We start from the raw sequence: 110,630 nt of genomic DNA on the forward strand, positions 1-110,630 counted from the left end.
GGAGACGCGCTCCTTCTCGACGTCCACGTCCAGCACCTTGGCCTGGACCATTTCGCCCTTGCGGTACTTCTGGATGGCTTCCTCGCCCGGCGCGTTCCAATCCAGATCGGACAGGTGGACCATGCCGTCGATGTCGTTCTCCAGGCCGATGAACAGGCCGAACTCGGTGGCGTTCTTGACCTCGCCCTCGACGGTCGAGCCGACGGGGTGAGCGGCAAGGAAAGCGTCCCACGGATTGTCCTGAGCCTGCTTCAGGCCCAGCGAGATGCGGCGCTTGGAGCTGTCCACGTCCAGCACGATGACGTCCACTTCCTGAGAGGTGGAGACGATCTTGCCCGGATGAACGTTCTTCTTGGTCCAGGACATTTCCGAGACGTGCACCAGGCCCTCGACGCCCGGCTCCAGCTCCACGAAGGCGCCGTAGTCGGTGATGTTGGTGATGCGTCCGGTGAACTTGGCGCCGGCCGGGTACTTGGCTTCGACGCCGTCCCACGGGTCGGTCTGCAGCTGCTTCATGCCCAGGCTGATGCGCTGGGTGTCCGGATTGATCCGCACGACCTGCACCTTGACCGTGTCGCCCACGTTCAGCACCTGCGACGGGTGGCTGACGCGCTTCCAGCTCATGTCGGTGACGTGCAGCAGGCCGTCGATGCCGCCCAGGTCGACGAAGGCGCCGTAGTCGGTGATGTTCTTGACCACGCCGTCGCGGATTTCGCCCTCGGTCAGCTGGCTGACCAGCTCGGTGCGCTGCTCGGCGCGGGCCTCTTCCAGGATGGCGCGGCGCGAGACGACGATGTTGCCGCGGGGGCGGTCCATCTTGAGGATGGCGAAGGGCTGTTCCTTGCCCATCAGCGGACCGACGTCGCGGACCGGACGGATGTCCACCTGCGAGCCGGGCAGGAAGGCGCTGGCGCCGCCCAGGTCGACGGTGAAGCCGCCCTTCACGCGGCCGACGATGGCGCCCATGACCGGCTGGCCTTCGGCGAACACGCCTTCCAGGCGGGTCCAGGCCTCTTCGCGGCGGGCCTTCTCGCGGCTGATGACCGCCTCGCCCATCGCGTTCTCGACGCGCTCCAGATAGACCTCGACGGTGTCGCCGGCGCTGGGGATTTGGGCGCCTTCGCCCTGGCCGAACTCACGCAGCGGCACGCGGCCTTCGGTCTTGAGGCCCACGTCGACGATGACGAAGTCCTTTTCGACGCCGACCACCTTGCCGTGGATCACCTGGCCCTCGGCCAGATCGCGGCCCGAAAGCTGCTCGTTGAGGAGCGCGGCGAAATCGTCGCGCGAGGGGTTGAAACTCTGGGTGTCAGTCATGGGGTTTGATTGATCCTCGAACGCGAAGCGGACTCCGCGCGGGGGGGTGGGTTTCGGATAAGTTGGACGAAGCGCCGGTGTAATCCGGGAAGCCCGCGGCGATCGAGACCTAAGCACGTTGGGATTTGGCCAGTCGCGGCTCTTCTAGGAAAGCCCCGCCTCGGCGCGCGCCGTCTCGACGATGCGGCGGGCCGCATCGAAGGCGGCCTCTATATCCATAAGGCTGGTGTCCAGCAAGACCGCGTCGTGCGCGCGGGTCATGGGCGCGGCGTCGCGGCCGGCGTCTCGGGCGTCGCGTTTCCTGATGTCGGCCAGCACCGTTTCGAAGTCCACGGCTTCGCCCCGGCCGGTCAACTGCAGCCAGCGGCGGCGGGCGCGGACCTCGGGATCGGCGGTGACGTACAGCTTTACCGGCGCGTCCGGCGCGATCACGGTGCCGATGTCGCGGCCGTCCAGCACGGCGCCGCCTGGCTGTCCGGCGAAGTCCTTCTGCAGTTTCAGCAGCTCGGCGCGCACCTCGGGGTGGAAGGCGACGCGGCTGGCGGCCTCGCCGGCGGCGCGGCCGATCAGCTCGGGGTCGCAGAGGGCCTCGAGTTTCAGATCCCGAGCCATTCGCGCCGCCAGGCCCGTGTCGTCCAGGTCGCCGCCCGCGCGCAGCACGGCCATGCCGACGGCGCGATAGAGCAGGCCGGTGTCCAGGTAGGGCAGGCCAAGCCAGGCGGCCAGGCGCGCGGCGATGGTGCCCTTGCCCGAGGCGGCCGGGCCGTCGACGGCGATGACGAGAGGGGCGCTCATGCGGCGGCGATATCGGCGCCGAGGCCGCGCATCAAGCCGGTGAAGCCCGGGAAGCTGGTGGCGATCATGCCGGCGCGATCCACCGTCACGGGCTGTCTCGCCGCCAGGCCCAGCACCAGCAGGCTCATGGCGATGCGATGATCGCCGTGGCTTTCGATGGCGGCGCCGCCCCGTACTGGGCCGCCTGTAACGGCCAGTTGATCCGGCCCCTCTTCGACGGCGACGCCACAGGCCGCCAGGGCCCGCGCCATGGCGGCGATGCGGTCACTCTCCTTGACGCGCAGCTCGCCAATGCTGGCCATGACCGTGCGCCCCGCGGCGAAGGCGGCCGTGACCGCCAGGATCGGATACTCGTCGATCATGGAGGCGGCGCGGTGGGCGGGGACGTCCACCCCCTTGAGGCGAGAGGCGCGCGCGGTGATGTCGCCGATCTCCTCGCCGCCCGCCTCGCGGCGATCAGAGATGGTCAGGTCCGCGCCCATCTCGGCCCAGGTCTGGAAAAGCCCGGTGCGCAGGGGGTTCAACATCACCCCCCGCAGGGTGACCTCCGAGCCCGGCGTGATCAGGGCCGCAGCGAGCGGAAAGGCCGCCGAGGACGGATCGCCAGGAACGCTCACCGCGGTTCCGCTCAGGGACTGACCACCGGTTAGCCGGACCGTCCGGCCGTCAGCCGCGTCTCTGACCTCCGTCGAGGCGCCGAAGGCGCGCAGCATGCGTTCGGTGTGATCGCGGCTGGGTCGAGGCTCGATGACTTCGGTCACGCCCCCTGCGTTCAGCCCGGCGAGGAGGAGAGCCGACTTCACCTGGGCCGAGGCGGCGGCGTTGAGGTGCGAAATCGCCTTGAGATCCCCCCCGCGAAGGGTCAGGGGCAGGCGCTCGCCCTCGATCCTGGCCCCCATGGCCCGTAGCGGATCGGCTACCCGGCCCATGGGCCGGCGGCTGAGCGACTCGTCCCCCGCGAAGGTGGCTTCGATGGAAAAACCCGCCACGGCGCCCATCAGCAGGCGCGCGCCGGTGCCCGAGTTGCCGAGGTCGAGCGGGCCGTCCGGCTGGGTCAGTCGACCTTGGCCCGTGACGCGCCAGCGGCCGGAGCCGAGGCGTTCGACGCCGGCGCCCAGCGCCTGGACCGCGCGTGCGGTCGCCAGGACGTCCTCGCTCTCCAGCAGGTTGTCGATCAGGGTCTCGCCCCTGGCCAGGGCTCCCAGGATCAGGGCGCGGTGCGAGACCGACTTGTCCGGCGGCGCGGTCGCAACGCCCTTAAGGACACGGCCCGGCGTGGCCCGCAGAAGATCGGCGTCAGGGGTGATGACGGGGGCGGCCAAAGGGGCTCCATCCGGCGTCCGGCGAAATGGGCTTTTGACAGCGGCCCTGGGCGGTGGCAAGGGAGCCGCCCGAAATCCTGGACTTCCCTCCAACAAGGAACGCCCGTGGCCAATCCCGAGCTCGGAACCAAGCAGGTCTGCCCGAACTGCCAGGCCAAGTTCTATGACCTGAACCGCCGCCCCGCCCACTGTCCCAAGTGCCAGGCGGACTTTGATCCTGACGAACTGGTCAAGGTGCGCCGCACGCGCGGCCGCGCCGGTCCCGCCGAGGTGGAGACCGACGAGGAAGAGGCCGAGGATCAGGTCAAGACCAAGCCCTCCGACGACGAGGACGAGGAGGAGGACGTCTCGGCCCCCGAGATCGACGAGGAGGCCGACGTGCCGCCGGTTGTCTCGGATGAGGACGAGGACGACATCCCGGCCGCGCCCGGCGTGGGGGTTTCCGAGGGCGATGACGACGACGACGACGGCGTTCCGTTCCTCGAGGACGACGACGACGACGAGTTCTCGGACGACGATATCGACCTGGGCGACGACGACGAGGAAGAGCCCGTCTAGGGCGTCCGCGGCGGGACAAAAAAATGCGCGGGCGCGGCTTGATCCGCCGCGCCCCTGAGACTAGGTTCCGCCGCCTCGTGGCCCACCAGACCGCGAGGCCGCCAAACCCGGAAAAATCTGGGGCTATAGCTCAGCTGGTAGAGCGCTTGAATGGCATTCAAGAGGTCAGCGGTTCGACTCCGCTTAGCTCCACCATGAAGGCCCGTCGGACCCCCGGCGGGCCTTCTTCAATTCCGGCGTCCTCCCCATTTGGGATGGCGAGGAGAGGGGCGGCTCAGGCGGCGGTGTCGCGGGCGTGGACGAGGGCGGCGGCGGCCACCGAGGCCAGCACGGCGGTGAGGGCCCAGGCCCATTCCTGAGGCGTCATGCCCAGCGCCGCCTTGCCGCCCAGCACCAGGCCGCAGAGCACCACGAGGGCGGCGGTGACGCGCGCAGGGGTCACGGCGCGGCCCAGCCGCGTCAGCGCGTCTTGCGATCCCATGGACAGCCCCCTTGGCCGGCAGCCTCGAACGGCGCCGACTATGGCCGAGGCGTCACGCCCCCGCCATGCGACACGGCGCCCGAGCGTCCGGGCATGAACCCCCTGCGGGGTCGGGCGTTTTGAGCGCAGGAGGTCGTTGGACCATGCAGCTGTCGCCCACCAAGGAAGCCCTGCGCCGTATGGGCGCGCCCGATCTGGTCTATGTGCGCGAGATCAAGGCGCGCGAGATCATGGCCGATTCCACGCCCCAGGAGGTCAAGGGCTTCCAGCTGCATCCGAACCAGACCCTGTATGCCGTCCACAGCGCCGACGGCGCGCGGCTGGCCGTCCTGGTCGATCGGGACGCGGCCTTCGCGGCGGCCGTGGCCCACGAGCTGGAGCCCGTGTCCGTCCACTAGGCTGACGCGGCGTCAGGCCGCGACGGCCTCGCGGTCCTGGGTCAGAAGGGCGTAGAGCACATCCTCGTCGGCGGCGTCCCGCAGCGCGTCGCGCACGGCCTCGGAACGCAGGAAGCGCGAGACCGAGGCCAGGGCCTGAAGATGCTCGACGCCTGCGCGCTCGGGCGCGAACAGGGCGAACACCAGGTCCACCGGCTGATCGTCGAGGGCCTGGAAGGCCACCGGCGTGTCCAGCCGCAGGAAGACCCCGAAGGGCCGCTCGACCCCCACGGAGCGCGCATGCGGCACGGCCACGCCCGATCCCAGCCCCGTGGAGCCCAGAAGCTCGCGCTCATTCAGCCCGGCGGCCAGCGCCGAGGCCTCAAGCCCGCAGGCGCGCGCGGCCAGCTCGGCGGCATGGGCCAGCACCTGACGCTTGGCGGAGGGGCCGGAGACGGCGGAGACGCGGTCGCGCGCGAGCAGATCGGCGATCTTCATGCTTACTCCAGAGAGGCAATTCAGGCCCGCCCGCGACCAGCGGCGCGCGAGATAGGCTGATCCACCCGGCGCCGCAAGCGCCGGATGGACGCAGGTCGATGAAGGTTCGGCGACGAAGCCTCAGGCGTTGCCCGAGGCGCCGTTGCCATTGGAGACCGTCCGCTGCGGATCGATCCAGCCGATGTTGCCGTCCGGGCGCCGATAGACGACCGAGAGCCCGCCGTGACCGGCGTTCTTGAACAGCAGAACCGGATAGTTGGACAGGTCCAGCTCGAGCACCGCCTGGCCGACCGTCAGGGTGCGCACCTGGGCCTGGGTTTCGGCGATGACCATGGCCTGAGGCGGGGCTTCACCAGGCACGCCGGCCTCGCCGAAGTCCTCGTCCTCGACCTCCTCGGGCGAGCGCAGGACGGTCATCATGGCCATGTCGGCCTTGGCGCCGTCCGAACCCAGATGGTGGTCCTTAAGCCGGCGCTTGTAGCGGCGGATGCGCTTCTCGATCTTGCCGAGCGCCCCGTCGAAGGCCCCGTGGGCGTCGGCTCCGACCGCGTGACTGACCAGCACCTGACCCGAGGCCAGGCGGACCCAGCAGTCGGCGCGGAACAGGCCGCCTTCGCGGCTGATGACCACGTCGGCGTCGCCACCCCGCTCGAAATACTTGCCGATGCCTGATGAGAGTTCATCGACGACCCGCGAGCGTAACGCTTCGCCGACGTCGACATGCTTGCCGCTGACTTGGACTTGCATGCCCCATCAACGCGCTCGACGGGCCTTGGTGTCAAGCCGAACGCGGCTTTGTGATCCGGGCTTCGCGGTTAATGCGGTCGGGTGCGTCGGGGGGCGCCGGACCGAAAAGGCCGCACCAAACAACACACTTGGCGCCCTGGCCGATGCTGCGAGCCCTTCCATGGCGGGGGTCGGCAGACCGGCCATTGTGGAGGCTTCACGGCCTGCGCGGACAAGCGGGACCGTCGGCCTGTGAAGTCGCTTGCTGATCAGGCATTTAGAGGGATTGCGGTCGTGCGCATCCGGCCCGATGCTGTGCGCCTGCGGAGATTCGGGAGAGTGGCATGAGCGCCCAGGACGTCGCCGACCTTGTCCATGAAATTCAGGAAGAGCGGGCCGACAGCGCCGCCAACGAACGCTTCCGCAATCGCGCCGCTCTGCTGGTCGCGGCCCTCGCGGCGGTGCTGGCGGTGGGGGGACTGGGCGGCGGCAACGCCACCGACGACGCCATCGCGGCCAACATCCACGCCAGCGACACCTGGGCCTTCTATCAGGCCAAGAACATGCGCCAGACGGCCTACGAGATCGCCGCCGCCGACATCGAGGCGCGGCTGGCGGGCGGGAGCCTCAGCCCCGCCCAGATCGCCGCCGACACGGCCCGGCTGGAGGACTATCGCGCCACCATCGCCCGCTATGACAGCGAGCCGGACCCCGCCCGTCCGGGCGACCCCACCGCCGGCGAGGGGAAACGCCAACTGGCCGCTCTGGCCCGCACCCATGAGGAGGCCCGCGCCACGGCCGAGGCCCGCGACAACAACTTCGACTGGGCCGAGATCCTGCTGCAGCTGGCCATCGTGCTGGCCTCGGTGGCGATCCTGGCCACGTCGCGCCGGCTGCTGACCGGGGCGGCCGTGCTGGGCGGCCTCGGCGCCCTTTTGACGCTCAACGGCTTTTTGCTGCTGGTGGGCTAGGGGCGCCTCGCGGGGGCGCCTTGGCGTGTTCAACGCGCCCCTAAGGGCCTCCGGACCCTCCGCGTACGATCGCTCCCGGCTTCGAAGATGAAGGGGTCGGCGCATGGCGCCTGAAGCCCGTCAGCCAACCCGGCTCAGGGGTCGGAAACATAGTCGCGCTGGGGCCGTGAAGCGGCGGAACAGGTGATCTCGGCGGGCTCAGTAGCGCTGACGTGAGCGGTCTACCCCGCCTTGAGCATCCGCTTGCGCTCAACCGAGGAGGGGATGCGCAGGGCCTCGCGGTACTTGGCCACGGTGCGGCGGGCGATGTCGATGCCCGCCTCCTTGAGCAGCTCGACGATGCGGTCGTCGGACAGCACGTCGCCGTCGCGGCCTTCCCCCTCGACCATCTGTTTGATGCGGTGACGCACGGCCTCGGCCGAGTGGGCCGCCCCGCCGTCGGCCGAGGCGATGGCCGCCGTGAAGAAGAACTTCAGCTCGAACACGCCCCGGGGCGTTGAAATGTACTTGTTCGAGGTGACGCGGCTGACCGTGCTTTCGTGCATGCCGATGGCGTCGGCCACGGTCTTGAGATTGAGGGGGCGCAGGAACTCGACGCCGAAGGCCAGGAAGGCGTCCTGCTGACGCACGATCTCGGACGCCACCTTGAGGATGGTCTTGGCGCGCTGATCCAGACTTTTGACCAGCCAGGCCGCCTGGGACAGGCAGTCGGCCACGAACACCTTGTCGGCGTCCGAGCGGCTGCCGGCCTGGACCTGGGCGTGATAGCGGCGGTCCACCAGCAGGCGGGGCAGGGTGTCGCTGTTCAGCTCCACCCGCCAGCCGCCGAGCGGATCGGCGCGCACGTGCACGTCGGGAATGACGGTCTGGGCGGGCTCGCCGCCGAAGGCCGCGCCGGGCCGGGGCGTGAGAGCCTTCAGCTCGGCGATCATGTCGCGCAGGTCCTCGTCATCGACCCCGCAGACACGCTTCAGGGCCGACAGATCGCGGCGGGCCAGAAGTTCGAGGTTGTCGATCAGGGCCTGCATCGCCGGGTCCAGCCGATTGCGGTCCTTAAGCTGGATGGCCAGGCATTCGCCCACCGAGCGGGCGAAGACGCCGCAGGGTTCAAACCCCTGGCACTTGAGCAGGACGGTCTCGATCAGCTCGGGTGAGCAGCCGAGACGCTCGGCGGTCTCATCGAAGTCGAGGCGCAGGTAGCCCCCCTCGTCCAGCCCATCGATCAGCACCTGGGCGATCCCCGCCTCGGCGGCGGTGAAGCCGGCCTGGCTGGCCTGCAGCGTCAGGTGCTCGGATAGGGTCAACTCGCGACGCAGGGCGCGGTCGTAGGCGTCGTCGTCCAGGTCAGTGGCCTTGCCCGAACCGGCGCGGCTCCAGTCCGTCAGGGGCGGCCCGCCGGCACAGGGATCGTCCGCAAAACGGTCGTCGCCCTCGGCGTCCATGGCCTCGTCCGCCTTGGCGGTGCTCGTGTCGGAAAACTCCAGTTCGTCGGAGGACGCGGCGGGGGCCTCGGGCGCCTCAGCCGTTTCGGCCGGTTCCGGATCGTCGCGCTGGAGAAGCGGATTGCGTTCGAGCTCGGCCTCGACGAAGGCCTCCAGCTCCACATTGCTCAGCTGGAGCAGCTTGATCGCCTGCTGCAGCTGGGGCGTGACGACCAGCCCCTGCCCCTGGCGAATCTCAAGCCGTGCGTTCAGCGCCACCGTCTGCCCCCGCTCAGCCGGGCCGGAAGGCTGGCCCGAAACTTGCTGTGGCTGAGGATGGCGCGCGGCTGGTTAACGGCGGCCTTACGCGGCCTTACCCGTGCCCGCCGAACCCCTCGCCCAGATAGACGCGGCGGACTTCGGGGTTGTCGATGATCTCGCTGGGCGTGCCCTCGAACAGCACCTCGCCCGAGTGGATGATGGCCGCCCGGTCGATGATGTCGAGCGTCTCGCGGACGTTGTGGTCGGTGATCAGCACGCCGATGCCGCGACCGGACAGGTATCGGATCAGCTCGCGGATATCGGCGATGGCCAGGGGATCGATGCCGGCGAAGGGCTCGTCCAGCAGCATGAAGCTGGGCTCGGACGCCAGGGCCCGGGCGATCTCGACGCGGCGGCGTTCGCCGCCCGACAGGCCCAGGGCGGGGGCCTTGGCCAGATGGGAGATGTGCAGCTCTTCGAGCAGGCGGGCCGCCTCTGTGCGGACCTTGGAGCGGTCGCGCTCGCGCATCTCGACCACGGCCATGACGTTCTGCTCGACCGTCATGCCGCGGAAGATGGAGGCCTCCTGCGGCAGATAGCCGATGCCCAGGCGGGCCCGCTGGTACATGGGCTGGGCGGTGATGTCCTCGCCGTCCAGATAGATCGAGCCGTAGTCGGCGCTGACCAGGCCCGTGATCATGTAGAAGGTGGTGGTCTTGCCCGCCCCGTTCGGACCGAGCAGGCCGGCCACCTCGCCCCGGCGCAGGCGCAGGGAAACGTTCTTGACCACGGGACGTCCGCCGAAGGAGCGGCCGACCTCGTCGACGATCAAGCCTTCGGTATCGCCTGCGGAAGCGGCGATCGAGGCCGCCCGGAGGGACGGATCGGACATGGCGGCGAGGTAGTCGGTCAAGGCGGCCTAGCGGGTCTGGGGGCGGTTCTCGGGGTAGAAGACGCCGCGCACCCGGCGACCGGCCTCGGTGGGCGCGCCGTCCATGACGGCCCGGCCGGTGGTGTTGTTGACGGTCAGGCGGCTGCCGGTCAGCACGTTCTCGCCCTGGGTCATGATCACCTGGCCGGTCACGACGATGGTGTCGGTGTCGCGGGTATAGACGGCCTGGTCGCCGCGGATGACCTGATCCGGCTGGCCCTCGCTGCGCGAGACGAAATAGACGTCGCCTTCGGCCACCATGCGCACGATGTCGCCCGACAGGCCGCCGCCCGGCGCGCCCGAGCGGTTTCCGCCCCCGGCGTGATAGGCGCGGATGACGTTGGCGCGCATGCGGTTATTGCCCTGGGTCGCCTCGGCGCGACCACTCCAGATCTGCACGCCCTCGGCGTCGATCACCTCAAGGTTGTCGGCGCCCATCATGATGGGCCCGCCGCTGCCGGAAATCTGCGCCACGGCCGTGGCGGCCGTCAGCCCCAGACCCAGAGCCAGGGCGCCGGCCAGCGCAAGCGACCGGGTGGCCATCATCCTTGAAGCGTGTCGCGTCACCAGCTGGTCTCCGAAGCGTCGGTCCTAGGGGTCGTTAATGGTCGCCCGGACCTTGTTGTCGCCGGACCCGCGGAAGACGATCCGCGCGCCCTGGTCGTAAATGGCATAGGACGAGGCCGAAATCGATCCCATCGGGCCCTGACCCTCGACCGGGGAGCGGCCCGATACGACGCCGGTGCGGGTGTCGACCACGGCGGTCTGGGTGCGGAACTCAAAGCCCTGGCCGCCTTCGTTGATGCGCACGTCGTCGTGCAGGGTGAGAATTCCCGTACGCTGGTCATAGACGCCACGGTCCGCGCGGACGCGGGTGGGGTCAGGCTGGTCGCGGCCGATCTCAAGGGTGGGCTGCTCCAGCGCCACCGGGCCCTGCACCGCGCCCAGCATCTGGCGGGCGGTGGCGGCCCCGATCAGGAAGGCGCGGCCCTGGCGATCCTGGCCGTAGAAGCGGGCGTTGACCAGGGTGGCCGAGGCCCTCTGGGCCTCGTTCTCGGCCTGGGCGGCCTGGAAGGTGCGCATCGCCGCGACGCCGACCAGGAGAAGCACGATCAGGCCGATGGAGAGGGGCAGGGCGCGGCGGGCCAGCCGCACGATCCGGGCGCGGCGCCGCCACTGACGCACCGCGGCGGCGGCCTTGCGCGATTCCGCCGCCCGTTCGGACGAGAGTCCGCCCGAAGGGTCGAAGGAGTCGTCGAAGGCGGGGCGGATGACGTCGTTCATGGGTTCAGGCGTGGGCGAAGATGTCCACGTCCTCCCATCCGGCCAGATCCAGGCGCGCGCGCACGGGCAGGAAATCGAAACAGGCCTGGGCCAGATGGGTGCGGCCCTCGCGCGCCAGCATCAGGTCCAGCTTCTGCTTGAGCGCATGCAGATTCAGCACGTCCGAGGCGGCATAGGCCAGCTGGTCGGGGCTGAGCTGATCGGCGCCCCAGTCCGAGCTCTGCTGCGCCTTGGACAGCTCGATGCCGAGCAGTTCACGCGTCACGTCCTTGAGTCCGTGACGGTCGGTGTAGGTGCGGGCAAGCCTCGACGCGATCTTGGTGCAGTAGACCGGCCGCGTCTCGACCCCCAGGTGCAGCTGGAACATGGCGATGTCGAAGCGGCCGAAGTGGAACAGCTTGAGCACGTTCGGATCGGCCAGCAGAGCCTTCAGCCGCGGGCAGTCGTAGGCCGGACGGTTCAGCCGCACCACATGGGCGTCGCCATTCCCCGACGACAGCTGCACCACGCACAGGGGGTCGCGGCCCAGCTTCAGGCCCATGGTCTCGCTGTCGATGGCCACCACGGGGCCGAGGTCCAGACCCTCGGGCAGGTCGCCTTCGTGCAGGTGGGTGGTCAAGGCCGTCGTCTTCCTCTTGCGTGGAGCCTTAATACACGAACGGCGCCGCGACCGAAGAGTCACGACGCCGTCCGAAGAATTGGTGCCCAGGAGAGGACTCGAACCTCCACGACCTTTCGGCCACTGGCACCTGAAGCCAGCGCGTCTACCAATTCCGCCACCTGGGCCGGTTCTGCGCCTGACGGCGCGACCGAAGGCGCGGACGTTTAGGGGACGGAATCGTTCCGGTCAACGGGTCCGTTGCTCCTTGCGCGGGCATCGTCTAATCCCGCCGCGACGACCAGCGCAGGGACTTCAGAACCATGACGCATCAGGCCACCCTGTTCGGCGGATCGGGCTTCATCGGCAGCCAGACCGGCGGCGCTCTCCTGCGGCGCGACTGGCGGCTGCGCATCGTGGCGCGCAAGCCCCAAGTGGCTCAGGCGCTGAGGCCGCTGGGCGAGGTCGGACAGGTGCAGATCAAGGCGGGGGACGTGCGCCGCGACGAGCATGTGGCCGAGGCGGTCCGCGGCTCGGAGCTGGTCGTCAACTTCGTCGGCATCCTGCACGAGGGCCCGGGCCAGAGCTTCGACGACGTGCATGTGGAAGCCGCCGAGCGGATCGCCCGCATCGCGCGCGAGGCCGGCGTCCAGCGGCTGATCCACGTCTCGGCCCTGGGCGCGGACGCAGGCTCGGCCTCGAAATATGCGCGGTCGAAGGCCGAGGGCGAGCGTGCGGTGGCCGCCGCCTTCCCGGGCGCCATCATCGTGCGGCCTTCGGTGGTGTTCGGCCCCGGCGACGATTTCCTCAACCGGTTCGCCCGCATGGCCGCCTTCGCCCCGGCCCTGCCGCTGGTGGGCGGCGGGAGCACCCGCTTCCAGCCCGTCTATGTGGGGGACGTGGCCGACGCCATCGCCCGGCTGGCGGTGGCGCGCGACGTCGCGGACCGGCCCTACGAACTGACCGGGCCGTCGACCTACACCTTCAAGGAGCTGATGGAGCTGATCCTCAGTGAGACCAATCGGCAGCGCCCGCTGGTCCCGCTGCCCTTCGGCGTGGCGGGCATGATCGGGGCCATGGGCGACCTGATGGCGGCGGTCGGACTGACGCCGCCGCTGACCCGCGATCAGGTGGAGCTGCTGAAGACCGACAATGTGGCCGCCGACGGCGCGCCGGGGCTCGAGGCCATCGGCGTGCGTCCGACGGGGCTGGAGGCCGTGGCCGAGTCCTATCTGTGGCGCTATCGCCAGGGCGGCCAGTTCGCCGAGGGCACGGCGGCCCGGGCCTGAACCCTATCCGATCCAGCCCAGCGACAGGGCGACAAGGCCCAGCGCCCCGACCACGATCCGCCACCAGGCGAAAGGCGCGAAGCCATGCCGGGCCACGAAGTCGAGCATGGTCTTCACGACGAAGGCCCCTGAGACGAACGACACCACGAAGCCGATGGCGACCAGCCCGAGGAAGTCGGCGGTGATCACGTCGCGGGTCTCCCACAGGCTGACGGCGAAGGCGCCGACCATGGTGGGAATGGCCAGGAAGAAGGAGAACTCGGCCGCCGCTCGCTTATCGACGCCGGACAGGAGGCCGCCGACTATGGTGGCGCCCGAACGCGACACCCCCGGAATGATCGACAGGCACTGGTAGAGGCCGATCAGGGCCGCCGAACGGAAGGTCAGGGCCATGGCCTCATGCTCGCGCGCAGGCGGGGCCCAGCGTTCGACCAGCAGCAGTATCACGCCGCCGATGATCAGGCTGAGGAAGACGAACAGCGAGTTGAACAGGACCGCGAAAATCACGTCCTTGGCCAGAAGGCCCAGGATGGCCGAGGGCAGGAAGGCGATCAGCACGGCTATGGTGAAGCGCCAGGCCGAAGCGTCGCGGCCGAACAGGCCCAGCAGCACTTTCCACAGCCGCGTGAAGTAGAGCACCACCACCGCCAGGATCGCGCCCAGTTGGATCATGTAGATGAAGGGGTCCCAGCGGGCGTCGGTCAGCCCCAGCATCTCCTTGGTGATCAGCAGGTGGCCGGTCGAGGAAACGGGAATGAACTCGGTCAGGCCCTCGACGACGCCGAGGATGATGGCGGCCAGCCAGTCGCCCATGAAGGATGCTCCGAACGCAGGAAATCAGAGGGGCGTCGCTGCCCCTACGGCCCCACATAGCGCAGGCGGGCCTGGATAGGCGAGCCCGCCCGGGCCTGCTCCATGGCATGGGCCAGCCAGCCGGCGATGCGGCCCAGCGCCATCAGGGCGAAGGCGCCGTCCTTGGGCATTTCGAGGCGGCGCGCCACCAGGGCCAGGGCCAGGTCGAGATTGGCGCGGCGACCCGTCATGGCCTCGCCCACCCGCAGGATCTCCAGCAGGTCCCCCGGCAAATTGGCCGCGTTGAGCAGGGCGGCGGCGCGCGGATCGCCGTCAGGGAAATGCGGATGGCCGAAGCCGGGCACATCGCGCCCCTGGGCCAGGCTATGGCGCACGGCTTCGCGCGGATCGCCCCGGCGCGCCTCGGCCACCCAGGCGGCGGTCTGGGCCAGGCCTCCGCCCAGCATCGGACCGGTCATGGCCCCCATGGCGGCAAGCGCCGAGGCGGACAGCGGCGCGCCTGCTCCCGAGGCCACGCGCGCGGCCAGGGCGGCGGCGTCCAGCCCGTCGTCGGCGGACAGCACCAGGGCGCGGCGCACCAGATCGGCGTCCCGTTCGTTCAGCTTCCAGCCCCGGGCCAGGCGCTGATGGATGTAGAGGCGGGGCCCTGCGCCGGCGACCACGTCGACCATCTCGTTGACGATGGCGGCGGCCTCGCGCCGCAGCGAGCGGTCGCCTCGGCCGGGGCTGGCGGAATCCTCGTCGGCGCGGCGGGCCAGGGCGGCCAGCAGGCGCGCCCGCACGCCGCCTGGGAAGACCACGTCGACACGCGGCTTCTGGTCGGCGAAGGGACGTTCGTCCTCCTCGGCGCCCCAAAGGAGGGCGGCGGTCTGTTCCAGGGTCCAGGTCTCGGCCAGCACGGCGGCGTCGCGTCCGCGATAGGTCAGCCGGCCGTCCTGAACCGAGGTGAGGGCGGACTCGACGCCCACCTGGTCCCGCGCGCGGGCGGGGCGGTGGCCTTCCAGCTGGATGGGCGCGCCGGCGGTGGAGGGGTCCTTCAGCCGGGCCACGTCCTGGGCGGAATAGAGGCTGCGGCGCGGATCGGACGGATCGGTTCGCGCGCTGATCCGGCCCCGACTGACATAGGCGTAGAGAGTCTGAGTCTTCACGCCCAGGCGCTGAAGCGCCTCGGCCCTGGGAATCCAGCTGGGTGAGCCCTCGGTCATCACACGCCCTTGCCCGGTCATGGCTAAAGCCTAGCCGATCAATGTTGAGAGTTTATTCCCGCGATACCGGCGGTTTTGCGGCGCCGCCCCGTTGCCTGCCCTGCGCGGACGGGCCAAAAGCAGGCGATGGCGTCCTCCCACCCCGGCCAGACCGACCTCAACGCCGCCCAGGAAGCGGTGCGCGGCATCACGCGCATGTCGGTGGCCGTGGCCCTCATCCTGATCGGGCTGAAGGCTTTTGCGTGGGGCGCCACGGGGTCCGTCGCCATTCTGGCCTCTCTGGTGGATTCGGGCCTCGACCTGGCCGCCTCCCTGATCACCTTCTTCGCGGTGCGCTGGGCCGCCGCCCCGCCGGACGCCGAGCACCGCTTCGGGCACGGCAAGGCCGAAGCCTTCGCCAGCCTGGTTCAGGCCGGGCTGGTCTTCACCTCGGCCGGGATCATCGGCTGGGAGGCGATCGACCACATGCTGAATCCGCGCGTGATCACGGCGGGGGCCTGGGGCGTCGGCGTCATGGCCATCTCGATCGCGCTGACCGGCGCCCTGGTCTTCGCCCAGACCCAGGCGCTCAAGAAGACCAAATCGGTGGCCGTGTCCGGCGACCGGGCCCACTATTTCAGCGACCTGGCCTCGAACGCCGTCGCTCTGATCGGTGTGGGCTCGGCCACCCTGCTGAACGCGCCCGGCCTAGACGCGGCGGCGGGCTTCATCGTCGCCGTCTGGCTGATCTGGGGCGCCCTGGCGGTGCTCAAGGACGCGGCGGATCATCTGCTGGATCGCGCCCTGTCCGAGGGCGCCGTGGACGAAATCCGCGCCCTGGCCGTGGATGATCCGCGCGTCCTGGGGGTGCACCAGCTGCGCACCCGCGTCTCGGGCCAGGTGGTGATGATCCAGATGCACATGGACCTGGAGCCGTCCCTGACGCTGGAGCAGGCCCACGAGATCGTCGTCGCCGCCGAGAAGCGCATCCTTGAACAGTATCCGGCGGCGGACCTGATCATCCATCCGGACCCGCGCGGCCGGGCCGAGCCGCACGGCGGCGCCTTCGGCGAGGCCGGCGTCGCATGACCACGCGCCTGCTGCACCACTTCGCCTTCGACCCCAACTCGCGCCAGGCGCGGCTGACGCTCGGCGAAAAGAAGATCGCCTTCACCGAACGGCCCGTGCGCTACTGGGAGCACGACCTGGAGTTCCACGCCCTGTCGCCGTCGGGCATGACGCCGGTGCTGAAGATCGACGGCGAGGGTCCGTCCCTGACCCTGTGTGAGGCGCCCGCCATTCTCGATTGGGCCGAGACCTTCACGCCGGAGCCGCCCCTTCTGTCGCGCGATCCCGCCGAGCGGGCCGAGGCGTTTCGCCTGCGCCAGTGGTTCGACCGCAAGTTCGAGGTCGAGGTGGACAGCCCCATCCTGTTCGAGCGGATGGAGAAGCGCCTGCAGAACCTGGGCCCGCCCGAGGCGCGGCCCCTGCGCGAGGGCCGCGAGGCGCTGCGCTGGCACCTGGATATGCTGGAGCGCCTGCTGGCCGAGCGGGACTGGCTGGCGGGCCGGGCGCTCAGCCTTGCCGACTTCGCGGCCGCCGGCCACCTGTCGGTGCTGGATTACTTCGGCGAGATCGACTGGGGCCGACTGCCAGGGCTGAAGACCTGGTGGATGAAGCTGAAGTCGCGCCCCTGCTTCCGGCCGCTGCTGGAGGATCGGCTTCCGGGGCTGGCCCCGGCGCCCCATTATGCGCAGCTCGATTTCTGAGCTTTCCGCAAAGGCCGTGACCCTGAAACCCGCCACGCTCGCCCGCGCCCAGGAGGCGGTGGCCGCCCGCGCCCGCGCGCTGGGCTTCGACGTGTGCCGCTTCGCCAGCGTGGCCGAGGGCTGGGAGGCCGGGGAGCGGCTGGACGCCTTCGTCGAGGCGGGGCGGCACGGCCAGATGGCCTGGATGCAGACGACCCGCGACCGCAGGCGTCATCCGTGCGCCATGTGGGAGGACGCGCGCTCGGCGGTGGTGCTGGGCATGAACTACGGGCCCACCAGCGACCCGCTGGCCCTGCTGGCTCGGCCCGAGCGGGCGGCCATCTCGGTCTATGCGCGGGGCGACGATTATCACGAGGTCATCAAGGGCCGCCTGAAGGAGGTGGCGCAAGTGCTGGCCGCGCGCACGGGCGCCGAGGTCAAGGTTTTCGTCGACACCGCGCCCCTGATGGAGAAGCCGCTGGCGGGAAAGGCCGGCGTGGGCTGGCAGGGCAAGCACACCAACCTCGTCTCCCGCGACTACGGCAGCTGGCTGTTCCTGGGCGTCATCCTATCGGCCGCCGAACTGGTCCCCGACGAACCTGAGGTCGACCACTGCGGCAGCTGCACCGCCTGCCTCGACGTCTGTCCCACCAGGGCCTTCCCCGCGCCCTTCCAGCTGGATGCGCGGCGTTGCATCTCGTACCTGACCATCGAGCACGACGGGCCGTGGGCGCCGGAGTTCCGCGAGGCCGTGGGCAACCGCATCTACGGCTGCGACGACTGTCTGGCCGTGTGCCCCTGGAACAAGTTCGCCAGGGACGCGCGCGAGGCGCGGCTGGCCGAGCGGGATGATCTGAAGGCGCCGCCGCTGGCCGAACTGGCGCGGCTGGACGACGCGGCCTTCCGGGCGCGGTTCGTGCGCTCGCCCATCAAGCGCATCGGCAGGGAGCGGTTCATCCGCAACGTCCTCTATTCCATCGGCTCGGGGCGGGTGACGGCGGCCCTGCCCGAAGTGGAAGCATTGCTCGACGACGCTTCGGGCCAGGTGCGAGGGGCGGCGGCCTGGGCCCTGTCGCGGCTGGACCCGGCGCGGTTCGCGGCACTGGCGGAAAGACGGCTTACAGCTGAGCCCGACCCTGCCGTGCGTGCGGAATGGGAGGCGGCGGCATGAGCGTCAGTGTCATCATCGTCGCCTATGAGAGCGGGGCCTGGCTGCCGCGATGCCTGGACACGCTGAGGGCGCAGACCGTCCCGCATGAGGTGGTGCTGGTGGACAACGCCTCCAGCGACGGCGCCCCCCAGACGGCGGCGATGGCGGATACCGCGATCCGGCTGGTCGAGGCGGGCGAGAATCTGGGCTTTGCGGGTGGCAACAATCTCGGCGCCGAGCGGGCGAAGGGCGAATGGCTGGCTCTGCTCAACCCTGACGCCTTCCCTGAGCCGGACTGGCTGGAGCGACTGTTGCAGGCGGCCGAGGCGCATCCGGACGTGGACTGCTTCACCTCTCTGCAGATCGCCGAGGATGACGGGCGCCTGCTGGACGGGGCGGGCGACGCCCTGACCCTGTTCGGCTTCCCCTATCGCATGGGTTTCAGACGGACGCGGCCGGACAGGATCGCCGCCGGAGAGGTCTTCGCTCCCTGCGGCGCGGCGATGATGATCCGAACCCGGACGTTCCGCGCCCTCGGCGGCTTTGACGCGCGCTTCTTCTGCTACTGCGAGGACATGGATCTGGGCTGGCGGTTGCGCCTGGCGGGCGGGCGCACGCGGCTGGTCCCGAATGCCGTGGTCCATCATGTAGGTTCGGCGATGACCGGGCGCGGCTCGGCCTTCTCGCGCAGGCTGGGCTATCGGAACCGCCTCTGGACCTTCTGGAAGAACGCCTCACCCGGCCTGTTCCGGCTGATGGCGGCGCCGCATCTGATCGCCACCCTGCTGATGCTGACGGCGGACGTGGCCCGGGGGCGGGGCGGCCCGGCCTGGCAGGGTCTGCGAGAGGGCTGGCGGCGCCGTCGCGAGTTCCGCGCCGAGGCGCCACGGGCGGACTCCGCCCCCATCCTGCGCGCCATGACCTGGAGCCCCCTGAAGGCGATCCGGCGCGGCTTGGATGTCAGAGTTTAGGCCAGAGCGCTCGTCCCGCCGCCGTTACGTGAGCCGCCTGGCGTCTCGGCGACGCCCAGAAGGGCGATCTTGAACACCAGCACCGCGTTGCCTGGAATGTCCGGCGGGGCGCCGTCCTCGCCATAGCCCAGCTCCGGCGGGATGTAGACGATCCACTCGTCGCCGACCCGCATCTGCTGCAGCACGTCGGTCCAGCCCTCGATCACCTGGCCGGCCTCGAACACGGCCGGCGCGCCGCGCTCGTACGAGCTGTCGAAGATCGTCCCGTCGACCAGCCCGCCCTCGTAATGGACGCGAACCAGATCGTTATCGTCGGGCTGCACCCCGTCGGTCGGGCCCGAGCGCTCGATCTTGTACTGCACGCCGGACGGCAGAACGCGCACGCCCTCGGCCCGAGCGTTGCGCTCCATGAAGGCGGCGGCCTCGGCGGCGGCTTCGCCCCCGCCGCCGCGGTTGCAGGCGGACAGCGCCAGGGCGGCGGCCGCCGCGATCAGGCTAGCGCGGACGAAGGACATAGCCATGCTCCTTGAGGGCGGCCTCGATCTGCTCGGCGTGGCCGGCGTCGCGGGTCTCGACCATGATGTCGAACTCGGCGCCCTTGGCCGGCACGTCCAGGGCCAGGCGGTTATGAATGACCTCGATGATGTTGCCGCCCAGATCGCCGATCACCTGGCTCATCTTGGCCAGCATGCCGGGGCGGTCGTCGCCGAGGATGCGGAAGACCACCAGCCGCTTCTGCCGCACCAGCTCGCGGTTCAGCACCACCGCCAGCATGCGCGCGTCGATGTTGCCGCCGCACAGCACCAGCCCGATCTTCTTGCCCCGGAAGCGCGCGGGATCGCGCAGCAGGGCGGCCAGCCCCCCGGCGCCCGCACCTTCGGCCACGGTCTTTTCGATGGTGGCGTAGGCGGCCACGGCGCGTTCGAAGTCGGCCTCGTCGCAGACGATGACGTCGTCCACCAGCGGGTCGGCCAGCTTGAAGGGGATTTCGCCCACGGCCTTGATGGCGATGCCCTCGGCGATGGTCTGGCCGCCGCACCTGGGAGTCTCGCCCTTCCGCCGGGCGGTGAACGAGGGGTACATGGCCGCCTCTACCCCATAGATCTCGATACCGGGTTTCAGGTGCTTGGCGGCGATGGCGCAGCCGGCGATCAGGCCGCCCCCGCCGATCGGAATGAGCAGGGCGTCCAGGTCCGGCGCCTGGTCCAGAAACTCCAGCCCGCAGGTGCCCTGACCGGCCACGATGCCCTCGTCGTCGAAAGCCGAGACGAACAGCAGGTTCTCGTCGCGTACCAGCTCCATCACCCGCTCGGTCGACTGGGAGAAGTCCAGGCCGTGGATGATGACGCGGGCGCCGTGGCTCTGCGTCTTCTGAATCTTCACGAAGGGCGTGCCCTCCGGCATGACGATGGTGACCGGCACCCCCAGCCGCTTGCCGTAATAGGCCAGGGCCTGGGCGTGATTGCCGGCCGAGGCGGCCACCACCCCGCGCCGACGCTCGTCCTCGGTCAGCTGGGACAGGCGATTGCAGGCCCCGCGCTCCTTGAAGGAGCCGGTGTAGTGCAGGTTCTCGAACTTGACCCAGACCTCCGCGCCGGTCAGCTCGGACAGGCCACGCGAGTACCTGACGGGGGTCTTTTCGACCTGGCCCGCGATGCGCCCGGCGGCGCGTTCGATGTCGGCGAAGGTGACGCTCATGGCGGCGGACCCTAGCCCCGCCAGCGCCAAAGGGAAGCGGCTTTCGCGGTGAAAATGACGGCGGCCTCGACGCAACCTTGACCGTTGCGCGCGCGTTCCGTCGGCGCCAACCTACGCTCGCCGGGAGATACGCGATGTCCGCTCGCCTGCTGCTGTCCGCCGCCGCCGTGAGCCTTGCCGCCGCGGCCTGCGCGCCCGTCACGCCTCCGCCCCCCATGGGGCCGCCGCCCGCCGTGGTCTTCAACGCCGCCGCCTTCGCCTGGTCGGCCCAGCCCGGCACGGCCTCCATCGAAGGGCGCACCGACTATCGCACCGACGGCCGGACCTGGCGTTGCGCCGGATCAGTGGGCCTGACGCCCGAAACGCCGTGGACGCGCCAGCGCTTCCAGACCCTCTACGGATCGACCGACCGGGCCGCCCTGCCGGCGGCGGTTGTACGAGCCCGGACGGTGGCCGAGGCCAGCGCCGACTATCGCGGCTTCGTGCGCAACACCACCTGCGGGGCCGATGGGACCTTCCGCTTCGAAGGTCTGCCCCAGGGCGCCTGGTTCGTGATCGTGCCGGTGACGCCCCAGGGCGGCGGCGAGGCGGTGGTCCTTATGCGCCGCGTCGAGACCCGCAACGGCCGCGCCGTTCAGGTGACGCTGTCGTGAGGGATGGGGTGATGAAGCCGCTCGTCCTCGGTTTGGCCCTGGCGGCCGTGATCGCCGCGCCCGCCCTGGCCCATGATCGCCAGCACCGCCGCCATTACTCGGTCCCCTCCTATGCGGACCAGTATGACCGGCCGGGCGATTATCGCTGCGACGCCTACTGGGATCGGGGCCGCGACGACTGCGACGCCGCCTGGCGCGGCCCGTTCAGAAGCTCTTACGGTCACGGTTACGTGTATCGCCGCCATTCCAGCTACGGCCACGGCTATACGCCGGGCTATGGCTATGGCCACCAGCCCAGCTACGACCACGGCGGGCGGGACTGGGACCGCGTGCGCTGGTGCGAGGCGCGCTTCCGCTCGTACGACCCGCGCACGGGCTATTATCGCACCTATGACGGCCGGATGCGGTGGTGCGGCTGAGACGCGACTAGCCCACCAGCCGCGGCGCGATCCGCAGGGTTTCGGCGAAGGCCAGGAAGAGGTGATAGAGGGTCGAGGCGGGAACGACCCGGGACATGGGCTGTCCCTCCGCGTCGAACTGATCGACCCAGAGTCCCGGAATCTCGGTCGCCAGGTAGCGGTCAAGAAGCAGGTTGGCCGAGCCGGCGAGCGGCGAGCGCACATCGTCGCCGAACGTATCCGACAGGGCGACCTGGGCCTTGAGGCGTTCGGTGTTCGGCCAGCAGCGTGAGCTTCGGTCCAGCGGCGTCCCATCGTCGCGCACCTGTTGAAAGGTGGCGTGGGTCGCGGGGTCGACCCCGTGGGCTTCGGCCCCGGCGACCAGGGCGCGGATCGCTTCGGATCGCACACCTCCGGACAGGCGGCCGTACTCGGACAGGATCCAGGCCCATTCGAACTGGTGTCCGGGCTCGGTGATGCGGCCCTCGTCCGTCTCCAGCCGCTCCCAGGCGGGGCCGAAGTGCTCACGCAGGGTGCGGCCGTCGAAGAGCGCGCCGCAGAACAACTCGACCAGCTCTCGCGCCAGGGCCTCGAAACGGGGGTGGCCCGTAGCCTCCCAGCCCACGAGGGCCGCTTCAAGCAGGTGCATGTGCGGGTTCTGGCGGCGAGGTCCCTCGGCCGGCAGCGCATGCAGGAAGCCGCCGCCCGGCCCCCGCATACGCGTGTCGATGAAGTCGAGGGTTTGCAGGCAGCGGTCCATCGCCGCCGCGTCCGGCCCCAGCTTCTGCCGCCAGCTGAGCGCGAACAGGCAGAAGGCCAGGTCGTAGAGGTCCGGCGTGGCGTCGGCGATCTTGCCTTCCCGGGTCAGGGCGCGGGCGAAGCCCCTGTCCGGTCCGAGCCAGGCGCGATCGAGGAAGGCGAGCCCGTGGCGGGCGGCCTCATCGCCCCGGTCCCATCCCAGCAGCGCCGCGTGAGAAAAGACGTAGATCTGCCGGCAGGTGACCCGCGTCCGCTTCAGGTCCGCGCCCGCGTCCCGCCCGCGAAAGTCCAGCTGCTCCACATAGCCGCCATGGCGACGATCGACCCCGGCCTCGGCCCACAGGGGCAGGGCCGCGCCGAACATCCAGCGGCGGATGTGCTCCAGCGGGAGATCGACCTGAATCATGCCCTTACGGCTAGCATAGCTTTGCGACGGCGGCGCGCGCTTCACCGATGGACGCGTTGCTGTGGACCCCGTCCGGTGCGGCTGCTAGGCGTCCGTTGCGCGGTGAGAGGCCGCGCGCGCACAGGGACGAGCCTTGACCATTGACCGCCCGATCGCCCCGGAGACGCGCCGGGGACTGACGCACCTCCAGCGCCTGGAGGCCGAAAGCATCCACATCATGCGCGAGGTCGCCGCCCAGTTCGAGCGGCCCGTCATGCTGTACTCCATCGGCAAGGATTCGGCCGTGATGCTGCATCTCGCGGCCAAGGCCTTTTATCCCTCGAGGCCGCCGTTTCCGCTGTTGCACGTGGACACCACCTGGAAGTTCCAGGACATGTACGAAATGCGCGAGCGCATGGCGCGCCGCTACGGCATGGACCTGCTGGTCCACATTAATCCCGAGGCCCAGGCGCACGGCATCAACCCCTTTGACCACGGCTCGGCGGTTCACACCGACATCTGGAAGACGCAAGGCCTGAAGCAGGCGCTGGACAAGTATGGCTTCGACGCGGCCTTCGGCGGCGCACGCCGCGACGAGGAGAAGAGCCGGGCCAAGGAGCGCATCTTCTCCTTCCGTTCGGCCGGGCACCGCTGGGATCCCAAGAACCAGCGGCCCGAACTCTGGAGACTCTACAATGGCCGCATCGGCCCGGGCGAGAGCGTCCGCGTCTTCCCCCTGTCCAACTGGACCGAGCTGGATATCTGGCAATACATCTACCTGCACGACGTTCCCATCGTGCCCCTCTATCTGGCGGCCGAACGCCCCGTGGTGGATCGCTCGGGCACCCTCATCATGGTCGACGACGAGCGCATGCGCCTGCATCCCGGAGAACAGCCGGTCATGCGCAGTGTGCGCTTCCGCACCCTTGGCTGCTATCCGCTGTCAGGCGCCATCGAGAGCCGGGCGGCGACCCTGCCCGAGGTGATCCAGGAGATGCTGCTGGCCCGCACCTCCGAGCGTCAGGGCCGCCTGATCGACCATGACCAGGCCGCCTCCATGGAGAAGAAGAAACAGGAGGGCTATTTCTGATGCCTTCCGACGACCGCCTGCTCGCGCAGGACATCGAGGCCTATCTCGACCGGCATCAGCACAAGACGCTGCTGCGCTTCATCACCTGCGGCTCGGTGGACGACGGCAAGTCGACCCTGATCGGGCGTCTGCTTTACGACAGCCAGTTGATCCTCGACGATCAGGTGTCTGGGCTGCGCAAGGACGCCAAGGCGGGTACGGAGGAGGAAAATCTCGACTTGGCGCTGCTGGTCGACGGCCTCGCCGCAGAACGCGAGCAGGGCATTACGATCGACGTCGCCTATCGCTTCTTCCATACCGAGCGGCGCAAGTTCATCGTAGCGGATACGCCCGGCCACGAGCAGTACACCCGTAACATGGTGACCGGCGCCTCCACCGCCGACCTGGCGGTGGTCCTGGTCGATGCGCGCAAGGGCGTTCTGACCCAGACGCGGCGGCACAGCTATCTGGTGCGGCTGGTGGGCGTGCGCCGCGTGGTGCTGGCGGTCAATAAGATGGACCTGATCGGCTGGTCCAGGGACGAGTTCGACCGCATCGTGGCCGAATACAGAGCCTTCGCCGCTCGCCTCGGCATCAAGGAGGTGCAGGCCATCCCCATGTCGGCCTTGAAGGGCGACAACATCACGCGCCAAAGCGACCATACCCCATGGTATGATGGCCCGACCCTGATGCAGCATCTGGAGACGGTGGAGGTGGCCAACGAGGCCGCGTCCGGGCCGCTGCGCATGCCGGTGCAGTGGGTCAACCGCCCGAACCTGGACTTCCGCGGCTATTCCGGCCTGATCGCGCAAGGCACAGTACGGCCTGGCGACGCCGTGCGCGTCACGCCCTCGGGCCGGACCTCAACGGTGACGCGCATCGTCACCTTCGACGGTGATCTGGACGAGGCCCGCGCCGGCCAGTCAGTGACCCTGACCCTGGCCGATGAGATCGACATCAGCCGCGGCGATGTGCTTTGCGCCGCAGACGCGCCGGCCGAGGCCGCCGCTCAGTTCGAGGCGGATATTGTCTGGATGGCGGACGAGGCTTTGCTGCCGGGCCGTTCGTATCTGGTGAAAATGGGCGCAGCCACGGTTCCGGCCCAGGTGACCGAAATTAAGCACCGCATCGACGTGAACACGCTCGATGAAATGGCCGCCAAGGTGCTGGAGTTGAATGAGATCGGCCGCTGCAACCTGGCCTTCTCGCGGCCCGTGCCCTTCGCACCCTATGCCGAGACGCCGGACCTCGGCGCCTTCATCATCATCGACCGCATCAGCAACGCCACGGTGGGCGCTGGCGTGATCCATTTCGCCCTGCGCCGGTCTCAGAACGTCCACTGGCAGGCCCTGGCCGTGGACGCCTCCGCGCGCGCCGGCTTGAAGCAGCAAAAACCCGCCTGCCTGTGGTTCACCGGCCTGTCGGGGGCGGGCAAGTCGACTATCGCCAACCTGGTGGAGAAGCGACTCCACAGCCTGGGCCGTCATACCTATCTGCTCGACGGCGACAACGTCCGCCACGGGCTGAACAAGGATCTGGGGTTCACCGAGGCCGACCGCGTCGAGAACGTCCGCCGCGTGGCCGAGGTGGCGCGTCTGATGTCCGACGCGGGCCTGATCGTGCTGGTGTCCTTCATCTCGCCCTTCCGTGCCGAGCGGCGCATGGCCCGAACCCTTTTCGACGAGGGCCGCTTCTTCGAGGTCTTCGTGGACACGCCGCTTGAGGTGGCCGAGGCTCGCGATGTGAAGGGGCTCTACAAGAAGGCGCGGGCGGGCCGTCTGGCCAACTTCACCGGCATCGACAGCCCCTACGAGGCGCCGGAACAGCCAGAAATGCACATCCACGCCGATCAGGTCTCCGCCGAGCGAGCCGCCGCCGCCATTGTCGAGCGGCTGGCGGAGGCCGGGCTCTTCAGGGCATGATGCGGGCAGGGAACCTCAGCGATGCCCGACTTCTGGCTTTTTCTGGCGGTGGGCTTTCTGGCCCAGCTCGTCGACGGCGCCCTGGGTATGGCCTACGGGGTCGTCTCGGCTAGCTGCCTCGTCTCGCTTGGCGTACCCCCGGCGAATGTTTCGGCCAGCGTGCATGCCTCGAAGGTCTTCACCGGCGCGGCCTCGGCCCTGTCGCATCGCATGCACGGTAATGTGTCGAAAAGGCTGCTGATCCCGCTGATCTTGGGCGGCGTCGTCGGCGGCGTGGTCGGAGCCTATGTACTTACCGGACTTCCGGCGGCGGTGGTGCGCCCCTTTGTGGTGGCCTGGCTGGGCCTGATGGGCCTGTTCATTCTGTATCGCGCCTGGCGTAGCTCGCCGCCGCGCACGGCGAACTGGCGGGCGCCCGCGCCCCTCGGCTTCGCAGGAGGCTTTCTTGACGCCATCGGCGGCGGCGGCTGGGGCCCGACCGTCACCTCGTCCCTGCTGGCCTTCGGCGTGCCGCCGCGCCAAGCCGTGGGCACCTCGAACACCGCCGAGTTCTTCGTGGCCGTGGCCGTCTCGACGGCCTTCATCACCGCCCTGCTGACGGGCCACTGGCGAGACGCGGCCGGGCTGGCCGATCATGTCTGGGCCGTGGGCGGTCTGATCGTGGGAGGCGTCGCCGCGGCGCCGCTGGCAGGATGGATCACCAGGATTCTGCCGGCCCGTCACCTGACCTGGGCTGTGGGCCTGCTAGTCCTCTGCCTTTGCGCCTATCAGGGCTGGAAGCTGTTCACCGGAGCCGGCGCATGAGTCACACCGAGCAAGACATCGCCTTGGCCCGCCGGCTGGCGGAGGGCGCGGGCCGCCTGCTGGTCGAGCTGAGGTCGCGTGGCGATCTGGAGGGCAAGGCCCTGGGTCAGGCCGCCGACGCCGCCGCCGACGCCTGGCTGATGGCCGCGATCGCCGCGGCCTGCCCGACCGACGGCCTTCTCTGCGAAGAGACGCGCGACAATCCCATCCGGCTTGGCCGATCCCGCGTCTGGATCATCGACCCTCTGGACGGCACGCGCGAGTACGGCGAGGGCCGCGACGACTGGGCCGTGCATGTGGCCCTGACCGTCGATGGCAGGCCAGTCGTGGGCGTCGTCGCCCTCCCAGATCAGGGCGTGGTCTGGACGAACGCCGACGGCGCTGCCGCCTCACAGACGGGCCGTCCCTTGCGCATGCTGGTCAGCCGCACCCGCCCCGCGCCCGAAGCCATGGCGGTGGCCGAGGCCTTGGGCGCCGAGCTGGTGCCCATGGGGTCAGCGGGCGCCAAGGCTATGGCGGTGCTTCAGGGCAAGGCCGACATCTATCTGCATTCGGGCGGCCAGTACGAATGGGACAGCTGTGCACCCGCCGCCGTGGCCATCGCACACGGCTTTCACGCCTCGCGCGCGGACGGAGCGGAACTTGTCTATAATCAGGCCGATCCCTGGATGCCTGACCTTCTGGTCTGCCGTCCTGAGTTGGCGGATCGCGTGCTTGCGCTTAGGGATGAACTTCGGGCGGCGACCGGAGCGGATACAGGCGCGAATACAGGCGCCCACGGCTGAGGAAACATAACCTATGTCGCCGCTGCGGCGCCTGCCGCTGAAGTATCGCATCCCTCTCATCGAGGGCGGCCTCTCAGTCCTGAGCGGTCTGCGAGGTCTTGCGCGCTGCAAGGCGCCCCCTCCCGGAGGCGACATAAGAGGCCCGCTGGTGGTCAGCGGTTTCTTCGGCGAGGTGTTGGGCATCGGGCGCGCTGGAGACCTCACCGCCGATGCGCTCGGGGCGGCGGGACTGAACCCGAGGCGCGTCCAGCTGCGGCCGGCCTTCAGGCGCCTGCTGGACCTGCACCGCCCCGCGGTTGAAGCGAGGCCCGGCGGGGTCTGGATCATCCATGCCAATGCCCCCGAGACCGAGATCGCCCTGATGGTCCACCCTCCCAGGATGTGGTCGACGCGCTACCGCATCGGCTACTGGGCCTGGGAGACCCCCGAGGCGCCCGCCCATTGGGTGCGGCCCGCGCGCTGGATGCATGAAATCTGGACCCCCAGCCGGTTCGTCGCCGACTCGCTGCAGGCCGCCTTCGATCGCGCAGGCGAAACGGAACTGGGCGCCCGACTGCGCGTCATGCCCCATCCGGTGGAGGCGCCCGACATCGGTCCGGACCGGGAGGGCTTCGGTCTGGAGGACGGCGTCTGCTACGCCCTGACGTCTTTCGACGGGCGCTCGTCCTTCGCGCGGAAGAACCCGTGGGCCGCCATCGAGGCGTGGCGCCGGGCCTTTCCCGAGCCCGCGCAGAATGCGCGGCTACTGGTGCGGGCCGTCCAGATTGATGTGGACCCGGCCTCGGCGCGCGACTTGCGCGAGCTCGCGGCTCAGCGGCCCGACATCGTGCTTTCGACGCGTCCCCTGAACCGGGCGCGCATGTGGCGCCTGCTGGCCTCGGTTGATTTCGTGGTCTCGCTGCATCGCTCCGAAGGCTTCGGCCTGGTGCCAGCTGAGGCCATGGCTATGGGCAGACCCGCCGTGGCCACGGGCTGGTCCGCCACGGGCGAGTACATCGACGACACCTGCGGCGCGCCGGTGAGCTATGACCTGATCCCGGTCGAGGACGCCTCGGGGCGTTACCGCGGCGATCTGTTCTGGGCCGATCCGCACGTCGATGCCGCAGCTCGGGCCATACGGCGTCTGACCGAAGATCACGCGCTGCGCGAACGTCTGGGCCAGGCGGCGCGGATCAAGGCGCGCGAGTTCACGGCGCCTTGGGCGGCGGACGCTCCCCTGATCCGCAACATCGCCGCGCGGATCGGCTGAGCGTTCAGCTGTTGGCCGGCGGCTGGGCCTGGGGCGGAGGGTTCGGCACGATCTGGGCGAAGACCAGCTTCCAGCCCTCGGGGCGCTTCTGCCAGACGTGGACGTAATGGCCCGAGCGCGCCTGACCCTCGCGGGTCCAGTCCGCCTGGGCGTAGGTCCACACCAGGTCGCCCGCATTTGAAGCGCCGCCGCCCAGCACCTCGCCGAAGCGGAAGGTCTCGGGCCAGCCGCGCAGCCCTTCGGCATAGGCCGCGGCGCCGATCACCGGCGGCAGCGGGGCCACATAGACGCGGCCGTCCTCGGCCAGGACCGACAGATGGGCCGCGCGCTGATCGACCGCCGCCGCCTCGGCCAGCCGTTGTTCGGCGGCGCGAACCTCGGCCATGGCGGCTTCGGGCGAGGCGGAGCCGACCGTGGCGGTCGGCAGCACCTGCGGTTGGGTGTCGGGGCCAGGCACGTCCGCCGCATTGGCGCCGGCGCCCCCGTCATAGACCCACTTCCAGCCGCCGTCGGCCTGACGGCGCCAGACGGTGAAGTAGTGGAAGGCGCGCCGGCCGCCCACCTCGACCCCGCCGGTGGAGATGCCCAGGTCGCCGCTCATGGCGATGCCGACCCAGTTGGGCCACCAGAACAGGCTGGGCTCGTTCGGGTCGCGCGGGCCCGCGTCGGCGAAGACCTCCGTCACGGGGGCGGGGCGCCCGCCCGCGAACATGATGGCGGTGGGCTCGGCCCACTTCAGGAACGATCCGGCCGTGCCCATGGACGGATGATCGGCGGCGAAGGCGCGCTCGGCCGCGGCGATCTCCAGCGCATCGGGCGCGTTCGCCGTCTGGGCGTGGGCGCAACCGGCCGTGAACACCAGGGCGGTCGCGGCGGCGAGCAGGCGGGCGCGCATCATCAGGTCTCCCCTCTTCAGAGGGCCGCAGATTCCCTCGGCGCTCACCCTCTGTCGAACGGATTCCGCATCCGCCGCGATGAACGCATGGAATCGGCGGGCCAAGCGCCCTCATCCAAGGGAATCGGCGCGCGGGCGGCCCGTCGCGCCGGATGCCGTCAGAAGCGCACGTTCACCACGTCGCCTTCGTTCGGGAATTCGCCCGTCAGATTCGCCTTGGTCGTCTCGAAGAGGAAGCGCACGGCGCCGCCGTTCTGCACCCACACCTTGCCGTCGGCGGGCTCAAAGCGGATCAGCGTCAGGGCCGGGTCGTCCTTGCCGTCGGGAAACCAGGCGCTGACGAAGTAATTCCAGTTCTCGTCGATGGCCTCCCGGTCGCGCGTCAGGCCCGCGCGCCCGGCGATGCAGGCATGCACCTTCTCGTCCTTGGACATCAGACAGATCATGGCCTCGCCGCCGGTCTCAAGGCTCTTTGCCAGGTCGGTGTCGTCACGGGTGTAGAAGTAGATGACGCCCTCATCGCGCTCGCCGAATCCGGTCATCGGCTGCATGTGCCGCGTGGAGTCCGAGCCCATCATCACCGTGCGGTGGTCCTTCAGGGTCTCCCAGAAGACGTCCTTGGCTTCCTCGGGGGTCAGGTCCTTGCTCATGGCGGGCTCCAGCGTTGCGGGGGGAAGCGGGTTGAACCCAGGAGCCGGGCGCGAGGTTCCGGGACCGCCCTCAGTAGGGCGTGGGCGGTCCCGTCCTGATCCCCGCCAGATTGAACAGGTGCACCAGGGCCAGGATCGCCACGGCCGCCGACAGCAGCATGATCAGGCGCCAGGGCGCCATGCGCGGCCCCCGCGTCAGATCGGCGGGACGCGAACCCCTCCACCCGGCGAAAACGGATAGGGCGGCCGAGCCGAACAGAAGCGCCAGGGTCATGGGCAGGGACATGGCTCTCCTTGCCGTGCGGCGCCCGCGCGGGCAAGCACCCGCCGTTTCCGCGCCAATCCCCCAACTCGTCCACAGGAAGGCGGCCCCGGCGCCATATCTTGGGGTTAACGACGCGTTTACACCCCAAAGATGGACGTTTACCGTCCCCTGCATCGGCTGGGAGCGAATCGATGAGCGCGGGCGCGCCCTGGAGCGTCAAGGGAATTGAACCCAAGGCCCGCGAGGTCGCCAAGGACCTTGCGCGCCGCTCGGGCATGACCCTGGGCGAGTGGCTCAACCAGATGATCATGGAAGGCGAGGACGAGGACGGGGTCACGCCCCTGCCGCGCCGCGCCCAGGCCCAGCCCGCCTTTGACCGGAGAGGGCGCGTGCGCCGCATCGATGACGCCTATCATGGCGGTCCGCGCCGCTTCGACGCCGACGACCTGGGCGGGGTGCTGGCCGCCATCGACGCTCTATCGCAGCGCATCGAGGGCGCCGAGCGCAACAGCCAGCTGGCCATCAGCGGCGTCGACCAGGCGGTCGCGGGCCTGCTGCGCCGCGTCGAGGCGGCCGAGCGCGCCGTCGGCGACCAGTCCGCCCGCGTCGATGATCTGTCCGGCGACCTGCGCGACGCCGCCCGCCGCCACCGCCGCTTCGAAGAGGAGACCGGCCCTCGCCATATGGAGGCCATCCGCGGGCTGGAGGGCGCCGTGGGCAAGCTGGCCGGCCAGTTCTACGAGGCCGAAGCCCGACGCCGCGACGAGAGCTCCGAGCTGCGCCAGCGCATGGACCTGATCGAGCGTCACGGCGGGGGCGCCGCGCACGAGGCGGTGGCTCGCGCCACCCAGCGCATGGAGGAGGCCCAGGGCCGCACCCAGGAGAGCCTGCGGGCGCTGCAGGCGTCCTTCGCCGAGATCGACCGGCGCCTGCGCGCCGCCGAAAGCCAGCCGGGCCTCAGCCGCGAGGCCATGCAGTTCGAAAAGCTGGCCGAGACCCTGACCCGTCGCGTCGAGGAATCCCGCGGCGAGATGCTGCGCCGTTTCGACGCCGCGTCCGCCGAGGGGCGGGTCGACAAGATCGAGCGGGCCCTGGGCGATCTGGCCGGGCATGTCTCGGCGGCCGAGCGTAGATCCGCCGCGGCGGTGGAAGCTATGGGCAAGGAGGTTCTGCGCATCGCCGAGAATCTGGACCGCCGCCTGGCCGCGGCCGAGGCCGCCCAAGACAAGGGCGCCGCCGCCGTCACCCAGGCCGTGGGCGCCGACATGGCGCGCATGGCCGACGCCATCGAGCAGCGCCTGCGCCGCGCGGACGACCTGCACGCCTCGGCCCTGGAAAAGCTGGGCGGCGAGATCGGCCGCATTTCGGAGCGCCTGTCCGAACGCATCGCCCAGGGCGAGCGCCGCTCGGCCGAGGCCATTGAACAGCTGGGCGACCGCTTCGCCCGCATGTCGGAGAAGATCGACGAGCGCTACGACCGCGCCGCCGGCGATCTGGCCGAGCGCATGCGCCAGTCCGAGGAGCGCACCGCGCGCCTGCTGGCCGAGGCCCGCGAGACCATCGAGCGCCAGCAGGGCGCCAGGGCCCAGGCCGCGGCCTCCGCCGACTGGATGGAGCCCGGCCTGGCGCCGTTCCCGACCCTGAACATCCAGGACGCGCCGCCCGAAACGGACGTCTTCGCAAGCGAGGGCCTGGCCGAGCCGCAGGAGTCGCCGGCGCCGGCCGAAGATCCGTTCGCCGCGGATCTGGCTGAAGAGCCCTTCGCCTTCGCGCCGGACGCGTCCGCCTCGGCGCCTGGGCTTGCGACCGAGCCCTTCGCTGAGCCCGCGCTTGAGCCGTTCCTGGGCGGCTTCGCGCAGCGGCCGAGCGACGAGCCCGAGCCCATCGTCTTTGCACCCCAGACCTCGTTCGACCCTATTTCGGCGCCGCTGGCCGAGGCCGCGCCGTCGGCCCGCCTGTCCCAGCCGCTCGACGAGCCGCTCGACGAGCCGCTGGACGAGGGCCTGGACACCTTCTCGGCCGAAACCGAGTTCGTGGCCCAGCCGCCGCGTAGCGCCCGCGACGCCGTGCAGGCCGCCCGAGCGGCCATGCAGTCGGAAGACGACAAGCCCAGCTCCGGCGGAGGCTTCGGTCTGCGCATGGGGGGCAAGTCGCGCCTGCAGCAGCGTCTGGAAGCCCAGGCCCGGCGCGAGTCGGCCACGGTGAAGACGGCTCTGCTGGCGTCTGTAACGGCGGTGGGTCTGGTCAGCGCCTATTTCGGGGGCCCGCGCGCCATCGAGGCGGTGCGTGGTCTGCTGGACGGCGGCGATGCGGCGGTGCAGACGCCCTCGGGAGAGATGCTGCTGGCCGCCTCGGCGGTGACGCCCCTGCCGGAACGGGCCGTGCCCACCGAGGCGGCGACCCTGTTCGAACAGGCTCAGGCTCGGCTGGAGGAGGGCGCCGAAGACGGCCTCGCCCTTCTGCGACAGGCCGCCAATCTCGGCCATCCCGGCGCGCAGCTGCAACTGGCGCGTCTCTACGAAGAGGGCGAGGCGGGCCTGCCGGTCGACCGCGCCGAGGCCCGGCTATGGACTCAGCGCGCCGCCGAGGGCGGAGAGCCGCGCGCCATGCACAACCTGGCCCTCTATCTCTACGACGGGGTGGGTGGTCCGGTGGATCAGGCGGCGGCCGCCCGCTGGTTCGCTCGCGCCGCCCAGGCTGGACTGGCTGACAGCCAGTACAATCTCGGCCGCCTGCTCGAGGAGGGCGCCGCCGGCGTCGCGCCCAATCTGATCGACGCCTACAAGTGGTACACGGTCGCCGCCGCCAGCGGCGACGTGGAGGCCGAGGCCGGCGCCGAGCGCGTGGGGGGACGCCTCAGCCCCGCCCAGCGCGCCGCCGCCGAAAGCTCGGCGGCCAGCCTGGCGCCCGCCGGCGTCGCCCAGGGCTGAACCGGCGCGGGCGTAAGGCCCTTTCAAGGCGCGGGGATGAACGGGAGCGAGCCGCCCCGTTCAGATCAGGCTCAATCCCAGGGGCGCATTGTGACTCCAACGCCGGAATTCTTCGGCTTGGAGTACCCGTTATGAAGAAGCTTCTCACCACCAGCGTGGCCGCCCTGGTCCTCGCCGGTTCGTTCGGCGCCGCCTCGGCGACCGAAGCGGCCCAGTACCGTGGGGCTTACGCCCAGGATAGCCGCCACGATTCGCGCTACGACCGCCGGGACGACCGTTGGGACGATCGCAGGGACGATCGCCGTGATGATCGCCGCGACCGCCGCGAAGAGCGCCGCGAGGATCGGATGGAGCGCCGCGCCGACCGGGCCGAACGTCAGGCCGACCGCGCCTACGCCCGATATCAGCGCGCCGAGCGCCGCTACTACGCCGGCCGTTACGCCCCGCCGCGCGGCTATCAGACCCGCCACTGGAGCTATGGCCAGCGCCTGCCCTCGGCCTACGCCGGCCGCGCCTATGTGGTGAACGACTATCACCGCTACGGCCTGCGCGCGCCGCCGCGCGGCTACCACTACGTCCGTTCGGGCGATGACGTGGTTCTGGCGGCCATCGCGGGTGGTCTGATCACCGCCGTGATCGCGGGCCTGTTCAACTAGTCTGGGCAGCCCCTCTAGAGACGCCCCCGGAAGTCCGACTTCCGGGGGCGTTTTCGTGTCCAAGGCTTGCCTTGAACTGGCGAAGCGCGCGACCTTGCCGCGTCGCCCGTCCCGCCGGAGGTCCTGAGCCGCAGTGGATATCTATCTGCCGATCGCGGAGGTGTCCGTGAACGCGCCGCTGCTCGTCCTTCTGGGCGCGGCGGTGGGCTTCATTTCGGGCCTGTTCGGCATCGGCGGCGGCTTTCTGATGGCGCCGATCCTGGTGTTTCTGGGCATTCCACCGGCGGTCGCCGTATCCAGCCAGGCCAGCCATGTGGTGGCCTCCTCCACTTCAAGCGTCATGGCTTACAGCCGTCAGAAGGCGGTCGATTACCGCATGGGAGGGGTCATGGCGGTGGGCGGCGCCCTGGGCGCCTTCGTCGGCGTGGAGCTGTTCCGCTGGATGCGCCTTCTGGGCCAGGCCGATCTGGTCGTAGCGGTCTCCTACCTGCTGTTCCTGGGCGTCATCGGCGCCCTGATGCTGCGCGAAAGCCTGACGGCCATCCTGCGCCGCCGCAGCGGCCTGCCTCAGGCCCGCCCCGCCCGCCGCCGCCCCATGTGGCTGTACGGCCTGCCCTGGCGCATGCGGTTTCCGCGTTCGGGCCTCTATGTCAGCGCCATTCCGCCGCTTGGCCTCGGCGTCTTCGCCGGCATTCTGTCGGCCATCATGGGCGTCGGCGGCGGCTTCATCCTGGTGCCGGCCATGCTCTACGTCCTGCGCATGCGGGCCGCCGTCGTGGTGGGCACCAGCCTGTTTCAGATCATCGTCACCACCGCGGCCACGACCATTCTTCAGGCGGGCCGCAACCAGACCGTGGACGTGGTTCTGTCTGGCCTGCTGCTGTTCGGCGGCGTCGTCGGCGCCCAGTATGGCGCGCGGGCCTCGACCCGCATCCGCGCCGATGAGTTGAGGGCCATCCTCGCCCTGATCGTGCTGATGGTCGGCGTCTATATGGGCCTGACCCTGTTCGTGCGGCCCGAGAACCCGTTCGCCCTCGCGCCGGGGGCCGGCTGATGATCCAGCTGCCGCCCCCGCCCCCCGCCATCGAGGCGCCCGCGCCGATCCCTGAGGCCCCGCTCTCCGAAGCCGTGGCCGCCGCCGAAGCGCGCCCCACGCCCACCATCGCGGCGGACCTGACCCAGACCGAGGTCGAGGTGGACTCCACCTATGCCGGGGCGCGCATGGTGCTCTACGGAGCCGTCTTCAATCCCACCGGACGGCCCACGGACGTGGTGGTCGTGGTCACCGGCCCGCCCCAGCCCATCCGTCTGGTGCGCAAGCATCGCGTGGCGGGGCTGTGGCTGAACAGTCGGCCCGTGGTGTTCGAGGGCGCGCCCGGCTTCTACATGGCCGCCTCGACCCGGCCTCTGGGCGACATAACCGGCTTCACAACGCGGCGCCGCCTGACCCTGGGTGTCGATCATCTGCGCATCGAGGCGCCGGCCGAGCGGCGGGTGGTGACCCAGTACGGCGTGCGCGACGTGGTCGTCAGCCGCCTCGGCGACGAGTATCTGGACTGGCGCCGCGCCGTCATCGGACTGAAGACCGAGGCGGGCCTCTACGCCGAGGACCCGGGCGGCGTCCGCTTCGTGGACCGGGGCCTGTTCCGGGCCGAGGTGACGCTGCCGTCCTCCGCGCCCACGGGCCGCTACGAGGCCCAGGTCTGGCTGTTCCAGGACGGCGAGCCCGTCTCGGTGCGCACGCGCAGCCTGGTGGTGCGCAAGGTGGGCGTCGAGCGCGCCCTCTACACCTTCGCTCACCAGCGGCCCTGGACCTACGGCGTCCTGGCGGTTCTCATCGCCATGCTGACAGGCTTGCTGGCCTCGCGCTTCTTCCGCCGGAACTGATCCGCCCCTTCGGGCAGCAGCTTGCCCCAGGCCACGGCGTGGACGCGGTCGCGGCCGATCATTCCCGCCCAAGGCGTCTGCCGGAACAGGCCGGCATACGCCTCGTCGCGCACATTCAGCCCGCCCGTATAGGCGCCGAAGGCCGGCAGGATCAGCCGCTCGCCGTCGGTCAGGAAACAGCGCGCCCGGACCGAGCGTCCGTGCGCCGCCACCCGGGCGCAGGGGTGCAGGTGGCCCGCCGCCTGACCCGGCGCTTCGCCGAGGGTGGGCTCGTGCACCAGGGTGATCGCGCCGGCGCCGATCTCGGCTACCGTGCGGCCGGGCAGACCTTGCGCGCCCTCGCGGTCGTGGTTGCCGGCGATCCACACCAGGTCGACCCTGCCCGCCATCGTTTCCAGCCGCGCGCGGTCGTCGCCGGCCAGCCGCCCGGCGCCGTCGCCGTCGTGGAAGGTGTCGCCCATGAAGACCACCTGGCGGGGGGTCAGGTCGGCGACCTCGGCCTCCAGCCGGGCCAGCGTGGCGCGCGTGTCGTAGGGCGGCAGCATCTGGCCCCTGACCGCGAAGGCCGAGCCCTTCTCCAGATGCAGGTCCGCCACCGCCAGCACGCCCAGTTCAGGCAGCCACAGCGCGCCGGAACACCGCAGCACCGCGGCCTCGCCCATCAGGCGCATGGCCAGACCCTGGCAGGGGCTGCGGCGGACAAGCTGGGCGTTCATGCTTCGGCCTCGGCGATCAGAATGGCCTCGGCCTGCCGCTCCAGGATCAGGTCCTGGGCCGAGCCGCCGACGCGCTCGCGGCCTATCTGGGTCAATAGCGGCACGGAAAAGGCGCTGGGCCGCTCAAGCCGGGTGTGGGCGATGCGGCCCCGGATGCGGGCCAGCATGTCGGACAGGCGCCCCACGTCCAGCATGCCGCCCGCCGCGTCGGCGCGAGCGCAGCGCAGCAGCAGGTGATCGGGCTGATGCCGCCGCAGCACGTCGTAGATCAGGTCGGTCGAGAAGGTCACCTGCCGCCCGGTCTTTTCGCCGCCGGGGACGCGCCGCTCGATCAGCCCCGAGACCAGGGCGCAGTTGCGGAAGGCCCGCTTCATCAGGAAGCTCTCGTCCATCCAGGCGTCCAGGTCGTCGCCCAGCATGTCCTGGTCGAACAGTTCATCCAGGTCGAGACTGTCGGTCGGCTCCACCGTCCAGATGGACAGGCCGTAGTCGGACACCACGAAGCCCAGCGGCCCCACGCCCATCCGGTCCAGCCGGCGCGTCAGCAGCATGGCCAGCGTCGTGTGCGCCAGCCGCCCCTCGAAGGGATAGGCCATCAGGAACCAGCGGCTGCCGCGCGGGAAGGTCTCGACCAGCATCTCCTCGGCGTCGGGAATGTGGCTCTTGCGCTCCTGCAGCTCCAGCCACTCGCGCACGTCTTCGGGCAGCACGGCCCAGTGCTCGCGGTCCTGGATCATGCCGCGCACCCGCTCGGCCAGCGAGGTGGCCAGCGGGAACTTCGATCCGCCCCAGGAGGGAATCTTGGGCTCGGAATGGGGGGCCGGGGTCACGAACACGTCCGTGCCGCTGATGCCGAGGAAGCGCCACACCTGGCCGGCGAAGATGAAGGTGTCGCCCTCGCTCAGCTGCTCGAAGTACCACTCCTCGGCCTCGCCCACCTTGCGCCCGCCCGACAGTCGGCCCTTGCGGCCGATGGCCTGGCGGATGTTCAGCGTGCCCGCCCCAACGATGGCGCCGACATTCATGCGGTGGCGCTGGGCGATCATGGCGTTGCGCGCCTTCCATCGGCCGTCGCGGCCCTTCACGATGCGGGCGAAGCGGTCGTAGGTGCGAAGGGCGTAGCCGCCCGTGGCGACCAGATCAGCCACCTCCTCGAACTGTTCGTAGCTGAGGTCGCGATAGGGTTCGGCGCTGGTCACCTCGCGGTGCAGGGCCTCCATCTCGAAGGGCTCGCCGCAGGCCACGCCCATGATGTGCTGGGCCAGGGTGTCCAGCGTGCCGGTGCGCATGGGCTCCTGGTCGTAGCTGCCCTCCAGCGCCGCCTCGCGCGCCGCCTGACACTCCAGCATCTCGAAGCGGTTGGCGGGGACCAGGAGGGCCCGCGACGGCTCGTCCAGCCGGTGGTTGGCCCGTCCGATGCGCTGGGTCAGGCGCGAGGCCCCCTTGGGCGCCGCCAGCTGGATGACCAGGTCCACGTCGCCCCAGTCGATGCCCAGATCCAGGGTCGAGGTGCAGACCACGGCCCTTAAGGCCCCCCGCGCCATGGCCGCCTCCACCTTGCGGCGCTGCTCGGCGGCCAGCGAGCCGTGGTGCAGGGCGATGGGTAGGTCGTCCTCGTTCAGCGCCCACAGCCTCTGGAAGGCGAACTCGGCCTGCCAGCGCGTGTTGACGAACACGAGGGTCAGGCGCGAGCGGCGGATGGCCTCATAGACCTCCTCCATGGCGTGCTCGGCCGTGTGCCCGGCCCAGGGCACGCGCCCGCCGCTCATCAGGATGTCGATCTGGGCGGGCGTGCCGGGATCGCCCTGGATGCGCCGCACCGGCGCGCCGCCGGGGGACAGCCAGGCCGCGATCTTGCCCGGGTCATCCACCGTCGCCGACAGGCCCACGCGACGCAGATTGGGCCGGAACGCCTGCAGCCGCGCCAGGCCCAGCGCCAGAAGGTCGCCGCGCTTGCCGTGCCACAGGGCGTGCACCTCGTCGATAACCACCGTGTCCAGCGCCTGGAACCAGGCCCTGGCCCCCTCCCAGGCGCAGAACAGGGCCAGCTGTTCGGGCGTGGTGAGCAGGATTTCGGGCGGCAGCACCTTCTGCCGCTGGCGCTTGGCCTGGCCGGTGTCGCCGGTGCGGGTCTCGATGCGGACGTCCAGCCCCATCTCGAAAGCCGGCGTGGTCAGGTTGCGCGCCACGTCGACCGACAGGGCCTTCAGCGGCGACAGATAGAGGGTGTGCACCCCCTGGGGCCGCTGGTCCGCCGGCGTGCGCGACAGGCCGATCAGGCTGGGCAGAAATCCGGCCAGGGTCTTGCCGCCGCCGGTCGGCGCGATCAGCAGGGCGTGCTCGCCGCCTTGCGCCGCCGCGATCATCTCCAGCTGATGCCGACGGGGCGCCCAGCCGCGCGCGGCGAACCAGTCGGAAAATGGCGGGGGGAGGCCGGACATCTCGTCGCCTCTTAGCATGTTCCCGTTCCGTTTCACCCTGATCTGGTCTAGTGCGGCGTCGTGGCCGGGGATGTAATCGACAACGCGCGACAGGAGCGGACGAAGCTGCCGCCTGCGCTCGCCTGCCCGCCGGGCGCTGGGGCCGTGGCTGACGAGGCGGGGGCGCGGCGCGTGGGGCGGGGCGCGGCGGCCGAGCTGTTCGACCATGGGCCGGTCCTGCTCTGCCACGCCAGCCTGACCGCCCGCCGCCTGGGGCTGGAGCCGCCGCCGAGATCGCCCGACCGGTTGGACGCGCTGGAGCTGTTCGCCTTTGTGCGGCCCGCCCGCTTCTGCGCGCCTTCACCGGTGGGTCTCAGCCTGGCGCTGGGCAAGGCCGCGCCGGTCAGCGTCGAGGACCAGGCCAGGGCCCTGCGCGAGGCGGCCTTCGACCTGCTCGCCGAGCTGGCCGATCCTGCCTATCCCGACCGTGAAACCGCCGTCACCCACGCGCTGACGCTGGAGCGCGCCCATTGGGGCTGGGCGCCGCACGTGCTGGCGGCGCTCAACAGCCAGCCGGTGCGTGAGCGCAAGTATCGCGGCGCCGGCCTCGACGTCTGGACCCGCCTGCCCGAGTGGGAAGACGAAGCCCCGACCGGCGATCCCGGCTCGCGCCCGGTGGATTCTGAGTCCGTCCGCATCCGGCTGGAGAAGCTGCTCCAGAACGCTGGGCTGGACGAGGCCCGGCCCAGCCAGTCCGACTTCGCCGCCCAGACCGCCTACGTCTTCGCGCCCCGCGACCAGAAGGATCAGCCGCGCGTGCTGCTGGCCGAGGCGGGCACCGGCACCGGCAAGACCATGGGTTACCTCGCGCCCGCCTCCGTCTGGGCCGAGCGCAACAAGGGAGCGGTCTGGGTCTCCACCTACACGCGGGCCCTGCAACGCCAGATCGACCGCGAGGCCCACGCGGTCTGGCCCGACCCGGTAGAGCGCAAGAGCAAGGCCGTGGTGCGCAAGGGGCGCGAGAACTACCTGTGCCTGCTCAATCTGCAGGACATGGTCCAGGCCTCGGCCCTGGGGAACGCCGATGCGGTCGGGGTGGCCCTGGCCGCGCGCTGGGCGCTCTACAGCCGCGACGGCGACATGACGGGCGGCGACTTCCCCGGCTGGCTGCCGGGTCTGTTTGCGGTGGGGGCGGGGGCGCAAGCCGGCCCCGCCAACCTGGTGGACCGGCGCGGCGAGTGCGTGCACGCGGCCTGTCCGCACTATCGCACCTGCTTCATCGAGCGCACCGTGCGGGCCTCGCGCCGCGCCGACCTGGTGGTGGCCAACCACGCCCTGGTCATGACCCAGGCGGCGCTGGACGGCGCCCGCCGCGCCCGGGGCCGCGAGGCCGACGCCGAGACCGCCCTGCTGAAGCGCATCGTCTTCGACGAGGGCCATCACCTGTTCGACGCCGCCGACAGCGCCTTCTCCGCCGCCCTGTCCGGGCAGGAGGCGGCCGAGCTGCGCCGCTGGGTGCGCGGACCCGAGGGGCGCGGCCGCCGGGGCCGGGGGCTGGAGCAGCGCCTCGGCGAAATGGTCGCCGAGCATGAGGCGGCGCGTCAGGCCCTGTCCGACGCCGTCCGCGCCGCTGCGGCCCTGCCGGGCGAAGGCTGGTCCGGCCGCATCGCGCCGCCCTCGGGCGAGGCCTCGCCCATGGGGCCGGTGGAGCGCTTTCTGGCCGCCGCTCTGGAGCAGTTGCGCGCCCGCGCCGGCGCCGTCTCCACCGAGTTCGGCATGGAGTGCGAGGCCCGTCCCGCCACCGGCGAGCTGATCGCCACGGCCCGCGAGGCCGCCCAGGCCATCGCTGCGGTCGAGGCCCCCCTGCTGGCCCTGGCGCGCGGTCTTGAGGACGTACTCGACGACGAGGCGGACGAGCTGGAGCCCGCCTCGCGCGCCCGCATTGAAGGGGCGCTGAGGGGCCTGGAGCGGCGCGCGCGCATGACCCTGCCGGCCTGGCGTCAGATGCTGGCGGCGCTGGATCAGCCGGACGAGGAACAGAGCCCGGACTTCGTGGACTGGCTGTCGGCGGACATGGCCTTCGGGCGGGTGGCCGACGCGGCCCTGCGCCGCCACTGGATCGATCCGACCGTGCCGCTGGAGGCCGCCGTGATCCAGCCCGCGCATGGCGTCCTGGTGGCTTCGGCCACCCTCAGCGATCCGGCGGCCGAGGACGCCTTCGGCCTGGCCCGCGCCCGGACCGGCTCGGCCCGGCTGATCGAGCCGCCGCGCGAGATCCGCCTGGCCAGTCCCTTCGACTATGCCGCCAACGCGCGCGTCATCGTCGTCAACGACCTGGTGCGCGACGACCCGCGCCAGATCGCGGCGGCCATGCGCGAGCTGTTCATGGCCGCGGGCGGCGGAGCGCTGGGCCTGTTCACCGCCGTGCGCCGCCTGCGGGCGGTGTACGAACTGCTGGGACCCAAGCTGGCCCAGGCGGGCCTGCCCCTCTACGCCCAGCACGTGGATCCGCTGGAGGTGGGCGCCCTGGTCGACATCTTCCGGGCCGAGGAGGACTCCTGCCTGCTGGGCACAGATGCGGTCAGGGACGGGGTCGATGTGCCGGGCCGGGCCCTGCGGTTGCTCTGCTTCGACCGGGTGCCCTGGCCCCGTCCCGATTTGTTGCACAAGGCCCGGCGCGAGCGCTTCGGGGGGCGCAGCTATGACGACGCCCTGGCGCGGGGGCGCATCGCCCAGGCCTTCGGACGGCTGATCCGCCGGGCCGACGACCGGGGCGTCTTCGTCCTTTTGGATGCGGCGGCGCCCACGCGCCTGTTCGCCGCCCTGCCCGAGGGGGTGGAGCCGCTGCGCATGGGCCTGGCCGAGGCGGTCGAGACGGTGGAGGCGTTCCTCAACCCATCCCCCCTGATCGGGGACGGGTCAGGGGTGGGGGTGGTTCCTCAGCAGGTCTAGAAACGGCTTACCCACCCCTTCCATAACGCCCTTAGACTCAGCGCCTCCGGGCCTCAGGCGTCACGTCTTTGAACCGGACGGATCGGACGCATCGGACGCATCGGACGGTGTTTTTGAGTCCGGATCGTCCGCTTTGGGTTCGGAACCACCCCGCCACGGTTTCCGCTATGCTAAAGCCGAACCGCCAAGCTGGAGACGAGACGCATGGATGCCGAAACCGCGCCGCGCCGCCGCCGCAGACCCTGGGGCCTGATCCTTCTGTTCCTGCTGGCCATCGCCGCCGTGGTGGCCTGGACTTTCTGGTGGAACTACCTGGCTGGAGAGGCGCGCAGCCGCGCCGACGCCGGGGCCGAGGCGCTGCGCCAGTCCGGCTGGGATGTCGCCTACGAGGCCGCGCCGGCCTCGGGCTATCCCTTCCACGTCAATCTCAGCCTCAACAACGTCACCCTGCGCTCGCCCACGGGCCATGGCGTGCGCGCGCCGGTCCTGGCGCTGGAGGCGAACGCGCACAATCCGGATCACTGGGTCGCGGTGGCGCCGCAGGGCCTCGTCCTGATGCGCGGCGCCATGGGCGAGACCAGGGTGCAGGCCCAGCGCATCCGCGCCAGCGCGGTCGGCGCCACGCCCCAGCAGCGCCGCATCGCCGTCGAGCTGATCCAGCCGCGCTTCTCGCCGGTCGGCGCGGCCGCGCCCTTCCCCGTGGCCCAGGCCGAGCGCATCGACCTGGAGGTGCGCCCCGCCAGCGCCCGGCCCCAAGGGTCGGAGACTCCCGCCGCGCCCGCCGGCGCCTGGGACGCGCTCCTGCGCATCCGCCAGGCGTCCCCGCGCGACGACAGTCCGCTGGACTGGCTGTCCGGCGGCCGGCCCATCGACAGCCGCTGGGCCGTCACCCTGACCGAAGGCGCGGCCCTGAGCGGCGGACGCCCCGAACAGGCCCTGGCCGCCTGGGCCGCCCGGGGCGGCGCGGTCACCAACGTGCAGGGCGAGGCCGTCGCCGGCGAATCCAAGGTCGAGGCCGAGGCGGACCGTCTGACCGTGGGCCCCGACGGCCGTTTGCAGGGCGACCTGCACCTGACCCTGACGGGCGGGACCGAACCCCTGGCGCAGTTGGGCCGTTCGCCCTCCATCAACCCCACCGCCGCCCGCGCGGCTGCGGCCACTGCAGCCGTGACATCTGGCCTGTCCGGCTCGGCCAGCCTGCCGCTGCGCTTCGAAAACGGCCGCACGCGGCTGGGGCCGCTGGATCTGGCGCCGGCGCCCAAGGTCTACTGACGGGTGAGCGACGACATCCCCGAGCCGACGCTGGAGGATCGGATGCTGGTCGACAGCATCCGCACCTGGCTGGCCTCGGCCCCCGCCGTGGGGGAAGACGCCGCCGCCCGTTCCAGCGCCCTGCACCGCCTGCTGGGTGAGGCGCGCGACCTGCCCGCCGCCTCCCTGATCCGCCTCTTCCGCGAGCTGGACGGCATGCGCCGGCCGCTGCGGGTCGCGGTCTGCGGCGACGCGGGCGTCGCGGCTTTGGCGCGCGGCCGCTTCGGGTCGCGCTCGCTCTATCTGCCCTATCCGAACCCAGAATCGGCGCTCGACTTCATCCGCCGAGGTCAAGGGCCGGCCGTGATCGCTCTTGGCGACCGGCCCTGGTGGGCGCGCCTCCTGGCCGAGCCGGAACTGTCCGTGTTCGGCCTCCTGCCCGAGACGGGCGGCGAGGGCGGCGCCACGGCGCTGATCGTGGGGCGCGAGCCGCACCGGCCGTGCGGCGCCCAGGAGACCCTGCTGGTCACCGAGCGCGCCGACGCCGAGATGGCGCTGCTGCAACTCGGCCTGGCCAGCCGCTTCATCGCCTCCGCGGCCGGGTTGAAGCTGCTGGCGCTGACAGGGTATGTGCAGGCTGACGACGCCCGGCTGACCGGCTTCTCCGGCGGCCTCAACGGCGTGATCGGGGCCGCGCCCGCGCCCTTCGACCTGTAACCTGCATTTTCAAGGAGGCCTCGGCCGCATGACCGACACGCCCCACCGCCTGCCAGAATCCGGTCCCGAGCCCAAGCCCGGCATCCTCGACATCGCGCCCTATGTGGGCGGCAAGTCCAGGATCGAGGGGGTGGCCGAGCCCATCAAGCTGTCCTCGAACGAGAACGCCCTTGGCGCGGGCGAGCTGGCCAAGGAGGCCTATCAGAAGGCCATCGCCGATCTGCACATGTATCCCGAGGGGCGGGCCAGCAAGCTGCGCGCGGCCGTCGCCGAACATCACCAGGTCGAGCCCGAGCGGCTGATCTTCGGCAACGGCTCCGACGAGGTCTTCGCCCTGATCAATCAGTGCTACCTGACGCCGGGCGACAACATCGTCACGGGCCAGTACGGATTCCTCGCCTATCGCATCAGCGCTAAGGCCAATCAGGCCGAGGTCAGGCTGGTCCCTGAGCCAGACTTCCGCGTCGACGTGGACGCCCTGGCCGCCGCCGTCGATGAGCGCACCCGCATCGTCTACGTCTCCAACCCTTCAAACCCGACGGGCAGCTGGAACTCGGGCGAGGAGATCCGCCGACTGCACGCGGCCCTGCCGCCTCACGTGCTGCTGGTCATCGATGAGGCCTATGCCGAGTACGTCACCGAGCCGGACTGGGAGACCGCCATTCCACTGGCGCGTGAGGCGAACAACCTCGTGGTCACCCGCACCTTCTCGAAGATTCACGGCCTCGCGGCCCTGCGCGTCGGCTTCGGTTATGCGCCGCTGGCCGTGGCCCAGGCGGTGGACCGCATCCGCCTGCCCTTCAACAACAACATTCCGGCCCAGATGGCGGCGGTCGCCGCCTTGCAGGACGAGGCCCACCAGAAAGCCTCGCGTGAGCTGGTGCAGCAGTGGCGGCCGCGCCTGGCCCAGGCCATCAAGGGCTTCGGCTTTGATGTTCTGCCCTCGGCGGGCAATTTCGTTCTGGTGCGCTTCCCGGACCAGCGGCTGAACGCCCAGGCGGCGGACGCCTTCCTGCATTCCAAGGGGCTGATCGTGCGGCCGGTGGGCGGCTATGGCCTGACGGACGCCCTGCGGATCACCGTCGGGACCGAGGATCAGAACCGGGCCTTGCTGGACGCCCTGTCCGAGTTCGCCGCCTCCTGAAGCAGGGCGTTGGAGGCGGGCTCTAGCGCATCCTTCACGGCGGCCATGAAGGCGGCCCGCTTCAGGCCCGGGGGGATGGGCGGCAGGTACTCGTAGACCACCACGCCGGGGTTGAAGGCGATGCCCTTGGCCGGCCAGCACAGGCCCGAATTGGTGGCCACGGGATAGCAGGGGGCGTCCACCTCCCTATAGAGGGCCGCCACCCCCGGCTTGTAGTCGGGATCGGCCCCGGGGAGGGTCCGGGTCCCTTCGGGGAAGATCAGGATCTGCCGGCCGTGGGCCAGGCGGTCGCGGGCGTGGCGGACCATGTCCTTCAACGCCTTCGCGTGGCCCGCGCGGTCCACGGGGATCATGCCGGTCTTCCAGGCGAACCAGCCGAAGAAGGGCAGGGGCATCAGCTCCTTCTTCATGACGAAGCAGGGGTCGTCCAGCACCGTGAAGGGCGCCACCACGTCCAGCATCGACTGGTGCTTTCCGGCCACCAGCCCGGCGCCGGCGGGGCGGTTGGCCTCGAGCCCCCGGAACTCGACCTTAACGCCCATGATCCAGCGCAGGCCGAACAGCACGCCCTTGGCCCACAGCTTGATCACGCCCATGGCCGGCCGGTGCGACATCAGAAGCGCCGGCGACAGCCCCACCGCGTAGACCGGCATGGACAGGTACAGCCAGGCGGTGAACAGCAGCCGCCGCAGGGTCAGCATCAGGTGAATCCTCTTACGCGGGCGCGGCTTCGGACGGCGCTGGCGCCTCATCGCCGGCGGCGCCGCGGAACAGGCTGGCCAGGCCCTCGCGTCCCAGGACCGCCAGGTATTTGCAGTATTCCAGCGCCATGATGCGCAGGCCCTTGCCGGAGCGCCACCAGTTCTCGTCCAGCGACTCGGTCCGCACCGCGTAGGGCGTCAGGGTCAGGCCCGGCGCCGCGCCTCTGATCTCAAGAAGGGCGCGCGGCATGTGATAGTCGCTGGTCACCACGATCACCGAATGGAAGGACTTGGCGCGGGTCCAGGCGGCCACCTCCTGAGCGTTGCCGACGGTGGTCTCGGCTTCGAAGCCCAGATCGACGCAGCAATCGTAGAGCCGGTTCGATCCGGGCAGGACCTCCCGCAGCTCCTCGCGCCGCACCTCGCGGTTGACGCCCGAGACCAGAAGCCGCCGCGCCTTGCCCTGGCCCAGCAGATCCATGGCCGTGTTGATACGTGCTTCGGACGCGCCGGTGAGGGCCACGATGCCGTCGGCCGCCAGCACCGGCTCGGCCGTGTCCGCCAGGGTCTGCACCCGGCCGGCGAAGGCCAGCAGGCCAGCGGCCCACAGCAGAATGACGATCCCAATGGCCGCCAGTAGTCTCATGCCATCCCCTTCAGCAGGCGCAGGGTCGTCCACCGCGCCGCCACCGCTCCCAGACTAGCGGCCACAAGCGGACATGGCGAGACCAGCAGAAGATCGCTCCAGGCCAAGGGGAGAGCGGGGGTGAAGCCGTCGCTTCCGCCGGCCAGACGCATCAGGGCGGCAACGCCGGCCGCCGCAACGGCGCCGTACAGGCCCGCCAGCCCTGCCGCCAGAGCGAAACGGCGCTGGAACACGCCCGCTACCGTGCGGTCCGTGGCGCCCGACAGGCTGAGGATTTCGATCACGTCGCGCCGGGCCTCCAGGCCTGCCCGGGTGGCGAAAACCACGGCGGCGCCAGCCGCCGCCGCGGTCAGCAGGAAGACCATCAGGGCGATCAGACCCGCCACCCGCGCCGCGCGCTCCACGTCCGCCAGCCAGCGGCCATGGTCGTCCACCACGGCGTCCAGACCCGCCTCGGCAAGAGCCCGGTTCAGCGCCCGGGCGTCGGCGGGCGCGGCCTCGGTCAGGCGCACCGTCACCAGCTGGGGAATGGGCAGATCCTCCAGAATGGCCTCGCCCAGCCAAGGCCGCAGCAGGGCCTCGGCCCTCTCGCGTTCCAGCACAGCCGCCTCTTCCACCCCCGGCACGCCGCCCAGAGTCTCGGCGGCGCGTGCGGCTGCGGCGGCGGGTGTCTCGTCGGCGCGGGGGCGCACCTGCACGGTGGCCTCGCCCCTGAGGTCGCGGGCCCAACCCTCTGCGGCGCGGCCGCCGGCCGAGGCGCCCATGGCGGCCATGCAGGCCAGAAAGGCCAGCGCCGCCATGACGAAGATCAGGGCGGCTGAACGCGCGTCCTCAAGGGGCAGCAGAGGCCCAGGCCGCCGGCCAGAGCCGCGCATCCAGGGCAGATCGAGAGACAGACGGGGGATGCGCATCACGCCTCGCGCATGAGGCGGCCGCGATCAAGCCGCAGCACGGGCCGCCCGGACTGCCGCGCCAGGGCGTTGTCATGGGTGGCGATGACAACTGTGGCGCCCAGTCGGTTCAGCTCGACGAACAGGCGCATCAGACGCACGGCCATGTCCTGATCGACGCTGCCAGTGGGCTCGTCTGCGATGATCAACTCAGGTCTGGCCATGACGGCTCGGGCGATGGCCAGCCGCTGCTTCTCGCCGCCGGAAAGCGTCGGCGGATAGGCGTCCATGCGGTCCCTCAGCCCCACCCAGGTCAGCAACTCGGCCACGTCGGCAGCGTAGTCGCGCGCCCGTCCACCCGCGATGCGCAGAGGCAGGGCCGCGTTGTCGAAGGCGGTCAAGTGATCCAGCAGTCGGAACTCCTGAAACACGACGCCGATACGCCGCCGCATCAGCGGCAGGTCCTGGCTGCCCAGCGCCGAGACCGTTCGGCCGAACAGGCGGGCCGTTCCTCTCGTGGGTCGCGCCGCCAGATAGAGCAGCTTCAACAGGCTGGATTTGCCGGCGCCCGAGGCCCCGGTAAGGAAGTGGAAAGAGCCCTTAGGCAAGGTGAGATCGATGTCCCGGAGCACTTCCGGGGCGTCCCCGTACCGCAGGCCCACGCCTTCCAGCTGGACAACCGCGGTCTCGGGTCGGGAAGTCGCCAGGGGATCGTTCGGAATGGACATGGGCCCGGAAATCAGGCGGGCCTCCCTTTGGCGGAGCGGTTTCGGGGAGGGGCTTTCGCCTCTGGTTCGTCAGACATGATACTGACCTGCCCGGACTGCGCCACACGCTATTTCGTCAAGGACGGAGCCATCGGCCCCGAAGGCCGCCAGGTGCGCTGCACCTCGTGCGGCACGACCTGGCGCGCGGGCGCCGATATGCCCCTCGATCTGGTCAATGCGGGCGACGAGGGCGCCCTGGCCGTGGAGGCCGCCGCCCCGCCGCCGCAGCAGCCCGAGGTTCTGGCCGAGCTGGCGGCGCCTGAACTGCCCAAGGCGTTCCGGGCCCGAGCCGAACAGCGCCGCAAGCTCAAGCAGGCCGCGGTTCAAGGCGGCGTCTGGGCGGTGATCGGCGTCGGCTTCACCAGCCTGTTCGCCTCGGCCTACCTTTTCCGCGCCGAGATCGTCGAGCTCTACCCCCGCGCCGCCGGCGCCTACGCCATGGTGGGCGCGCGCGTGAATCCGGTCGGATTGGAGTTCGAGGCGCTGAAGGCCGAACCTGCCGCCGGCGCGCCCGGCATGGTCCGCGTGTCGGGCGCCGTGCGCAACGTGCGCGACCGCGCGCTGGAGGCGCCGATGATCCGAGTCTCTCTGATCGACGCCCATGGCGACCGCGTCGCGCTGGGCCGGGTGCAGCCGCCGCCGCCCGCCATCGCGCCGGGGCAGTCGCGCACCTTTTCGATCCTGCTGGCGGATCCCGAGCGCAAGGCCGCCGACGTGGACCTGGCCTTCGATCTCGACGCCCCGAGACACGCGTCGCGCGCGCACCAGCCCCAAGCGGACGGGACGCAGGGTCACGCCGCCGAACCGGACGCCGCTGTGGGTCACGCCGACGCTGCCACGGAGCTGGGGCACGGCCTACGCCCAGCCCTTGACGCCGAACCGCCGGTGCAACCGGCTGAGGCCCTGCCCGAGAGCGATCATCACGGCTGAGGCGCTCTCGACGCGGCCCCGCGGGACGGCTATCGCCCGCGCATGGATATCCTGCTTTCCGCCGACGAGGTGACGGCCCGGGTCGAGACCCTGGCCGACCGCATCGCGCCCGAGATCGCTGACGGAACAATCGTCGTCTGCCTGTTGACCGGCGCCTTGTGGTTCACGGCCGACCTGACCCGCGCGCTGTCTAGAAAGGGCAAGCGGCTGGCCTTCGACGCCCTGTGGCTGTCCGGCTATGGCGACGCGCACGTCCACTCAGGCGAGACGCGCGTGCGGGCGGGCCTGCAACGCTCGGTCAAGGGCGCCGAGGTGCTGATCCTCGACGACGTCCTGGATTCGGGCCTGTCGCTGAAGGGCGCCGTTGAGATCGTGCGCGCCGCCGGCGCCGGGCGCATTCTGACCTGCGTGTTTGCCCGCAAACCCTGGCCCAAGCCGCGCATCGAGCCGGATTTCGTCGGTTGGGAGGCGCCGGCCCGCTACCTCGCCGGCTATGGCATGGATGATGCCGGGAGGCTGCGCGAATTGCCCGGGGTCGTCGCCCTAGATTAGTTCAGTCGTCGAAGGGATTGCGCGCGCCGTCGATCGGCGCCTGTCGCGCCGGCCGCGCATCGGTGGCCTGCTCCGGAAGGTTTGGCGATTTGGTCGTGCGCGCCGCCGGCTCCATGTCGCGGCGCGGCGGATTGCCGATCGGCTCCGGCCGCTCCAGGTCGCCCTGACGCCCGCAGGCGGTCATCGGCAGGGCCATCGCGCCGGCCAGAGCCAGAATCGTCAGGGATCGGGTCATCGGCGCTCGTCCTCAAGTCTGGCCTTCCAGGCCGCAATCTGGCGGCGCACCTGCTCAGGCGCGGTCCCGCCGTAGGTGGTCCGGCTGGCGGCCGAGGCCGCCGGCGTCAGAACAGCATAGACATCCATTGTGACGCCGGGCTCAAGAGCTTTCAGGTCTTCGAGCGGCAGATCGGCCAAGCCAACCCCCAACTCTTCGGCGCGGCGCACGGCTCGGCCCGTTACGTGATGGGCCTCGCGGAAGGGCAGGTTCAGCTCACGCACCAGCCAGTCGGCCAGGTCTGTGGCGGTAGAGAAGCCAGCGCCCGCCGCCGCGGCCATGCGGTCCGCGTTGATGCTGAGGTCGCGGATCATGCCCGTCGTGGCCGCAAGCGCCACCTCCATCGCGTCGAAGGCCTCGAACACCGGCGGCTTGTCCTCCTGCATGTCCTTCGAATAGGCCAGAGGCAGGCCCTTCATGACGGTGCTGAGCGCGACCAGCGCTCCGCTGATGCGGCCGGTCTTGGCTCGGACCAGCTCCGCCGCGTCGGGGTTGCGCTTCTGCGGCATGATCGACGAGCCGGTCGAAAAGGCGTCCGACAGCCGTACGAAGCCGAACTGCGGCGTCGTCCAGATGACCAGCTCTTCGGCCAGGCGCGACAGGTGGCCGGCGCAGATACTGGCGGCCGCCAACGCCTCGAGCGCGAAATCCCGCGCGGACACGCCGTCCAGCGAGTTGGCCATGGGGCCATCAAAGCCCAGCGCTTCGGCCGTCATGTCCCGGTCCAGCGGGAAGGGTGAACCTGCCAGGGCGGCCGACCCGAGGGGGCTCTCGTTCATCCGCGTGCGGGCGTCCGCGAAGCGGCCTGCGTCGCGGCCCAGCATCTCCACATAGGCCATCAGATGGTGGCCGAAGGTCACCGGCTGGGCGGGCTGCAGATGGGTGAACCCTGGCATCAGCGACGCGGCATGGGCGTCCGCCTTGTCCAGCAGGGCCCCCTGCAGGTCCCGGATCATCTGGATGCTGCGGTCGCAAGCCTCGCGCACCCAGAGGCGGAAATCGGTGGCCACCTGATCATTGCGCGAGCGCGCGGTGTGCAGCCGCCCGGCGACCGGGCCGATCAGCTCGGCCAGCCGGGCCTCCACATTCATGTGGATGTCCTCGAACTCGGCGCGGAAGGGGAAGGCGCCGCCCTCAATCTCAGCCTCGATCTGGTCCAGCCCGCTCAGGATCAGGTCAGCGTCCGCCTGGCTGATGATCCCCTGGCGCGCCAACATGCGGCAGTGGGCGCGGCTGCCTTGCAGGTCCTGGCCCCAAAGGCGCCGGTCGACCTCTATCGAGACGTTGATGGCCTGCATCAACGCATCGGGCTTGGCGGAAAAGCGTCCGCCCCATAGTTTCTGACCCTCACCCGCCTCGCGATCCTGCGGATGGGGGGTGGCCGGTCCGGTATCTGGGGGCGTGGACATGGGCGAATCCGGGAATAGGAGTCGGGGCGGACCCAGCGCCGTGCGCTGGTTCGGCCTTGTGCTGGCGGCCCTGACCCTCGCCGTGGCCGCCTTCCTGGCCTTCCTATACGCCAAGACCGATGACGGCCAGACGGCCCAGGCGCCGGCCGCGGCCTCCGGTGAGCTGGCCCGCTTCGCCAGCGGCCCCCTGGCGCGGCTTCAGACGTCCGCCAGTCCCCGCCCCGCGCCGGACTACAGCTTCCAGGACGCCGAGGGGAACACGCTCGACTTCGCCGCCTTCCGGGGCCAGGTCACGGTAGTCAACCTGTGGGCCATGTGGTGCCTGCCCTGCCGCACCGAGCTGCCGACCTTGGCGGCTCTGGCCGAGGCTTACGAGGATCGGGGCCTTCGCGTCGTGGCCGTCAATGTGGAGCAGGGCGAGGCCGAGATCGCCAACGCCCGCAGCTTCATCGGCGTGCATGAGCCCCTGGCCTTCTATTCGGACCCGCGCTTCGAGCTGCCGTTCCGACTGTTCGAAGATCCGGCCGACCGGGGCAAGATGCCCCAGACGGTGATCCTCGACCGTGAGGGACATATCGTCGCCGGACTGATCGGCGAGGCGGACTGGAACTCGCCGGAGGCGCGCGCCCTGATCGAGCATCTGCTGGCCCAGCCCACCTAGACGCCAGGCGCTCCTGGCCCTTCGACCAGGGCCGCTTATGTGCCATAGAGGCGGCCGCTTGAAGGAGAAAAGGGGCAGCCAATGGCCTTCACCGACCTTGAAACCTGGCTGGAATCCACGGACCGCGACCTGGCCCGACTGATCCAGGCTGTGGCCGAGGGCTGCCGCGAGGTGTCGCGCCTGGTGGCGCGTGGCGCTCTCGGCGGCGTACTCGGCGAGCAGGGCACGCAGAACGTCCAGGGCGAGGGCCAGAAGAAGCTCGATGTCATCGCCGACGATGTCTTCATGGACGTGGCGCGCCGATGCGGCGTGGTGCGCGCCGCCGCCTCGGAAGAACAGGACGATCCCGTGGTCACGGAGGCCGGAGATGCGCCCTATCTGCTGCTGTTCGACCCGCTGGACGGCTCATCCAACATCGATGTGAACGTCTCGATCGGCACCATCTTCTCAGTCCTGCGAGCGCGCGAGGGCGCGGGCTTCGATCCCGCCGACCTGTTGCAGTCGGGCCGCCGCCAGGTGTGTGCGGGCTATGCCGTCTACGGCCCTCAGACTCAGCTGGTGCTGACGACTGGGAATGGAGTCGACGCCTTCACCCTGGACCCCGACAGCGGACGCTGGCTGTTGACCCGGGCCGGCCTGTCTATCCCCGCGCAGGCCAAAGAGTTCGCCATCAACGCCTCGAACAGCCGCCATTGGGCCGAGCCGGTCAGCCGCTATGTGAGCGAGTGCCTGGAGGGCAGGGATGGCCCGCGCGGCAAGGACTTCAATATGCGCTGGATCGCCTCGATGGTGGCGGACGTGCACCGCGTCCTGAACCGTGGCGGCGTCTTCATGTACCCCTGGGACAAGCGGGAGCCGTCAAAGCCCGGCAAGCTGCGCCTGATGTACGAGGCCAACCCCATGTCGCTGCTGGTGGAGCAGGCCGGGGGCCAGGCCTTTGACGGCGTGCAGGCGATCCTGGACGTGCAGCCCACCGCCCTGCACCAGCGCGTCTCGGTCATGCTGGGGGCCGCCGAGGAGATCGAACATCTGAAGGCCCTGCACAGGGCCTGAGCCAAGCTACTTCGTTTTGGCCAGACCCAGCGCCTTGACCACGTCCGCGGCGTAGGAAGGCCCCACGGCGACGGTGCGCCCCGAGTTCAGGATCAGGGTTGCGCCCTTGCCCGTGCGGCGCCGCAGCGAGCGCACCTGGCTGAGCGCCACGATGGCCGATCGGTGCACGCGCAGGAATCGAGCTGGGTCCAGCCGCGTCTGCATGGCCGTGAGGGTCTCGCGCACGAGCTTGCTGCCGGACGGTGTGTAGATGCTGACGTAGTCGCCCTCGGCCAGCAGGCACTCGACGTCATCGACGCGGATACGAACGGCGCCGCCGGTGTCCGGCGCCCACAGGGTCTCCTCGAAGCGCGGCCGCTCGGGCTCGCCTTCGCGCCGGGACGACAGCTCCGCCAGCTTCTCCTGCAGTTGGGCGAAGCGTTCGTCAGAGCCGCGCGCGCGCCTGCGCTCAGCCGCACGTCGCACGGCGGTGCGCAGGCGCTCGAAGCTGACCGGCTTGAGCAGGTAGTCCACCGCTTCCAGTTCGAACGCCTGTAGCGCGTGCTCGCGGTGGGCCGTGACGAAGACGATGTCCGGCGGATGGGGCAGCGCGGCGGCGGCGGCGGCGACCTGAAGCCCGTCGCGGCCCGGCATCTCGATGTCCAGCAACAACAGGTCCGGCTCGAATGCGGTCATGACCGAGAGAGCCTCGGCGCCGTTGCGGGCGCGGGCGACCTCGGTGACCTCGGCCACGCATTCCAGGTCCAGCTCGAGCCGGTCCAGGGCTAGGGGTTCGTCGTCGACGATCAGCGCCTTCATTGGGTGGTCCAGGGCAGGTTGAGGTGGGAGGCCCAGCCGGTGGCGGTCGGGCCGGTGTCGAACGCGGCGTCCAGGTAGAGCACTTCGAGCCGGCGGCGGACGTTGCTCAGCCCTATGCCCATGCCGTGCCGCTGGGACTCGAAGGGCGAGTCGCGACGATCCTCGACCCAGAGGTGAAGGCGATCCCCTTCGCGGCGGGCGCCGATGGACAGGGTCACCGGCTCGAGCGCCTGGGACAGGGCGTGCTTGATCGAATTTTCGACCAGCGGCAGCAGGATCAGTTCCGGCGCCATGGCTGGCCGGCAATCATCGGGCAGGTCGATCTCGACCACCAGGCGATCAGCGAAGCGAACCCGCTCCACGTCAAGGTAGAGGCTGACGATCTCGAACTCGCGGCTGAGAGGCACCATCCGGTCCGCCGGGGCCTGTAGCGTGGCGCGCAGGAAGTCCGAGATCTTGTAGACCATGGTCTCGGCTTCGCCCTTCTTGCCCAGGCGCACGAGCGAGGCGACCGAGTTCAAAGCGTTGAAGAAGAAGTGTGGACGCAGCTGGCTCTGGAGCAGGGACAGCTGGGCTCGATGGGCCTCGCCCTCAGCCTGGGCGGCGCGCAGGTCGCGCAGGCGCGAGTCCCGCCCGGCGATGACCAGGGCGAACAGGGCGCACAGCAGGACGTAGATCCACAGCAGGTAGAGGAAGACGAGGAAATAATCCTGCAGGCTGATGAACAGCGGAGCGCCGGGTATGGTGCCGTAGAAGACGAGGCGGTTGGCCACCGCCTGGACGGCGCAGATGGGCAGGGTCCAGGCCAGCCCGGCGAGGAAGTACCCCGTCGCGGACTTGCGCCGCTTCTGGGCGATCACCCACAGCACCGGCGTCGCGCCGATGGCGCCGATCAGCGAGATCAGGAGGCGCAGCACGATCACCTCAAGGGTGATGGGCTCGCCCACCACGGCGCCGCGCAGCCAGTTGTCGAAGAAGTAGGCTGTCCAGGCGACGGCGTTCACCGCCAGCAGCGCGCGCAGCGTGTTCGAATCGGAACGGACGGCGGCGAGGATTCGGCCCAGCATGGAAAGCAGCTTCACCCCGCCTGAACGCGCCCGCAAGCGCGCCGCGAGCCCAAGCGTCGCGGTCAAGGGGATGAAAGGGCTCGAAATCCGGCGAAAAGGCGCCCGCGTGCGGTTGAGCCGCTCAGACGGTGATGATTTCGGCGAATTGATGCGGATCGACGTTGCCGCCGGTCAGCATGAGTACCGTCACGCCTGAGCCTTCGACCTGGCCGGCCAGCAGCGCCGCCAGCGAGACCGCGCCGCCCGGCTCGACCACCAGCTTCAGATGTCGGAAGGCGAAACGCATGGCGTCGCGCACCTCGTCGTCGGTCACGGTCAGGGCGCCGGCCAAGCGTGGCTGGTTGATGGGAAAGGTGATCTCGCCGGGGAAGGGCGACATCAGGGCGTCGCAGATGGAGGGCTCGCCCGGCGGCAGCGTGATGCGCTCGCCTGCCGCGAGGGACCGGGCGTGATCGTCGAATGCGGCGGGCTCGATCACAAAGACCCGAGTGTCCGGGCTGCGCTCGGCCAAGACCAGGTTGAGGCCCGCCAGAAGACCGCCGCCCGAGGCGCCGCACAGAAGCCGGTCGATGGGGAGGCCGAGCGCCTCAGCGTCCTCGATGATCTCAAGACCGGACGTGCCCTGGCCGGCAATGACGAACGGGTCATCGAAGGGCGGAACCAACACCGCGCCTCGCTCGCGGGCCAGCTCGGCGCCTATGGCCTCACGGCTCTCCGTCCAGCGGTCGTAGGCGCGGATCTCGCCGCCAAAGGCGCGCACACCCTCCATCTTCACGCGAGGGCTGTCCGCCGGCATGACGATAACGGCGGGGCACCCCACGCGCTTCGCCGCGGCGGCCACGCCCTGGGCGTGATTGCCCGAGGAGAAGGCCACCACGCCGCGCCGCTTCTCATCTTCCGACAGACGGCTGATGCGGTTGTAGGCGCCGCGAAACTTGAAACTGCCCGAGATCTGGAGCGTCTCGGCCTTGAGCAGTACGCGCCCGCCGATGCGCTCGTTGAGGGCCGGGCTCTCGATCAGCGGCGTGCGCACGGCCTGGCCCTTGAGGCGTTCGGCGGCGTCCAGAACATCGGCGTAGGTCGGGGGCATGGTCATGTCGGCGCTCATAGCTGAAAGTGACGGCGCGTCACATTAGGGAGCCTTCGCCCGTGCCGGACCTGATCCTCGCCATCGACCAGGGCACCACTTCGACCCGCGCCATCGTCTTTGACCAGGCCCTGCGGCCCGTAGCGCTGAAGCAGATCGCGCTGAAGCAATCCTACCCCCAGCCGGGCTGGGTCGAGCACGATGCCGAAGAGATCTGGCAGGCGGCCTTGCAGACCTGCCGCGAGGCCGTGCGCGAGGCGGGCGGAGTGGAGCGCATCGCCGCCATCGGCCTGACCAACCAGCGCGAGACGGTGGTGCTTTGGGAGCGGGCCACCGGGCGCCCGCTGGCGCCGGCCATCGTCTGGCAGGACCGCAGGACGGCCGAGGTCTGCGCGGGCCTTCGCGGGCAGGGGCTGGAGGACGAGGTGCGGGCGCGCACCGGCCTGCTGCTCGATCCCTACTTCTCGGCCACCAAGGCGGCCTGGCTGCTGGACCGCGTCGAGGGCGCCCGCGCGCGGGCCGAAGCGGGCGAGTTGTGCCTGGGCACCATCGACTGCTGGCTGATGTTCCGGCTGACCGGCGGTGCGCGGTTCCAGACCGATGCGTCGAACGCGGCCCGGACCCTGCTGATGGATCTGGAGCGCATTCAGTGGGACGACCGCCTGCTGGAGCTGTTCCGCGTGCCGCGCGCCACGCTGCCCGAGATCGTCGACTGCTCGGGAGACCTGGGCGAGACCGAGCCGTCGCTGCTGGGCCGCGCCGTCCCCATTCGCGGCTCGGCGGGGGATCAGCAGGCCGCCCTGATCGGGCATGGCGGGCTGGAGCCGGGGACGGTCAAGATCACCTACGGCACGGGCGCCTTCCTGGTGGCCGAGACGGGCGCTCCCAAGGCCTCGTCGGCGCGGCTGCTCACCACCCTGGCCTGGCGAGTGGGCGGTCGGGCCGCCTATGCGCTGGAGGGCTCCATCTTCTTCGCGGGGGCCACCATCGGCTGGCTGAGGGACGGGCTGGGCCTGATAGGGGCCAGCCGCGACAGCGAGGCGGCGGCCCAGGGGCTGAGGGATAACGGCGGCGTCTACCTGGTTCCCGGCTTCGCGGGGCTGGGGGCGCCGCATTGGTCGGCCGAGGCGCGGGCTGCCATCGTCGGCCTGACGCCGGACGCGGGCCGGTCGAATGTGGTGCGGGCGGGTCTGGAATCCCTGGCCTACCAGACCGAGGACCTGCTCACGGCCATGGCGGCGGACGGCGTGGTCCGGCCGAAGCGGCTGAAGGTGGACGGCGGGGTTACGGCGAACGCCTTCGCCATGCAGTTCCTGGCCGACATTTGTCAGGTGGAGGTGGAGCGGCCCGCCTTCCAGGAGATGACGGCGCTCGGCGCGGCGCGGCTGGCGGCCATGGGCGCGGGGCTCGAGGTCAGCGGGCCTGAGGGGGAACCGGCTGAATGGAAGCCCCGCATGGGACGGAATGAGCGCGACCGGCTGCTGAAGGGTTGGCGGGCCGCCGTCAGGGGCGTGCTGGAGATCGCAAGGGCGGGCGCTTGAGCCGGAGCGCGAACCCGGCCACAGCAGGCGATGAAGAGGGGATGACCATGCGCGCGGATGTGCGGATTGAAACCGAACGCCTGATCCTGAGGCCCACGCAGGCGGAAGACTTCAAGGGCTGGGCCGAGATGATGGCCGACCCCGAGACGGCGCGTTTCATCGGCGGGGTGCAGCCGGCGGCCCAGGCATGGCGCGGCATGATGACCATGGCCGGCGCCTGGCATCTGACGGGCGTGGCCATGTTCTCGGTCATCGAGAAGGCGACCGGCCGCTGGGTCGGACGGCTGGGCCCGTGGACGCCGCTGGGCTGGCCGGGGACCGAGGTGGGCTGGGGCCTGCACCGCGCCGCCTGGGGCAAGGGCTATGCGACCGAGGGCGCTGCGGCGGCCATGGACTATGCCTTTGACGTGCTGGGCTGGAACGAGGTCATCCACTGCATCGACCCGGAGAACACGCCGTCGGCGCGGGTGGCCGAACGGCTGGGTTCGCGGATGATCGGCCCGGTGACGATGCCGCCGCCCTTCGAGCACATGCCGGTCAACGCCTGGGGTCAGAGCCGGGAAGAGTGGGCGAAGAACCGGCTGTCGGTCACCCGCCCGCCGGCGGGTCGTCCCTGAGCCAGCCGGTGATGGAATAGCGACCGGTGGGCGCGAAGGGCGCGACGGCCGTCACCGAGTGCATGCGCAGTCCGTCGAACAGGGTCAGGGTGTTCCACTGCGGGGTATAGGCGCGCTCGATGTTCATGTCGGCGTCCTGAAAGGCCAGCAGGCCGCCCCAGTCGGGCTCCCAGCCCTTGCAGAAGGATAGGGTGTAGGCCGCGCGCCGTTCCTTGATGCGGCCATCGTCGATGTGCCGCGTCAGGAAGTGGCCGGGCGCGTAGAAGGTGGCCTGGGCGTCGGTCTTGGTGATGCGGCTGGCCCGGATGATGCGCCGGCCGAAGTCGCGGAACTCGTCGGTCTGCAGGAACTCGGTCACGGCGTGCAGCGGATGGCCGGGGTCCCAGCCCGACATATAGGCCGTGATCATCGGATAGACGTTGTAGACGTAGCCGATGTTGCGGGCGGCCTGGGCGTAGATGGTCTCCATCAGGCGACGGCGACCCTCGGGCCCCATGGCCTCGAGATCCTCGCGCGAAGTGACCATGGCCTTGCCGGCGGCCTCGTCGCCCCAGGCCAGCTTCCAGGGCGTGCGCCGCGCCAGCAGATCGTGCAGGGCCTCGGCCTGATCCTCGGGGAAAATCCCCGCCACCTGTACGGCCCGGTCGCGGGCATAGCCCTCTGCGAAGGCGTCGGGATCGAGGGCGGGGTTCAGGCTGAGACGCATGGCGGCCTCAATACCAGCCTTCGGCCCGCAGGGCGCGAGCGTAGGTGCGGCTGACCGGCGCCTCGAGCCCGCCGTCCAGGATCAGGGTGGCGCGGCCGTCGCCCCGGCGCACGTCCCTGACCGCGGACCGGGCCGCCCACCAGCTGCGGTGGACCTGGGCCCCCTCGATGCCCTCCAGTTCGCGCACGGCGTCGGCAAGGCGCATAAGGATCAGGTCCGAGCCGCGATCCGTATGGATGCGCAGGTAGTGGTCCTCGGCCTGGACGGCGATCACCTGGGCCCCCTTCAGCTTGAGGGGCAGGCGTTCGAGGAAGGGGGCGGGCCCGCCACCCGGCGCGGCGGCGTGAGTCTCGACGGGCTGGCGGTGCAGCAGAAGGTTGATGCCGGTCATGGCGGCGCAGATGATCAGCACCGGCGGGAAGAAGGCCAGCAGGGTGCCGCCTGCCCAGACGCCGTCGAAAAACAGCGGCGTGACCAGCCAGACGAAGACGGTGATGGGTGCGGCGATGGCCGGGCTCATCACCGCCCACATCAGCCAGGGCCGGCGCTCGAGCGATTTCATGCGGCTGATCGGCCAGGCCGCCACGCCGGCGATCATGGCGCCGCCCACCATGGTGGTGAGCCAGTAGCCGTAGCGGATGGGCGCCGGAGCGCCATCGCTGCCGAAGGCCCCGACCGCGGCCAGAAACAGTCCCGCCAGCGCCGCCACGGCCAGGCCCTGCAGCCACGGCCTGATCTGTTCGAACCTGACGCCGATCCCCATTCCCCCTGCAAAGCATGATCCGGCGCGGTCGGGAAGCCGAGGCGGGCGCGGCACGGTGACAATCCCCTCTGCGCCTGTGGGAACAAGAACCGTTAGCTGGTCAGCTTCACCGATGGACTCCTACTTCAACGGGAGGAGGATCGAGCGTCACCTCTCAGCTGTATGTCAGCCGGGCGGGGCAGCCCCGCGTAAAGGACGCGAGCCTGTGCAGACTCGCGCCGCCAGAGCGGTGGCCTGAAGGGTCATCCTTGACCCGGCCCGTCCGCCCGGCAGAGTGCTCGGCATGAGAGAAAGGGGCAAAGGTAGCAGCCAGTGCGATCCATCATTCTGCTGGCCGTCGTGGGCGGTTGCGCGCCGACGGATGAGCTGAGCCAGTTCGAGGCTCGAGCTGTCAGAGAAATCGAACGTTGCATTGCGTCGGGCCAGGATTGCTCGACAGCGCAACGGCTCGATCCAGATTCCTGGCGGGAGGTGCGTGACTTATCGCGGCGACGGTGTGGCGAGGTGACTGTCCGCGCGCGGCTTTCGGACCGCACCTACGTCGCCGACTACACCTGCCCGATCGGATCTCAACTTGTCGTCTATCGCGCGAAGGCGGATCTCGGGATCCGGTCGGAGATCTAAAGACCAATTGTCACCTTTGACGTGCTGCCCCGAGGCTCTGGCGCGTCACCTGATTAGTTGACGCTGCGCACAGTTCCGAGGGAGCTCAAGCGGCTGCGCACGGCCCGACCGTTCACGAAGCGCGAACGGCGGGCGGCCGCGGCTCGCGAAGAGACGGCGGCGCTCCACGCAAGCAAGATTGCGAGGCGCCGGGCGCGACGCTGAGGTCTGCCCATCGATCCGATGGAGACCCGCATGTCTGACCTTGCCCTGTCCCGTTCCAAGCCCAAGCGGCCGGAGCGCATCGCCCGCAACCCGTTCACCGACTGGCGGGTGCTGTCCCTCATGGCTCTGGTCGTCGGGGGCCTGAGCTGGCTGAGCGTCAGGGCCGGGGGGCGGCTGCACGCCCCGGACCTGTCGCTGCTTGGTGAGGTTCCGCCCGCCGTCGTCGTCCACCTGGGCGGGGCGCTGACCGCCCTGTCGATCGGGGTCGTGCTGCTTCTTGGCGTGAAGGGAAACAGGGTACACCGGACGCTGGGCTGGACCTGGGTCATCGCCATGGCGGTGACGGCGGTCAGCTCACTATTCATCCGCCAGATCAACGGCGGGGCGTTCAGCTTCATCCACCTGCTCAGCGGCTGGACCATCATCGTGCTGCCCATGGCGGTATTCGCCGCCCGCCGGCATCAGGTGGCGCGACACAGCCGCGAGATGACGGGCCTGTTCGTGGGGGGGCTGCTGCTGGCGGGCGCGCTCAGCTTCCTGCCGGGGCGCCTGCTGTGGGAGATGTTCCTGGGGTGAGGGGGGCGCTCTCACAGACGGAACGGAAGCCCGCCGCAGCAAACTTGATCATGTAGGCCTTGGCCGATTCGAGGTCGCCCGATCGGCACAGACCGCCGGACAGGCGGTCGAGGCGCCCCGTCTCACCCAGGGTCAAGGTCAGGGCGCCCGACAGCTGATGATAGGCCCAATAGACCTGGCGCGGGTCGGTCTCGGGAAACAGCTGGCCGATCAGCTCGATCAGCCGGTGCACCGCCGGGTCGAAGTAGCGGGTCATGGTTTCGCCGCCCCATACCGGATTGGCGTTGGCCTGGGCCACCAGCGAGGCGTAGTGCTTCCAGCCCGGGCCGCCCTTTTCGGACCAGTCGAAGACCGGCCGCACGAAGGCGTCGAGCACGCCCTCCAGCGTCATGTTCTGGCCGGCCTCGGCGGCGTAGCGGTTCATGGCGTCCAGCCGCTCGCGGTGCCAGATGTGCGCCCGGCGCAGGAAGACCGAGTCGAACAGCTCGCGCTTGGCCCCGAAATAGTAGTGCACCAGCGCCGTATCGACGCCCGCCTCGGCCGCCACCTCGCGGATGGTGACGCCGTAAAAGCCGTGCTTGGAAAACAGATCCTCGGCGGCGTCCAGTATGGTGTCGCGCGTATCGCCGCCGGCCAGCGTCTTGGGCGGGCGGCCGCGCTTGCCGCCGTTCGCGCCCTTGCGCCGCCCATTCGCGGGCTTGCCTGCCTCCAAGGCCATGACGCTTCGCACCCCTCTGCGCGCGGACCCTCGCTGTACCCAGGCCGCTCTGTGTCCAGACCGCTCTGTGCCCGGACGGCAACGCTAGCGGCCGATTGAGCCCCAGACCAGCCCCCGCCCGTTTGACAGGCGGGTCCTGAAAGCGCACTTTCCAATAAAATCATTTATCACTGAATAAACCCAAATAAGGGTTGTTCTACGGGGGAATACCGATGCGTGCATTCACCAAGTCCGCCCTCCTCGCGGGGGCTGCCTGGTCCGTCATGTCCGTGGGCGCCTACGCCCAGGACGCTCAGCCCGGCGCCACGGCGGTCGAAGAGGTGGTCGTCACCGCCCGCCGCACCGAGGAGCGGCTGCAGGAAACCCCGCTGTCCATCTCGGCCTTCTCGGGCGAGGAACTGGAGGAGCGCGGCGCCACCAATGTCACCGACCTGCAGGGCGCGGTGCCGAACCTGAACATCGTCCAGGGGCGCGGCTCGTCGGACTCGACCAACATCTACATCCGCGGCATCGGCCAGCCCGACGCCCTGCAGACCTTTGACCCGGCCGTCGGCGTGTATGTGGACGACGTCTATCTGTCGCGCATCCGCGGCACCCAGCTGGAGCTGCTGGACCTGCAGCGCGTCGAGGTGCTGCGCGGGCCCCAGGGCACCCTGTACGGCAAGAACACCATCGGCGGCGCCGTTCGCCTGGTGACGCGCACGCCTGACCAGGGCCCGTACGGCAACGCCTCGCTGACCTACGGCGACTACAACGAGCGCGCCGTGCGCATCAGCGGCGCGGCGCCCATCAACGACCAGTGGGCCATCGGCGGCGCCGTGCTGATCGCGGACCGCGACGGCTATGTCACCGACTCGTTCACCTATGGCCGCACCTACAACGACCGCAATGTGACGGCGGCGCGCCTGGCCGCCTCGTGGACGCCGCGCGACAACTTCCGCCTGGACCTGGCGGCGGACGCCACCCAGCAGCGCTCGGCCATGACGGTGGGCCGCCTGGAAAGCACCGTCTATACGACGGACCTGGCTCTCGGCACGCGCACCAACCGCCAGCTGGCCCCTGCGCCGGGCAGCGAGTGGGACTTCCGCTCGCAGACCACGCCGACCCTGCCGAACGAGTCGCCGCTGAGCCACTGGGGCGTGTCGGCCACGGCCACCCTGGACCTGAGCGACAGCCTGACCCTGCGCTCGATCACGGCCTATCGTGAGCTGTCGTACGACGACTACATCGACATCGACGCGACGCGCTTCGAACTGGGCGGCGACGTCTTCGTGGGCGTCGATCAGACCCAGCTGAGCCAGGAGTTCCAGCTGAACTGGGACAACGGCGGGCGTCTGACCGGCGTGGGCGGCGTCTACTACATGCAGGAGAACATCGTCTCGGAGCAGGCGGCCTATGGCGACGACCTGTTCACGACGCTGGGCCTGCCCACCGGCTTCACCCGCACCATCGCGGACGACCTGGACACCACCAGCTGGGCCGCCTACGCCAACGCCAACTTCGACGTGACGGACGCCCTGCGGGTCACGGCCGGCGTGCGCTATACCCACGAGAGCAAGGATTACTGGCGCACCACGACCCAGGACTGGACCATCCCGCTGACGGGCATTCCCCTGATCGACGGCATCCTGCAGCCCTTCAATCTGGACCCGGTGTTCACCTTCGACGTGTCGAACGACTGGTCGTCGGTCTCGCCGATGCTGTCGGCGGACTACCGCCTGAGCGAGGACGCCATGGTCTATGCCCGCGTTTCGCATGGCTTCAAGTCGGGCGGCTTCAACGGCCGGGCCAACAACCCCGGTGAGCAGCAGCCCTACGACCCGGAAACGGTGATCAGCTATGAAGCCGGGGCCAAGACCGACTGGTTCGACGGCCGCCTGCGCGCCAACGTGGCCCTGTTCTACAACGAGTACAGCGACTTCCAGGCCCGCGTGTCGGATTGCGTGGTGAACCCGGCCACGCCGTCGCTGCCCTGCTCCATCTCGCTGACGGTGCTGAACGCCGGCGAGCTGATCACCCAGGGCGCCGAGTTGGAGCTGCTGGCCGCGCCGATCGACAACCTGACCCTGGAGGCCCAGGTCGGCTATCTGGACGCCAGCTATGGCGAGTTCGAGGACGTGCGCTTCACCGCCTTCGGCGGCAGCCGCGCCTTCCAGACTCCGGCCTTCTCGCCGGAATGGACGACGCGCCTGGCGGGCGCCTACGCCTTCCAGCTGGGCGACAACGGCTCGCTGACCCTGGGCGGCCAGGCCCGCTATCGCTCGGAGATGGCGCTGGCGGTGGACAACACCGAGGTCAACGCGACCACCCGCATCGATTCCATGTTCCAGGACGCCTACTGGCTGTACGACGCCCAGCTGGTCTGGACGAGCGCGGACGACCACTACACGCTGGGTCTCTACGGCCGGAACCTGAGCGACGAGGTCTACAAGACCGACGCCCAGGAGTTCTCGACGGTGGGCGGCATCCGCACCGCCTATTACGGCGCGCCGCGCACCTGGAGCGTGACCTTCACGGCCCGCTTCTGAGGCGCCGGACGATCTGAAGTCGAGGGCGGCGAGCTGGAAGGTTCGCCGCCCTTTTTTCTTGCCGCGAACGAGGGCCCCGCTAGGGTCGGCGCGAGCGCCTGTATTGGGGGAATGAGCATGACCGAGGCCGCCGCCGCGCCCGCCGAGAGGCCGGGCTATCGCTACTTCGTGCTGGCGATGCTCTTTCTGGTCTACGCCTTCAACTTCCTGGACCGGCAGATCATCTCGATCCTGGCCATCCCGATCCGCGAAGAGCTGAACCTGTCGGACCGGCAGCTGGGCCTGTTGGGCGGCATCGCCTTCGCCGCGCTCTATTCAACGCTGGGGGTGCCGATCGCCTGGCTGGCCGACCGGACGAGCCGGGTGCGGATCGTGGCGGTGTCCCTGACCCTGTGGAGCGCCTTCACCGCCCTGTGCGGCATGGCGGGCAACTTCTGGCAGCTGTTCGCCTCGCGCGTCGGCGTCGGCATCGGCGAGGCGGGCGGCGTCGCCCCCTCCTATTCGCTGATCGCCGATTACTTCCCGCCCCAGAGCCGGGCGCGCGCCCTGGCGATCTACTCGCTGGGAATCCCGATCGGCAGCGCCTTCGGCGTCATCGCCGGCGCCCAGATCGCCGGGGGCGCGCTTGGCGAGGGCCTCGACTGGCGGTCCGCCTTCATCATCGTCGGTCTGGCCGGCGTGGTGCTGGCCCCGGTCTTCTGGCTGACCGTGCGCGAGCCCCGGCGCGGCGGCCTGGACGCGGCGCCGGCCGCCCCCGCCGCCGAAGCTGGAGCCGGAGCCGCGGCGCGGCGTCCTGGCGTGCTGGCGACCCTCAAGCTCCTGTCCAAAAAGCCCGCCTTCTGGTTCCTGACCTTCGGCGCCTCGTGCTCGTCGATGATGGGCTACGGCGTCTTCTTCTGGCTGCCCAGCTTCTTCGCGCGCAGCTTCGAGTTGGGGATCATCGAGACGGGCTGGCTGTTCGGGGGCGTGCTGTTCGTCGGCGGCAGCCTGGGCATCATCGCCGGCGGCGTTCTGGCCGACTGGCTGGGCAAGGCTAAGAAGTCCGCCTACGCGCTCGTGCCCGCCGCCGCCTTCTTCCTGGCCTTTCCCATGTACGTGGCCGGGGTGCTGGCGCCCTCGCCGAGCATCGCGGTGGTGCTGTTCCTGATTCCGACGGCGCTGGGCCTGGTCTGGCTGGGCCCGGCGCTCTCGGCCTTCCAGCATCTGGCGCCGCCGGAGATGCGGGCCATGGCCTCGGCGATCTTCCTGCTCTTCAACAACCTGCTGGGCATCGGCGGGGGCATCTATGTGCTGGGCGAGATCTCGACCCTGCTGACGCCGCACTTCGGCGCCGAGGCCCTGCGCTATTCCATCATGACCGGCGCCTCGCTCTATCTGGTGGCCGGGGCCCTGTTCCTGATGGCCGCCAGGACCATGGAGCGGGACTGGGTGCGATAGGCCGCGCGCCCTGATTTCAAGGAGGCGGTTGCGCCCGCAAAAGGGCGCCGCCTATAAGCGGCGCGACGTTTCTCCCCTAGGGTCGCACGGCTTCCATGAACATCCACGAGTACCAGGGCAAACAGCTCCTGAAAGGCTATGGCGCGCCGGTCGCCGAGGGCGTGGCCATCACCAGCGCCGATCAGGCCGAGGCCGCGGCGAAGCAGCTGCCCGGGCCGCTGTACGTGGTGAAGTCGCAGATCCACGCCGGCGGGCGCGGCAAGGGCAGGTTCAAGGAGCTGGGCGAGGGCGCCAAGGGCGGGGTGCGCCTGGCCAGGTCCATCGACGAGGTGGTCGCCAACGCCCGTGAGATGCTGGGCAATACGCTGGTCACCGCCCAGACGGGCCCGAACGGCAAGCAGGTCAACCGCCTCTATATCGAGGACGGCGCCGACATCGCCCGCGAGCTGTACTGCTCGCTGCTGGTGGACCGGTCGGTGGGCCGGGTGGCCTTCGTGGTCTCCACCGAGGGCGGCATGGACATCGAGGCCGTGGCCCACGACACGCCCGAGAAGATCCTGACCGTCGCCATCGACCCCGAGGCGGGCGTCACTTCGGCCGACGTCAGCAAGATCAACGCGGCGCTGAAGCTGGACGGCCAGGCGGCCCAGGACGGCGAGTTCCTGTTCCCGCTGCTCTACCGGGCCTTCGTCGAGAAGGACATGAGCCTGCTCGAGATCAATCCCCTGATCGTCATGGAGAACGGCCGTCTGCGCGTGCTGGACGCCAAGGTCTCCTTCGACGGCAACGCCCTGTTCCGCCATGCGGACATCCAGGCCCTGCGCGACGAGACCGAAGAGGACGCCAAGGAGATCGAGGCCTCCAAGTGGGACCTGGCCTACGTCGCTCTGGACGGGAACATCGGCTGCATGGTCAACGGCGCCGGCCTGGCCATGGCGACCATGGACATCATCAAGCTGTACGGCAAAGAGCCCGCCAACTTCTGCGACGTGGGCGGCGGCGCCTCCAAGGAGAAGGTCGCCGCGGCCTTCAAGATCATCACCGCCGATCCGGCGGTCGAGGGCATCCTGGTCAACATCTTCGGCGGCATCATGCGCTGTGACGTCATCGCCGAGGGCGTGGTCGCGGCGGTCAAGGAAGTGGGCCTCAAGGTGCCGCTGGTGGTGCGCCTGGAAGGCACCAATGTCGAGCTGGGCAAGAAGATTCTGAACGAGTCGGGCCTGGCTATCACGGCCGCCGATGACCTGGACGACGCGGCCCAGAAGATCGTCGCGGCGGTGGGCTAAACGCCGCCTCCGCCCGCAGACACGAAAGCTCCGAGTTCAGACATGTCCATCCTCGTCGACAAGAACACCAAGGTCCTGGTCCAGGGCCTGACCGGCAAGACCGGCACATTCCACACCGAACAGGCGCTGCGCTACTACGGCACCCAGATGGTCGGCGGCGTGCATCCGGCCAAGGGCGGCGAGGTCTGGCACGGCTCGGAAGGCGAGAGCCTGCCCATCTTCGCCAGCGTCGCCGAGGGCCGCGAAAAGACCGGCGCGAACGCCAGCGTGATCTATGTGCCGCCGGCGGGCGCCGCCGACGCCATCATCGAGGCCATCGAGGCCGAGGTGCCCTTCATCGTCTGCATCACCGAGGGCATCCCGGTGCTGGACATGGTGCGGGTCAAGGCGCGGCTGGACCGCTCGAACTCGCGCCTGCTCGGGCCGAACTGCCCCGGCATCCTGACCCCGGAAGAGTGCAAGATCGGCATCATGCCGGGCTCCATCTTCAAGAAGGGCTCGGTCGGCGTGGTGTCGCGCTCGGGCACCCTGACCTATGAGGCGGTGTTCCAGACCACCAACGAGGGCCTGGGCCAGACCACGGCCGTCGGCATCGGCGGCGACCCGGTCAAGGGCACCGAGTTCATCGACGTGCTGGAGATGTTCCTCGCGGACGACGCCACCCAGTCGATCGTCATGATCGGCGAGATCGGCGGCGCGGCCGAGGAAGACGCCGCCCAGTTCCTGATCGACGAGGCCAAGAAGGGCCGCAGGAAGCCGATGGTGGGCTTCATCGCCGGGCGGACCGCTCCCAAGGGCCGCACTATGGGCCATGCCGGCGCGGTGGTTTCGGGCGGCAAGGGCGATGCGGAATCCAAGATCGCGGCCATGGAGGCGGCGGGCATCCGCGTGTCGCCGTCCCCCGCGCGCCTGGGCAAGACCCTGGTCGAGGTGCTGAAGGGCTGACCGCGGGGCGGGATTTTTCCGCCCTTCGCCTCGCTTCGGCCATGACCCGTCAAGAAACACGGCCTATATGAGCGACATCGCGCCGCAGCGCAGACGTGCGCCGCGGGCCCTTGGGACTGACGAGCTAAGATGGCGGACGACTCCGGCCGGCTGAACCAGGTCTTCACCGAGACCTCCTTCCTTTACGGCGCCAACGCCGGATTCATCGAAGAGCTGCACGCCCGCTGGGCGTCTGATCCCGGCTCGGTCTCGGCCGAGTGGCGCGCCTTCTTCGACCAGCTGAAGGACGACGCGGGGACCGTCCGCGCCAACGCGCGCGCCGGCGGCTGGGGCCGCCCCGACGTGACGCCGCGCTCGGAGGAAATCTCGTGCATGGACGGGGTCTGGCCCGCCGTCGAGGCCAAGACCAAGCAGGCCCTGCGCGAGGCCCGCCCCGCCGCCAGCGAAGACGACATCCGCTCGGCCGCCCGGGCCTCGGTGCGCGCGCTGATGCTGATCCGCGCCTATCGCATCCGGGGTCATCTGCACGCCAAGCTGGACCCGCTGGGCATCGAGCAGCCCATCGACAATCCGGAGCTGACGCCCGAGTTCTGGGGCTTCACGGCCGACGAGCTGGATACGCCCATCTTCCTGGACAACGTGCTGGGGCTGGAGACGGCGACCCTGCGCGAGGTCATCGCCATTCTGGAGCGCACCTACTGCGGCTCGGTGGGCGTGCAGTACATGCACATCGCCGAACCGGCGGAGAAGGCCTGGATCCAGGACCGCATCGAGGGCCGCGACAAGGAGATCGCCTTCACCAACGAAGGCAAGGTCGCGATCCTGAAGAAGCTGATCGAGGCCGAGACCTTCGAGCGCTTCCTGCACAAGCGCTTTCCCGGCACCAAGCGCTTCGGCCTGGACGGTGGCGAGGCCATGGTCCCGGCCCTGGAGCAGGTGATCAAGCGCGGCGGCGCCATGGGCGTCGACCAGATCGTGCTGGGCATGGCGCACCGGGGACGGCTGAACGTGCTGGCCGCCGTCATGGGCAAGCCCTACGCCGCCATCTTCCACGAGTTCCAGGGCGGATCGTCGCTGCCGAGCGACATCGAGGGCTCGGGCGACGTGAAGTACCACATGGGAGCCAGCTCGGACCGCGAGTTCGACGGCAACAAGGTTCACCTGTCGCTGACGGCCAACCCCAGCCACCTGGAGATCGTCAATCCGGTGGTGCTGGGCAAGGCGCGCGCCAAGCAGGCCTTTGACCTCAAGGCGGACAAGCCCGGTGCGCTGGAGCGCTCGGCCGTCATGCCGCTGCTGATCCACGGCGACGCGGCCTTCGCCGGACAGGGCGTGGTGGCCGAGTGCTTCGCCCTGATGGGGCTGAAGGGGTATCGCACCGGCGGCACCCTGCACTTCGTCATCAACAACCAGATCGGCTTTACGACCAGTCCGCGCAACAGCCGCTCGTCGCCCTATCCGTCGGACGTGGCCCTGATGGTGCAGGCGCCCATCTTCCATGTGAACGGCGACGATCCCGAGGCCGTGGTGTTCGCCACCAAGGTGGCCGTCGAGTTCCGCCAGACCTTCGCCAAGGACGCGGTGGTGGACATGTTCTGCTACCGCCGCTTCGGCCACAACGAGGGCGACGATCCGACCTTCACCCAGCCCCTGATGTACAGCCGCATCAAGGACCAGGCCTCCACGCGCGAGATCTACGCCAAGCGGCTCGAGGAGGAGGGGGTCATCGCCGCCGGAGAGGCCGACAGGCTGGTGGCCGAGTTCGAGGCCTTCCTCGATCAGCAGTTCGACGCCGGCAAGAGCTACGCGGCCAACAAGGCCGACTGGCTGGACGGCAAGTGGCAGGGCCTGGGCCTGCCCGAGGGCGACGAGCGCCGCGGCGAAACCGCCGTGCCGATGGCCAAGCTGAAGGCGCTGGGCGAAAAGATCACCACCATTCCCGGCGAGGTGAACTGCCACAAGACGCTGCGCCGGGTCATCGACGGCCGCCGCACGGCCATCGACACCGGCCAGGACCTGGACTGGGCCACGGCCGAGCACCTGGCCTTCGCCAGCCTGCTGGACGAGGGCTTCCCGGTGCGCCTGTCCGGCCAGGACAGCGTGCGCGGCACCTTCAGCCAGCGCCACTCGGCCATCGTCGATCAGGTGACCGAAGAGCGCTACGTGCCACTGAACCACCTCCGCGACGGCCAGGCGCCGTTCGAGGTGATCGATTCGGCCCTGTCCGAAGAGGCGGTGCTGGGCTTCGAGTACGGCTACTCCCTGGCCGATCCGAACACCCTGGTCCTGTGGGAAGCCCAGTTCGGCGACTTCGTGAACGGCGCCCAGGTGGTCATCGACCAGTTCATCTCGTCGGGCGAGCGCAAGTGGCTGCGCATGAGCGGTCTGACGCTCTTGCTGCCGCACGGCTATGAGGGCCAGGGGCCTGAGCACTCCTCGGCTCGCCTCGAGCGCTTCCTTCAGCAGTGCGCCGAGGACAACATGCAGGTGGCCAACTGCACGACGCCGGCCAACTACTTCCACATCCTGCGCCGCCAGATGCACCGGCCCTTCCGCAAGCCGCTGATCCTGATGACGCCGAAGAGCCTGCTGCGGCACAAGAAGGCGGTCTCGACCCTGGCGGACATGGCGGAGGGTTCGTCCTTCCACCGCGTGCTGCACGACGACGCCCAGAACCGGCCCGACGTGGTCAAGGTCAAGCTGAAGGCGGACAAGGACATCCGCCGCGTCATCCTGTGCTCGGGCAAGGTCTATTACGACCTGCTGGACGCGCGCGACGAGAAGGGCGTGGATGACGTCTACATCCTGCGCCTGGAGCAGTTCTATCCGTGGCCGATGAAGTCGCTGATGACCGAGCTGGCCCGCTTCCCCGGCGCCGAGCTGGTCTGGTGCCAGGAGGAGCCCAAGAACATGGGCGGCTGGACCTTCGTCGATCCGTGGCTGGAGCTGACGTTGGAGAAGCTGGACATAAAGGCCAAGCGCGCCCGCTATGTGGGCCGCCCGGCCAGCGCCTCGACCGCCGCGGGCCTGATGAGCCGCCACCTGAAGGAGCTGAAGGCCTTCACCGACGAGGCGTTCGCCTGATCCGCCGAAGCTGATAAACCGAACACGACCGAAGAAAACGAGCGAGACCGATGGCCGACATCATGACCCCCGCCCTGGGCGAATCCGTCACCGAAGCGGGCGTGGCGCGCTGGACCAAGAAGGTGGGCGAGCAGGTCAAGAAGGACGAGGTGCTGGTCGAGCTGGAGACCGACAAGGTCGGGCTGGAAGTCGTGGCGCCCGCCGACGGCGTGCTGTCTGAAATCCTGGCCGAGGAGGGCGCCTCGGTGACGCCGGGGACCGTGCTGGGCCGGGTGACCGAAGGCGCGGCCGCGGCGCCCGCCAAGCCTGAAGCCAAGGCCGAAGCCAAGCCGGCGCCGAAGGCCGAGGCCGCCAAGGCGGACGCCAAGACGGAAGAGCGTCTGGCCCCTTCGGTTCAGCGCATCGTCGCCGAGGAGAAGCTGGACCCCGCCTCCATCAAGGGCACCGGCAAGGACGGCCGCATAACCAAGGGCGACGCGCTTGAGGCCGCCGCCTCGCCGAAGGCGGCCCCCGCTGCGGCGGCCCCGGCCGCCTCCGCGCCCCCCGCGCCGCGTGAGACCGGACCGCGCGAAGAGCGGGTGCGCATGACGCGCCTGCGCCAGACCATCGCCCGGCGCCTGAAGGAGAGCCAGAACACCGCCGCCCAGCTGACCACCTTCAACGAGGTGGACATGACCGAGGTCATGGCCCTGCGCGGCCGCTACAAGGACGTGTTCGAAAAGACCCACGGGGTCAAACTCGGCTTCATGTCCTTCTTCGTGAAGGCGACCGTGGCGGCGCTGAAGGCCATCCCGGCGGTCAACGCCGAGATCGACGGCACGGACATCATCTACAAGAACCACTACGACATCGGCGTGGCCGTCGGCACCGACAAGGGCCTGGTGGTGCCGGTGCTGCGCGACGCCGACCAGCTGTCTCTGGCCGAGATCGAGAAGGGCATCGCCGAGCTGGGCAAGGCCGCCCGCGACGGCGAGCTCAGCCTGGACCAGCTGCAGGGCGGCACCTTCACCATCACCAACGGCGGCGTCTATGGCAGCCTGATGTCGACGCCGATCCTGAACATGCCCCAGTCCGGCATCCTGGGGATGCACAACATCGTGCAGCGGCCGGTGGCCGTGAACGGCCAGGTCGAGATCCGGCCGATGATGTACCTGGCGCTCAGCTACGATCACCGCATCGTCGACGGGAAAGAGGCCGTGACCTTCCTGGTGCGGATCAAGAACGCGCTCGAGGATCCGGCTCGGTTCCTGCTGGACCTGTAGGCCGAAATCGGTTGAGCGGGCCGCACGCCCGCGAAGCTCAGATTTCGGACCAGCGGACCACTTGGCCTTAGGCGAAGCCGCCGATCAGGCACATCCGCGCGGCCCGCGCCGTGGGGGCGACGAGGCTCAGCACCGGGGCCTGCTCATTGTCGAACAGGGTCAGGGCCCCGGCCTCGGGCCGCCAGCCGCGCACGCGCGCCGCGTCGTCCTGGAACAGCAGAAGCCCGCCGTCCTGCGAGCGCCAGCCGAAGGACAGGTCCAGCACGAACCCATAAGCTCCCGGCAGGGGCGGCAGGCCGCCCTCTCCGGCGGGATGGGACAGGCGGCGCACCTCCACCGGCTCGCCCAGGTTCAGGTCCGCCAGGGCCGCCAGCACCTCGTCCGGCACCCGGTCCGAGGCCGCGGCCAGGGCCGCCGTGGCCCGGTCGATGAACCCGGTCAGCCGCGCATGGCCGTGGTCGTCAAGCGCGGTGCGCCAGCCCGGCCGGCTGCGGCCTGCGGCGCCAGCGTCCTGCGTGGTCATATCCATCTCGCCCCCCAGCATTACAGAACCGTAACATGCGAGGGGCGGAGCGCAAGTTCGGCGCCCCAACCGGGCGAGCTTCAGGCCGGGGGCCTCAGTCCTGGGGCGGGCGAGCCCTGATCCAGCCGGTGATGGCCAGGCGCGGGCCGCCGGCGAAGGGCGCCACCAGCGAGACCGCATGGCGCTGGGGCACGCGGAAGATGTTCAGCGAGTTGAACACCGGCACATAGCCCTCCTCCACGTGGTCCTCCTCGTCGAGGAACAGCAGCACCCCGCCCCAGTCGGCCCGCCAGCGCGGCGTCAGGTTCAGGACGTAGGCGTAGAGGCGATCCAGGTGATCGGCCCGGTCGTCGTGCGCGGTCAGGAAGTGGCCGGGCAGGTACCGCGTCGCCATGGCGTCGGCATAGACGGGGCGCTCATCGCCGGTCAGGGCCCGGATGAAGGCCAGGAACTCGGGCCCGCGCAGAAAGGCGGCGGCAGCCTCCAGCAGGGGGTCCACCGGCGGCGCGCCCTCGGGCGGCTCGCTCAGGCGGATGGTGTCGAACATGTAGCGGAACTCGTCGCGGGCGGCAGCGTAGGTCGCGGCCTCGACGGCGGCGCGCTCCTCGTCGGTGGCCTCATCGAAGTCGGCGAAGTCCACGTCGCGCCCCTCGTCCACGTGGACGGCGCGGCTCCAGCCCTGGGCGGTCAGCAGGCCCTGGCCCAGGCGCTGGGCCGACGGGGCGTCGAGGATGCCGGGAATGTGCATGCGGCCAAAGCGGCGGAACACCGGCGCCAGCTCGTGCGGATTCAGCCCCGGATCGACCTTGAACACGACTGACGACAGGCCCCGCGAACGGCGCGCCCTCCTGCGGCCGGTCTTGAGGGCGATGAATGCGGTCGGGGCCGGGGCCGCTCCAGTTAAACTTCGGAAAAGCCGCGCCCCAGTTTGGCCGTAATGCAAGGCCGGGCGAGGGGGGTGCTTTCGTTCAGTCGGCTGATGTAACGCTGCCGAACATTGGAAGGATCGGTGATTGTCGGTGGCTCCCCGACCCATGAAAAAAGCCGAGCGATGCGTCTGTCCCCGGCTAGTGCGCGACCTACGCCAGTCACTCCTCTGCCCCGTTTGCAGCTGACGGTGGCGCTCGGCGGATAGCAGAAAACTGGTTGGCGAGCCGCCGATCAGTGTCTTGGGTGCCGCTCCAATCTCGACCCCACGTCGCGGAGTCTAGTTCGTCCCCATAAATGTCTCGGAGCTTGGCGTAGATAAGATCGGGGTCGATCAGCGTGATCAGCCCGTCATAGGAGTTCCGCGAAAAGTCGCTGTAGCCGATCTCGCCGGAGGCACCCTGCGAACGCCCGGTGAAGGCCTTAAGGAGCCGAAGCGCATTGCCGGTGTCGGCCTCCAGAACCTCCCGTAGATAACGTTTCAAGTCGTCGATCGTCTCGGCGCTGGCCGAAGTTTCGATGCAGTACGCCACGCGCGCCAGCCGGTCTTCGGTTGCATCGAAAGGGTTGCTATCAGCCGCCATTTCCTTGAGCCGCCGAAACAGAATGGCTGCAAGGGGATGAACCCGCTCCGGTTCTAGAAAACCCCGCTGCTCTCCGTCGTCAGATGTTCTCATTCGCGACGTGCGGATGAGCTCTTGAAGGAAGAACAGCGAGTCCGTCCGCTCAGCGACCTCGGCTAACAGCGCGTCTTGTTGAGCGGGTGCGAGCCTCTCTACGAGACGCGAGATCAAAACGGCGACCTGTATCAGTGAGTAATCACCTAGAAAGATATCGGCAGTCTTGGGAACACGGGAGACTTCCGAGGCCAAGGCAAGCGAGAGAGGCCTCGCAGCGTTCGTATCCATCGTCTCTTCGCGATGACGCAGCTTGCGGACGAGAAGGTCGGACGCTTGGCGCTCGAATGCTGAGTCGATGATTGCCGCAACAGCCTCATCGTTGCCTTCAATAGCGTTCAGGATCAGCTGCTCTATCGAATGATCCGATATGTCGCCGGTGGGGACAGCGTATACGAAATACCGGTCGAAATAGTCGCGAGCGCAAACGCGCTTCTCCGAAGCCCATACTTGATCCCATGTGTCGCCATAGCCGATTGATCGACGACGAGGGAATCGCCCTTCAATGAGCCTGCGGACTGCATCTTTCTCCCTGCTAGGAACATCGAGGGCGTCAATGGCGACATCGAGCGGCGAGAGTACCTCGGGTTGGTTCTGTAGTTGCCGCTCTGCCCGTCTCGATAGGACGTCGTCGGGATGATGCCTTACGGCTTTGTAGACGGAGGGATAGAACGTCCGAAGCGCTTCGATGAGGATGAGATCGACGGTGTGAACCTCATTCTTGAGAATAGGGACGGCGAAGGTGATCGCATTGTCGAACAGCTTCACCTGGCGAGGCGTCTTGAGTGCGGCACCTATCCCCTCGACTAGGCCGTTTCCCAACTCGATATTCTGGCCCGCGGCCAGCTCCAGACCGTTCTCGCTGATCACACGATCGCAGGCGGCGAAAACATGTTGGCGAAGCTTCTCCGGGCTTGCTGGTGGAAGATGAAGCGGCACTTGGACGATTTTTTCCAGAAAGCGGCGACCAGCGACGGCCCCCCCTGTGCCGTAGGCTTCACCTAACGCTTCCGCTACCACCTCTTCGTCGAACGCAAGCACGTACGTGGTGTGATCGAACCCGCCGGAAAGGCGGACGAGCTTGAAGAGTGTCTGGATATCGGCGCGATCAAGACGGTCTATGTCGTCGATGAATACAACGATCTTCTTCTTGTGCCGCCGTAGGATTTCGCTGACCCTGTCGCGGGTGTCGGTCAGGGTTTCACTACCCAGAAGTTCGCCGACCGCCGCTACCGCCTCTCCGGCATGCGGCACCGAACGCCCCAGCGTCGACATGAGCTGACCAATATTATCGCGCGACAGCAGCCTGCTTTTCTCAAGCGTTTCAGAGAGCGACTTGAAGAAGCTGCGAGTGATGGCTTCGGTGCTCGATCCGTAGAACCACGGATTGTATTCCATGGAAATGACGTCGGGGTATGCCGCCAGTGCCTCCCGCGTCATGGAGAGCACCGAGGTCTTGCCGTCACCCCATGGCCCGTAAAGTCCGACGACTAAGCTCGAAGGATCCTGTCGGCCTGCGATCACCTTTGCGATCTGGACAGCGAATGGCGCACGATCAAACCTGTCGTCCGCAATCCGGTTGATCGGCCGATCGGCCTGGACCGTCACGCCCCTAGCTGTCTCGCTGAGGGAGCTCGCCAGCAATGACGCAGCAGGCGTAGCATCTCCTCGGGCGAAAAGGCGGCGACCGAAGATCATCATCAGATTTCTAGCCACTAGCGGAGTGAGGGCTTTCCGGCTCACCATCAGCAGAGCTTGTCACTCCGTGAAGAGTACGCCAAGCCTTCGTCGAGGGTCCGCAGTAAGCGATGGTCTAGGTGTCTGCTTATGGCCGCGAACCGAGCAGACCCCTAATGCGCCTCGTCCCAGTTGGCGGCGGCGCGGGCGTCGACCACCAGGGGCACGGATAGGGCGACGGCCGGCTCGGCCGCCGTCTCCATGACGCGGCGGATCAGGGGGATGGCCGCCTCGGCCTCAGCCTCGGGCGCCTCGAAGACCAGTTCGTCGTGCACCTGGAGCAGCATGCGCGTGTGCAGGCCCGCCTCTCTCAGCGCGCCGGGCATGCGCATCATGGCCCGGCGGATGATGTCGGCCGCCGCGCCCTGGATCGGGGCGTTGATGGCGGCGCGCTCTCCGAAGGCGCGCTCGGCGTTCGACTTGGAGCGGATGGCCGGGATGTGGATGCGCCGCCCGAACAGGGTCGAGACATAGGCCTGTTCGCGCACCAGCACCTTGGTCGCGTCCATATAGTCGCGGATGCCGGGGAAGCGCTCGAAATAGGTCTTGATGTAGGCCGCCGCCTCGCCCTGATCGATGCCCAGCTGGTTGGCCAGGCCAAAGGCGCTGATGCCGTAGACGATGCCGAAGTTGATGGCCTTGGCCCGGCGGCGCGTCTCGGCCGGCATGCCCTCGACCGGCACGCCGAACATCTCGCTGGCGGTGGCGGCGTGGATGTCGAGCCCGGCCTTAAAGGCGCGCTTCAGCTCCTGAATGTCGCCGATGTGGGCGAGGAGCCGCAGCTCGATCTGGGAATAGTCCGCCGAGATCAGCACATGGCCCGGCGCGGCGACGAAGGCCTGGCGGATCTGGCGGCCCAGCTCGTTCCTGATGGGGATATTCTGCAGGTTCGGATCGGACGAGGCCAGGCGGCCGGTCGAGGCCGCGGCCAGCTGATAGCTGGTGTGGACGCGGTTCGTCCCCGGGTCCATCGCCTGGATCAGGGCGTCGGTATAGGTGCCCTTCAGCTTTGACAGCTGGCGCCAGTCGAGCAGGGTGCGCGGCAGCTCGTGGGCGGCGGCCAGCTCCTCCAGCACGGAGGCGTCGGTGCCCCAGGCGCCGGTGGCGGTCTTCTTGCCGCCGGGCAGGCTGAGCTCGCCGAACAGGATGTCGCCGATCTGCTTGGGACTGCCCAGGTTGAAGGGGCGGCCGGCGAGAAGGTGGGCCTTCTCCTCCAGCTCGGCCATGCGCTTGCCGAACTCGTTGGACAGGCGGCGCAGGCGCTCCGGATCGATGCGGATGCCGGCGATCTCCATGTCGGCCAGCACCGGCGGCATGCCGCGCTCAAGCGTCTCATAGACGGTGGTCAGGCCCTCGGCGGCCAGGCGGGGCTTGAGCAGCCGCCACAGGCGTAAGGTCACGTCGGCGTCCTCGGCGGCGTAGCAGGTGGCGGGCTTGAGCTCGACGTGGCGGAAGCTCTTCTGCGCCTTGCCCGAGCCCGTGACGGACTTGAAGCTGATGGGCTCGTGCCCCAGCCAGCGCCGGGCCAGGTCGTCCATGCCGTGGCCGTGCAGGCCGCCCTCCAGCACGTAGGAGATCAGCATGGTGTCCTCGATGGGGGACACCCGCACGCCGTGGCGCGCCATGACGGCGATGTCGTACTTGATGTTCTGGCCGACCTTGAGCACCGCCGGGTCCTCAAGCAGGTCCTTGAGGCGCGCCAGGGCGAAGCCGGCGTCGATCTGGTCGGGGCGCCCTTGCGCGTCGCCGGCGAAGTCGAGCCCGCCGTCCGCGGCCTGGGGGTGCTCGTGGCTCAGCGGCACATAGCAGGCGCGGTTGGGCCCGACCGCCAGGGACAGGCCGCACAGCTCGGCATGGCTGGAAGACAGGGAGTCCGTCTCGGTGTCGAAGCCGATGACGCCGGCCTGACGGGCCTCGGCGATCCAGCGGTCCAGCGCGTCAATGGTCTGGATGCACTCATAGGCCTCGGTGTCGAAGGCCTGGCTTTCCGCCGCCTTTTCCTGGGGAGCGAAGCGGGGCGTCGAGACAGGCGCGGTGATGGGCTTGGGCGCCAGGGCCGGGCCGTCCCGCTGGGGCGCCTTGCCGTCGCCCACGCGGCGGGCCAGCGAGCGGAACTCCATCAGCTCCAGGAAGGCCGAGAGGCGCTCGGGGTCCGGGTCGCGGACCTCGAAGTCGTCGATGGGCCAGGGCGCGGGCGCATCGCAGGTCAGGCGCACCAGCTCTCGGCTGAGCCTGATCTGGTCGGCGTACTCGATCAGGGTCTCACGGCGCTTGGGCTGTTTGATCTCGCCGGCGCGGGCCAAAAGGGTGTCGAGGTCGCCGTATTCCAGGATCAGCTGGCTGGCGGTCTTCATGCCGATGCCGGGGGCGCCGGGGACGTTGTCAGTGGAGTCGCCGATCAGAGCCTGGACATCGACCACCTTGTCCGGGCCGACGCCGAACTTGGCCAGGACCGCCTCGTGCTCGAGCACGGCGTCCTTCATGGGATCGTACATGACGACGCCCGAGCCGATCAGCTGCATCAGGTCCTTGTCGGAGCTGACGATGACGGCCTTGCCGCCCGCGTCGCGCGCCTTGCAGGCGTAGGTGGCGATCAGGTCGTCCGCCTCATAGCCCGGCAGCTCGACGCAGTGGACGCCGAAGGCGGCGGTGGCCTCGCGCACCAGGCTGAACTGGGGGACCAGGTCCTCGGGCGGCGGCGGGCGGTGGGCCTTGTAGTCGCTGTAGAGCTCGTTGCGGAACGTCTTTTCCGAATGGTCGAAGATGGCCGCCAGGTGGGTGGGGCCGTCCTGCCCCTTCATGTCGCGCAGCAGCTTCCACAGCATGTTGCAGTAGCCCTGGACGGCGCCGACCGGCAGGCCGTCGGACTTGCGCGTCAGGGGCGGCAGGGCGTGGTAGGCGCGGAAGATGTAGGCGCTGGCGTCGATCATCCACAGCCGGACGGCGGGCCCGTCCTGGGTCAGGGGGCGGTCGGTCTCGGGCGCGGGCGCGGCGGCGGAATCGTCGGAGCTCATGGCCGCGAACATAAGGGGACCGAAGGGCGGCGTCACCCGTGGCGGGTGGTCACCACTCGCCGGTGTTCGGCATGGAGGTCCAGGGCTCGGCCGGGGGCAGGGGCTCGCCCTTCTGCAGCAGCTCGATGGAGATGCCGTCGGGCGAGCGGACGAAGGCCATGCGCCCGTCGCGGGGCGGCCGATTGATGGTGACGCCCGCGGTCTGGAGCCGCTCGCAGGCGCCGTAGATGTCGTCCACCTCATAGGCCAGGTGGCCGAAGTTGCGGCCGCCTGAATAGGTCTCCGGATCCCAGTTCCAGGTCAGCTCGACCATCGGCGCGGCCTCGGCCTCGGCGCGGGCGGCGTCGCCGGGCGCGGCCAGGAAGACCAGGGTGAAGCGGCCCTGCTCGTAGTCCCGGCGGCGGATCACCTGAAGGCCCAGGGCGTCGCGCCAGAAGGCGAGGCCCGCCTCCAGGTCGGCGACCCGGACCATGGTGTGCAGATAGCGCATCAGCTTGCCCTCACCGCGGCCGCCGCGCCCCGCAGCGCTTCGCCGACGGGGCCGCGCACGCGCGCCAGATCGCCGCTGTTGCAGGCGGCGGCCGAGACGGCGCCTGTCCTGCCGACCAGCACCTCGGCGTACCAGACGGTGTTGGACCCGTTGTGCCAAAGGCCCTCAGGCCGGACGACCCAGCCCAGGGCATACTCGCCGCCGAAGGGGGGCGTGTGCAGCACGTCCCAGGTCTCGGGCTTGAGATAGGCCGAGCGGTCGCGGTGCGCGCCCAGATAGGCGGTCAGATCATGCAGGTTCATGTGGACCCGGCCCGCCGGCCCCAGGGGTTCCGGGTTGTCGGCGAAGGGGCGGCTAGGATCCACGGGCGACAGACCGGCCAACCCGGCCCTGTGACCCCAGGGCTGATCACCGGTCGGCGCGCCGAACCCGGCGGAGGTGAGACCCAGCGGCGCGAACAGGTGCTCGCGCATCAGCTGCTCCCAGCTCTGGCCCGTGCGGCGCTCGATCATGGCGCCTGCGGTGACGTAACCCTGGTTGGAATAGAGGAAGGTCTCACGCATCGGCCCAACGGGCGGCAGGGCCAGCCCCTCGGCGACGTAGCGGGCGCGGTCGGCGACGACGTCGCCCGAGGGCGTGGCGTAGGCCGGCAGGCGCGCGATGGGCAGGTTGGCCGGCAGCCCGGACCTGTGGCTGAGCAGATGCAGGAAGGTGGCCTCGGCATAGGGGCCGCTGGCCGCCTCGCCGCCCAGGATGCCGCCGACCGTGTCGCTCCAGGCGATCACGCCCTGATCCACCAGCCGGGCGATCAGGGTGGCGGTCATGGACTTGGTGATGGAGCCGATGTGCCAGAGGTCGCCGGGTTGGGCGTAGTCTTCGGTCCCGGCGCGGCGCACCCCGACCAGCCACTGCACCGAGCCCGTGCCGCCGCCTTGAGCTTCCGCCGCCAGGGCGGGGGCGCCTGAGCGCGCTAGCAGTCCGAGCAGGTGCTCATCATTGAGCGGATCGGCGGGGCCCGTGTCGGCCGGGGGCCGCGCCTGGGCGAAGGCGCGCCAGGGAAGAAGGCCGCCTAGAAAGGCGAGGGCGCCGCCCAGGAATACTTGGCGGCGGTCCATGTCAGTGCGCCTCGGGCGCCCGCGCGGCGGGATCGTGATACTCGTCTTCCCGCCCCGGGCCAGACGCCAGCTCGAAGCGCCGGTCGCAATAGCCGCACTCGGCCCAATCGTTGTCGCCCATCTCCAGATAGACCAGCGGATGGCCGAGGACCCCGCCGCCGTCGCAGGCGACCCGCTTGCGGTCGACCAGGATCACCTCAGGCTGGGGATTGGCGTCGTCAGGATGGCGCGGCGGCATGGCGTTGCGGGCTCGGGCTTGGCGAACAGAGGGCGGAGGCATACCTAGGCGGGCGGCGGGGGTGCGTCAAACGCCCCGTTCGCCCCATCGCTGCAGCCGGATCGCGCATGACCCTTCCCGACGACGCCATCTCCATCAAAGGCCTGGTGAAGACCTATCCGGCAGGCAGGAAGAGCCCCGCCAAGCAGGCCTTGAAGGGCGTCGACCTGACCATTCCGCGCGGCGCCATGTTCGGCCTGCTGGGGCCCAACGGCGCGGGCAAGTCGACCCTGATCAACATCCTGGCCGGGGTGACGGTGAAGACCGAAGGCGAGGTGACGATCTGGGGCCGCGACATCGACCGCGAGCCCCGGAACGCCCGCGCCGCGCTGGGCGTGGTCGCCCAGGAGATCACCGCCGATGTCTTCTTCACCCCGCGGGAGTCGCTGGAGGTGCAGGCGGGCTTCTATGGCGTGCCAAAGGCCGAGCGCCGCACCGACGAACTGCTGGAGGCGCTGGGTCTGGCCGACAAGGCCGAGGCCTATGTGCGCCAGCTGTCCGGCGGCATGAAGCGCCGGCTGATGATCGCCAAGGCCTTGGTGCACAACCCGCCGGTCCTGATCCTGGACGAGCCGACGGCGGGCGTGGACGTGGAGCTGCGCCGCCAGCTGTGGGCCTATGTGCGCCGCATCAACGCCGAGGGCGTCACCGTGCTTCTGACCACCCACTATCTGGAGGAGGCCCAAGAGCTGTGCGACCGCATCGCCATCGTCAATCACGGCGAGATCGTCGCCAACGCCACCACGCCTGAGCTGCTGCGCCGGCTGGATACGCGCAACGTGGTGGTGACGCCCGAAGAGCCGCTGGAGACCGCGCCGGAGATCAGCGGCTTCGAGGCGCGGTCCCGGCCGGGCGGCGCCTTTTCAATCACCTACAAGACCGGCCAGTCCAGCGTGGAGCAGGTGCTTATGGCCGTGCGAGCGGCCGGGGTGCGCATCCGCGACATCGCCACTGAAGACCCCGACCTTGAGGACGTCTTCCTGGCCCTGACCTATGCCGACAAGAGCAAGATGGATCCCACGCGCGACCGCGCCTGATCCCTCCAGCTTCGGCGGCCTGGCTCGAGGCGTATCGCGCCCACCTGTGGGATCAGCAGGCCCGGCTGAAGCGGGCTTAAGTCGCGGCGATGGCGGAGAGGGCGGGATTCGAACCCGCGATACCCTTGCGAGTATGCCGCATTTCGAGTGCGGTGCTTTCAACCACTCAGCCACCTCTCCTGAAGGCGCGCGCCGGAGCACCTCCGGCTGGCGAGTGAGCGGCGGAACCTAGTCAAACGCCCCCCGCCCCGCAAGAGCGCAGATGCGGGATTTATCGGGGCCCGAAACACCCTAGTCTTGGGCCATGACACGCGTCCTTCTGGTGGCGGATTCGGGGCCCGAGATCGGGGGCGGCCACGTCATGCGCATCGCCACCCTGGCTGGTGCGCTGGGGGCGCTCGGCGCGGACTGCGCCCTTCTGTGTCCGGCGCACGGAGCTCGTCTGGCGCGGAGCCTGGGACTGGAGGGACTTGAGCTGATCGAAGGACCCGCGGCGCCGTCAGACCTGGCCGACGCCGCGCGGGACCGGACGGCCGACCTTGTGGTCTTCGACCATTACCGCCTGGGCGCCGGGGACCATGGCCGGGCGCGGGCGGGTCGACCTGCGGCCGCCGTGGACGACCTGGCCGACCGTCCCCTGGATGTGTGCCTGGCGGTGGACCTGGGGCCCGACCGCACGGCCGCGGATTACGAGGGCCTGTTGCCGGCGGGGGCGCGCCTGTGCCTGGGTCCGCGATACGCCCTGGTGCGGCCCGAGTTCGCGGCCTTGCGGGCGGAGAGGCTCGGCCGCGGATCGGGCGGCGCGGTCCATCGCCTGTTCGTCGCCCTGGGCCTGACGGATGTGGGCGGGATCACCGGGCGGGTCGTGTCGCGTCTGCTGCCTCGGATGGGGCAGGTGCGCGCCGATGTCGTACTGGCCCCGGAAGCGCCGAGCCGTCAGGTGCTGGAGCTGCTGGCCGCGCGCGATCCACGTCTGCACCTGATTGATCCGACTCCGGACATCGCGCCGGTGATGGCGGCGGCGGACTTGGCCATCGGCGCGGGCGGCGGCTCTACCTGGGAGCGCTGCACCCTGGGCCTGCCGACCTTGCTGCTGGTGCTGGCGCCCAATCAGGCCCCCTCGGCCGAGGCCCTGGCCCGGCGCGGCGCGGCCGAGGTCATCGACGTCAGCGACCCGGCCTTCGAGGCGCTGTTCGACCGCGCCTTCACCGGGCTGATGAGCGATGCGGGGCGCCGGAGGCGGCTGTCCGAGCGGGCCGCGGCCCTGTGCGACGGGCGGGGCGCGGCGCGCGCCGCCGAGGCGGTGCTGGCCCTCGTGGACTAGGCCGCCATCCGGCGCCCGAAAGGTAGTTTCAGAATCTGCGACTGGCCGAAGGGCTCGATCAGGGCCTCGAACACCTGTTCGGCGAAGGCGAAGTCTTCCGGATAGTCCACGGTCCAGCGCAGCCCCGACAGATCCGGGTTCTGCCTCAGCTGCATCAGACTGAACCGGGTCGGGTTGCGATAGAGGTACGGCGTCACGTGCTCGCGGTCGTAGGGATCGGCGGCGTCGCGGAACGCCTCGGCCAGCGCTGAGGCGCGCATGACCTCCACGTCCAGGCCCACGGGGAAGGTCCGGTCCAGCGTGTTGGAGGTGTAGTCGCGCCCCGCGTTCAAATGCAGGCGCACGCAGGCGTCGATGACGTCGGGATCGGCTAGAGGGCAATCGCCGGTCAGGCGCACCACATGCTCGGCCGGGCCGTGGGCGGTGACCGCCGCCTGAAACCGGCCCAGCACGTCGTTCAGCGATCCCCGAAAGACGGTGACGCCCAGGCGCTCCACATACGCGGCCAAGGGATCGTCCGAGGGCTCCAGACTGGTCGCCAGCACAAGCTTGCCCAGGGTTTCGCAGCGCCTCAACCGCTCGATCTGGCGGCCGATCATGGGCACGCCGGCCATGGGCCGCATCACCTTGCCGGGCAGGCGGCTGGAGCTCATGCGCGCCTGCAGGATGGTCAGGATCATGCCCTCGCCTCCTTCAGTTCGGGGCTGCACTCGACCATGTCCCACGCCAGGGGCTCGCCGCGCTTCAGGGGCCTCAGGGCGGGACGACCAAGAACGTCGGGCAGGAGGCGGGGCTCCAGCCCATAGCCGGGACGGATGGCGCGGACGTTGGCCCGCGTAAGCGGCTCTCCGGCCGCCACATCGGCGACGACGTAGAGCGAGCGGCGGAAGACGACCGAACCGCGCTCGGCGCCCTTGAGATCGTAACCCGCCTGGCCCAGGGCCGCCCACGCGTCCTTGCAGTCGCGCACCAGGCGCGTGAACTCGTCCGGCTCCAGGCTGAAGGCGGCGTCCGGGCCGCCGTCGGCGCGCGCCAGGGTGAAATGCTTTTCGATCACAGCGCCGCCCAGGGCGACCGCGGTCACAGCCGCGGCCGTGCCCAAGGTGTGATCCGACAGTCCGCCGACGCAGCCGAAGCGGGCCGCCAGGTCCGGCACGGTCCTGACATGGGCCTGGTCGATGGGCGCCGGATAGGCGCTGATGCAGTGCAGGAGCGCCAGCTGATCGCAGCCGTGCGACCGCGCCGTGTCCACCGCCCGGCCGATCTCCTCGAGATTGGCCAGGCCCGTCGACAGGATCATCGGCTTGCCGGTCCGGGCGACGCGGGCGGTCAGTTCCAGGTCCACCGCTTCGAAGGAGGCGATCTTGTAGGCGGGAGCGTCGAAGCTTTCGAGCAGGTCGACGGCCGTCTCGTCGAAGGGGGTGGAGAAGAGCGTCACCCCGAGCCGGCGCGCCCGCTCGAACAGGGCCGTATGCCATTCGTAGGGCGTATGCGCCTCTGCGTAGAGGTCGTGCAGGGTGCGCCCGCTCCAGGGTCCGCCTTCGATGCGGAAGTCAGGGGCGTCGCAGGCGATGGTCAGGGTGTCGGGCGTGTAGGTCTGGATCTTGATGGCGTCGCAGCCCGTGGCCGCCGCCGCATCGATCATGCTGAGCGCCCGATCGAGCGACCCGTTGTGGTTGCCTGACAGCTCGCAGATCACATAGGGCGGATGGTCCGGACCGATGCGCCGCCCCGCGATGACGACCTCGGGGCTCATCCGGCGGCTCCGGCGTCTTCGATGCGCAGGATGAAGCGCCGCCCCCGGTGCTCGAAGAAGGCGGGATAGCGGTCGTTGTCCACCACGCGCAGCAGGTCGAACTGGTCGGCTAGGGTGCGGTTCGGATCGAGGCGACTGTCCTCCGGGCGGCGGCGGGCGTACCAGCTGGGCTCGCCGACCTGTTCGGCCGGAGGATAGGCGTCTGGCGCGCGGGCGAAGCGCAGGCACATCTCGACCACCTTGCGGCCCAGCGCCTCGCGCATCTCGTCGTTCAGTTCGCACCCCTGAAAGGTGAGGGCGTCGCGCAGGCGGACGGGGCCGGCGTCGGCCGCCTCGGCCGCCTCGATCAGGCAGACGGGAATGTCATTGCGGCCCTCCAGCACCTGCCAGACCAGGGGCGAGAAGCCACGGCCCTTCGGCAGATCGCTGGCGTGGACCACCAGGTTCAGAGCATTGAGCGCCAGGGCCTCGGGCGGGCACAGCTTCAGACACGACAGGTGAAAGGCCATGTCGCCCTCCGGCGCCTCGCGCACGTCGCGGACAAAGACGGCCTCGTGCCCCTCCTGACGCAGCGTCGCGGCCAGGGCCTCGCCGTGCGGATCGAACCAGCCGGGCGTGTCAGTGACGACCGCGATCCGCGCCATTACACGCCCTCCGCCAGCAGGCTGAGGCGCGGACCGGAGGGGCGATGCGCCTCGGCGGCTTCGGATATCTTTCGGCTCCAGCCCCGCCCGCGCCGGTGTGGCGCCACGGCCCAGACCATGGCCCAGGGACCGTGCAGGTTCTCGTCGTAGCGGACCAGTCCGACCGCATCCTCGGTGCGGGCGGCCTCGGCGATCATCAGGATGCGGTCGGTGCGGGCCAGGCAGCGGGCGAACCACTCTGCATGGTCGATGGGATCGGCCGGTCCGTCATCGATCCCTGTCGCCAGGTAGGCCGGATCGGCGCGCCAGTCGTGCAGGGCGCGGCCGTCCTGCGGACGGATGGGCCGCAGTTTAAGGGTCGCTCCGATCATGGCCGCACCCCCAGCACCTCGGCCAGGGCGGCGGCGGCCCGGGCCGGATCGGCCTCGGTCATGTTGTAGTGCAGCGGCAGCGACAGGGTGCGGTCGTAGAAGCTCTCGGCGCCCGGCAGGCGTGTCTCGCCGTTGCGGGCGCGCCAGTAGGGGTGCCGGTGCACGGGGATGTAGTGGACCTGGGCTCCGATCCCGCGGGCGTGCAAACGCTCCATCAGCCGGCGGCGGGTGAGGCCCGCGCCCTCGAAGTCGATCAGCACCTGCAGCAGGTGGAGGGCGGGCAAGGTCCCGGACGTCCCCTGGACCAGGCGCACGGCGGGCGCCAGCGGCGCAAGGGCCTCGGCATAAAGGGCGGCCAGCCGCCGACGCCGGGCGATGAAGTCGGGCAGGCGCTTCAGCTGCGACAGGCCCAGCGCGCAAAGCACGTCGGGCAGACGATAGTTGAAGCCGAGATCCTGCTGCTCGTGCCACCAGGGGTTGGGGACGTCGCCGTCGAAACCCGCCTCGCGGTCGAGGAACTGGGCCGGGTCGCGCTCCATGCCGTGGCTGCGCAGCCGCCGCATGCGCGCCGCGAGTTCGGGGTCGCGCGTGGTGATGACGCCCCCTTCGCCGGTGGTCAGCGTCTTGACCGGGTGCAGCGAGAAACAGGCCATCAGGCTGTCAGGGCATGCGCCGATCTGACCGCTGGGCGTCTCGGTCCCCAGGGCGTGGCAGGCGTCCTCGATGACGACGGCGCCGATGCCCTCGGCCTGGGCCCGCACCTCCGCCATCTCCACGGCGTGGCCGCCCAGATGCACCGGCAGGATGGCGCGCACGGGCCGGTCGGCCCGGGCCAGCGCCTCGGCCAGGGTCGCCCCGGTCATGCGGCCGGTGGAAGGGTCCACATCGGCGAACAGCACGTCCGCCCCCTGATAGGCGCAGGCGTTGGCCGTCGCCGCGAAAGTGATGGCCGGAACCACGGCCAGGTCGCCCGGCTTCAGTCCCGCCGCCATCACCGCCAGGTGCAGGGCCGCCGTGCCGTTGGAGCAGGCCACGGCTTCGGGCGCGTCGACGGCCCTGGCGACGGCGGCCTCGAAGGCGGCGACGGTGGGGCCGGTGGTCAGGTAGTCGCCGCGCAGGGCCTCGGCCACGGCGGCGATGTCGGACTCGTCGATGTGCTGACGGCCATAGGCGAGGAACGGCGCGGAGGCGGCGCCGTCAGCCATAGGCGCGCTCCAGAAGCGTCATCAGTCCGCGTGCGTCCAGCCGCTCGCCGTTGCTGTCGGAGGAGTAGGCGAAGCCCTCGTCCACCGGCAGCCCTTCGCCGGTGGCGGCGAACGACTTGCGCGGATACTCCACGAACTCAGGCTCGATGGCGTAGCGGTCGCCCAGGTCCACCGTCAGGCGCGCGTCGTCCGGCGAGATCATCATTTCGTGCAGCTTCTCGCCGGGACGGATCCCGACCAGCTTCACGCCCGCCTGGGGCGCCATGGCCTGGGCCAGCTCGGTGATGGTGGTGGCGGGAATCTTGGGCACGAAAACCTCGCCGCCGCGCATCATCTCCAGCGAGGAGAGGACGAAGTTCACCCCCTGGCCCAGCGTGATCCAGAAGCGCGTCATGCGCGGGTCGGTGATGGGCAGCTCGTGGGCGCCGGTCTCCAACAGGCGCTTGAACAGGGGCGCGACCGAGCCCCGGCTGCCCATGACGTTGCCGTAGCGGACCACGGCGAAACGGGTCCCCAGATCACCCGACAGATTGTTGGCGGCGATGAAGGTCTTGTCCGAGGCCAGCTTGGTCGCGCCATACAGATTGATGGGTGAACAGGCCTTGTCGGTGGACAGGGCGATGACACGCTCGACGCGGTTGGCCAGCGAGGCCCAGACCACGTTCTCGGCCCCCATGACGTTGGTCTGGATGCACTCGGACGGATTGTATTCGGCCGCCGGCACCTGCTTCAGGGCGGCCGCGTGGACCACCACGTCGACGCCGCGGAAGGCCAGCTCCAGCCGGTTGCGGTCGCGCACGTCGCCCAGGAAGAAGCGCAGGGCTTTCAGCTTCTCTTCGGGGAAGAGCTCGGCCAGCTCCTGGCGCATTTCGTACTGCTTCAGCTCGTCCCGCGACAGGATGATGAGCTTCTTCGGGGCCTGCCCGGCCAGGGCCTCGCGCACGAAGCGCCGGCCGAACGAGCCGGTCCCGCCCGTGACCAGCACAGACTTGCCCTCCAGCACCCGCGTGCGTGGGGCGAAATCCCGGAAGCCGCCGGACGGCTCGGCCCCGATCAAGGTTTCGGCCGGGCTTGCGGCGACGCGGGCGGGACTAGGCATGCGGAGACCCCATGACGGACGTCCGCACCTTCGGCCGCTTCAGCTTTAGCTATGGTTAACGCTTAGGGGATCGATGCGGCCGGCGCGGTGGAGACCAGCATGGCTTGCGGCGCCGCGTCGCGGGCGCGCTGCTCGGCACGCTCCGCCCGGGAGTCGAGCCAGGCGCCGCCGACGGCGATGACGATCACAGCGGTTAGGGCGGCGCTGCCACAGGCGAAGACGGCCATCATGCCGCCGGCCTGCAGAGCCTCGGCGTCGTCGTGCGGATAGGCGCGGCCGAAGCCGTCATCCCCGTTCGTCGCTCGCCGTTTGGAAGAGTCCATGCCCGCCCCCTGCGACAAGATTCACCATGCAGGCGAACCGGACGCAAGGGGCGGAAGGACGATGTTCGCCCAAATGTGGCGATCAGCCGCGGAAGGGCCGGATCACGATCTCCACACGGCGGTTCTGGGCCTGGCCCTGGGCCGTGGCGTTCGAGGCGATCGGCTGGCGCTCGCCCATGCCCGCCACGAACAGGCGCTCGCGGATGACGCCGCGATTGATCAGATAGTCGGCCACGGACAGGGCCCGGCGCTCGGACAGGGTCTGATTGTAGGCGTCGTCGCCGCGCGAGTCCGCGTGGCCCACCACGTCGACCGTGGTCTGGGGATACTGGTTCAGGATGCCGGCCACGTCATCCAGCACCGGGTAGAACTGCGGCTGGATCGTGTATTCGGCCGTGGGGAAGGTCACGTCCGAGGGCATCTGCAGGATCAGATTGTCGCCCTGGCGGACCACCTGAACGCCCGTGTCGGCCAGCTCGGCGCGCAGAGCGGCCTGCTGCCGGTCCATGTAGTTGCCGACGGCCGCGCCGGCCAGCGCGCCCACGCCCGCGCCGATCAGGGCGTTGGTGCGGCCCTCTTCGCCGTCGGAGGTGTTGGTCAGATAGCCGAGCACCGCGCCCGCGCCCGCGCCGATCAGGGCGCCGGTGCGGGTGTTGTTGCGGTAGGTCATGCCGGTGTTCGGATCGGTCGTGGTGCAGGCGGCCATGAGGGCGGCCGCGCCGACGGCGGTGACGAGGACATTGAAGCGCATGATTGGGTTTCCTGGTCTTGTGAAATGGAACGCGACGGAAAACACCGGGCAAGCGTGGCGGTTCCCCAGCTTTGGCTCAAGTCCGTAAGAGTCCTGTCCTCATGCCCCCTGCCCATCGGGGGCGCGGAGCGGTAGAAGGCGCGCATATCCCTGCGTGAGAGCCCGCCGTGACCGAGAGCGCCATTCAACCTGTGTCCATGAAGCTGGCCGAGGCCGACTTCGACGCCTTTTCGAGGGATCTGGGCGGCTCCTTCGCCCGCTATGGCTTCGCCGTGGTGGCCGACCACGGGCTGGACGAGGCCATGATCCGCGCCGCGGTCGATGACGCCAAGACCTTCTTCGCCCTGCCGGCCGAGGCGAAGATGGCCTACCACGTGCCCGGCACGGGCGGCGCCAGGGGCTACACCCCCTTTGGCAAGGAGGCCGCCAAGGACGCCGACGTGGTCGACCTCAAGGAGTTCTGGCACACCGGCCGCGACCTGCCCGAGGGGCACCCCTACGCCCGCTACATGCGCGAGAACCTGTGGCCGGCCGAGGTTCCCGGGTTCCGCACCCATGTGAAGGGCCTCTATGAAGCCATGGATCAGCTGGGCAAGCGGCTGCTGGTGGCCATCGCCCGCTATCTGAAGCTCGACGACGACTACTTCGAAGGTCCGACGGCCCTGGGCAACAGCGTGCTGCGCCTGCTGCACTATCCGCCCGTTCCCGCCGACGCCCCGGGCGTTCGAGCTGGGGCCCACGAGGACATCAACGTCATCACCCTGCTGCTGGGCGCCGAGGAGGCGGGTCTGCAGGTGAAGGATCGGACCGGCGAATGGCTGCCCATCTCGCCGCCCGAGGGGGCGCTGGTGGTCAATATCGGCGACATGCTGCAGCGCCTGACGAACCATGTGCTGCCTTCCACGACACACCGCGTGGTCAATCCAGCGCCCGAGCGGCGCGGCTATTCGCGCTACTCGACGCCCTTCTTCCTGCACTTCGAGCCGGAGTTCCTGATCGAGACCCTGCCGGGCTGCGTCACGGCGGAGAACCCCAACCGCTATCCTGAACCGATCACCGCCGAGGATTTCCTGCTGCAGCGGCTGCGCGAGATCCGCCTGCTCTAGGCGGTGAGCGTTCGCCGCAGGAAGTCGGTCATGTCCTTCAGGACGGGCGCGCGGCCCCGGAACAGCGGCGACAGCACGGCCGCCATGCCCGCGTGGTCCAGGTCGGGGTAGAAGGCCGTCTCGACCACGGCGCCGGCGCCCTCGAGGGCGGCCTTCAGCCGGGTCGTATTGCGCAGACCGACCACCTGATCCTCACCGCCGTTGGCCAACCACACCGCTGGAGCGTCGGCGCGGGCGTAGGTGACCGGCTGGGTCTCCTCCAGGCGCGGCCACTGGCCAAAGGCGGCGATGGTGGAGCTGACGTCCAGGGGCAGGAAGGCGTACGGCCCCGCGAGGCCGGCGACAGCCTCGATCCGGCCTTCAAGACCCACGGCTTCGGTGTAGGTGGGGTCCAGCGCGGTCAGAAGCGCGATGTGGGCGCCCGCCGAGTGACCGCAAAGGCCGATCCGCTGGGCAGACCCTCCATGCTCGGGCGCCAGGCGCGCCGCCAGCGCCGTGGCCGCCGCCGCATCCTCTATGAAGGCGGGAAAGCGCACCTGGGGCACCAGGCGGTAATCTGGCGCCGCCACGACAAAGCCCTGGGCGGCGATGGCCTGGGCGGCCCAGCCGTAGAGGTCGCGCGAGCCCGAGTTCCAGTTGCCTCCATAGAAGAAGACGACCAGGGGCCACGGGCCCTCGCGGCGGGGCGCGAACAGGTCCAGCTTCTGTCGCTCGTGGGGGCCGTAGGCGGCGCCCTGCAACACCCGGCGCGCGCCGGGGTCGCGCGGCGCAAGGGCGTTCAGCGCCGCCAGGGGTGAGCAGGCCGAGGCTAGGCCGGCGGCCAGGCCGGCCAGGCCCACGCGGCGGCTGATCTGGGGGATGGGCATGCGAACCCTACGCGCGAGCGGCGGGTCTGGTTCAGTGCCGTTCTAGGCGACCGATCAGAGCGGATGCGTCTGCTGCGGCGGCGAAACCGGCGGATCCTCGGGCAGGGGGATGAACTCCTGATCGTCGCCCGGCGGCAGCGCCATGCGGCCCGCCGCCCAGTCGGCCTTGGCCTGCTCAAGACGGTCCTTGGACGACGAGACGAAGTTCCACCAGATCAGGCGCTCGCCCACGGGCTCGCCCCCCAGCAGCATGACGGTGGAGGGATGCAACGCCTCGATCACGGGCTCGGCCTCGGCCGACAGAACAGCCAGTTGGCCGGGCCGCAGCTTATGTCCATCCACCTCGACCATGCCCTTGGCCACATAGACGGCGCGCTCGCTCATGCCGCCCGAGCCTTTGCCCTTGGGCGGGGCGGCGCGCACGCCCTGGGCCATCTCCCAATGCACGTAGAACATGGGCGAGGACACGGGCGTCGCCGCCTTGGCGCCGTAGGCGTCGCCCGCCACCAGCCGCGCGAACAGGCCGCCCTGCTCATAGGCCGGCAGCTCGGCGCCCTCGTGGTGGCTGAAGAAGGGGTCGGCCTCTTCCGACTCGGTCGGCAGGGCGATCCAGGCCTGCATGCCGTCCAGGCGTCCCCCGGAGGCAATGCGAGCCGGGTCGGTGCGCTCGGAGTGGACCACGCCCTTGCCGGCCGTCATCCAGTTGACCTCGCCGGGGCGGATCGCCTGGGTCACGCCCAGGCTGTCGCGGTGCATGATCTCGCCGTCGAACAGATAGGTCAGGGTCGACAGGCCGATGTGCGGGTGGGGCCGCACGTTCACCGCCGTCTGGCCGGGGGCGAAGTCGGCCGGGCCCATGTGATCCAGGAAGATGAACGGCCCCACCATACGCCGCCGGGGCGCCGGCAGGATGCGCGAGACCGTGAAGCCGCCCAGATCCTTGGTGCGGCCGTCGATCATCAGCTCGATCATGGAAGGCTCCCGCTAGAGCGGCAGCTGCGACAGCGCCGCCGGACCGGGATTTTCCGCGAAGGCGCCGTCGTTGTCCACGTCGCTCCATTGGCTGCGCGAGACGAACACGAAGCCGTCCTCCAGGGCGACGCCGCCGGTAGGCTCCTGCAGGCCCTCCAGATTGGCGGCCAGCACTTCGACCTCGGCGATGCGGGTGAAGCCGGGGTCGAGGCGCAGGCGCAGGACGCGCTGGGGATTGGATCCGTTCTGGACGACGATCAGATGCTCGCCGCCGGGCCGCGAGCCATCCACGGCCACGCCGTCAACGCCCACCAGCGAGGCGTCGGCAGGCGCCGCCAGCCGGCGCAGGCGCCCGCTGGTCAGGTCAAGGCGATAGAGACCCGTCGAATAGTCGGCGATCAACAGCGCCCCGCCGTCAGGGCTGACGGCCATGCCCTGCGGCGACCGTAGCGAACCCTCGGGCAGAAGGCGGCGCAGCTCAGTGCCGCCGGGATCGAGCACGAAGACATCGCCGATCAGGGAATCGGCCACATAGACCGACCCGTCGGGCCCCAGCGTCAGATCGCCGAAGTTCCGCGGCAGACCGCCCTCGGCCTGGGGCGCGGCATAGATGGCCCGCACGATGCCGGACTGCAGGTCGTGCTGGACAAGGGCGGCGCGCCCTCGCTCCAGCGGCTCGAGCTCGGCCACGGGCGGCGCGCCGGAGGCGGCGGCCCACAAAGCTCCGCGCCCCGGATCGGCGGCGAGGGCGAAGACGCCCAGAGATCCGGGTTGGGCGAAATCGCTGACCCGGCCCTGGCGATCTACGGCGACAATCCGCTTCTGACGGATGGAGGAGACGAGGAAACGGTCGCGCGCGGCGTCGTAGGCCACGCCCTCCGCCAGGAAGGGCTCGCTCCAGACAGCGAGCCGGGTGATCTGACCGGCCGGCGCGCGGTTCGCCTCCAGCGCCTGCTCAACGGCGGGCCAATCCGCTAGCTGCAGCATGGGGGCCAGCACCTGGGCCCGCGAGGGATCGCCGGTCAGGCCCAGCTCGGCCAGACGCCGCCAGGCGGCGAGAGCGTCCTGCGGCCGGCCCGCCAACATCGACATCTGCGCGCGCAGCTGCAGCAGGCCCGGGTGGTTGGGCGCCAGGGCCTCGGCCTGCTCCAGCAGGCGGAAGGCGCCGGGCAGATCGCCGCCCTGGGCGGCCGAGACCGCCTGGGCGCGCAGGCGGCCGTACTGGATCGAATCCGAAACCGCGGGGGCCTCGGTCGGGGCCTCGGCCGGCGGTGCGGGCTGACCTTCAGCGTTCGCCGGAGCTTGCTGAGCGCCGAGGGCGAGGGCGGCGAGGGCGGCTGCGATCATGCGAACGGCTCCGGTTGAACCGCCCAGACATGACACAGCCGTGTGACGCGTCTAGGGCCAGAGGCGGCCCCTTCATCGCGGATCGCCCTGTTCGCCGCCGAAGGCGGTGGATGGCCTCAGATCTCGCCGAGGGCCGACAGGTAGAGGTCGAGGATCGCCTCTTCCTCCTGGCGCTTGACCTTGTCCTGCTTGCGCAGGCGCACGACCTTGCGCAGCGTCTTGACGTCATAGCCCTCGCCCTTGGCCTCGGCGAAGACCTCCTTGATGTCGTTCATCACCGCCGCCTTGTCCTCCTCCAGGCGCTCGATGCGCTCGATGATGCTGCGCAGGCGGCCCTGGGCGGCGGCGGTCAGGACGTCGGGGTTTTCGGCATAGGCGGCGTCGGCCACGGGCTAAGGCTCCGTCGAAGGGCGATCAGGAAACAGGGGCGGACGCTAACCATGCCGCCGCGCGCGCCTCAACCGGCGCAAACAAAAAGGCCGCGGATCATGCCCGCGGCCCTGTGGATGCTTTTGAGGCGAGGGCGCTTAGCCCTGCTTGGCCTTGAAGCGGGGGTCCGTCTTGTTGATCACATAGACCCGGCCCTTGCGGCGCACGACCTTGCAATCCCGGTGACGGGTCTTCAGGGACTTGAGCGAGCTGCGGACCTTCATGGGTCGAAACCTTGGGGCGTGACGAACAAAACGCCGCGGTGGCGCGGCGGGAGCGGGGCCTATACGCAAAGGGCCCCAGCGTGTCAACGGCGGCCCGGCCCTTGCAAGGCGTCGCCCGCCGATCAGGGCTGATCATGGCCGAAAGGCGGCGCTGGACTGGCAGGCTCGTGATTTGGCGCGTGGCCTGGGCTCTGTAAGGTATATGGCATGGATTTCCGACTGTCCCTGATCGCCGCCGTCACCGCTTGCGCGCCGCTGACCGCCGAGACGCCCTCCGCGCCCGCCCACATGCCGATCGGAGCGGTGGCGCAGAGCACCGTCCAGGCGCCGGCCCCGGCCGCCCCGGCGCCTTCGCCGGCGGACGCGGGCGCCGACAGTTTCGCGGCCTCGTTCGACGCGTGGAAGCAGGGCTTCCTCGACCGCAAGGCGGGCGAGAACCGCGCCGCCTGGGCGCGCGAGCTCGAGGGGCTGAGCCCTGACGAGACCGTCGTGCGCCGCGACCGCAACCAGCCGGAGTTTTCGCGCTCGGTCGGAGACTACGTGAACGGCGCCGTCACGGCGGACCGCATCGCCCAGGCCCGGCAGGCCATCAGCGCCAACGCCTGGCTGTCCCAGATCGAGGCGCGCTACGGCGTGCCGGCCGAAATCCTGGTCTCCATCTGGGCCAATGAGAGCGCCTTTGGCCGCATCCAGGGCGACTTCGACGTGGTGCGCTCCCTGGCGACCCTGGCCTGGGAGGGCCGTCGCCGCGACTGGGCCGAGGGTCAGCTGGCCGACGCTCTGACGATCATCACCTCGGGCAAGGCGCCGCGCAGCCGTCTGAAGGGGTCCTGGGCCGGCGCCATGGGCCAGACCCAGTTCATGCCGGACAACTATCTGCGTCTGGGCGAGGACGGCGACGGCGACGGCGTCGTGGACATATGGGGGTCGGACCGCGATTCGCTCGCCTCGGCGGCCAATCTGCTGGCGCGCGCGGGGTGGAAGCGGGGCCAGCGGTGGGCGCTGGAGGTGGAGCTGCCGACCGGCTTCGACTACGGCCTGGCCGAGGCCGAGCGCCAGCCGTGGAGCTTCTGGCGCGAGCGCGGCGTGCGCCTGCTGAACGGGGCCGCCCTGACCGACGCCGAGGCGGCCGAACAGATGACGGTGATCCTGCCCCAGGGGGCGGACGGCCCGGCCATTCTGACCCTGCCGAACCACTACATCATCCGGCGGTACAACAACTCGACCGCCTACGCCCTGGCCGTGGGCCTGCTGGCCGACCGCGCCATGGACCGGCCGGGCATCAGCCGGGCCTGGCCGGTGGAGACGCCGCTCAGCCGCGATCAGCGCATGTCGGCCCAGCGCTATCTTCAGGTGCTGGGCTTCGATCCCGGCGGGGTGGACGGCATCATCGGCACCGGCACACGCACGGCCCTGCGCCGCTGGCAGCAGGCGCGCGGCCTGCGCGCCGACGGCTATCTGACCACGGCTGTCCTTGAGCAGCTTCAGCGCGACGCCGCCTCGCGGCTCTAGCTGGAAGCTCTAGCTCAGGGGCTGAGGCCCCGCCGGCGGCGTCTGGGGCGCCGGCGCCTGGCCGGCCCGCTTCAGCGTCGTGGTGAACAGCGCCATCAAGAGAATGGCCGCCCCCATCAGCGTGTTGGCGATGAAGGGCGCGGGATCCCACGCCTCGTAGAGCGCCACGCCGATCACCGGCGGCGCCAGGAAGCACAGCCCCGCCAGCGCCGCCATAAGCCCCGCCACCGCGCCCTGCTCATGCGGCCCCACGGCGATGGAGGCGCCGGCCATGAAGCCTGGGCGGGCGAAGCCGACGCCCAGGCTGACCACCGCATAGCCCACCACCACGCCGTAATAGGTGGGCGACATCAGGGTCAGCACGTTGCCCGCGATGGTCAGCCCCGCTCCCCAGCGCATCAGCGAGGTGGGCCCCATGTGCAGCAAGGGGATCAGACCCCACTGGGCCATCAGCGTCGCCGCCGCCCCCGCCAGCATGGCCACTGACACAAAGGTCTGGGCCTCGAGCGGCGGCAGGCCCATCACATCGATCACGTGGAAGCCCAGCACCGAGACGTTCACCGCCTGAATGCTGATGGCCAGGAAGCCGTAGATTACGAAGGCGCGCATGCGCGGCTGCTTCCACAGGCCCTTGCTGTGCGTCCTGACGCCCGCGGGCTTGCGCCGGACGCCGCCCGACGGCAGGCCGCGCCAGGTGGCGAACCAGACGATCAGCCCCATGGCCGCGAAGGCGTACATAGGGCCTGCGAGGCCCAGCAGCGGCAGGACGAAGAAGGGCGCGAGCGCCGGGCCCAGCACCGTGCCCAGCCCCTGGGCCGAGGCCAGCACCGACAGGGCTTTGGTGCGCTGCTTCACCGTCGTGCGGTCGGCCACATAGGCCTGGGACGCCGTCGGGCTGGCCGAGCCGAGAGCCCCGTGGATAGAGCGGCTGATCACCATCAGGCTGAAGATGAGCGCCACCGGCAGCAGGCCCAGAAGCCCGCCCGTCACCGTCAGGCCGAACGCCGCCATGGACACGCTGAAGCCCATCAGGCCCAGCAGGATCATGGTCTTGCGGCCCCGCGTGTCCGACAGCCGGGCCCAGTAGGGCGCGCTGAGCGCCCACAAAAGCGCCGACAGGGAAAAGGCCGCCGAGATCAGGGTGTCCGACAGGCCGAACTCGCGCCCGATGGCCGGCAGGACAGACATAAGGGCCGTGCTGCCCGCCGCCGCGATGGCGTTGACGGCGAACAGGATGACGAAGGCCCGGCGGCCCGCGCCCTTCACCGGCCCCTCCGTTGCCCGTGATCCGGCCTTGCGCCACAGTGGCGACGGGACGGTTCAGGAGGCTGGGATGAACGGCAAGGCATGGATGTGCGGCGTGGCGCTGGCGGCGGGGCTGGGTGCAGCCGTCCCGGCATACGCCCAATCGGCGGCCCCGGTCGACCCCGCCCTGGCCGGACGCATCGAGGCGGCCGCCGCCGCCATCCAGCCGCGCGTCGTCGCCTGGCGGCGCGACATCCACCAGAACCCCGAACTGGGCAACGCCGAGCATCGCACCGCCGCCCTGGTGGCCGAACACCTGCGCGGTCTGGGGCTGGAGGTTCGCACGGGGGTGGCCCACACGGGCGTGGTCGCCGTGCTGCGCGGCGGCCGGCCCGGCCGCACCGTGGCCCTGCGCGCGGACATGGACGCCCTGCCCGTGCAGGAGGCCACAGGTCTGCCCTTCGCCTCGACGGCGACGGGGACGTACCAGGGCGCGACCGTGCCGGTGGCTCACGCCTGCGGCCACGACGCCCACGTGGCCATGCTGATGGGCGCGGCCGAGATCCTCGCGGGCATGCGGGAAGAGCTGTCCGGCACGATCGTCTTCGTCTTCCAGCCCGCCGAGGAGGGCGCCCCTCCGGGCGAGGAGGGCGGCGCCGACCTGATGGTGGCCGAGGGCGCGCTGAACGATCCCCGGCCCGAGGCCATCTTCGGCCTGCACGTGGTGCCGGGGCGCCCCGGCACGGCCTTCTGGCGCGGGCGCGGCTTCATGGCCGCCTCGGACCGCGTCGACATCGAGCTGACCGGCCGCCAGACCCACGGCGCCTGGCCCTGGAAGGGCATCGACATCGTCGCCGTGGCCGGACAGGTGGTGCAGACCATCAACACCCTGGCCGCCCGCACCGTGGACCCGACCACCACGCCCACGGTCTTCACCATCGCCACGGTGAACGGCGGCGTGCGCTACAACATCATTCCCGATCGCATGACCCTCAGCGGTACGCTGCGCACCTTCGACACCGAGCAGCACGACGATCTGGTGCGCCGGGCCGGCGAGGCGGTGAACCACGTGGCCGCCGCCTATGGCGCGAGCGCCGACTTCCGCGTCGTGCAGAACGCGCCGGTGGTCTTCAATGACGAGACGCTGGCCGCCTGGCTGGGTCCGGTGCTGGGCCAGGCGCTGGGGTCCGAGAACGTCAATCCGGCTGCCCCGCCGACCATGGTGGCTGAGGACTTCAGCTATTATCAGCGCGAGATTCCGGGGGTCTTCTATCACCTGGGGGCCAGCGCCGACGGCGTCGATCCCGCGACCTCACCGCCCAACCACTCGCCCCAGTTCGACGTCAACGAGCGGGTGCTGGAGACGGGCGTCCGCGCCCATGTGATGACGGCCCTGGCCTTCCTGTCGCGGTCCTGACGGCAACGCCCCTTTAAGCATTAACGGCAAGGATGCTGGCGCTTTAACCTTATCCGGGCCGCGCCAGCTTCATGTTCCAGATCATCGGCATTGTCGTGCTCTTCGGCATGGTCTTCGGCAGCTACATCATGGCCGGGGGCAATATGGGCGTGATCACCCACGCCCTGCCGCACGAACTGATGGCCATCGGAGGCGCCGCGGTGGCCGCCTTCATGATCGGCAACGGGATGCCGGTCATCAAGAGCTCGCTGGCGGGTTTCGGCAAGGCCTTCGCCGGGCCGAAATGGAAGGCGGCGGACTACCGCGACCTTCTGGCCCTGCTGTTCCAGCTGACCAAGACCATGAAGTCCAAGGGCGTCATCGCCCTGGAGAGCCACATCGAAAAACCGGGCGAGTCCGCGATCTTCCAGAAGTACCCGAAGATCATGAAGGACCACTTCGCCATCGATTTCATCTGCGACACCCTGCGCATGATGACGATGAACCTGGAGGATCCTCACCAGATCGAGGACGCCATGGAGAAGCAGCTGGAGAAGCACCATCACGAGGCGCTGGGCGCCCCGCACGCGCTCCAGACCATGGCTGACGGCCTGCCGGCCCTGGGCATCGTCGCCGCCGTGCTGGGCGTCATCAAGACCATGGGCTCGATCACCGAGCCGCCCGAGGTGCTGGGCGGCATGATCGGCGGCGCCCTCGTGGGCACCTTCCTGGGCGTGTTCCTGGCGTACGGTCTGGTCGGCCCCCTGGCGGCGCGGCTGAAGGCGATCATCGACGAAGAAGCCGCCTTCTATAAGATCATCCAGTCGGTGCTGGTGGCTCACCTGCACGGCAATGCGGCGCAGATTTCAGTGGAGATCGGGCGCGGCGACATTCCCTCGACCGCCCAACCTTCCTTCGCCGAAATGGAAGAGGCCCTGCAGAACCTGCCCAACGAGGCCTGATCGCGGCGGCCTCACGAACCCGTGATTTCTTTCTTGCCGCCCGGCCGAAATCATCGTTAGCTCCCCTCAGCGGCGAAATCAGCGCCGCCCAGAAACGATAGGGAGTCGAAACAATGGCTATCCGTAAGCTTCTCGTCGCCGCCATGGGCGTCGCCGCCTTCTCCGTCGCCGCCTGCCAGCCGGCCGCCGAGGACAACACCGCCGAAGAAGCCGCCGCCACCGCCGACGCTGCGGCTGAAACGGCCACCGACGCCGCCGCCACCTCGGCTGAAGCCGCTGGCGACGCCGCCGCCGCCGCCGGCGACGCCATGACCACGACCCCCGCCGAAGAAGGCGCGGCCGCCACGACCGAGCCCGCCCCGGCCCACTAAGCCGCGCGAGCCAGTTTGAGTTAGAAGGGGCCGCCCGCCGGGCGGTCCCTTTTTCTTTGCGCCGATGCCTGACACGCACCTCATCCCCGCCCAGCTGGACTGGGCCGAGACCGGACCGCGCTCGCGGCTGTACGGCGACGTCTATTTCTCAGCCGAGGACGGCCTGGCTGAGACGCGGGCTGTCTTCCTCGCCGGGTGCGGCCTGCCCGAGGCGTGGCGGGGCCGCGCCCGCTACACAGTGGCCGAGCTGGGGTTCGGCACGGGGCTGAACATCGCGGCCTTGCTGGATCTTTGGCGGCGCGAAGGCCCCTCGGAAGGCCGCCTTCACATCTTCAGCGTCGAGGCGCACCCCCTGGGCCGCGAGGACGCCGCGCGCGCTCTCTCCGCCTGGCCCGAGCTGGCGCCCGTGACGGACCTGCTGCTGGCGCGCTGGCCCCGTCAGGCGGCGGGCCTCCAGCGAATCGATCTGCCCGAGTTGCCCGCCACGCTCGACCTGGCGGTCGCGGATGCGGCCGAGGCTTTGGCGGGCTGGAGCGGCCAGGCGGACGCTTGGTTCCTCGACGGGTTCGCGCCCTCCACCAATCCGGCCATGTGGTCGGACGCGGTGCTGGACGGGATCGCAGCCCGCTCGGCGCCCGGCGCGCGCGTGGCCACCTTCACCGTGGCGGGACAGGTGCGCAGGGGCCTGGCGGCGCGGGGTTTCGCCGTCGAGAAGCGTCCTGGATGGGGCCGCAAACGCGAGCGGCTGGAGGCGCGCCTACCGGGCGCCGCCGCTGATCCACACCGTGGTCCAGTGGCCGTGATCGGGGCCGGGATCGCCGGCGCCGCCGTGTGCCGCGCGCTGCGGGCCGAAGGCGTCGAGACCGTGCTCATCGACGGCGGAGAGGCCGACATGGCCTCGGCCAATCCGGCGGCCCTGGTCACGCCGCGTCTGGACGCCGGCGGCGGCGCCGTGGCGGCCCTGCACGCCCAGGCCCTGCTGCGGGCCGCAGATCTCTATGACGCCACGCCCGACGCCGTGACGGAAAGGGGCGTGCTGCGACTCATCTCATCGCCTGACGAACGGCGCCGCTTCGAAACCGTGGCCGCCCAGCCCCCGTGGCCGGCCGGCGCCCTTCAACTGCTGTCGCCCTCCGAGGCGTCCGAGCGACTGGGCGCTTCGGCCCCCCATGGCGGCCTCTGGATTGAGACGGCCAGAGTGGTGGATCCCGCCGCCGTGCGCGCGGCCTGGACGCAAGGCGCTCAGCGCCTGTCCGCCCGTGTCGCCTCCATCGAGGACGGCGAGGGCGTGCGCCTGCTCGACGCCGACGGCGCCCTGATCGTCGAGGCCGACGCTGCGATCCTGTGCGGCGGCTGGTCCGGCCAGGCTCTGACGGGCCTCGCCATGCGCCCCCTGCGCGGTCAGGTCAGCTGGGCCGAAGGGGTGGACCCTCCCCCGGTGGCCGCGGCCTGGGGCGGCTACGCTGCGCCGACGCCGGGCGGTTTGCTGTTCGGCGCCACGCACGATCGTGGGGACGAGGCGCTGGATCTGCGGGAGGGCGACCACGTGCGAAACCTGACCGCTTTGGCACAGGCTCTACCTGACATCGCCGAGGCTTTGACGGTCCCGCATCTGCGGGGCCGCGCCGGCGTGAGGGCGACGACGGCGGATCACAACCCCGTGTGCGGTCTACTGCCCGGCAGGGGCCGGACCTTCGTGCTCACGGGCCTTGGCGGGCGTGGCTTCGCCGCCGCGCCCCTTCTGGCTGAGCACCTGGTTGCGAGCCTGACCGGGACGCCGTCGCCGCTGCCCCTGCACCTGATCCGGCTCACCGATGCGACACGCCGCGCGGTTGCGCATGCTCAAGCTTGAGCGCAACGATTACCCCGTCGCCACCGTTCACCTGTCAAGCTGACCAGGAGAAACCCATGCGAACCGCCTATCTGACTCTCGCCGCCGCCGCCGCCTTCGCCGTGGCGTCCTGCGCGCCCATGTACGGCCCGGGCTCGGACCCCGGCATGTCGTCGAGCGCGCCGCGCCAGTGCTTTTTCGTCAATCAGGTGGCCGGCTTCTCCTCGACCGACGACCGCAACGTCTATCTGCGCGTGGGCGTCAACGACATCTATCACGTCCAGATCATCGGCCATTGCCCGGACATCGACTGGTCCTCGCGCATCGGCATCCAGCCGCGCGGCGGCGGCTCCAGCGTCTGCACGGGCTTCGACGCCGATCTGATCGTGCCGCGCCTCGGGGGCGGCGTTGACCGTTGCCTGATCCGCAGCGTGCGCAAGCTCAGCGACGCCGAGGCGGCGGCCCTGCGCAACCGGCCCTGAGCCGTCAGAAGATCAGCTTGCGGAAGCGGAGGGTCACGGTGCGGCCCTCCGCGTCCAGCAGGTCGGGTTGATAGCTGATGGGCGTCACGCCCGCCGCGTCGGTGACGCCCCGGCGCGCGTCGAACAGGTTGCGCACCTCCAGGCTGACCCGGCCCCCGCGCAACCAGGGATGCTGGCGCACCCAGGCCCGGCGCGCCCCGAGATCGGCGAACAGCGACAGGTTGGCCGTCGCCAGGTCCGAGAAGTAGAGGTCGCCCGCGCCGCCCGGCGCGCCGCCCGCGACGAAGGTGTCCGAGCGCCAGTCCGCCGTGAACCGCGCGCCCAAACCGTTCAAATAATAGCCCGACTGCAGCTCGGCCTGATGCTCGGACTGGCCGCCGCCCGCGCCGACCGCGTCCCCGTTCAGGAGATCGAGGGTCGGCAAGCCGGGCCGCACCACCACCTCATTCTGCAGATTCCAGGTGTGATAGAGGGCGAAGGTCAGACGCCCCTCGCGCGGATTGCCGCCGAAGCGACCAAACCCGCCGCGTCCGCCGCCGCCCCTGAAGCGGCCGCCTTCGCCGCCGCCGCGCCACTCGGGGCGGGGGCCGTCGCCGCCTTCGGGGCCCTGATGCGCGCCGGGACCCTGGGGGCCGCCTTCGCCGCGGCGCCGCGGCCCGCCCTCGCCGGTGGGGCGCTCTCGGCGGATCGGCCGCGAATAGTTGATCCCCCAGCGCAGCTGCTGGGTCTGGCTGCGGTCGTAGTTCACGGGCCGCGTGTCGATAGAGATCAGCCGCCCGCCCGAGTCGCGAATGAAACGCTCAGGGAAGGCCGCCTCCAGCGCCGGGGTGATGGTCGGGAAACTGGAGATCGGATTGTCGACTGTGGTTCGCACATAGTTGGCCGACAGGGTCACGTCCGCCTCGCCCAGCGGCCGCCAGGTGACGCCCAGCCGCTGCACCCGGCGATTGTCGGCGGTCAGGCCGGGGTTGCCGCCCTCGATGCGCGTCACCTCCACGGTCTGGCCTGTGGCGAAGTCGAACACCTGAACGTTGGGCGTGGAGATCACCGGATCGTTCAACTGCTGGATCGACGGCGCGCCCTCTTCGTCGGTGACGCTGGCGATCACCGACCACTGCCGGTTGGGACGCCAGTTCAGGCCATAGCCATAGGTGACCAGCCCGCCGAAATCCGACAGCTCGTCATAGGCGGCGTTCAGGTTCAGGGTCAGATTGCCCAGGCCCGCCAGCACCTCGTTGCGCGTGCTGGCGATAGGGATGTTCAGATTGCCCTGAACCCCGCCCTGGGTGCGCGACAGCTCGCGTTCGGTCAGGAGGCCGGACCGCACGCTTTCGGAGTCCAGAGAGACCGCGTTGAACCCGGCCCGGAAGGAGGCCGAGACGTCGCCGGCCGGCACGCTGAACAGGTCGCCGTTGGCCACGAAGTCCAGCTCGCCCGACTGGGTCAGGGACTGGGCCGTATCGCGCGGTCCCGGCCCCAGCAAGGCCGCGGCGCCCGGGCCGAAGGGATCCACCGACGGATCCCCCGCCGTGAGCGCCGCCTGAAGCGCGTTGGCATCGACGCCCCGGCCGGTCTCGGTATCGCTCCTTGTCACGTCGTAGCCGCCGGTCAGCGACCAGCGCCAATCGTCCCAGTCGCCAGTAAAGGCTGCGCCCAGACGCCCGCTCACCGTATCGGCGTTTCGGCGCATGGCGTCCGGCCGGTCGAAATAGCGCCAGACCAGCACGTCCCGGGTGAAGGGGGAGTTCGGGTTGGTGGAAGGGAGCGTGAGACTGGCGCCCGGCAGGCCGAGGAAACTCTCGGACCGCGACCCCTCCAGCCGCGCATTGAGCGTGGCCACCACATAATCGTTCAGCGGCCGGGTATAGGTTCCGCCCACCTCGACACTCTCGGTCTCGGGAAGCAGGCTGCGCCAGGCGCCCAGGTCGCCGGTGCGCGTATAGCCCGCCGTCTCGACGAAGTCCGCCAGGGTGAAGGGTCCTCCTGCGCCGAACCCCGGCACGGCCGCTACGGTGACGGGGCCGCCCGCCAGCAGGCTCAGGGCCGGATCGATCTCGCCGCCGTAGGGCAGGCCGGTGACGTTGCCGATCAGGTCATAGGGCGTCTGCCCTGGCTCACGACGGATGTTGCGCTCGTCCTCGAACAGGGGCGTGGCGCGCTCGACCTCCGCCTCCAGGATCAGGCGCTCGTCGCCGCGCAGGCGCAGGAAGTTGCCGTCCAGCTCGCCGCTATAGCGCCCGCCCGCCGTGGACGCGCCCGCGCGCGCCTGCACGGTCGTGGCGCGGAAACGCTCTCGCAAGATGAAGTTGATGACGCGCTGGTCGGCCCGGTAGCCCAGCTCCAGCGCCACCTCTTCGGGCAGGATTTCGACCCGCTCGATGGCCTCTGAAGGCACGCTGTGCACCTCGCGCGGGCCCGAAACGCGCCGACCGTTGACCAGCAGCACGGGACGTCCCTCGCCGCGCCCCCGGCCGCTGCGGGTCTGGGGCTCCAGCGCCTCGAGCAACTCGGCGATGGTGGTGGCGCCGGTGGCGCGGATATCAGCGGGGTCCAGGGTGATCTCGGGCGGGATGTCGCTCTCGACCGAGCCGCGCAGGCGCGCGCCCGTGACCACCACCTCCTCGACGGTGGTGACGTCCTCGTCCTCGGCATCGGTCTCGGCCTGACCAGCGGGCTGCGCGGCGGCCGCCGCTTCAGGCGGCGGGGCCTCCTGCGCCACTGATGCGGACAGGGCGGCGCCGGTGATCAGGGCGAGGTAGGACAGACTCATGCGGGCACATTTCGGCTTGGGTACGGCGGTTTAGAGGCTTCAACGCCCGAACCCCCGGCTTCCGTCGCGGCTCGGCCGAGAAAATTCCTTCGCCCCCCGGTTCGCACGGGGCGTATGAACCGGGTCTGACCCGCACGTGCAGGGAACGCCCATGACCGACCCATCGAGCGCCGCCGAGGCCCTGAGGGCCTTCGGCCTTCAGTATCCCGAGACCCAGCTGAAAAGCCCTTGGCCCGGCCACCTGGACCTGGCCGTCCGCGACAAGACCTTCGCCTACCTGTCGCCGGAGGGGCAGCCCTTCAGCCTCGGCTGCAAGCTGCCCTTCTCGGCTGAGGCGGCGCTGGCGCTGCCCTTCACCGAGCCCACCGGCTACGGCCTGGGCAAGAGCGGCTGGGTCACCGCCCGCTGGCCGGACGACGGCTCGGACCCCATGCCCATGTTCCGCGCCTGGATCGACGAAAGCTGGCGGGCCCAGGCGCCCAAACGCCTGGCCAAGAGCTTCCCGCCGCCGTCGTTCTGAGCCGCGCGGCGCCTAGCGCCGGGTCCGGTGCTCCTCCGGAATCTGGTGGTGAAGCATCTTGTCGAGCCTGCGCTCCAGCCGCGTCTTCACCCCGTCGATCAGGCTGAAGGCCGCCGGCACGAAGACCAGCGACAGGGCCGTCGAGGTGATCAGGCCGCCGATCACGGCGATGGCCATGGGGCTTCTGAACTCAGTCCCTTCGCCGAAGGCCATGGCGATCGGCAGCATGCCCAGACCCATGGCCATGGTGGTCATGATGATGGGCCTGGCCCGCTTCCTCGCCGCGTCGAGGATGGCGTCGTACTTGTTCATGCCCTCCTTCATGGCGATGATCGCGTAGTCCACCAGCAGGATCGAGTTCTTCGCCGCGATGCCGGTCAGCATGATGATGCCGATCAGGGCCGGCATGGACAGGCCGCGCCCGGTGATCAGCAGGGCGAAGAAGGCGCCGCCGAACGATACCGGCAAGGCCGCCAAGATGGTGATCGGGTGGAAGAAGCTGCGGAACAGCAGCACCAGCACGGCGTACATCAGCAGCACCCCGGTGATGATGGCGAAGGCGAAGCCTGAGAAAGTCTCCTGCAGGCTTTCCAGTTCGCCCGACACGGCCTGGCTCACGCCGTCCGGCAGGTTCTGCATGGCCGGCAGCTGCTGAACGGCGTTGTTGGCCTCGCCCAGGGTCGTGCCCGCCAGTTCGGCCGAGATGCGCGACACGCGCAGACGGTCATAGCGGTCGATCTGGTTGGGGCCCGCGCCGAAGGTGATGTCGGCCACCGAAGACAGGGGCACCGAGGCGCCCGAGGCCGTCGGCACGCGCAGATTGCGCAGCTGGTCCAGGTCGCCGCGCGTCTCTTCGGTCAGCATCACCCGGATCGGCACCTGGCGGTCGCCCAGGTTGAACTTGGGCAGCAGCTGGTCGGCGTCACCCAGTGTGGCCACGCGCGCCACCTGGCTGATGTCGGCGGTAGACACCCCTTGCAGGGCGGCCACGTCGGACTTGGGCGTAATCAGGATTTCCGGCCGCACCAGGGCGGCGGTCGAGACCACGTTGGCCAGACCGGGCAGCTCGCGCATCTGGCGCTCCACCGCGGCGGACGCCTCCTGCAGGGCTTCGCCGTCGTCGCCCACGAGGGAGATGGAGATCAGGCCGCCGCCGCCGCCCTCGACGCCGAACTGCACCCTGGCGCCGGGAATGGCCCGCAGCGCCGGACCCATCTCCTGCTCGAACTCCTGTTGGCGAAGGGAACGCTGGTTCTTGGGCACCAGGTTCACGGTCATGCTGGCGCGGCGCACCTCGCCCGCGCTGCCGCCGCCGCCGGGGCCGAAACTGACCGTGGCCGAGCCGATGGAGGCGTAGACGGAACGCACCTCGGGCCGTTCCGACAGGATGTTGGTGATGCGCTGCACCACCGCGTCCGTCTCCTCCAGGGTCGAGCCGGGCGGCAGCTGCACCGTCACGCTCGAGCGCGACACGTCCTCCACCGGGATGAACTCGCCCGGCAGTTGCGAGGCCAGGAACAGCGAGAAGATGAAGAACAGCGTGCCGCCGATCATCACCCACACGCGGTGGTCGAAGATGCGGAAGAGGAACTTGCGCTTGAGGAAGTTGCCCGTGCGCGCGTCGTGGTCGGCCTTCAGCTTGGCCGAGCTGGAGTTGCCCAGGCACCAGCGCAGGATGCGCTGGTAGCGCGGCATCCAGAAGGGCTCGTCGTGCTCCTTGCCGGGCTCGGCCTTCAGCCAGTAGGCGCCCATCAGGGGCGTCAGGGTCCGCGCCACCACCAGCGAGAAGAAGACGCTGACGCAGGTGGCGATGGCGAAGCTCTTGAAGAACTGGCCCACAACGCCCGGCATGAAGCCGGTGGGCGCGAACACGGCCAGCAGGGTCGCCGTGGTGGCGATGACGGCCAGGCCGATCTCGTCGGCCGCCTCCAGCGCCGCCGGATACGGCTTCTTGCCCTGGCGGATATGGCGGACGATGTTTTCGATCTCGACGATGGCGTCGTCGACCAGGATGCCCACCGTCAGCGACAGCGCCAGCAGGGTCACCACATTCAGCGACTGGCCCCACAGGTCCATGATCCAGAAGGTCGGGATCAGAGACAGCGGCATGGCCACGGCCGCGATCAGGGTGGCGCGCCAGTCGCGCAGGAACAGGAACACCACCGCGATGGCCAGGCCGGCGCCCAGCAGCAAGGCCTCCACGGAGGCGTGGAAGTTGTTGATGACGTCAGACGTCGTATAGGCCACCTGCTCGATGGTGATGTCGGCGCGCTCCTCGTCCAACGCCTCGATCTCTCTCAGGGTGCTCTCGTAGACGTCCAGCTCGGACGAGCCCTTGGAGCGCGAGATCGAGAAGGCCACCACTTCCTGGCCGTTGAAGCGGGCGCGGCCACGCTGTTCGGACCACTCGTCCACCACCTCGCCCAGGTCGCCCAGTCGGACGGTGCGGTTCCCGACCGGGATCAGGGTTTCACGCAGTTGCTCGACGGACTGGGCCGAGCCGACGGTGCGGATGGCCTGCTCCTCGCCGCCCACCTCGCCACGCCCGCCGGGCAGGTTGATGTTGGTGGCGCGCAGCTGGTTCGACACCGCCGCGGCCGTCACGCCCTGGGCCGCCAGGCGGGCGGGGTCCAGCTTGATCCGGATTTCGCGGTTGACGCCGCCGTCGCGGCTGACCTGGCTGACGCCGCTGACCGTCAGCAGTCGCTTGGCCACGGTGTTGTCGACGAACCAGGACAGCTCCTCTGGGCTCATGCCCGGCGCGCGCACCACATAGGTGGCGATCGGGATGGCCGTGAACTCAATGCGCTGGACGATGGGCTCCTGCACGTCCGCGGGCAGCTGCTGGCGCACGCTCGAAATGGCGTTGCGCACGTCGTTGGTGGCCTTCTCCAGGTCGACGCCCAGCTCGAACTCGACCGAGGTGGTCGAAACCGAGTCGTTGACGACCGACTGGATGTGCTTGACCTGGCCCAGACCGGCCAGGGAGTCCTCAACCAGGCGCGTGACCTGGGTCTCAAGCTCAGTCGGGGCGGCGCCCGACTGCACCACCGTCACCGCCACCACGGGCAGGTCCACGTTGGGGAAGTTGTTCACCGGCAGGCGGAAGTAGCTGATCACCCCCGCCAGGGTCAGCACGATGAACAGCAGGACGACCGGGATGGGATTCCGGATCGACCAGGAGGAAATGCCGTTGGCGTTCATCAGCCGGCCTTTTCAGCGGGTTGGGCCGCCGGGCGGGCCGCGGCCGCGGTGACGCGCACGGGGTCGCCTTCGCCCAGGAAGCCGGCGCCCTGCACGACCACGCGCTCGCCGGCCTGGACGCCCTGGACCGCCAGCAGATCGCCCTGGCGCGCGCCGGGCGTGACGCGCCGGAAGCTCACCGTGTTGTTCGCGCCGACCACGTAAACGCCGGGCTGGCCCTCGCGATAGACGATGGCGGTGGACGGAATGACCAGGGCGCCCGTGGCCCCCGCGTCGATCTGGGCGCGAGCGAACATGCCTGGGCGCAGGCCCGAACCCGCCGACAGCGAGATGCGCGCCACGCCCAGCCGCGACTGCGGATCCACCTCGGGGGTGACGATGCGCACCACGCCCGTGGCCGTGCCGGCCTCATCCGACGAGATGGTCGCCGTCATGCCGGGTCGAAGCAGCGGAAGCTCGGTCTCCGGCACCTGGGCGTCCAGCTCCAGCCGGCCGTCGCGGGTGATGCGGAACAGCTCGACGCCCGGCTGCACGATCTGGCCGCGCGTGACGCTGCGGCTGATGATTTGGCCGGACACGGGCGCGCGAATGGTGGTCTGGGCCACGCGGGCCGCCGTCTCTCCGCGCGCGGCCTCGGCCGCCTGCAGCCCCGCCTGGGCGGTGGCGGCGCGGGCCGTGGCCTGATCCAGCCCGGCCTGGGCCAGGAAGCCGCGCTCGCGCAGCTCGCGCGCTCGCGCCAGGGCCGCTTCGGACTCAGCCAGGGTGGCGCGGGCCGAAGCCACCTGGGCGTCCTGCTGGCGCAGTTGCGCGCGCAGCAGGGTGTCGTTCAGCTGCACCAGCGGCTGTCCCTGACGCACATAGCGCCCCTCGTCCACATAGACGGCGGTGGCCACCAGGCCGCCGGTCTCGGCGCCCACGGGCACCTCCTCCCAGGGCGACACCGTGCCCGAGGCGGTGATGACGCGCGGCAGCGGCGCCGAGATCACGGTCGCGGCGGTGACGGCCTGGGCCGAGCCGGGCCGCTCATCCGCCGCCGGGGCCGCTTTCTCGTCGTGCCCGCCGCCGCCGAGGATGATGAAAAGGGCGCCGATCAGAATCACGGCCAGCACGGCGGCGCCGATGATGATGTTGCGGCGGTTGAGCGGCCGGCGCGGGCGCCCTTGAAAGTCGATTGTCACGTCTGATCCCTCTGCGCCCGGCGAGCGGTCAAGCTGTCGGGTCCGCGTCATCTAAGAGCTGGTCGCAATAGCGCAAGGCCGCGCCCCCTGTCTCATACGGTTCCGTCACAATTCGCTACGGACTTGCGTTCTCAAGGACGCTGTGGCGCCTCGGATACCGACAGTCCCCGAAAAAATGTCCACGGTCCTGTGCGCGCCCCTATGATCAAGGACGCCTGGCGACCCCGGGTGCGCCGGTCGGTCTTTGACATCGCTATTCTGCGGGTCTGAAGAACCCGAACTGGCGCGGTTTGGCAGGGTTTGGCGCGGTTTGGCGCGGCGTTTTCGGGTCGGCGCCCTGCCAGAACGCACCGCATTGGCCGTGCGCCTGGGGCGTGCTACGGCCCGCGCCCATGACGACCCCGCTCGACCGCATCCGCAATTTCTCGATTGTCGCACACATTGACCACGGCAAGTCGACCCTGTCCGACCGGCTGATCCAGGTCACGGGCGGCCTGACCGCGCGCGAGATGACGGCGCAAGTCCTTGACAACATGGACATCGAGAAGGAGCGGGGGATCACGATCAAGGCCCAGACCGTGCGCCTGGACTACAAGGCCCGCGACGGCCAGTCCTATGTCCTCAACCTGATGGACACGCCGGGCCACGTGGACTTCGCCTACGAGGTCAGCCGCAGCCTGGCCGCCTGCGAGGGCTCGATCCTGGTCGTCGACGCCAGCCAGGGGGTCGAGGCCCAGACCCTGGCCAACGTCTATCAGGCCATCGACAACAACCACGAGATCGTGCCGGTCCTGAACAAGATCGATCTGCCGGCGGCCGACCCCGAGCGCGTGCGCGCCCAGATCGAGGACGTCATCGGCATCGACGCCAGTGACGCCATCGCCTGCTCGGCCAAGTCGGGCGTCGGCATCGAGGACGT

The 110,630-nt window shown here is 69.9% G+C and carries 104 protein-coding genes and 3 tRNA genes (2 of these 107 only partly in view); 48 read left to right on the plus strand and 59 right to left on the minus strand.

Going from position 1 to position 110,630, the window contains the following annotated elements; genetic code table 11:
- The 3 genes from rpsA to aroA form a co-directional block, all read right to left on the minus strand.
- Positions 1-1,317, minus strand: partial view of a 30S ribosomal protein S1 gene (gene rpsA, locus Q0812_RS00290; protein ID WP_302108297.1) — the 5' portion only. It extends 390 nt beyond the left edge of the window; 1,317 of the gene's 1,707 nt are visible here — the first part of the coding sequence; its start codon is at positions 1,315-1,317; its stop codon lies off the left edge, out of view.
- Positions 1,318-1,461: 144 nt separating this feature from the next.
- Positions 1,462-2,112 carry a (d)CMP kinase gene (gene cmk / locus Q0812_RS00295; RefSeq protein WP_302108298.1) on the minus strand — a complete coding sequence of 217 codons (651 nt, stop codon included), beginning with the start codon at positions 2,110-2,112 and terminating at the stop codon, positions 1,462-1,464.
- Positions 2,109-3,398, minus strand: coding sequence for a 3-phosphoshikimate 1-carboxyvinyltransferase (gene aroA, locus Q0812_RS00300; protein ID WP_302109179.1), 1,290 nt, complete (start codon positions 3,396-3,398; stop codon positions 2,109-2,111). The genes cmk and aroA overlap by 4 nt, the downstream gene beginning before the upstream one ends.
- A 141-nt stretch (positions 3,399-3,539) precedes the next feature.
- Here aroA and Q0812_RS00305 point away from each other — a divergent pair, with 141 nt between their 5' ends.
- Complete coding sequence (locus tag Q0812_RS00305) at positions 3,540-3,992, plus strand: TIGR02300 family protein (RefSeq protein ID WP_302108299.1); 453 nt, start codon at positions 3,540-3,542, stop codon at positions 3,990-3,992.
- Between the two features lie 119 nt (positions 3,993-4,111).
- A tRNA-Ala gene (locus Q0812_RS00310) sits at positions 4,112-4,187 on the plus strand.
- Between the two features lie 79 nt (positions 4,188-4,266).
- Here the strand turns inward: Q0812_RS00310 and Q0812_RS00315 are convergent.
- Entirely contained in the window at positions 4,267-4,473 is a 207-nt protein-coding gene (locus Q0812_RS00315) for a hypothetical protein (protein ID WP_302108300.1), read from the minus strand.
- A gap of 143 nt (positions 4,474-4,616) precedes the next feature.
- Here Q0812_RS00315 and Q0812_RS00320 point away from each other — a divergent pair, with 143 nt between their 5' ends.
- On the plus strand, positions 4,617-4,871 hold the full coding sequence (locus Q0812_RS00320; protein WP_302108301.1) for a DUF1150 family protein: 255 nt from the start codon (positions 4,617-4,619) through the stop codon (positions 4,869-4,871).
- A 12-nt stretch (positions 4,872-4,883) separates the two neighbouring features.
- On the opposite strand, the gene Q0812_RS00325 is transcribed toward Q0812_RS00320, so the two are convergent.
- Complete coding sequence (locus Q0812_RS00325) at positions 4,884-5,348, minus strand: PTS sugar transporter subunit IIA (RefSeq protein WP_302108302.1); 465 nt, start codon at positions 5,346-5,348, stop codon at positions 4,884-4,886.
- Between the two features lie 120 nt (positions 5,349-5,468).
- The gene (gene hpf / locus Q0812_RS00330) at positions 5,469-6,095 is read right to left on the minus strand and encodes a ribosome hibernation-promoting factor, HPF/YfiA family (protein ID WP_302108303.1); all 627 of its coding nucleotides are present in this window, start codon (positions 6,093-6,095) and stop codon (positions 5,469-5,471) included.
- 323 nt (positions 6,096-6,418) lie between these two features.
- Between hpf and Q0812_RS00335 the strand changes: the two genes are divergently transcribed.
- Positions 6,419-7,045, plus strand: coding sequence for a DUF4337 family protein (locus tag Q0812_RS00335; RefSeq protein ID WP_302108304.1), 627 nt, complete (start codon positions 6,419-6,421; stop codon positions 7,043-7,045).
- Between the two features lie 221 nt (positions 7,046-7,266).
- Here Q0812_RS00335 and rpoN read toward each other — a convergent pair whose 3' ends face one another.
- The 6 genes from rpoN to Q0812_RS00365 form a co-directional block, all read right to left on the minus strand.
- The gene (gene rpoN, locus Q0812_RS00340) at positions 7,267-8,745 is read right to left on the minus strand and encodes an RNA polymerase factor sigma-54 (protein ID WP_302108305.1); all 1,479 of its coding nucleotides are present in this window, start codon (positions 8,743-8,745) and stop codon (positions 7,267-7,269) included.
- Between the two features lie 94 nt (positions 8,746-8,839).
- Positions 8,840-9,619, minus strand: coding sequence for an LPS export ABC transporter ATP-binding protein (gene lptB, locus Q0812_RS00345; RefSeq protein WP_425281547.1), 780 nt, complete (start codon positions 9,617-9,619; stop codon positions 8,840-8,842).
- Between the two features lie 27 nt (positions 9,620-9,646).
- Positions 9,647-10,201: an LptA/OstA family protein gene (locus Q0812_RS00350; RefSeq protein ID WP_302108306.1), complete on the minus strand. Its 555-nt coding sequence runs from the start codon at positions 10,199-10,201 to the stop codon at positions 9,647-9,649.
- A gap of 48 nt (positions 10,202-10,249) precedes the next feature.
- Positions 10,250-10,942 (minus strand): LPS export ABC transporter periplasmic protein LptC, encoded by a 693-nt coding sequence (gene lptC, locus Q0812_RS00355; protein WP_302108307.1) that lies wholly within the window; start codon positions 10,940-10,942, stop codon positions 10,250-10,252.
- 4 nt (positions 10,943-10,946) lie between these two features.
- Entirely contained in the window at positions 10,947-11,561 is a 615-nt protein-coding gene (locus Q0812_RS00360) for a ribonuclease D (protein ID WP_302108308.1), read from the minus strand.
- Positions 11,562-11,641: 80 nt separating this feature from the next.
- Positions 11,642-11,728 (minus strand) — tRNA-Leu (locus Q0812_RS00365).
- Positions 11,729-11,863: 135 nt separating this feature from the next.
- On the opposite strand from Q0812_RS00365, the gene Q0812_RS00370 reads away from it, so the two are divergent.
- Positions 11,864-12,829, plus strand: a complete 966-nt coding sequence (locus Q0812_RS00370; protein ID WP_302108309.1) for a complex I NDUFA9 subunit family protein — start codon at positions 11,864-11,866, stop codon at positions 12,827-12,829.
- Positions 12,830-12,832: 3 nt separating this feature from the next.
- Here Q0812_RS00370 and Q0812_RS00375 read toward each other — a convergent pair whose 3' ends face one another.
- Together Q0812_RS00375 and Q0812_RS00380 are read right to left on the minus strand one after the other, a co-directional pair.
- Positions 12,833-13,642: an undecaprenyl-diphosphate phosphatase gene (locus tag Q0812_RS00375; RefSeq protein WP_302108310.1), complete on the minus strand. Its 810-nt coding sequence runs from the start codon at positions 13,640-13,642 to the stop codon at positions 12,833-12,835.
- Positions 13,643-13,686: 44 nt separating this feature from the next.
- Positions 13,687-14,868, minus strand: coding sequence for a citrate/2-methylcitrate synthase (locus Q0812_RS00380; RefSeq protein WP_302108311.1), 1,182 nt, complete (start codon positions 14,866-14,868; stop codon positions 13,687-13,689).
- A gap of 105 nt (positions 14,869-14,973) precedes the next feature.
- On the opposite strand from Q0812_RS00380, the gene Q0812_RS00385 reads away from it, so the two are divergent.
- The 4 genes from Q0812_RS00385 to Q0812_RS00400 are packed head-to-tail and all read left to right on the plus strand — an operon-like array spanning position 14,974 to position 18,695.
- A complete protein-coding gene (locus Q0812_RS00385; RefSeq protein ID WP_302108312.1) occupies positions 14,974-15,915 on the plus strand; it encodes a cation diffusion facilitator family transporter in 942 nt (313 codons plus the stop codon).
- A complete protein-coding gene (gene fzlA / locus Q0812_RS00390) occupies positions 15,912-16,595 on the plus strand; it encodes an FtsZ-binding protein FzlA (protein ID WP_302108313.1) in 684 nt (227 codons plus the stop codon). Before Q0812_RS00385 ends, fzlA begins: the two co-directional genes overlap by 4 nt.
- Positions 16,576-17,745 carry a tRNA epoxyqueuosine(34) reductase QueG gene (queG, locus tag Q0812_RS00395; protein ID WP_302108314.1) on the plus strand — a complete coding sequence of 390 codons (1,170 nt, stop codon included), beginning with the start codon at positions 16,576-16,578 and terminating at the stop codon, positions 17,743-17,745. The genes fzlA and queG overlap by 20 nt, the downstream gene beginning before the upstream one ends.
- Positions 17,742-18,695: a glycosyltransferase family 2 protein gene (locus Q0812_RS00400; protein WP_302108315.1), complete on the plus strand. Its 954-nt coding sequence runs from the start codon at positions 17,742-17,744 to the stop codon at positions 18,693-18,695. The genes queG and Q0812_RS00400 overlap by 4 nt, the downstream gene beginning before the upstream one ends.
- On the opposite strand, the gene bamJ is transcribed toward Q0812_RS00400, so the two are convergent.
- Both bamJ and Q0812_RS00410 read right to left on the minus strand, forming a co-directional pair.
- Complete coding sequence (gene bamJ / locus Q0812_RS00405) at positions 18,692-19,210, minus strand: BamJ family beta-barrel-assembly machinery protein (protein WP_341923437.1); 519 nt, start codon at positions 19,208-19,210, stop codon at positions 18,692-18,694. The genes Q0812_RS00400 and bamJ overlap by 4 nt on opposite strands.
- A complete protein-coding gene (locus Q0812_RS00410; RefSeq protein ID WP_302108317.1) occupies positions 19,191-20,393 on the minus strand; it encodes a threonine ammonia-lyase in 1,203 nt (400 codons plus the stop codon). The genes bamJ and Q0812_RS00410 overlap by 20 nt, the downstream gene beginning before the upstream one ends.
- Before the next feature lie 134 nt (positions 20,394-20,527).
- Here Q0812_RS00410 and Q0812_RS00415 point away from each other — a divergent pair, with 134 nt between their 5' ends.
- On the plus strand, positions 20,528-21,046 hold the full coding sequence (locus Q0812_RS00415) for a hypothetical protein (protein ID WP_302108318.1): 519 nt from the start codon (positions 20,528-20,530) through the stop codon (positions 21,044-21,046).
- Between the two features lie 11 nt (positions 21,047-21,057).
- Positions 21,058-21,465, plus strand: a complete 408-nt coding sequence (locus Q0812_RS00420) for a BA14K family protein (protein WP_302108319.1) — start codon at positions 21,058-21,060, stop codon at positions 21,463-21,465.
- Positions 21,466-21,472: 7 nt separating this feature from the next.
- Here the strand turns inward: Q0812_RS00420 and Q0812_RS00425 are convergent, their stop codons facing one another.
- Positions 21,473-22,609, minus strand: coding sequence for an AGE family epimerase/isomerase (locus Q0812_RS00425; protein ID WP_302108320.1), 1,137 nt, complete (start codon positions 22,607-22,609; stop codon positions 21,473-21,475).
- Positions 22,610-22,742: 133 nt separating this feature from the next.
- Here Q0812_RS00425 and cysD point away from each other — a divergent pair, with 133 nt between their 5' ends.
- From cysD to Q0812_RS00450, 5 genes are read left to right on the plus strand one after another with little or no spacing between them, the layout of a single operon-like run.
- A complete protein-coding gene (gene cysD / locus Q0812_RS00430) occupies positions 22,743-23,678 on the plus strand; it encodes a sulfate adenylyltransferase subunit CysD (RefSeq protein ID WP_302108321.1) in 936 nt (311 codons plus the stop codon).
- Positions 23,678-25,579: a sulfate adenylyltransferase subunit CysN gene (gene cysN / locus Q0812_RS00435; RefSeq protein ID WP_302108322.1), complete on the plus strand. Its 1,902-nt coding sequence runs from the start codon at positions 23,678-23,680 to the stop codon at positions 25,577-25,579. The genes cysD and cysN overlap by 1 nt, the downstream gene beginning before the upstream one ends.
- A 21-nt stretch (positions 25,580-25,600) precedes the next feature.
- Positions 25,601-26,383 carry a sulfite exporter TauE/SafE family protein gene (locus Q0812_RS00440; protein WP_302108323.1) on the plus strand — a complete coding sequence of 261 codons (783 nt, stop codon included), beginning with the start codon at positions 25,601-25,603 and terminating at the stop codon, positions 26,381-26,383.
- Positions 26,380-27,168 carry a 3'(2'),5'-bisphosphate nucleotidase CysQ gene (locus tag Q0812_RS00445; RefSeq protein ID WP_302108324.1) on the plus strand — a complete coding sequence of 263 codons (789 nt, stop codon included), beginning with the start codon at positions 26,380-26,382 and terminating at the stop codon, positions 27,166-27,168. Before Q0812_RS00440 ends, Q0812_RS00445 begins: the two co-directional genes overlap by 4 nt.
- A 13-nt stretch (positions 27,169-27,181) precedes the next feature.
- The gene (locus Q0812_RS00450; RefSeq protein ID WP_302108325.1) at positions 27,182-28,417 is read left to right on the plus strand and encodes a glycosyltransferase family 4 protein; all 1,236 of its coding nucleotides are present in this window, start codon (positions 27,182-27,184) and stop codon (positions 28,415-28,417) included.
- A 4-nt stretch (positions 28,418-28,421) separates the two neighbouring features.
- On the opposite strand, the gene Q0812_RS00455 is transcribed toward Q0812_RS00450, so the two are convergent.
- From Q0812_RS00455 to Q0812_RS00465, 3 genes are all read right to left on the minus strand, one after another.
- Positions 28,422-29,315: a YybH family protein gene (locus Q0812_RS00455; RefSeq protein WP_302108326.1), complete on the minus strand. Its 894-nt coding sequence runs from the start codon at positions 29,313-29,315 to the stop codon at positions 28,422-28,424.
- Positions 29,316-29,470: 155 nt separating this feature from the next.
- On the minus strand, positions 29,471-29,962 hold the full coding sequence (locus tag Q0812_RS00460) for a pyridoxamine 5'-phosphate oxidase family protein (RefSeq protein ID WP_302108327.1): 492 nt from the start codon (positions 29,960-29,962) through the stop codon (positions 29,471-29,473).
- Positions 29,963-30,032: 70 nt separating this feature from the next.
- Positions 30,033-30,248 (minus strand): hypothetical protein, encoded by a 216-nt coding sequence (locus Q0812_RS00465; RefSeq protein ID WP_302108328.1) that lies wholly within the window; start codon positions 30,246-30,248, stop codon positions 30,033-30,035.
- Positions 30,249-30,418: 170 nt separating this feature from the next.
- Between Q0812_RS00465 and Q0812_RS00470 the strand changes: the two genes are divergently transcribed.
- From Q0812_RS00470 to Q0812_RS00485, 4 genes are all read left to right on the plus strand, one after another.
- A complete protein-coding gene (locus tag Q0812_RS00470) occupies positions 30,419-33,157 on the plus strand; it encodes a hypothetical protein (RefSeq protein WP_302108329.1) in 2,739 nt (912 codons plus the stop codon).
- A gap of 131 nt (positions 33,158-33,288) precedes the next feature.
- Complete coding sequence (locus Q0812_RS00475; protein ID WP_302108330.1) at positions 33,289-33,813, plus strand: RcnB family protein; 525 nt, start codon at positions 33,289-33,291, stop codon at positions 33,811-33,813.
- A 133-nt stretch (positions 33,814-33,946) separates the two neighbouring features.
- Positions 33,947-34,867 (plus strand): sulfite exporter TauE/SafE family protein, encoded by a 921-nt coding sequence (locus tag Q0812_RS00480; RefSeq protein ID WP_302108331.1) that lies wholly within the window; start codon positions 33,947-33,949, stop codon positions 34,865-34,867.
- Positions 34,867-35,700, plus strand: a complete 834-nt coding sequence (locus Q0812_RS00485) for a TIGR02186 family protein (protein WP_302108332.1) — start codon at positions 34,867-34,869, stop codon at positions 35,698-35,700. The genes Q0812_RS00480 and Q0812_RS00485 overlap by 1 nt, the downstream gene beginning before the upstream one ends.
- On the opposite strand, the gene pdeM is transcribed toward Q0812_RS00485, so the two are convergent.
- Both pdeM and Q0812_RS00495 read right to left on the minus strand, forming a co-directional pair.
- Entirely contained in the window at positions 35,628-36,416 is a 789-nt protein-coding gene (pdeM, locus tag Q0812_RS00490) for a ligase-associated DNA damage response endonuclease PdeM (protein WP_302108333.1), read from the minus strand. The two genes, Q0812_RS00485 and pdeM, sit on opposite strands and share 73 nt — an antisense overlap.
- Positions 36,413-38,857 carry a ligase-associated DNA damage response DEXH box helicase gene (locus tag Q0812_RS00495; RefSeq protein ID WP_302108334.1) on the minus strand — a complete coding sequence of 815 codons (2,445 nt, stop codon included), beginning with the start codon at positions 38,855-38,857 and terminating at the stop codon, positions 36,413-36,415. Before Q0812_RS00495 ends, pdeM begins: the two co-directional genes overlap by 4 nt.
- 60 nt (positions 38,858-38,917) lie before the next feature.
- Between Q0812_RS00495 and Q0812_RS00500 the strand changes: the two genes are divergently transcribed.
- The 4 genes from Q0812_RS00500 to hisC all read left to right on the plus strand — a co-directional run bounded on the left by Q0812_RS00500 (position 38,918) and on the right by hisC (position 44,900).
- Positions 38,918-41,788: an ATP-dependent DNA helicase gene (locus Q0812_RS00500; protein WP_425281532.1), complete on the plus strand. Its 2,871-nt coding sequence runs from the start codon at positions 38,918-38,920 to the stop codon at positions 41,786-41,788.
- A 204-nt stretch (positions 41,789-41,992) separates the two neighbouring features.
- Positions 41,993-43,060 carry a DUF2125 domain-containing protein gene (locus tag Q0812_RS00505; protein WP_302108335.1) on the plus strand — a complete coding sequence of 356 codons (1,068 nt, stop codon included), beginning with the start codon at positions 41,993-41,995 and terminating at the stop codon, positions 43,058-43,060.
- Positions 43,061-43,063: 3 nt separating this feature from the next.
- Complete coding sequence (locus Q0812_RS00510) at positions 43,064-43,756, plus strand: hypothetical protein (RefSeq protein ID WP_302108336.1); 693 nt, start codon at positions 43,064-43,066, stop codon at positions 43,754-43,756.
- Positions 43,757-43,784: 28 nt separating this feature from the next.
- A complete protein-coding gene (gene hisC / locus Q0812_RS00515; RefSeq protein ID WP_302108337.1) occupies positions 43,785-44,900 on the plus strand; it encodes a histidinol-phosphate transaminase in 1,116 nt (371 codons plus the stop codon).
- Here the strand turns inward: hisC and Q0812_RS00520 are convergent.
- Genes Q0812_RS00520 through Q0812_RS00535 form a run of 4 tightly spaced genes read right to left on the minus strand, consistent with a single transcriptional unit; the run spans position 44,852 to position 47,865 of the window.
- Positions 44,852-45,601: a lysophospholipid acyltransferase family protein gene (locus Q0812_RS00520; RefSeq protein WP_302108338.1), complete on the minus strand. Its 750-nt coding sequence runs from the start codon at positions 45,599-45,601 to the stop codon at positions 44,852-44,854. The two genes, hisC and Q0812_RS00520, sit on opposite strands and share 49 nt — an antisense overlap.
- Positions 45,602-45,614: 13 nt before the next feature.
- Positions 45,615-46,247: a YdcF family protein gene (locus Q0812_RS00525; RefSeq protein WP_302108339.1), complete on the minus strand. Its 633-nt coding sequence runs from the start codon at positions 46,245-46,247 to the stop codon at positions 45,615-45,617.
- Positions 46,244-47,158, minus strand: coding sequence for a cell division protein FtsX (locus Q0812_RS00530; protein WP_302109182.1), 915 nt, complete (start codon positions 47,156-47,158; stop codon positions 46,244-46,246). Before Q0812_RS00530 ends, Q0812_RS00525 begins: the two co-directional genes overlap by 4 nt.
- Positions 47,158-47,865, minus strand: coding sequence for a cell division ATP-binding protein FtsE (locus Q0812_RS00535; RefSeq protein WP_302108340.1), 708 nt, complete (start codon positions 47,863-47,865; stop codon positions 47,158-47,160). Before Q0812_RS00535 ends, Q0812_RS00530 begins: the two co-directional genes overlap by 1 nt.
- A 75-nt stretch (positions 47,866-47,940) precedes the next feature.
- Between Q0812_RS00535 and Q0812_RS00540 the strand changes: the two genes are divergently transcribed.
- Both Q0812_RS00540 and Q0812_RS00545 read left to right on the plus strand, forming a co-directional pair.
- Positions 47,941-48,834, plus strand: coding sequence for a DUF3426 domain-containing protein (locus Q0812_RS00540; RefSeq protein WP_302108341.1), 894 nt, complete (start codon positions 47,941-47,943; stop codon positions 48,832-48,834).
- 42 nt (positions 48,835-48,876) lie between these two features.
- The gene (locus Q0812_RS00545; RefSeq protein WP_302108342.1) at positions 48,877-49,386 is read left to right on the plus strand and encodes a phosphoribosyltransferase; all 510 of its coding nucleotides are present in this window, start codon (positions 48,877-48,879) and stop codon (positions 49,384-49,386) included.
- 1 nt (position 49,387) lies between these two features.
- Here the strand turns inward: Q0812_RS00545 and lptM are convergent, their stop codons facing one another.
- Both lptM and argH read right to left on the minus strand, forming a co-directional pair.
- A complete protein-coding gene (lptM, locus tag Q0812_RS00550; protein ID WP_302108343.1) occupies positions 49,388-49,621 on the minus strand; it encodes an LPS translocon maturation chaperone LptM in 234 nt (77 codons plus the stop codon).
- Complete coding sequence (argH, locus tag Q0812_RS00555; protein WP_302108344.1) at positions 49,618-51,069, minus strand: argininosuccinate lyase; 1,452 nt, start codon at positions 51,067-51,069, stop codon at positions 49,618-49,620. Before argH ends, lptM begins: the two co-directional genes overlap by 4 nt.
- Here argH and Q0812_RS00560 point away from each other — a divergent pair.
- Together Q0812_RS00560 and Q0812_RS00565 are read left to right on the plus strand one after the other, a co-directional pair.
- A complete protein-coding gene (locus Q0812_RS00560; RefSeq protein ID WP_302108345.1) occupies positions 51,068-51,730 on the plus strand; it encodes a TlpA family protein disulfide reductase in 663 nt (220 codons plus the stop codon). The genes argH and Q0812_RS00560 overlap by 2 nt on opposite strands.
- 81 nt (positions 51,731-51,811) lie before the next feature.
- Positions 51,812-52,783, plus strand: coding sequence for a class 1 fructose-bisphosphatase (locus Q0812_RS00565; protein WP_302108346.1), 972 nt, complete (start codon positions 51,812-51,814; stop codon positions 52,781-52,783).
- 6 nt (positions 52,784-52,789) lie between these two features.
- Here Q0812_RS00565 and Q0812_RS00570 read toward each other — a convergent pair whose 3' ends face one another.
- From Q0812_RS00570 to Q0812_RS00580, 3 genes are all read right to left on the minus strand, one after another.
- Positions 52,790-53,581, minus strand: coding sequence for a LytR/AlgR family response regulator transcription factor (locus Q0812_RS00570; protein ID WP_302108347.1), 792 nt, complete (start codon positions 53,579-53,581; stop codon positions 52,790-52,792).
- Positions 53,578-54,663: a sensor histidine kinase gene (locus Q0812_RS00575; RefSeq protein ID WP_302108348.1), complete on the minus strand. Its 1,086-nt coding sequence runs from the start codon at positions 54,661-54,663 to the stop codon at positions 53,578-53,580. Before Q0812_RS00575 ends, Q0812_RS00570 begins: the two co-directional genes overlap by 4 nt.
- Before the next feature lie 106 nt (positions 54,664-54,769).
- Positions 54,770-55,738, minus strand: a complete 969-nt coding sequence (locus Q0812_RS00580) for a threonine ammonia-lyase (RefSeq protein ID WP_302109183.1) — start codon at positions 55,736-55,738, stop codon at positions 54,770-54,772.
- A 59-nt stretch (positions 55,739-55,797) separates the two neighbouring features.
- Here Q0812_RS00580 and glpK point away from each other — a divergent pair, with 59 nt between their 5' ends.
- Together glpK and Q0812_RS00590 are read left to right on the plus strand one after the other, a co-directional pair.
- Complete coding sequence (gene glpK, locus Q0812_RS00585; RefSeq protein WP_302108349.1) at positions 55,798-57,276, plus strand: glycerol kinase GlpK; 1,479 nt, start codon at positions 55,798-55,800, stop codon at positions 57,274-57,276.
- Positions 57,277-57,317: 41 nt separating this feature from the next.
- Positions 57,318-57,893 carry a GNAT family N-acetyltransferase gene (locus Q0812_RS00590; protein WP_425281533.1) on the plus strand — a complete coding sequence of 192 codons (576 nt, stop codon included), beginning with the start codon at positions 57,318-57,320 and terminating at the stop codon, positions 57,891-57,893.
- Here Q0812_RS00590 and Q0812_RS00595 read toward each other — a convergent pair.
- Both Q0812_RS00595 and Q0812_RS00600 read right to left on the minus strand, forming a co-directional pair.
- Complete coding sequence (locus Q0812_RS00595) at positions 57,865-58,599, minus strand: 2OG-Fe(II) oxygenase (RefSeq protein ID WP_302108350.1); 735 nt, start codon at positions 58,597-58,599, stop codon at positions 57,865-57,867. The two genes, Q0812_RS00590 and Q0812_RS00595, sit on opposite strands and share 29 nt — an antisense overlap.
- Before the next feature lie 7 nt (positions 58,600-58,606).
- Positions 58,607-59,362, minus strand: coding sequence for a LytTR family DNA-binding domain-containing protein (locus Q0812_RS00600; RefSeq protein ID WP_302108351.1), 756 nt, complete (start codon positions 59,360-59,362; stop codon positions 58,607-58,609).
- A gap of 948 nt (positions 59,363-60,310) precedes the next feature.
- Between Q0812_RS00600 and Q0812_RS00605 the strand changes: the two genes are divergently transcribed.
- Positions 60,311-60,766 carry a DUF2306 domain-containing protein gene (locus Q0812_RS00605; RefSeq protein WP_302109185.1) on the plus strand — a complete coding sequence of 152 codons (456 nt, stop codon included), beginning with the start codon at positions 60,311-60,313 and terminating at the stop codon, positions 60,764-60,766.
- Here the strand turns inward: Q0812_RS00605 and Q0812_RS00610 are convergent.
- Entirely contained in the window at positions 60,720-61,484 is a 765-nt protein-coding gene (locus Q0812_RS00610; protein ID WP_302108352.1) for a TetR/AcrR family transcriptional regulator, read from the minus strand. The two genes, Q0812_RS00605 and Q0812_RS00610, sit on opposite strands and share 47 nt — an antisense overlap.
- A gap of 212 nt (positions 61,485-61,696) precedes the next feature.
- Here Q0812_RS00610 and Q0812_RS00615 point away from each other — a divergent pair, with 212 nt between their 5' ends.
- The 6 genes from Q0812_RS00615 (at position 61,697) to odhB (ending at position 72,026) form a co-directional block, all read left to right on the plus strand.
- A complete protein-coding gene (locus tag Q0812_RS00615) occupies positions 61,697-64,012 on the plus strand; it encodes a TonB-dependent receptor (protein WP_302108353.1) in 2,316 nt (771 codons plus the stop codon).
- 117 nt (positions 64,013-64,129) lie between these two features.
- Positions 64,130-65,449 carry a spinster family MFS transporter gene (locus Q0812_RS00620; protein ID WP_302108354.1) on the plus strand — a complete coding sequence of 440 codons (1,320 nt, stop codon included), beginning with the start codon at positions 64,130-64,132 and terminating at the stop codon, positions 65,447-65,449.
- A gap of 95 nt (positions 65,450-65,544) precedes the next feature.
- Positions 65,545-66,735 (plus strand): ADP-forming succinate--CoA ligase subunit beta, encoded by a 1,191-nt coding sequence (sucC, locus tag Q0812_RS00625; protein ID WP_302108355.1) that lies wholly within the window; start codon positions 65,545-65,547, stop codon positions 66,733-66,735.
- A 42-nt stretch (positions 66,736-66,777) separates the two neighbouring features.
- On the plus strand, positions 66,778-67,680 hold the full coding sequence (gene sucD, locus Q0812_RS00630; protein WP_302108356.1) for a succinate--CoA ligase subunit alpha: 903 nt from the start codon (positions 66,778-66,780) through the stop codon (positions 67,678-67,680).
- Positions 67,681-67,809: 129 nt separating this feature from the next.
- Positions 67,810-70,764 carry a 2-oxoglutarate dehydrogenase E1 component gene (locus tag Q0812_RS00635; RefSeq protein WP_302108357.1) on the plus strand — a complete coding sequence of 985 codons (2,955 nt, stop codon included), beginning with the start codon at positions 67,810-67,812 and terminating at the stop codon, positions 70,762-70,764.
- 50 nt (positions 70,765-70,814) lie between these two features.
- Complete coding sequence (odhB, locus tag Q0812_RS00640) at positions 70,815-72,026, plus strand: 2-oxoglutarate dehydrogenase complex dihydrolipoyllysine-residue succinyltransferase (protein WP_302108358.1); 1,212 nt, start codon at positions 70,815-70,817, stop codon at positions 72,024-72,026.
- A 67-nt stretch (positions 72,027-72,093) separates the two neighbouring features.
- Here the strand turns inward: odhB and Q0812_RS00645 are convergent, their stop codons facing one another.
- The 7 genes from Q0812_RS00645 to Q0812_RS00675 form a co-directional block, all read right to left on the minus strand.
- Positions 72,094-72,555, minus strand: a complete 462-nt coding sequence (locus Q0812_RS00645; protein ID WP_302108359.1) for a 2OG-Fe(II) oxygenase family protein — start codon at positions 72,553-72,555, stop codon at positions 72,094-72,096.
- Positions 72,556-72,643: 88 nt separating this feature from the next.
- Complete coding sequence (locus Q0812_RS00650) at positions 72,644-73,363, minus strand: 2OG-Fe(II) oxygenase (RefSeq protein WP_302108360.1); 720 nt, start codon at positions 73,361-73,363, stop codon at positions 72,644-72,646.
- A gap of 274 nt (positions 73,364-73,637) precedes the next feature.
- Positions 73,638-75,854 carry a KAP family P-loop NTPase fold protein gene (locus Q0812_RS00655; protein WP_302108361.1) on the minus strand — a complete coding sequence of 739 codons (2,217 nt, stop codon included), beginning with the start codon at positions 75,852-75,854 and terminating at the stop codon, positions 73,638-73,640.
- A 149-nt stretch (positions 75,855-76,003) separates the two neighbouring features.
- On the minus strand, positions 76,004-78,916 hold the full coding sequence (gene polA / locus Q0812_RS00660) for a DNA polymerase I (RefSeq protein WP_425281548.1): 2,913 nt from the start codon (positions 78,914-78,916) through the stop codon (positions 76,004-76,006).
- 37 nt (positions 78,917-78,953) lie between these two features.
- Entirely contained in the window at positions 78,954-79,394 is a 441-nt protein-coding gene (locus Q0812_RS00665) for a VOC family protein (RefSeq protein ID WP_302108363.1), read from the minus strand.
- A complete protein-coding gene (locus Q0812_RS00670) occupies positions 79,394-80,509 on the minus strand; it encodes a serine hydrolase domain-containing protein (RefSeq protein ID WP_302108364.1) in 1,116 nt (371 codons plus the stop codon). The genes Q0812_RS00665 and Q0812_RS00670 overlap by 1 nt, the downstream gene beginning before the upstream one ends.
- A 1-nt stretch (position 80,510) precedes the next feature.
- Positions 80,511-80,747, minus strand: coding sequence for a zinc-finger domain-containing protein (locus Q0812_RS00675; RefSeq protein WP_302108365.1), 237 nt, complete (start codon positions 80,745-80,747; stop codon positions 80,511-80,513).
- A gap of 107 nt (positions 80,748-80,854) precedes the next feature.
- On the opposite strand from Q0812_RS00675, the gene Q0812_RS00680 reads away from it, so the two are divergent.
- Positions 80,855-81,823: an ABC transporter ATP-binding protein gene (locus Q0812_RS00680; protein WP_302108366.1), complete on the plus strand. Its 969-nt coding sequence runs from the start codon at positions 80,855-80,857 to the stop codon at positions 81,821-81,823.
- A 90-nt stretch (positions 81,824-81,913) separates the two neighbouring features.
- Here Q0812_RS00680 and Q0812_RS00685 read toward each other — a convergent pair.
- A tRNA-Ser gene (locus tag Q0812_RS00685) sits at positions 81,914-82,003 on the minus strand.
- A gap of 124 nt (positions 82,004-82,127) precedes the next feature.
- On the opposite strand from Q0812_RS00685, the gene pseG reads away from it, so the two are divergent.
- The gene (pseG, locus tag Q0812_RS00690; protein WP_302108367.1) at positions 82,128-83,147 is read left to right on the plus strand and encodes a UDP-2,4-diacetamido-2,4,6-trideoxy-beta-L-altropyranose hydrolase; all 1,020 of its coding nucleotides are present in this window, start codon (positions 82,128-82,130) and stop codon (positions 83,145-83,147) included.
- Here pseG and Q0812_RS00695 read toward each other — a convergent pair.
- The 8 genes from Q0812_RS00695 to Q0812_RS00730 all read right to left on the minus strand — a co-directional run bounded on the left by Q0812_RS00695 (position 83,144) and on the right by Q0812_RS00730 (position 89,296).
- Positions 83,144-83,827: a cytidylyltransferase domain-containing protein gene (locus Q0812_RS00695; protein WP_302108368.1), complete on the minus strand. Its 684-nt coding sequence runs from the start codon at positions 83,825-83,827 to the stop codon at positions 83,144-83,146. The genes pseG and Q0812_RS00695 overlap by 4 nt on opposite strands.
- Positions 83,824-84,903, minus strand: coding sequence for a pseudaminic acid synthase (pseI, locus tag Q0812_RS00700; RefSeq protein ID WP_302108369.1), 1,080 nt, complete (start codon positions 84,901-84,903; stop codon positions 83,824-83,826). Before pseI ends, Q0812_RS00695 begins: the two co-directional genes overlap by 4 nt.
- On the minus strand, positions 84,900-85,547 hold the full coding sequence (locus Q0812_RS00705) for a formyl transferase (RefSeq protein ID WP_302108370.1): 648 nt from the start codon (positions 85,545-85,547) through the stop codon (positions 84,900-84,902). The genes pseI and Q0812_RS00705 overlap by 4 nt, the downstream gene beginning before the upstream one ends.
- Entirely contained in the window at positions 85,547-85,918 is a 372-nt protein-coding gene (locus Q0812_RS00710) for a GNAT family N-acetyltransferase (RefSeq protein WP_302108371.1), read from the minus strand. Before Q0812_RS00710 ends, Q0812_RS00705 begins: the two co-directional genes overlap by 1 nt.
- Positions 85,915-87,123: a UDP-4-amino-4,6-dideoxy-N-acetyl-beta-L-altrosamine transaminase gene (gene pseC / locus Q0812_RS00715; protein WP_302108372.1), complete on the minus strand. Its 1,209-nt coding sequence runs from the start codon at positions 87,121-87,123 to the stop codon at positions 85,915-85,917. Before pseC ends, Q0812_RS00710 begins: the two co-directional genes overlap by 4 nt.
- Positions 87,116-88,222 (minus strand): UDP-N-acetylglucosamine 4,6-dehydratase (inverting), encoded by a 1,107-nt coding sequence (gene pseB / locus Q0812_RS00720; protein ID WP_302108373.1) that lies wholly within the window; start codon positions 88,220-88,222, stop codon positions 87,116-87,118. The genes pseC and pseB overlap by 8 nt, the downstream gene beginning before the upstream one ends.
- Before the next feature lie 62 nt (positions 88,223-88,284).
- Positions 88,285-88,545, minus strand: a complete 261-nt coding sequence (locus Q0812_RS00725; RefSeq protein ID WP_302108374.1) for a hypothetical protein — start codon at positions 88,543-88,545, stop codon at positions 88,285-88,287.
- Between the two features lie 82 nt (positions 88,546-88,627).
- Positions 88,628-89,296 (minus strand): YiaD family glycine zipper/OmpA-like lipoprotein, encoded by a 669-nt coding sequence (locus Q0812_RS00730; protein WP_302108375.1) that lies wholly within the window; start codon positions 89,294-89,296, stop codon positions 88,628-88,630.
- Between the two features lie 167 nt (positions 89,297-89,463).
- On the opposite strand from Q0812_RS00730, the gene Q0812_RS00735 reads away from it, so the two are divergent.
- A complete protein-coding gene (locus tag Q0812_RS00735; RefSeq protein ID WP_302108376.1) occupies positions 89,464-90,402 on the plus strand; it encodes an isopenicillin N synthase family dioxygenase in 939 nt (312 codons plus the stop codon).
- On the opposite strand, the gene Q0812_RS00740 is transcribed toward Q0812_RS00735, so the two are convergent.
- From Q0812_RS00740 to ykgO, 5 genes are all read right to left on the minus strand, one after another.
- Entirely contained in the window at positions 90,399-91,268 is an 870-nt protein-coding gene (locus tag Q0812_RS00740; RefSeq protein WP_302108377.1) for an alpha/beta hydrolase, read from the minus strand. The genes Q0812_RS00735 and Q0812_RS00740 overlap by 4 nt on opposite strands.
- Before the next feature lie 54 nt (positions 91,269-91,322).
- The gene (locus Q0812_RS00745) at positions 91,323-92,240 is read right to left on the minus strand and encodes a pirin family protein (RefSeq protein ID WP_302108378.1); all 918 of its coding nucleotides are present in this window, start codon (positions 92,238-92,240) and stop codon (positions 91,323-91,325) included.
- A gap of 12 nt (positions 92,241-92,252) precedes the next feature.
- A complete protein-coding gene (locus tag Q0812_RS00750) occupies positions 92,253-93,587 on the minus strand; it encodes an SMP-30/gluconolactonase/LRE family protein (RefSeq protein WP_302108379.1) in 1,335 nt (444 codons plus the stop codon).
- 116 nt (positions 93,588-93,703) lie between these two features.
- A complete protein-coding gene (gene gapR / locus Q0812_RS00755) occupies positions 93,704-93,976 on the minus strand; it encodes a nucleoid-associated protein GapR (RefSeq protein ID WP_302108380.1) in 273 nt (90 codons plus the stop codon).
- A gap of 138 nt (positions 93,977-94,114) precedes the next feature.
- The gene (ykgO, locus tag Q0812_RS00760) at positions 94,115-94,240 is read right to left on the minus strand and encodes a type B 50S ribosomal protein L36 (RefSeq protein ID WP_031448545.1); all 126 of its coding nucleotides are present in this window, start codon (positions 94,238-94,240) and stop codon (positions 94,115-94,117) included.
- Between the two features lie 207 nt (positions 94,241-94,447).
- On the opposite strand from ykgO, the gene Q0812_RS00765 reads away from it, so the two are divergent.
- The gene (locus tag Q0812_RS00765) at positions 94,448-95,752 is read left to right on the plus strand and encodes a lytic murein transglycosylase (RefSeq protein WP_302108381.1); all 1,305 of its coding nucleotides are present in this window, start codon (positions 94,448-94,450) and stop codon (positions 95,750-95,752) included.
- Between the two features lie 9 nt (positions 95,753-95,761).
- Here Q0812_RS00765 and Q0812_RS00770 read toward each other — a convergent pair whose 3' ends face one another.
- Complete coding sequence (locus tag Q0812_RS00770; RefSeq protein WP_302108382.1) at positions 95,762-97,018, minus strand: MFS transporter; 1,257 nt, start codon at positions 97,016-97,018, stop codon at positions 95,762-95,764.
- A 67-nt stretch (positions 97,019-97,085) separates the two neighbouring features.
- On the opposite strand from Q0812_RS00770, the gene Q0812_RS00775 reads away from it, so the two are divergent.
- From Q0812_RS00775 to Q0812_RS00795, 5 genes are all read left to right on the plus strand, one after another.
- Positions 97,086-98,414, plus strand: a complete 1,329-nt coding sequence (locus Q0812_RS00775; RefSeq protein ID WP_302108383.1) for an amidohydrolase — start codon at positions 97,086-97,088, stop codon at positions 98,412-98,414.
- A 71-nt stretch (positions 98,415-98,485) separates the two neighbouring features.
- Positions 98,486-99,355 (plus strand): flagellar motor stator protein MotA, encoded by an 870-nt coding sequence (gene motA / locus Q0812_RS00780; protein WP_302108384.1) that lies wholly within the window; start codon positions 98,486-98,488, stop codon positions 99,353-99,355.
- Between the two features lie 113 nt (positions 99,356-99,468).
- Complete coding sequence (locus Q0812_RS00785) at positions 99,469-99,726, plus strand: hypothetical protein (protein WP_302108385.1); 258 nt, start codon at positions 99,469-99,471, stop codon at positions 99,724-99,726.
- A gap of 64 nt (positions 99,727-99,790) precedes the next feature.
- Complete coding sequence (gene mnmC2, locus Q0812_RS00790) at positions 99,791-101,578, plus strand: tRNA (5-methylaminomethyl-2-thiouridine)(34)-methyltransferase MnmC2 (protein WP_302108386.1); 1,788 nt, start codon at positions 99,791-99,793, stop codon at positions 101,576-101,578.
- Between the two features lie 56 nt (positions 101,579-101,634).
- The gene (locus tag Q0812_RS00795) at positions 101,635-102,039 is read left to right on the plus strand and encodes a DUF6491 family protein (protein WP_302108387.1); all 405 of its coding nucleotides are present in this window, start codon (positions 101,635-101,637) and stop codon (positions 102,037-102,039) included.
- Positions 102,040-102,043: 4 nt separating this feature from the next.
- On the opposite strand, the gene Q0812_RS00800 is transcribed toward Q0812_RS00795, so the two are convergent.
- The gene (locus Q0812_RS00800) at positions 102,044-104,809 is read right to left on the minus strand and encodes a TonB-dependent receptor (RefSeq protein ID WP_302108388.1); all 2,766 of its coding nucleotides are present in this window, start codon (positions 104,807-104,809) and stop codon (positions 102,044-102,046) included.
- A 151-nt stretch (positions 104,810-104,960) separates the two neighbouring features.
- On the opposite strand from Q0812_RS00800, the gene Q0812_RS00805 reads away from it, so the two are divergent.
- On the plus strand, positions 104,961-105,329 hold the full coding sequence (locus Q0812_RS00805; RefSeq protein ID WP_302108389.1) for an MmcQ/YjbR family DNA-binding protein: 369 nt from the start codon (positions 104,961-104,963) through the stop codon (positions 105,327-105,329).
- A 12-nt stretch (positions 105,330-105,341) separates the two neighbouring features.
- Here the strand turns inward: Q0812_RS00805 and Q0812_RS00810 are convergent, their stop codons facing one another.
- Together Q0812_RS00810 and Q0812_RS00815 are read right to left on the minus strand one after the other, a co-directional pair.
- Entirely contained in the window at positions 105,342-108,533 is a 3,192-nt protein-coding gene (locus tag Q0812_RS00810) for an efflux RND transporter permease subunit (RefSeq protein ID WP_302108390.1), read from the minus strand.
- Positions 108,533-109,711, minus strand: coding sequence for an efflux RND transporter periplasmic adaptor subunit (locus Q0812_RS00815; RefSeq protein ID WP_302108391.1), 1,179 nt, complete (start codon positions 109,709-109,711; stop codon positions 108,533-108,535). The genes Q0812_RS00810 and Q0812_RS00815 overlap by 1 nt, the downstream gene beginning before the upstream one ends.
- Positions 109,712-110,103: 392 nt before the next feature.
- Here Q0812_RS00815 and lepA point away from each other — a divergent pair, with 392 nt between their 5' ends.
- Positions 110,104-110,630, plus strand: partial view of a translation elongation factor 4 gene (gene lepA / locus Q0812_RS00820; protein WP_302108392.1) — the 5' end (the start) only. 1,279 nt of this gene lie beyond the right edge of the window; only the first 527 of its 1,806 coding nucleotides appear in the window; its start codon is at positions 110,104-110,106; its stop codon lies off the right edge, out of view.

Source organism: Peiella sedimenti, assembly GCF_030504955.1.
GTDB classification, from domain to species: Bacteria; Pseudomonadota; Alphaproteobacteria; order Caulobacterales; family Caulobacteraceae; genus Brevundimonas; species Brevundimonas sedimenti.

What these genes read in the sequence shown, in the direction of transcription:
- cmk (WP_302108298.1), bottom strand. Translation starts at nt 2,112, where the DNA reads ATGAGCGCCCCTCTCGTCATCGCCGTCGACGGCCCGGCCGCCTCGGGC.
- Q0812_RS00315 (WP_302108300.1), bottom strand. Translation starts at nt 4,473, where the DNA reads ATGGGATCGCAAGACGCGCTGACGCGGCTGGGCCGCGCCGTGACCCCT.
- Q0812_RS00320 (WP_302108301.1), top strand. Translation starts at nt 4,617, where the DNA reads ATGCAGCTGTCGCCCACCAAGGAAGCCCTGCGCCGTATGGGCGCGCCC.
- Q0812_RS00325 (WP_302108302.1), bottom strand. Translation starts at nt 5,348, where the DNA reads ATGAAGATCGCCGATCTGCTCGCGCGCGACCGCGTCTCCGCCGTCTCC.
- hpf (WP_302108303.1), bottom strand. Translation starts at nt 6,095, where the DNA reads ATGCAAGTCCAAGTCAGCGGCAAGCATGTCGACGTCGGCGAAGCGTTA.
- Q0812_RS00335 (WP_302108304.1), top strand. Translation starts at nt 6,419, where the DNA reads ATGAGCGCCCAGGACGTCGCCGACCTTGTCCATGAAATTCAGGAAGAG.
- lptB (WP_425281547.1), bottom strand. Translation starts at nt 9,619, where the DNA reads ATGTCCGATCCGTCCCTCCGGGCGGCCTCGATCGCCGCTTCCGCAGGC.
- Q0812_RS00350 (WP_302108306.1), bottom strand. Translation starts at nt 10,201, where the DNA reads ATGGCCACCCGGTCGCTTGCGCTGGCCGGCGCCCTGGCTCTGGGTCTG.
- lptC (WP_302108307.1), bottom strand. Translation starts at nt 10,942, where the DNA reads ATGAACGACGTCATCCGCCCCGCCTTCGACGACTCCTTCGACCCTTCG.
- Q0812_RS00370 (WP_302108309.1), top strand. Translation starts at nt 11,864, where the DNA reads ATGACGCATCAGGCCACCCTGTTCGGCGGATCGGGCTTCATCGGCAGC.
- Q0812_RS00375 (WP_302108310.1), bottom strand. Translation starts at nt 13,642, where the DNA reads ATGGGCGACTGGCTGGCCGCCATCATCCTCGGCGTCGTCGAGGGCCTG.
- Q0812_RS00380 (WP_302108311.1), bottom strand. Translation starts at nt 14,868, where the DNA reads ATGACCGGGCAAGGGCGTGTGATGACCGAGGGCTCACCCAGCTGGATT.
- Q0812_RS00385 (WP_302108312.1), top strand. Translation starts at nt 14,974, where the DNA reads ATGGCGTCCTCCCACCCCGGCCAGACCGACCTCAACGCCGCCCAGGAA.
- fzlA (WP_302108313.1), top strand. Translation starts at nt 15,912, where the DNA reads ATGACCACGCGCCTGCTGCACCACTTCGCCTTCGACCCCAACTCGCGC.
- queG (WP_302108314.1), top strand. Translation starts at nt 16,576, where the DNA reads ATGCGCAGCTCGATTTCTGAGCTTTCCGCAAAGGCCGTGACCCTGAAA.
- Q0812_RS00400 (WP_302108315.1), top strand. Translation starts at nt 17,742, where the DNA reads ATGAGCGTCAGTGTCATCATCGTCGCCTATGAGAGCGGGGCCTGGCTG.
- bamJ (WP_341923437.1), bottom strand. Translation starts at nt 19,210, where the DNA reads ATGTCCTTCGTCCGCGCTAGCCTGATCGCGGCGGCCGCCGCCCTGGCG.
- Q0812_RS00410 (WP_302108317.1), bottom strand. Translation starts at nt 20,393, where the DNA reads ATGAGCGTCACCTTCGCCGACATCGAACGCGCCGCCGGGCGCATCGCG.
- Q0812_RS00415 (WP_302108318.1), top strand. Translation starts at nt 20,528, where the DNA reads ATGTCCGCTCGCCTGCTGCTGTCCGCCGCCGCCGTGAGCCTTGCCGCC.
- Q0812_RS00420 (WP_302108319.1), top strand. Translation starts at nt 21,058, where the DNA reads ATGAAGCCGCTCGTCCTCGGTTTGGCCCTGGCGGCCGTGATCGCCGCG.
- Q0812_RS00425 (WP_302108320.1), bottom strand. Translation starts at nt 22,609, where the DNA reads ATGATTCAGGTCGATCTCCCGCTGGAGCACATCCGCCGCTGGATGTTC.
- cysN (WP_302108322.1), top strand. Translation starts at nt 23,678, where the DNA reads ATGCCTTCCGACGACCGCCTGCTCGCGCAGGACATCGAGGCCTATCTC.
- Q0812_RS00440 (WP_302108323.1), top strand. Translation starts at nt 25,601, where the DNA reads ATGCCCGACTTCTGGCTTTTTCTGGCGGTGGGCTTTCTGGCCCAGCTC.
- Q0812_RS00445 (WP_302108324.1), top strand. Translation starts at nt 26,380, where the DNA reads ATGAGTCACACCGAGCAAGACATCGCCTTGGCCCGCCGGCTGGCGGAG.
- Q0812_RS00450 (WP_302108325.1), top strand. Translation starts at nt 27,182, where the DNA reads ATGTCGCCGCTGCGGCGCCTGCCGCTGAAGTATCGCATCCCTCTCATC.
- Q0812_RS00455 (WP_302108326.1), bottom strand. Translation starts at nt 29,315, where the DNA reads ATGATGCGCGCCCGCCTGCTCGCCGCCGCGACCGCCCTGGTGTTCACG.
- Q0812_RS00460 (WP_302108327.1), bottom strand. Translation starts at nt 29,962, where the DNA reads ATGAGCAAGGACCTGACCCCCGAGGAAGCCAAGGACGTCTTCTGGGAG.
- Q0812_RS00465 (WP_302108328.1), bottom strand. Translation starts at nt 30,248, where the DNA reads ATGTCCCTGCCCATGACCCTGGCGCTTCTGTTCGGCTCGGCCGCCCTA.
- Q0812_RS00470 (WP_302108329.1), top strand. Translation starts at nt 30,419, where the DNA reads ATGAGCGCGGGCGCGCCCTGGAGCGTCAAGGGAATTGAACCCAAGGCC.
- Q0812_RS00475 (WP_302108330.1), top strand. Translation starts at nt 33,289, where the DNA reads ATGAAGAAGCTTCTCACCACCAGCGTGGCCGCCCTGGTCCTCGCCGGT.
- Q0812_RS00485 (WP_302108332.1), top strand. Translation starts at nt 34,867, where the DNA reads ATGATCCAGCTGCCGCCCCCGCCCCCCGCCATCGAGGCGCCCGCGCCG.
- pdeM (WP_302108333.1), bottom strand. Translation starts at nt 36,416, where the DNA reads ATGAACGCCCAGCTTGTCCGCCGCAGCCCCTGCCAGGGTCTGGCCATG.
- Q0812_RS00495 (WP_302108334.1), bottom strand. Translation starts at nt 38,857, where the DNA reads ATGTCCGGCCTCCCCCCGCCATTTTCCGACTGGTTCGCCGCGCGCGGC.
- Q0812_RS00505 (WP_302108335.1), top strand. Translation starts at nt 41,993, where the DNA reads ATGGATGCCGAAACCGCGCCGCGCCGCCGCCGCAGACCCTGGGGCCTG.
- hisC (WP_302108337.1), top strand. Translation starts at nt 43,785, where the DNA reads ATGACCGACACGCCCCACCGCCTGCCAGAATCCGGTCCCGAGCCCAAG.
- Q0812_RS00520 (WP_302108338.1), bottom strand. Translation starts at nt 45,601, where the DNA reads ATGCTGACCCTGCGGCGGCTGCTGTTCACCGCCTGGCTGTACCTGTCC.
- Q0812_RS00525 (WP_302108339.1), bottom strand. Translation starts at nt 46,247, where the DNA reads ATGAGACTACTGGCGGCCATTGGGATCGTCATTCTGCTGTGGGCCGCT.
- Q0812_RS00530 (WP_302109182.1), bottom strand. Translation starts at nt 47,158, where the DNA reads ATGCGCATCCCCCGTCTGTCTCTCGATCTGCCCTGGATGCGCGGCTCT.
- Q0812_RS00535 (WP_302108340.1), bottom strand. Translation starts at nt 47,865, where the DNA reads ATGTCCATTCCGAACGATCCCCTGGCGACTTCCCGACCCGAGACCGCG.
- Q0812_RS00540 (WP_302108341.1), top strand. Translation starts at nt 47,941, where the DNA reads ATGATACTGACCTGCCCGGACTGCGCCACACGCTATTTCGTCAAGGAC.
- Q0812_RS00545 (WP_302108342.1), top strand. Translation starts at nt 48,877, where the DNA reads ATGGATATCCTGCTTTCCGCCGACGAGGTGACGGCCCGGGTCGAGACC.
- lptM (WP_302108343.1), bottom strand. Translation starts at nt 49,621, where the DNA reads ATGACCCGATCCCTGACGATTCTGGCTCTGGCCGGCGCGATGGCCCTG.
- Q0812_RS00560 (WP_302108345.1), top strand. Translation starts at nt 51,068, where the DNA reads ATGGGCGAATCCGGGAATAGGAGTCGGGGCGGACCCAGCGCCGTGCGC.
- argH (WP_302108344.1), bottom strand. Translation starts at nt 51,069, where the DNA reads ATGTCCACGCCCCCAGATACCGGACCGGCCACCCCCCATCCGCAGGAT.
- Q0812_RS00565 (WP_302108346.1), top strand. Translation starts at nt 51,812, where the DNA reads ATGGCCTTCACCGACCTTGAAACCTGGCTGGAATCCACGGACCGCGAC.
- Q0812_RS00570 (WP_302108347.1), bottom strand. Translation starts at nt 53,581, where the DNA reads ATGAAGGCGCTGATCGTCGACGACGAACCCCTAGCCCTGGACCGGCTC.
- Q0812_RS00580 (WP_302109183.1), bottom strand. Translation starts at nt 55,738, where the DNA reads ATGCCCCCGACCTACGCCGATGTTCTGGACGCCGCCGAACGCCTCAAG.
- Q0812_RS00590 (WP_425281533.1), top strand. Translation starts at nt 57,318, where the DNA reads ATGACCATGCGCGCGGATGTGCGGATTGAAACCGAACGCCTGATCCTG.
- Q0812_RS00595 (WP_302108350.1), bottom strand. Translation starts at nt 58,599, where the DNA reads ATGCGTCTCAGCCTGAACCCCGCCCTCGATCCCGACGCCTTCGCAGAG.
- Q0812_RS00600 (WP_302108351.1), bottom strand. Translation starts at nt 59,362, where the DNA reads ATGGGGATCGGCGTCAGGTTCGAACAGATCAGGCCGTGGCTGCAGGGC.
- Q0812_RS00605 (WP_302109185.1), top strand. Translation starts at nt 60,311, where the DNA reads ATGGCTCTGGTCGTCGGGGGCCTGAGCTGGCTGAGCGTCAGGGCCGGG.
- Q0812_RS00610 (WP_302108352.1), bottom strand. Translation starts at nt 61,484, where the DNA reads ATGGCCTTGGAGGCAGGCAAGCCCGCGAATGGGCGGCGCAAGGGCGCG.
- Q0812_RS00615 (WP_302108353.1), top strand. Translation starts at nt 61,697, where the DNA reads ATGCGTGCATTCACCAAGTCCGCCCTCCTCGCGGGGGCTGCCTGGTCC.
- Q0812_RS00620 (WP_302108354.1), top strand. Translation starts at nt 64,130, where the DNA reads ATGACCGAGGCCGCCGCCGCGCCCGCCGAGAGGCCGGGCTATCGCTAC.
- sucC (WP_302108355.1), top strand. Translation starts at nt 65,545, where the DNA reads ATGAACATCCACGAGTACCAGGGCAAACAGCTCCTGAAAGGCTATGGC.
- sucD (WP_302108356.1), top strand. Translation starts at nt 66,778, where the DNA reads ATGTCCATCCTCGTCGACAAGAACACCAAGGTCCTGGTCCAGGGCCTG.
- Q0812_RS00635 (WP_302108357.1), top strand. Translation starts at nt 67,810, where the DNA reads ATGGCGGACGACTCCGGCCGGCTGAACCAGGTCTTCACCGAGACCTCC.
- odhB (WP_302108358.1), top strand. Translation starts at nt 70,815, where the DNA reads ATGGCCGACATCATGACCCCCGCCCTGGGCGAATCCGTCACCGAAGCG.
- Q0812_RS00645 (WP_302108359.1), bottom strand. Translation starts at nt 72,555, where the DNA reads ATGGATATGACCACGCAGGACGCTGGCGCCGCAGGCCGCAGCCGGCCG.
- Q0812_RS00655 (WP_302108361.1), bottom strand. Translation starts at nt 75,854, where the DNA reads ATGATGATCTTCGGTCGCCGCCTTTTCGCCCGAGGAGATGCTACGCCT.
- polA (WP_425281548.1), bottom strand. Translation starts at nt 78,916, where the DNA reads ATGTTCGCGGCCATGAGCTCCGACGATTCCGCCGCCGCGCCCGCGCCC.
- Q0812_RS00665 (WP_302108363.1), bottom strand. Translation starts at nt 79,394, where the DNA reads ATGCGCTATCTGCACACCATGGTCCGGGTCGCCGACCTGGAGGCGGGC.
- Q0812_RS00670 (WP_302108364.1), bottom strand. Translation starts at nt 80,509, where the DNA reads ATGGACCGCCGCCAAGTATTCCTGGGCGGCGCCCTCGCCTTTCTAGGC.
- Q0812_RS00675 (WP_302108365.1), bottom strand. Translation starts at nt 80,747, where the DNA reads ATGCCGCCGCGCCATCCTGACGACGCCAATCCCCAGCCTGAGGTGATC.
- Q0812_RS00680 (WP_302108366.1), top strand. Translation starts at nt 80,855, where the DNA reads ATGACCCTTCCCGACGACGCCATCTCCATCAAAGGCCTGGTGAAGACC.
- pseG (WP_302108367.1), top strand. Translation starts at nt 82,128, where the DNA reads ATGACACGCGTCCTTCTGGTGGCGGATTCGGGGCCCGAGATCGGGGGC.
- Q0812_RS00695 (WP_302108368.1), bottom strand. Translation starts at nt 83,827, where the DNA reads ATGATCCTGACCATCCTGCAGGCGCGCATGAGCTCCAGCCGCCTGCCC.
- pseI (WP_302108369.1), bottom strand. Translation starts at nt 84,903, where the DNA reads ATGAGCCCCGAGGTCGTCATCGCGGGGCGGCGCATCGGTCCGGACCAT.
- Q0812_RS00705 (WP_302108370.1), bottom strand. Translation starts at nt 85,547, where the DNA reads ATGGCGCGGATCGCGGTCGTCACTGACACGCCCGGCTGGTTCGATCCG.
- Q0812_RS00710 (WP_302108371.1), bottom strand. Translation starts at nt 85,918, where the DNA reads ATGATCGGAGCGACCCTTAAACTGCGGCCCATCCGTCCGCAGGACGGC.
- pseC (WP_302108372.1), bottom strand. Translation starts at nt 87,123, where the DNA reads ATGGCTGACGGCGCCGCCTCCGCGCCGTTCCTCGCCTATGGCCGTCAG.
- pseB (WP_302108373.1), bottom strand. Translation starts at nt 88,222, where the DNA reads ATGCCTAGTCCCGCCCGCGTCGCCGCAAGCCCGGCCGAAACCTTGATC.
- Q0812_RS00725 (WP_302108374.1), bottom strand. Translation starts at nt 88,545, where the DNA reads ATGGACTCTTCCAAACGGCGAGCGACGAACGGGGATGACGGCTTCGGC.
- Q0812_RS00730 (WP_302108375.1), bottom strand. Translation starts at nt 89,296, where the DNA reads ATGCGCTTCAATGTCCTCGTCACCGCCGTCGGCGCGGCCGCCCTCATG.
- Q0812_RS00740 (WP_302108377.1), bottom strand. Translation starts at nt 91,268, where the DNA reads ATGCCCATCCCCCAGATCAGCCGCCGCGTGGGCCTGGCCGGCCTGGCC.
- Q0812_RS00745 (WP_302108378.1), bottom strand. Translation starts at nt 92,240, where the DNA reads ATGATCGAGCTGATGATCGACGGCCGCACCAAGGATCTGGGCGGCTTC.
- Q0812_RS00750 (WP_302108379.1), bottom strand. Translation starts at nt 93,587, where the DNA reads ATGATCGCAGCCGCCCTCGCCGCCCTCGCCCTCGGCGCTCAGCAAGCT.
- ykgO (WP_031448545.1), bottom strand. Translation starts at nt 94,240, where the DNA reads ATGAAGGTCCGCAGCTCGCTCAAGTCCCTGAAGACCCGTCACCGGGAT.
- Q0812_RS00765 (WP_302108381.1), top strand. Translation starts at nt 94,448, where the DNA reads ATGGATTTCCGACTGTCCCTGATCGCCGCCGTCACCGCTTGCGCGCCG.
- Q0812_RS00775 (WP_302108383.1), top strand. Translation starts at nt 97,086, where the DNA reads ATGAACGGCAAGGCATGGATGTGCGGCGTGGCGCTGGCGGCGGGGCTG.
- motA (WP_302108384.1), top strand. Translation starts at nt 98,486, where the DNA reads ATGTTCCAGATCATCGGCATTGTCGTGCTCTTCGGCATGGTCTTCGGC.
- Q0812_RS00785 (WP_302108385.1), top strand. Translation starts at nt 99,469, where the DNA reads ATGGCTATCCGTAAGCTTCTCGTCGCCGCCATGGGCGTCGCCGCCTTC.
- mnmC2 (WP_302108386.1), top strand. Translation starts at nt 99,791, where the DNA reads ATGCCTGACACGCACCTCATCCCCGCCCAGCTGGACTGGGCCGAGACC.
- Q0812_RS00795 (WP_302108387.1), top strand. Translation starts at nt 101,635, where the DNA reads ATGCGAACCGCCTATCTGACTCTCGCCGCCGCCGCCGCCTTCGCCGTG.
- Q0812_RS00800 (WP_302108388.1), bottom strand. Translation starts at nt 104,809, where the DNA reads ATGAGTCTGTCCTACCTCGCCCTGATCACCGGCGCCGCCCTGTCCGCA.
- Q0812_RS00805 (WP_302108389.1), top strand. Translation starts at nt 104,961, where the DNA reads ATGACCGACCCATCGAGCGCCGCCGAGGCCCTGAGGGCCTTCGGCCTT.
- Q0812_RS00810 (WP_302108390.1), bottom strand. Translation starts at nt 108,533, where the DNA reads ATGAACGCCAACGGCATTTCCTCCTGGTCGATCCGGAATCCCATCCCG.